General features: G+C 72.9%; 94 protein-coding genes (1 of these 94 running past the window's edge). 48 read left to right on the top strand and 46 right to left on the bottom strand.

The window, feature by feature from the left end; translation table 11 throughout:
* On the bottom strand, positions 1–3500 hold the 5' portion of the coding sequence (locus OO63_RS17285; protein ID WP_078619193.1) for a HAMP domain-containing protein. 727 nt of this gene lie to the left of the window's left edge; the window shows 3500 of its 4227 coding nt (coding positions 1–3500); it begins with the start codon at positions 3498–3500; the stop codon falls past the left edge of the window.
* Between the two features lie 885 nt (positions 3501–4385).
* Here OO63_RS17285 and OO63_RS17280 point away from each other — a divergent pair.
* Positions 4386–6245: a SpoIIE family protein phosphatase gene (locus OO63_RS17280; protein WP_234311108.1), complete on the top strand. Its 1860-nt coding sequence runs from the start codon at positions 4386–4388 to the stop codon at positions 6243–6245.
* A gap of 156 nt (positions 6246–6401) precedes the next feature.
* A complete protein-coding gene (gene hemW / locus OO63_RS17275; protein ID WP_030357721.1) occupies positions 6402–7634 on the top strand; it encodes a radical SAM family heme chaperone HemW in 1233 nt (410 codons plus the stop codon).
* Between the two features lie 112 nt (positions 7635–7746).
* Here the strand turns inward: hemW and OO63_RS17270 are convergent, their stop codons facing one another.
* Positions 7747–8565, bottom strand: coding sequence for a DUF3097 domain-containing protein (locus OO63_RS17270; RefSeq protein WP_030357720.1), 819 nt, complete (start codon positions 8563–8565; stop codon positions 7747–7749).
* 23 nt (positions 8566–8588) lie between these two features.
* Complete coding sequence (locus OO63_RS17265) at positions 8589–9356, bottom strand: MBL fold metallo-hydrolase (RefSeq protein WP_030357719.1); 768 nt, start codon at positions 9354–9356, stop codon at positions 8589–8591.
* A 266-nt stretch (positions 9357–9622) separates the two neighbouring features.
* On the opposite strand from OO63_RS17265, the gene hrcA reads away from it, so the two are divergent.
* The 15 genes from hrcA to OO63_RS17190 all read left to right on the top strand — a co-directional run bounded on the left by hrcA (position 9623) and on the right by OO63_RS17190 (position 25585).
* Complete coding sequence (gene hrcA, locus OO63_RS17260; RefSeq protein WP_030357718.1) at positions 9623–10639, top strand: heat-inducible transcriptional repressor HrcA; 1017 nt, start codon at positions 9623–9625, stop codon at positions 10637–10639.
* A complete protein-coding gene (gene dnaJ / locus OO63_RS17255) occupies positions 10640–11779 on the top strand; it encodes a molecular chaperone DnaJ (RefSeq protein ID WP_030357717.1) in 1140 nt (379 codons plus the stop codon).
* Between the two features lie 288 nt (positions 11780–12067).
* Positions 12068–13141, top strand: coding sequence for a nitronate monooxygenase (locus OO63_RS17250; RefSeq protein WP_030357716.1), 1074 nt, complete (start codon positions 12068–12070; stop codon positions 13139–13141).
* Positions 13138–13887: a 16S rRNA (uracil(1498)-N(3))-methyltransferase gene (locus OO63_RS17245; protein ID WP_030357715.1), complete on the top strand. Its 750-nt coding sequence runs from the start codon at positions 13138–13140 to the stop codon at positions 13885–13887. Before OO63_RS17250 ends, OO63_RS17245 begins: the two co-directional genes overlap by 4 nt.
* 22 nt (positions 13888–13909) lie before the next feature.
* Positions 13910–14311 (top strand): VOC family protein, encoded by a 402-nt coding sequence (locus OO63_RS17240; RefSeq protein WP_030357714.1) that lies wholly within the window; start codon positions 13910–13912, stop codon positions 14309–14311.
* A 207-nt stretch (positions 14312–14518) separates the two neighbouring features.
* Positions 14519–15079: a hypothetical protein gene (locus OO63_RS17235; RefSeq protein ID WP_051810950.1), complete on the top strand. Its 561-nt coding sequence runs from the start codon at positions 14519–14521 to the stop codon at positions 15077–15079.
* A gap of 45 nt (positions 15080–15124) precedes the next feature.
* Entirely contained in the window at positions 15125–18367 is a 3243-nt protein-coding gene (locus OO63_RS17230) for a S41 family peptidase (RefSeq protein WP_030357712.1), read from the top strand.
* A 219-nt stretch (positions 18368–18586) separates the two neighbouring features.
* Positions 18587–18940, top strand: coding sequence for a histidine triad nucleotide-binding protein (locus OO63_RS17225; RefSeq protein ID WP_030357711.1), 354 nt, complete (start codon positions 18587–18589; stop codon positions 18938–18940).
* A gap of 14 nt (positions 18941–18954) precedes the next feature.
* Positions 18955–19860: a ribonuclease Z gene (locus tag OO63_RS17220; RefSeq protein WP_030357710.1), complete on the top strand. Its 906-nt coding sequence runs from the start codon at positions 18955–18957 to the stop codon at positions 19858–19860.
* A gap of 31 nt (positions 19861–19891) precedes the next feature.
* Positions 19892–20893 carry an adenosine deaminase gene (locus tag OO63_RS17215; protein WP_030357709.1) on the top strand — a complete coding sequence of 334 codons (1002 nt, stop codon included), beginning with the start codon at positions 19892–19894 and terminating at the stop codon, positions 20891–20893.
* A gap of 66 nt (positions 20894–20959) precedes the next feature.
* Complete coding sequence (locus OO63_RS17210) at positions 20960–22114, top strand: carbohydrate kinase family protein (RefSeq protein ID WP_030357708.1); 1155 nt, start codon at positions 20960–20962, stop codon at positions 22112–22114.
* A gap of 174 nt (positions 22115–22288) precedes the next feature.
* On the top strand, positions 22289–23410 hold the full coding sequence (locus OO63_RS17205) for a PhoH family protein (protein WP_078619189.1): 1122 nt from the start codon (positions 22289–22291) through the stop codon (positions 23408–23410).
* A 12-nt stretch (positions 23411–23422) separates the two neighbouring features.
* Positions 23423–23920 carry an rRNA maturation RNase YbeY gene (ybeY, locus tag OO63_RS17200; RefSeq protein ID WP_030357706.1) on the top strand — a complete coding sequence of 166 codons (498 nt, stop codon included), beginning with the start codon at positions 23423–23425 and terminating at the stop codon, positions 23918–23920.
* Between the two features lie 4 nt (positions 23921–23924).
* The gene (locus OO63_RS17195; protein WP_030357705.1) at positions 23925–25232 is read left to right on the top strand and encodes a hemolysin family protein; all 1308 of its coding nucleotides are present in this window, start codon (positions 23925–23927) and stop codon (positions 25230–25232) included.
* Positions 25229–25585, top strand: a complete 357-nt coding sequence (locus OO63_RS17190; RefSeq protein ID WP_030357704.1) for an MmcQ/YjbR family DNA-binding protein — start codon at positions 25229–25231, stop codon at positions 25583–25585. The genes OO63_RS17195 and OO63_RS17190 overlap by 4 nt, the downstream gene beginning before the upstream one ends.
* On the opposite strand, the gene OO63_RS17185 is transcribed toward OO63_RS17190, so the two are convergent.
* Positions 25582–27045 (bottom strand): MFS transporter, encoded by a 1464-nt coding sequence (locus OO63_RS17185; RefSeq protein ID WP_030357703.1) that lies wholly within the window; start codon positions 27043–27045, stop codon positions 25582–25584. The two genes, OO63_RS17190 and OO63_RS17185, sit on opposite strands and share 4 nt — an antisense overlap.
* Before the next feature lie 190 nt (positions 27046–27235).
* Between OO63_RS17185 and OO63_RS17180 the strand changes: the two genes are divergently transcribed.
* The 3 genes from OO63_RS17180 to era all read left to right on the top strand — a co-directional run bounded on the left by OO63_RS17180 (position 27236) and on the right by era (position 29652).
* Positions 27236–28057 (top strand): helix-turn-helix transcriptional regulator, encoded by an 822-nt coding sequence (locus OO63_RS17180; RefSeq protein ID WP_169786621.1) that lies wholly within the window; start codon positions 27236–27238, stop codon positions 28055–28057.
* 30 nt (positions 28058–28087) lie between these two features.
* Entirely contained in the window at positions 28088–28441 is a 354-nt protein-coding gene (locus OO63_RS17175; RefSeq protein WP_030357701.1) for a cytidine/deoxycytidylate deaminase family protein, read from the top strand.
* 257 nt (positions 28442–28698) lie between these two features.
* Complete coding sequence (era, locus tag OO63_RS17170) at positions 28699–29652, top strand: GTPase Era (protein WP_033264197.1); 954 nt, start codon at positions 28699–28701, stop codon at positions 29650–29652.
* A 126-nt stretch (positions 29653–29778) separates the two neighbouring features.
* Here era and OO63_RS17165 read toward each other — a convergent pair whose 3' ends face one another.
* From OO63_RS17165 to OO63_RS17155, 3 genes are all read right to left on the bottom strand, one after another.
* A complete protein-coding gene (locus OO63_RS17165; RefSeq protein ID WP_397622116.1) occupies positions 29779–31221 on the bottom strand; it encodes a GH1 family beta-glucosidase in 1443 nt (480 codons plus the stop codon).
* A 62-nt stretch (positions 31222–31283) separates the two neighbouring features.
* Complete coding sequence (locus OO63_RS17160) at positions 31284–31550, bottom strand: protealysin inhibitor emfourin (protein ID WP_030357698.1); 267 nt, start codon at positions 31548–31550, stop codon at positions 31284–31286.
* Between the two features lie 59 nt (positions 31551–31609).
* Complete coding sequence (locus OO63_RS17155) at positions 31610–32683, bottom strand: M4 family metallopeptidase (RefSeq protein WP_030357697.1); 1074 nt, start codon at positions 32681–32683, stop codon at positions 31610–31612.
* A 324-nt stretch (positions 32684–33007) separates the two neighbouring features.
* Between OO63_RS17155 and leuA the strand changes: the two genes are divergently transcribed.
* From leuA to OO63_RS17125, 6 genes are all read left to right on the top strand, one after another.
* A complete protein-coding gene (leuA, locus tag OO63_RS17150; RefSeq protein ID WP_030357696.1) occupies positions 33008–34732 on the top strand; it encodes a 2-isopropylmalate synthase in 1725 nt (574 codons plus the stop codon).
* 195 nt (positions 34733–34927) lie between these two features.
* Positions 34928–35707, top strand: a complete 780-nt coding sequence (locus OO63_RS17145) for a TerB family tellurite resistance protein (protein ID WP_380839753.1) — start codon at positions 34928–34930, stop codon at positions 35705–35707.
* A 144-nt stretch (positions 35708–35851) separates the two neighbouring features.
* Positions 35852–37960: an MMPL family transporter gene (locus tag OO63_RS17140; protein ID WP_030357694.1), complete on the top strand. Its 2109-nt coding sequence runs from the start codon at positions 35852–35854 to the stop codon at positions 37958–37960.
* A gap of 66 nt (positions 37961–38026) precedes the next feature.
* Positions 38027–39664, top strand: a complete 1638-nt coding sequence (locus OO63_RS42260; protein ID WP_051810948.1) for a histidine kinase — start codon at positions 38027–38029, stop codon at positions 39662–39664.
* Positions 39661–40347 carry a response regulator transcription factor gene (locus OO63_RS17130; protein ID WP_030357692.1) on the top strand — a complete coding sequence of 229 codons (687 nt, stop codon included), beginning with the start codon at positions 39661–39663 and terminating at the stop codon, positions 40345–40347. Before OO63_RS42260 ends, OO63_RS17130 begins: the two co-directional genes overlap by 4 nt.
* Positions 40348–40607: 260 nt before the next feature.
* The gene (locus tag OO63_RS17125; protein ID WP_030357691.1) at positions 40608–41885 is read left to right on the top strand and encodes a sialidase family protein; all 1278 of its coding nucleotides are present in this window, start codon (positions 40608–40610) and stop codon (positions 41883–41885) included.
* A 339-nt stretch (positions 41886–42224) separates the two neighbouring features.
* Here OO63_RS17125 and OO63_RS17120 read toward each other — a convergent pair whose 3' ends face one another.
* From OO63_RS17120 to OO63_RS17100, 5 genes are all read right to left on the bottom strand, one after another.
* Positions 42225–43157, bottom strand: a complete 933-nt coding sequence (locus OO63_RS17120) for a dihydrodipicolinate synthase family protein (RefSeq protein ID WP_030357690.1) — start codon at positions 43155–43157, stop codon at positions 42225–42227.
* A complete protein-coding gene (locus OO63_RS17115; protein ID WP_051810947.1) occupies positions 43154–44245 on the bottom strand; it encodes an oligopeptide/dipeptide ABC transporter ATP-binding protein in 1092 nt (363 codons plus the stop codon). The genes OO63_RS17120 and OO63_RS17115 overlap by 4 nt, the downstream gene beginning before the upstream one ends.
* Complete coding sequence (locus OO63_RS17110) at positions 44232–46235, bottom strand: dipeptide/oligopeptide/nickel ABC transporter permease/ATP-binding protein (protein WP_031192709.1); 2004 nt, start codon at positions 46233–46235, stop codon at positions 44232–44234. Before OO63_RS17110 ends, OO63_RS17115 begins: the two co-directional genes overlap by 14 nt.
* Entirely contained in the window at positions 46235–47194 is a 960-nt protein-coding gene (locus OO63_RS17105; protein WP_030357687.1) for an ABC transporter permease, read from the bottom strand. Before OO63_RS17105 ends, OO63_RS17110 begins: the two co-directional genes overlap by 1 nt.
* Positions 47195–47270: 76 nt before the next feature.
* Positions 47271–48887 carry an ABC transporter substrate-binding protein gene (locus tag OO63_RS17100; RefSeq protein WP_030357686.1) on the bottom strand — a complete coding sequence of 539 codons (1617 nt, stop codon included), beginning with the start codon at positions 48885–48887 and terminating at the stop codon, positions 47271–47273.
* A gap of 286 nt (positions 48888–49173) precedes the next feature.
* Here OO63_RS17100 and OO63_RS17095 point away from each other — a divergent pair, with 286 nt between their 5' ends.
* Positions 49174–49935 (top strand): FadR/GntR family transcriptional regulator, encoded by a 762-nt coding sequence (locus OO63_RS17095; RefSeq protein WP_234311112.1) that lies wholly within the window; start codon positions 49174–49176, stop codon positions 49933–49935.
* Complete coding sequence (locus tag OO63_RS17090) at positions 49932–51875, top strand: beta-galactosidase (RefSeq protein WP_051810946.1); 1944 nt, start codon at positions 49932–49934, stop codon at positions 51873–51875. The genes OO63_RS17095 and OO63_RS17090 overlap by 4 nt, the downstream gene beginning before the upstream one ends.
* On the opposite strand, the gene OO63_RS17085 is transcribed toward OO63_RS17090, so the two are convergent.
* Positions 51824–52717 carry an NmrA family NAD(P)-binding protein gene (locus tag OO63_RS17085; protein ID WP_199819473.1) on the bottom strand — a complete coding sequence of 298 codons (894 nt, stop codon included), beginning with the start codon at positions 52715–52717 and terminating at the stop codon, positions 51824–51826. The two genes, OO63_RS17090 and OO63_RS17085, sit on opposite strands and share 52 nt — an antisense overlap.
* Positions 52710–53141 (bottom strand): nuclear transport factor 2 family protein, encoded by a 432-nt coding sequence (locus tag OO63_RS17080; protein ID WP_030357682.1) that lies wholly within the window; start codon positions 53139–53141, stop codon positions 52710–52712. Before OO63_RS17080 ends, OO63_RS17085 begins: the two co-directional genes overlap by 8 nt.
* Positions 53142–53258: 117 nt before the next feature.
* Here OO63_RS17080 and OO63_RS17075 point away from each other — a divergent pair, with 117 nt between their 5' ends.
* On the top strand, positions 53259–53834 hold the full coding sequence (locus OO63_RS17075; protein ID WP_030357681.1) for a TetR/AcrR family transcriptional regulator: 576 nt from the start codon (positions 53259–53261) through the stop codon (positions 53832–53834).
* On the opposite strand, the gene OO63_RS41475 is transcribed toward OO63_RS17075, so the two are convergent.
* Positions 53831–57577: an AfsR/SARP family transcriptional regulator gene (locus OO63_RS41475; RefSeq protein WP_037631237.1), complete on the bottom strand. Its 3747-nt coding sequence runs from the start codon at positions 57575–57577 to the stop codon at positions 53831–53833. The genes OO63_RS17075 and OO63_RS41475 overlap by 4 nt on opposite strands.
* Positions 57578–57726: 149 nt before the next feature.
* On the opposite strand from OO63_RS41475, the gene OO63_RS45435 reads away from it, so the two are divergent.
* The 3 genes from OO63_RS45435 to OO63_RS17055 all read left to right on the top strand — a co-directional run bounded on the left by OO63_RS45435 (position 57727) and on the right by OO63_RS17055 (position 59903).
* Complete coding sequence (locus OO63_RS45435; protein ID WP_030357679.1) at positions 57727–58107, top strand: hypothetical protein; 381 nt, start codon at positions 57727–57729, stop codon at positions 58105–58107.
* 160 nt (positions 58108–58267) lie between these two features.
* Positions 58268–59224 carry an ornithine cyclodeaminase family protein gene (locus OO63_RS17060; protein WP_030357678.1) on the top strand — a complete coding sequence of 319 codons (957 nt, stop codon included), beginning with the start codon at positions 58268–58270 and terminating at the stop codon, positions 59222–59224.
* A 79-nt stretch (positions 59225–59303) separates the two neighbouring features.
* Positions 59304–59903: a hypothetical protein gene (locus tag OO63_RS17055; protein ID WP_169786620.1), complete on the top strand. Its 600-nt coding sequence runs from the start codon at positions 59304–59306 to the stop codon at positions 59901–59903.
* Here OO63_RS17055 and OO63_RS17050 read toward each other — a convergent pair.
* The gene (locus OO63_RS17050; RefSeq protein WP_030357676.1) at positions 59863–60087 is read right to left on the bottom strand and encodes a DUF397 domain-containing protein; all 225 of its coding nucleotides are present in this window, start codon (positions 60085–60087) and stop codon (positions 59863–59865) included. The two genes, OO63_RS17055 and OO63_RS17050, sit on opposite strands and share 41 nt — an antisense overlap.
* Positions 60069–60911, bottom strand: a complete 843-nt coding sequence (locus OO63_RS17045) for a helix-turn-helix domain-containing protein (protein ID WP_030357675.1) — start codon at positions 60909–60911, stop codon at positions 60069–60071. Before OO63_RS17045 ends, OO63_RS17050 begins: the two co-directional genes overlap by 19 nt.
* 265 nt (positions 60912–61176) lie before the next feature.
* On the opposite strand from OO63_RS17045, the gene OO63_RS17040 reads away from it, so the two are divergent.
* Complete coding sequence (locus tag OO63_RS17040) at positions 61177–61392, top strand: hypothetical protein (protein WP_030357674.1); 216 nt, start codon at positions 61177–61179, stop codon at positions 61390–61392.
* Positions 61393–61495: 103 nt separating this feature from the next.
* On the opposite strand, the gene OO63_RS17035 is transcribed toward OO63_RS17040, so the two are convergent.
* Complete coding sequence (locus OO63_RS17035; protein ID WP_051810945.1) at positions 61496–61882, bottom strand: DUF6247 family protein; 387 nt, start codon at positions 61880–61882, stop codon at positions 61496–61498.
* A gap of 136 nt (positions 61883–62018) precedes the next feature.
* On the opposite strand from OO63_RS17035, the gene recO reads away from it, so the two are divergent.
* Together recO and OO63_RS17025 are read left to right on the top strand one after the other, a co-directional pair.
* Positions 62019–62768, top strand: coding sequence for a DNA repair protein RecO (gene recO, locus OO63_RS17030; protein ID WP_030357672.1), 750 nt, complete (start codon positions 62019–62021; stop codon positions 62766–62768).
* A 65-nt stretch (positions 62769–62833) separates the two neighbouring features.
* Positions 62834–63661 (top strand): isoprenyl transferase, encoded by an 828-nt coding sequence (locus tag OO63_RS17025; RefSeq protein ID WP_030357671.1) that lies wholly within the window; start codon positions 62834–62836, stop codon positions 63659–63661.
* An 85-nt stretch (positions 63662–63746) separates the two neighbouring features.
* Here OO63_RS17025 and OO63_RS17020 read toward each other — a convergent pair whose 3' ends face one another.
* From OO63_RS17020 to OO63_RS17005, 4 genes are all read right to left on the bottom strand, one after another.
* Positions 63747–64163 carry a Fur family transcriptional regulator gene (locus OO63_RS17020; RefSeq protein WP_030357670.1) on the bottom strand — a complete coding sequence of 139 codons (417 nt, stop codon included), beginning with the start codon at positions 64161–64163 and terminating at the stop codon, positions 63747–63749.
* Positions 64164–64267: 104 nt separating this feature from the next.
* Complete coding sequence (locus tag OO63_RS17015; protein WP_030357669.1) at positions 64268–65161, bottom strand: metal ABC transporter permease; 894 nt, start codon at positions 65159–65161, stop codon at positions 64268–64270.
* Positions 65162–65171: 10 nt separating this feature from the next.
* The gene (locus tag OO63_RS17010) at positions 65172–65960 is read right to left on the bottom strand and encodes a metal ABC transporter ATP-binding protein (RefSeq protein WP_030357668.1); all 789 of its coding nucleotides are present in this window, start codon (positions 65958–65960) and stop codon (positions 65172–65174) included.
* 41 nt (positions 65961–66001) lie between these two features.
* Positions 66002–67042: a metal ABC transporter substrate-binding protein gene (locus tag OO63_RS17005; RefSeq protein WP_030357667.1), complete on the bottom strand. Its 1041-nt coding sequence runs from the start codon at positions 67040–67042 to the stop codon at positions 66002–66004.
* 256 nt (positions 67043–67298) lie between these two features.
* On the opposite strand from OO63_RS17005, the gene OO63_RS17000 reads away from it, so the two are divergent.
* Positions 67299–68678, top strand: coding sequence for a glycine--tRNA ligase (locus tag OO63_RS17000; protein WP_030357666.1), 1380 nt, complete (start codon positions 67299–67301; stop codon positions 68676–68678).
* Positions 68679–68763: 85 nt separating this feature from the next.
* The gene (locus OO63_RS16995; RefSeq protein WP_030357665.1) at positions 68764–68976 is read left to right on the top strand and encodes a hypothetical protein; all 213 of its coding nucleotides are present in this window, start codon (positions 68764–68766) and stop codon (positions 68974–68976) included.
* Positions 68977–69073: 97 nt separating this feature from the next.
* On the opposite strand, the gene OO63_RS16990 is transcribed toward OO63_RS16995, so the two are convergent.
* The 5 genes from OO63_RS16990 to OO63_RS16970 form a co-directional block, all read right to left on the bottom strand.
* Positions 69074–70654 carry a GMC family oxidoreductase gene (locus OO63_RS16990; protein ID WP_030357664.1) on the bottom strand — a complete coding sequence of 527 codons (1581 nt, stop codon included), beginning with the start codon at positions 70652–70654 and terminating at the stop codon, positions 69074–69076.
* Positions 70655–70750: 96 nt separating this feature from the next.
* On the bottom strand, positions 70751–71335 hold the full coding sequence (locus OO63_RS16985) for a TetR/AcrR family transcriptional regulator (RefSeq protein WP_030357663.1): 585 nt from the start codon (positions 71333–71335) through the stop codon (positions 70751–70753).
* 75 nt (positions 71336–71410) lie between these two features.
* On the bottom strand, positions 71411–72427 hold the full coding sequence (locus OO63_RS16980) for an aldo/keto reductase (RefSeq protein ID WP_030357662.1): 1017 nt from the start codon (positions 72425–72427) through the stop codon (positions 71411–71413).
* Between the two features lie 122 nt (positions 72428–72549).
* Complete coding sequence (locus OO63_RS16975; protein WP_030357661.1) at positions 72550–74010, bottom strand: MFS transporter; 1461 nt, start codon at positions 74008–74010, stop codon at positions 72550–72552.
* A 63-nt stretch (positions 74011–74073) separates the two neighbouring features.
* On the bottom strand, positions 74074–75519 hold the full coding sequence (locus OO63_RS16970; RefSeq protein ID WP_030357660.1) for an MFS transporter: 1446 nt from the start codon (positions 75517–75519) through the stop codon (positions 74074–74076).
* Positions 75520–75620: 101 nt separating this feature from the next.
* Here OO63_RS16970 and OO63_RS16965 point away from each other — a divergent pair, with 101 nt between their 5' ends.
* Complete coding sequence (locus tag OO63_RS16965) at positions 75621–76517, top strand: helix-turn-helix transcriptional regulator (RefSeq protein ID WP_030357659.1); 897 nt, start codon at positions 75621–75623, stop codon at positions 76515–76517.
* Positions 76518–76567: 50 nt separating this feature from the next.
* Positions 76568–77719 (top strand): tRNA dihydrouridine synthase DusB, encoded by a 1152-nt coding sequence (dusB, locus tag OO63_RS16960; protein ID WP_030357658.1) that lies wholly within the window; start codon positions 76568–76570, stop codon positions 77717–77719.
* Positions 77720–77927: 208 nt separating this feature from the next.
* On the opposite strand, the gene OO63_RS16955 is transcribed toward dusB, so the two are convergent.
* Together OO63_RS16955 and OO63_RS16950 are read right to left on the bottom strand one after the other, a co-directional pair.
* Positions 77928–79949: an amylo-alpha-1,6-glucosidase gene (locus OO63_RS16955; RefSeq protein WP_030357657.1), complete on the bottom strand. Its 2022-nt coding sequence runs from the start codon at positions 79947–79949 to the stop codon at positions 77928–77930.
* Positions 79942–81579 (bottom strand): MGH1-like glycoside hydrolase domain-containing protein, encoded by a 1638-nt coding sequence (locus tag OO63_RS16950; RefSeq protein ID WP_234311107.1) that lies wholly within the window; start codon positions 81577–81579, stop codon positions 79942–79944. The genes OO63_RS16955 and OO63_RS16950 overlap by 8 nt, the downstream gene beginning before the upstream one ends.
* A gap of 172 nt (positions 81580–81751) precedes the next feature.
* Between OO63_RS16950 and OO63_RS16945 the strand changes: the two genes are divergently transcribed.
* Together OO63_RS16945 and ppdK are read left to right on the top strand one after the other, a co-directional pair.
* Entirely contained in the window at positions 81752–83032 is a 1281-nt protein-coding gene (locus tag OO63_RS16945) for an ROK family protein (RefSeq protein ID WP_030357655.1), read from the top strand.
* A gap of 429 nt (positions 83033–83461) precedes the next feature.
* Positions 83462–86197 carry a pyruvate, phosphate dikinase gene (ppdK, locus tag OO63_RS16940; protein WP_078619188.1) on the top strand — a complete coding sequence of 912 codons (2736 nt, stop codon included), beginning with the start codon at positions 83462–83464 and terminating at the stop codon, positions 86195–86197.
* Positions 86198–86330: 133 nt separating this feature from the next.
* Here ppdK and OO63_RS16935 read toward each other — a convergent pair whose 3' ends face one another.
* Positions 86331–89198 carry a tetratricopeptide repeat protein gene (locus OO63_RS16935; protein ID WP_051810944.1) on the bottom strand — a complete coding sequence of 956 codons (2868 nt, stop codon included), beginning with the start codon at positions 89196–89198 and terminating at the stop codon, positions 86331–86333.
* 218 nt (positions 89199–89416) lie between these two features.
* On the opposite strand from OO63_RS16935, the gene OO63_RS16930 reads away from it, so the two are divergent.
* Complete coding sequence (locus OO63_RS16930) at positions 89417–91030, top strand: alpha/beta hydrolase (RefSeq protein WP_234311106.1); 1614 nt, start codon at positions 89417–89419, stop codon at positions 91028–91030.
* Between the two features lie 39 nt (positions 91031–91069).
* Here OO63_RS16930 and OO63_RS16925 read toward each other — a convergent pair whose 3' ends face one another.
* The 4 genes from OO63_RS16925 to OO63_RS16910 all read right to left on the bottom strand — a co-directional run bounded on the left by OO63_RS16925 (position 91070) and on the right by OO63_RS16910 (position 96209).
* Positions 91070–91906, bottom strand: a complete 837-nt coding sequence (locus OO63_RS16925; RefSeq protein ID WP_030357651.1) for a carbohydrate ABC transporter permease — start codon at positions 91904–91906, stop codon at positions 91070–91072.
* A 36-nt stretch (positions 91907–91942) separates the two neighbouring features.
* Positions 91943–92857 (bottom strand): carbohydrate ABC transporter permease, encoded by a 915-nt coding sequence (locus OO63_RS16920; RefSeq protein ID WP_030357650.1) that lies wholly within the window; start codon positions 92855–92857, stop codon positions 91943–91945.
* Positions 92858–92883: 26 nt separating this feature from the next.
* A complete protein-coding gene (locus tag OO63_RS16915; protein ID WP_030357649.1) occupies positions 92884–94149 on the bottom strand; it encodes an ABC transporter substrate-binding protein in 1266 nt (421 codons plus the stop codon).
* Between the two features lie 206 nt (positions 94150–94355).
* Complete coding sequence (locus tag OO63_RS16910; RefSeq protein WP_030357648.1) at positions 94356–96209, bottom strand: APC family permease; 1854 nt, start codon at positions 96207–96209, stop codon at positions 94356–94358.
* Between the two features lie 231 nt (positions 96210–96440).
* On the opposite strand from OO63_RS16910, the gene OO63_RS16905 reads away from it, so the two are divergent.
* A complete protein-coding gene (locus tag OO63_RS16905; RefSeq protein WP_051810943.1) occupies positions 96441–97013 on the top strand; it encodes a hypothetical protein in 573 nt (190 codons plus the stop codon).
* Between the two features lie 171 nt (positions 97014–97184).
* Here OO63_RS16905 and OO63_RS16900 read toward each other — a convergent pair whose 3' ends face one another.
* The 5 genes from OO63_RS16900 to OO63_RS16880 form a co-directional block, all read right to left on the bottom strand.
* On the bottom strand, positions 97185–98138 hold the full coding sequence (locus OO63_RS16900; RefSeq protein ID WP_030357646.1) for an oxidoreductase: 954 nt from the start codon (positions 98136–98138) through the stop codon (positions 97185–97187).
* A gap of 88 nt (positions 98139–98226) precedes the next feature.
* Positions 98227–99003 (bottom strand): SDR family NAD(P)-dependent oxidoreductase, encoded by a 777-nt coding sequence (locus tag OO63_RS16895; RefSeq protein ID WP_030357645.1) that lies wholly within the window; start codon positions 99001–99003, stop codon positions 98227–98229.
* Positions 99004–99089: 86 nt separating this feature from the next.
* A complete protein-coding gene (nirD, locus tag OO63_RS16890; RefSeq protein WP_078619185.1) occupies positions 99090–99470 on the bottom strand; it encodes a nitrite reductase small subunit NirD in 381 nt (126 codons plus the stop codon).
* Entirely contained in the window at positions 99467–102052 is a 2586-nt protein-coding gene (gene nirB, locus OO63_RS16885) for a nitrite reductase large subunit NirB (protein WP_030357643.1), read from the bottom strand. Before nirB ends, nirD begins: the two co-directional genes overlap by 4 nt.
* 4 nt (positions 102053–102056) lie before the next feature.
* Positions 102057–103286, bottom strand: coding sequence for an NAD(P)/FAD-dependent oxidoreductase (locus tag OO63_RS16880; protein ID WP_030357642.1), 1230 nt, complete (start codon positions 103284–103286; stop codon positions 102057–102059).
* 657 nt (positions 103287–103943) lie between these two features.
* On the opposite strand from OO63_RS16880, the gene OO63_RS16875 reads away from it, so the two are divergent.
* Positions 103944–104726 carry a sulfite exporter TauE/SafE family protein gene (locus tag OO63_RS16875; RefSeq protein WP_030357641.1) on the top strand — a complete coding sequence of 261 codons (783 nt, stop codon included), beginning with the start codon at positions 103944–103946 and terminating at the stop codon, positions 104724–104726.
* An 88-nt stretch (positions 104727–104814) separates the two neighbouring features.
* Here OO63_RS16875 and OO63_RS16870 read toward each other — a convergent pair whose 3' ends face one another.
* The 4 genes from OO63_RS16870 to soxR all read right to left on the bottom strand — a co-directional run bounded on the left by OO63_RS16870 (position 104815) and on the right by soxR (position 107797).
* Positions 104815–105456, bottom strand: coding sequence for a class F sortase (locus OO63_RS16870; protein ID WP_030357640.1), 642 nt, complete (start codon positions 105454–105456; stop codon positions 104815–104817).
* Between the two features lie 139 nt (positions 105457–105595).
* On the bottom strand, positions 105596–106147 hold the full coding sequence (locus OO63_RS16865; protein ID WP_030357639.1) for a hypothetical protein: 552 nt from the start codon (positions 106145–106147) through the stop codon (positions 105596–105598).
* Between the two features lie 229 nt (positions 106148–106376).
* Positions 106377–107231: an aminotransferase class IV gene (locus OO63_RS16860; RefSeq protein ID WP_030357638.1), complete on the bottom strand. Its 855-nt coding sequence runs from the start codon at positions 107229–107231 to the stop codon at positions 106377–106379.
* Between the two features lie 107 nt (positions 107232–107338).
* The gene (gene soxR / locus OO63_RS16855) at positions 107339–107797 is read right to left on the bottom strand and encodes a redox-sensitive transcriptional activator SoxR (protein ID WP_030357637.1); all 459 of its coding nucleotides are present in this window, start codon (positions 107795–107797) and stop codon (positions 107339–107341) included.
* 63 nt (positions 107798–107860) lie between these two features.
* Here soxR and OO63_RS16850 point away from each other — a divergent pair, with 63 nt between their 5' ends.
* On the top strand, positions 107861–108556 hold the full coding sequence (locus OO63_RS16850) for an NADPH-dependent FMN reductase (protein ID WP_030357636.1): 696 nt from the start codon (positions 107861–107863) through the stop codon (positions 108554–108556).
* Positions 108557–108597: 41 nt separating this feature from the next.
* Here the strand turns inward: OO63_RS16850 and OO63_RS16845 are convergent, their stop codons facing one another.
* A complete protein-coding gene (locus OO63_RS16845) occupies positions 108598–109980 on the bottom strand; it encodes a sensor histidine kinase (protein WP_234311105.1) in 1383 nt (460 codons plus the stop codon).
* Complete coding sequence (locus OO63_RS16840) at positions 109977–110738, bottom strand: hypothetical protein (RefSeq protein WP_199819472.1); 762 nt, start codon at positions 110736–110738, stop codon at positions 109977–109979. The genes OO63_RS16845 and OO63_RS16840 overlap by 4 nt, the downstream gene beginning before the upstream one ends.
* 189 nt (positions 110739–110927) lie before the next feature.
* On the opposite strand from OO63_RS16840, the gene cutA reads away from it, so the two are divergent.
* Together cutA and OO63_RS16830 are read left to right on the top strand one after the other, a co-directional pair.
* A complete protein-coding gene (gene cutA / locus OO63_RS16835) occupies positions 110928–111284 on the top strand; it encodes a divalent-cation tolerance protein CutA (protein ID WP_199819471.1) in 357 nt (118 codons plus the stop codon).
* The gene (locus OO63_RS16830) at positions 111281–111799 is read left to right on the top strand and encodes a gamma-glutamylcyclotransferase family protein (protein ID WP_063750417.1); all 519 of its coding nucleotides are present in this window, start codon (positions 111281–111283) and stop codon (positions 111797–111799) included. Before cutA ends, OO63_RS16830 begins: the two co-directional genes overlap by 4 nt.
* Here OO63_RS16830 and OO63_RS16825 read toward each other — a convergent pair.
* Positions 111747–113939 carry a molybdopterin oxidoreductase family protein gene (locus OO63_RS16825; RefSeq protein ID WP_030357631.1) on the bottom strand — a complete coding sequence of 731 codons (2193 nt, stop codon included), beginning with the start codon at positions 113937–113939 and terminating at the stop codon, positions 111747–111749. The two genes, OO63_RS16830 and OO63_RS16825, sit on opposite strands and share 53 nt — an antisense overlap.
* A gap of 328 nt (positions 113940–114267) precedes the next feature.
* Between OO63_RS16825 and OO63_RS16820 the strand changes: the two genes are divergently transcribed.
* The gene (locus tag OO63_RS16820; protein WP_078619183.1) at positions 114268–115260 is read left to right on the top strand and encodes a sirohydrochlorin chelatase; all 993 of its coding nucleotides are present in this window, start codon (positions 114268–114270) and stop codon (positions 115258–115260) included.
* The last annotated feature ends 83 nt before the right edge of the window (positions 115261–115343 follow it).

Below are 115343 nucleotides of genomic sequence, written 5' to 3'. Positions count from 1 at the left end.
GAGGCGTACGCCGCGGCCGCCGCGCCGTGGCCGGGGTGCACCACGGGCACGTACAGCGTGAAGGTGGAGCCCTCGCCGGGCCTGCTCTCGGCGGTGATGCGGCCGCCGAGCAGACCGGCGATCTCGCGGCTGATGGACAGGCCGAGGCCGGTGCCGCCGTACTTGCGGTTGGTGGTGCCGTCGACCTGCTGGAACGCCTCGAAGATCACCGGGAGTTGTTCGGGCGGGATGCCGATGCCGGTGTCCTGGACGGAGAAGCTGATCAGGTCGCCGCGGTCGCTCAGCAGCGGGTCGGGGGAGTGCGTGACGTGCTGCACGCGCAGCTCGACGCGGCCGTTCGCGGTGAACTTGACCGCGTTCGAGAGGAGGTTGCGCAGGATCTGCTGGAGCCGCTGCTCGTCGGAGAACATCTCCCGCGGCACGTCGTGGCCGACCGTCACGTCGAAGGCGAGGCCCCGGTCGAGGGTGAGCGGCCGGAACGTGGCGTGCACATAGTCCAGGACCTTGATCAGCGGGAGCTTCTTGGGGCGTACGTCCATGCGGCCCGCCTCGATCTTCGACAGGTCGAGGATGTCGTTGATGAGCTGGAGCAGGTCGGATCCTGAGCGGTGGATGGTGGTCGCGAACTGCACCTCCTGGTCGGAGAGATGGCTGTCGGGGTTGTCGGAGAGCAGCCGGGCGAGGATCAGCAGGGAGTTCAGCGGGGTGCGCAGCTCGTGCGACATGTTCGCGAGGAACTCCGACTTGTACTGCGAGGACGTGGCGAGCAGGGCCGCCTTCTCTTCCAGCTCGGCGTTGGAGCGGCGCAGCTCGGCCTGCTGGCGCTGGAGTTCGTCGGAGCGCTCCTGGAGCTGGGTGGCGAGCCGCTGGGACTCGCTGAGCAGTGACTCGGTGCGGGAGTTGGCGATGATGGTGTTGATGGCGACGCCGATGGTGTTCACGAACTGGTCGAAGAACGCCAGGTGGACGTCGGAGAAGCGGGAGAACGTGGCCAGCTCGATGACGCCGAGCAGCTTGTCCTCGAAGAGGATCGGGATGATGACGACGCTGGCCGGTGAGGCGTCCCCGAGCCCCGAGTGGATCTTGATGTAGTCGGGCGGGACCTCGTCGAGGAGGATGCGCTTCTTCTCCAGTGCGGCCTGGCGCACCAGGCCGTGCGCGGGCATGCCGCCGGTGTCGACGAGGAAGCCCTCCTCCTCGGTGGCGCTGCCCTGCGCGGAGCCGTAACCGGCGATGAAGGCGAGGCCCTTGGCGGGCGCGGTCTGCAGCGGCACGGTGCCGTCTGCGTCCGGGTCGGCCAGGAAGAACGCGCCGTACCCGGCGTTCACCAGCGGTGTCAGCTCGCGCAGGATCAGGTCGGCGACCTCCATCAGGTCCCGGTGGCCCTGCATCAGGCCGGCGAGGCGGGCGAGGTTGGACTCCAACCAGTCCTTGGCGCGGGTGGTCTCGCGCAGGTTGGACACCATCAGGTTGATGTTGTCCTTCAGCTCGGCGACCTCGCCCCGGGGCTCGACGGTGATGGAGCGGGACATGTCGCCCTGCGCCACGGCCGACGCGACCTCGGCGATCGCGCGCACCTGGGTGGTCAGGTTCAGGGCGAGCTCGTTCACGTTGGTGGTGAGGCGCTTCCAGGTGCCGTACACGCCCTCGACGCGGGCCTGGCCGCCGAGCTGGCCCTCCGAGCCGACCTCGCGGGCCACGCGCGTGACCTCCGAGGAGAACGACGACAGCGTGTCCACCATGGTGTTGATGGTGGTCTTCAGCTCCAGGATCTCGCCGCGCGCGTCCACGTCGATCTTCTTCGACAGGTCGCCCTGGGCGACGGCGGTCGCGACCTGCGCGATGTTGCGGACCTGCCCGGTCAGGTTGTCCGCCATGTAGTTGACGTTGTCGGTGAGGTCCTTCCACACGCCCGACACGCCGAGCACCTGGGCGCGGCCGCCGAGGCGGCCGTCGGTGCCGACCTCACGGGCCACGCGGGTCACTTCGGCGGCGAAGGCGCGCAGCTGCTCCACCATCGTGTTGACGGTGTCCTTGAGCTCCAGGATCTCGCCGCGCGCCGTCACCGTGATCATCTTGGACAGGTCGCCGTTGGCGACGGCGGTGGTGACCTGGGCGATGTTGCGGACCTGGGAGGTGAGGTTCGACGCCATGAAGTTGACGTTGTCCGTCAGCTCCTTCCAGACGCCGCTGACGCCCCGCACCTGCGCCTGACCGCCGAGGTTGCCCTCGGTGCCGACCTCGCGGGCGACGCGGGTGACCTCGTCGGCGAACGCCGAGAGCTGGTCGACCATCGTGTTGATCGTCGACTTCAGCTCCAGGATCTCGCCCTTGGCCTCCACGGTGATCTTCTTCGACAGATCGCCCTGGGCGACGGCCGTCGACACCAGGGCGATGTTGCGGACCTGCGAAGTGAGGTTGTCCGCCATGAAGTTGACGTTGTCGGTGAGGTCCTTCCAGACCCCCGAGACGCCGCGCACGTGGGCGCGCCCGCCGAGGTTTCCCTCGGTGCCGACCTCGCGGGCGACCCTCGTCACCTCGTCGGCGAACGCGGAGAGCTGGTCGACCATCGTGTTGACGGTGTCCTTGAGCTCCAGGATCTCGCCGCGCGCGTCCACGGTGATCTTCTGGCTCAGGTCGCCGTTGGCGACGGCGGTGGTGACCTGGGCGATGTTGCGGACCTGGGAGGTGAGGTTCGACGCCATGAAGTTGACGTTGTCGGTGAGGTCCTTCCACACCCCCGACACGCCCCGGGCCTGCGCGCGCCCGCCGAGCCGCCCCTCCGTGCCGACCTCGCGGGCGACACGCGTCACCTCGGCCGCGAACGCGGAGAGCTGTTCGACCATCGTGTTGACGGTGAGCTTCAGTTCGAGGAGCTCACCGGTGGCCTCGACGGTGACCGTGCGCGTCAGGTCGCCCTGCGCGACGGCCGTGGTGACCAGGGCGATGTCGCGCACCTGGGCGGTGAGGCGGGACGCCATCGTGTTGACGGCCTCCGTCACGTCGCGCCAGCTCCCGGACAGGCCGCGGACCTTGGCGCGCCCGCCGAGCCGCCCCTCGGTGCCGACCTCGCGGGCCACCCGCGTCACTTCGCCCGTGAAGAGTGAGAGCTGGTCGACCATCGTGTTGACGGCGCGCCCGAGGCGGCGCAGGTCGCCGCGCAGCTCCCGGGACCCGTCGTGCAGGTCGACGCGCTGGGTGAGGTCGCCGCCCGCGACAGCGTTCAGGACCCGGGTCGCGTTCGTGGCGGGCGCGACCAGGGAGTCCAGGAGCGAGTTCACCTCGATGATCCGAGTGGCCCAGCTGCCCTGCCCCGGGCTCGCCGTGAACCGGGTGTCGAGGCGGCCGTGCCGGACCATCTCCCGGCGTACGCGCAGGAGTTCGCCGTCGAAGTGGGTGGAGCGGTCCACCAGTTCGTTGAAGACCGTGACCAGCTCGGCGACCAGGCCCGAACTGGTGTGCGGGGCCTTGGTGAAGTTGCCGTCGCGGGCGGCCCGCATGGCGGCGAGCAGGACGCGCAGATCGGCGGCGGACTCGCCCGACGGGTCGCCGGGGGCCGCGTCCGGGACGGAGTGAGGGCCCTGGTCCGGCGTGCGGGTGGACTTGGGCGGGCGTTTGGGTGACCTCCTGGCCGGGGCCGGGAGCGGCTCCCCGGACGCCGACTCGGGCGCGGGCCCGGACGCCGCCCCGGACGCGGACCCCGCCCCGGACCGGGAGGGCTCCCGAGGCGCGGAGGGCTCCCGGGACGGGGACGGGATCTTGGCGCGGACCGAGCGCCCTGGGTGCTGCTCGGCCGCGGAAACCGAGTGGGCGCACTGCGGCACCGGGGGCGTGAGCAAGGCGTCGAGCGCCGATGAAGCGGATGCGCGCGGGGTGCCCGAGGGGGTCGATCCAAGACCTTTCGGGGTGTCAAGTCCCGCTACGGCAGGGACAGTTGACGGTGACAGAGGGTCAGGGAGCGTCGGGTGCGAGGGCGCCGGGCCGCGGCCGGTGGCGCCCGCGTCGGCTGGCCGGTTCTCGCCGGACGCCACCGCCGCCGCCCGGGGCCGGAATCGGCCACCCGGATCCGCGACGGCCGGTGGGAGCGTTGGGCCGGGGGCCGCCGCGGCACCCGGGGCCGAAATCCGCGCAGGGCTGCCCGTATCGGCAGATGACGGAATCTGACCGCGTCCGAGCGCGGGCGTAGCACTGTTCTCACTCATGGTGGCCCACTTCGGTAACTCGGTGCTTATGGGCCCAGTCAGTCTGTCACTCTGTCCGTGTCGCCTGAGGCGTATTCGTCCGAACTGCTCAGGAGCCGCACTGTGGGGGCCATTCCGATGCAACGGGAGACTACTTTTCGTGCTTCCGCCCAGCCCGCGGCGCGCCCTGGGCCACTGGCCGTGATGCGCACGTCCCTGCCCGGAAACCCGCTGGCGCCCGCCGCGGCCCGCCGGTTCGTCCGGGCGGCGCTCGCCGACTGGACCGAGTTCGGGACGCCCGCCGCCACCGGCATCACCGAGCGGCTCGCCGACGACTCCGTGCTGCTGGTCAGCGAGTTGGTGACGAACGCCGTCGTGCACGCGGGCACCGCCGTCGACGTCCTGTGCCGCTTCGACGAGGGCGCCCCCGGCGAGAGCACCGACGCCCTGGTCGTCGAGGTGTCCGACCACCACCCGGCGCGCGCGGTGCGCAGCGAGCCCCGCGCCCCGCAGCCCGGCACCCCCGAGTACGGCCGCGGTCTGCAACTCGTCGCCGCCCTCTCCGAGTCCTGGGGCATCACCTACCGCTCCGGCACCAAGACCGTCTGGGCCCGGCTGCCTGCCGTGCCTGCCGTGCCTGTTGAGGGGCTCCCGCTCGTCCCGGAGATCGAGACGTACGCCGGTGAACAGGTCCTGCAGCGCGGCCTGTGCGCCGCCGAGATCCTCGCGCCGCTGCCCAGAAGAACCGGCCACGACACCGAGTGGATCAACCGCGGCGCCCTCTCCTTCCTCGCCGAGGCCTCCGACCTGCTCGCCGGGCAGTTCGACGAGAACCTGGTCGCGGCCCTCGCCGGGCAACTGCTCGTCCCCCGCCTCGCGGACTGGTGCGCGGTCTGGCTCGACGACGAGGCCGAGGGCCCCGGGCGCACCCTCGACGGGCGCGCCCCCGGCACCCGCCTCGCGCGCGTCTGGCACACCAGCGAACAGCGCATAGAGGAGCTGCGGAGGCTCCTGGAGAAGGAGCCGCCGCGGCTGACCGAGGCAGTGGGATCCGGCGCGGTGGCCGTGCTGTGGCCCGGGGACGCCCTCGGCGGCGGCGAATCGGGCGGCGCCGCGCTGGCGTACCGCCTGGTGGCGGGCGGCCGGAAGCTCGGCACCCTGGTGATCGGACGGGCCGGCCTCGCGCGCTTCCCGGACGAGGCCAACGGGCTCGTCGAGGACTTCAGCCGCCGCGTCGCCCTCGCCATCAGCGCCGCCCGCCGCTACCAGCGCCAGGCCACCATCAGCCAGGTCCTCCAGCGCGGCCTGCTGCCCAGCGCCGTCGCGGACATCCCCGGCGTGGAGAGCAGCGTCGTGTACGAGCCCCGGGAGCAGGGCGGGCCCGGCGGCGACTTCTACGACGTGTTCCCCGCCGGGCGCGGCCGCTGGTGCTTCGCCCTCGGCGACGTCCAGGGCAAGGGGCCCGAGGCGGCCGTCGTCATCGGGCTCGCCCGGCCCTGGCTGCGGCTCCTCGCCCGCGAGGGCTACCAGGTCGCGGAGGTCCTCGACCGCCTCAACCAGCTCCTCCTCGACGACGCCACGGAGGCCGCCGACGCCGCCGCGGCCGTCCTCGCCCTCGCCGGCGGCCAGGACGAGCCCACCGACGGCCCCACCTCCCGCTTCCTGTCCCTCCTCTACGGCGAGCTGGTGCCCCACGAGAACGGCGTGCGGTGCACCTTGGCGTGCGCAGGGCATCCGCTGCCGCTGGTGCTCGGGGCCGACGGGCAGGTGCGGCCCGTCGCCGCGCCGCAGATGCTGCTCGGTGTCGTCGACGACGAGACGTACACCAGCACCACCTTCGAGCTGCGCACCGGCGACACGCTGCTGTGCGTCACCGACGGGGTCACGGAGCGGCGCTCCGGGCTGCACCTCTTCGACGACGGTGACGGGCTCGCCAAGGCCCTCGCGGGCTGCGCGGGCCTCGACGCGGGGCTCGTCGCCGAGCGGATCAGGCGGCTCGTCCACGAGTTCTCGCAGCGGCCGCCGGACGATGATCTGGCGTTGCTGGTGCTCAAGGCGGAGTGAAGGGGCGGGGGCCTGCGCGGGGCGCCCCAGGCCCACCCCTTCACCGAAACTGGGGCTCCGCCCCAGACCCCGCTCCTCAATCGCCGGAGGGGCTGGAAAATCCAGCCCCTCCGGCGATTGGCCGGGAACCCCGGCGCGTCCGGGACAATGGAAGGTATGCCTTCCGTACTGCCCGATGGTGAGCCCATGCCCGAGGACGGGGCGCTGCCCGCCTCCGCCCTGCTCGGAGCGGGTGAGCGGCCCCTCGGGTTCTACCTGCACGTGCCGTACTGCGCGACCCGCTGCGGCTACTGCGACTTCAACACCTACACCGCCACCGAGCTGCGCGGCAGCGGCGGCGTCCTCGCCTCCCGCGACAACTACGCCGACACCCTGATCGACGAGGTCCGCCTCGCCCGCAAGGTCCTCGGCGACGACCCGCGCCCCGTGCGGACCGTGTTCGTCGGCGGCGGTACGCCCACGCTGCTCGCCGCCGACGATCTCGTACGGATGCTCGCCGCCGTACGCGACGAGTTCGGCCTCGCCGACGACGCGGAGATCACCACGGAGGCCAACCCGGAGTCCGTCGACCCCGCCTATCTGAGCGCCCTGCGCGAGGGCGGCTTCAACCGGGTCTCCTTCGGCATGCAGAGCGCCAGGCAGCACGTCCTGAAGGTCCTCGACCGCACGCACACCCCCGGGCGGCCCGAGGCCTGCGTCGCCGAGGCGCGCGCCGCGGGCTTCGAGCACGTCAACCTCGACCTCATCTACGGCACCCCCGGGGAGACCGACGACGACTGGCGGGCCTCCCTCGACGCGGCCATCGGCGCCGGGCCCGACCATGTCTCGGCGTACGCGCTGATCGTCGAGGAGGGCACGCAGCTCGCCCGGCGGATCCGGCGCGGGGAGGTGCCCATGACCGACGACGACGTGCACGCGGATCGCTATCTCATCGCCGAGGAGGTTCTCGGGGGCGCCGGGTTCGACTGGTACGAGGTGTCGAACTGGGCCACCTCCGAGGCCGGGCGGTGCCTGCACAACGAGTTGTACTGGCGGGGCGCCGACTGGTGGGGGGCCGGGCCGGGGGCCCACAGCCATGTGGGGGGTGTGCGGTGGTGGAACGTGAAGCATCCCGGTGCGTATGCCGCCGCGCTCGCGGGGGGTCGGTCGCCCGGGGCCGGGCGGGAGGTCCTGTCGGACGAGGATCGGCGGGTCGAGCGGGTGCTGCTTGAGCTGCGGCTGCTTGAGGGGTGCCCGTTGTCCCTCCTGAAGGAGGCGGGGCTTGCCTCTGCGCGGCGGGCGTTGGCTGATGGGTTGCTGGAGGGTGGGCCCTTCGTGCGGGGGCGGGCCGTGCTTACCCTGCGGGGGCGGTTGCTTGCCGACGCCGTCGTGCGGGACCTTGTCGACTGAGCGTTCCGTATGGGGCTGCGCCCCTTGCCCCCCTTTCGGCGCTTCGCGCCTCGTCCTCAAGCGCCGGACGGGCTGAAATGGGCTCGTCCGGTACCTGGGAGGGGCCCTGGGCCTACGGCGCCGTCACGAAATCGATCAGCTCCTCGACCCTTCCCAGCAGCGCTGGCTCCAGGTCCTTGTACGTGTGGACCTTGCCCAGGATGTGCTGCCACGCCGCGCCCGTGTTGTCCGGCCAGCCCAGGGCGCGGCACACGCCCTTCTTCCAGTCCTGGCCGTGGGGGACGCGGGGCCAGGCCGTGATGCCCACCGACGACGGCTTCACGGCCTCCCACACGTCGATGTAGGGGTGGCCGACGATCAGCGCGTGGTCGCTGCTGACGGCCGCGGCGATGCGGGACTCCTTGGAGCCGGGGACCAAGTGGTCGACGAGGATACCGAGGCGGGCGTCCGCGTCGGGGGCGAACGCGTCGACGATCGCGGGCAGGTCGTCGATGCCTTCCAGGTACTCGACGACGACGCCCTCGATGCGCAGGTCGTCGCCCCAGACCTTCTCGACCAGCTCGGCGTCGTGCCGCCCCTCGACGTAGATGCGCCCGGCACGGGCCACGCGCGCCCGCGCGCCCGGCACGGCCAGCGAACCGGATGCGGTGCGTGCGGGCTTGCGGGGTGCGGCGGCGGCCGTCGGGCGGACCAGGGTGACGACCCGGCCCTCCAGGAGGAAGCCGCGTGGCGCCATCGGGAACACGCGGTGCTTGCCGAAGCGGTCCTCCAGGGTCACCGTCGGCCCCTCGGCCGTCTTCTCGCAGCGGATCACCGCGCCGCAGAAGCCCGTGGTGACCTCCTCCACGACCAGGTCGGCCTCGGCGGGCACCTCGGGGACGGCGGCCGGCTTCTTCCAGGGCGGGGTCAGGTCCGGGCGGTAGCTGCGCATGGGCCAGACGTTATGGCATGCCGTCAGGCGACACCGAACCGCCGGGCAAGGTCGTCGCGTTGGCGGCGTACGAAGGCGGCGTCCACGACGGCCCCGTGCCCCGGCACGTACACCGCGTCCTCGCCGCCCAGGTCGAGGAGCCGGTCGAGGGCGGCGGGCCAGTGCCGGGGCGCCGCGTCCGGGCCGGCCTGCGGTTCGCCGGACTCCTCGACGAGGTCGCCGCAGAAGACCACCTCGGGCTCGCCGGGGCCGCCCGGCACGAGGACGGCGAGGTCGTGGCCGGTGTGCCCGGGGCCGACGTTGGCGAGCAGCACCTGGAGGCCGCCGAGGTCGAGGGTCCACTCCCCGCACACCAGGTGGCGGGGCTGGACGAGGAGGTCGGCGGCCTCGTCGGCGGCGGCCGGGTCGAGGCCCTGGGCGACGGCGTCGGCGCGCAGCCCCTCGCGGTCGTGGTCGAGGACGGTGTCGAGGCCGACGGCGCCGAACACCTCGACGCCCGCGAACGCCGCCGCACCGAGGACGTGGTCGAAGTGCGGGTGGGTGAGCGCGAGATGGGTCACACGGCGGCCGTCGCCGAGCAGCCGCCGGGCGTCGGCGCGCAGCCGGGAGCCCTCGCGCAGGCTGGACCCGGCCTCGATCATGAGGGCGGCGCCGGTGCCGACGACGAGCCCGGCCGTGCAGTCCCACACGGGCAGCCTGCACCGCCCCACGCGCGCGGCGAGCCGTTCCCAGCCCGCGTCCTCCCAGGCCGGGGCGGAGGCGGGGGAGGGCGTGGTCGTGGCCGTATCCATGAGGGTGACGCTAGCGCCGACGGGGCGCGGGGGCAGGACGGGGGCGCCCTCGGGACGGCAGGGAAGGTGGCCAGGGTGTCCGTCGGCGTGACAAGGCAGGACATGGGCGGCACCCGTCGGCATGACAACGGGGTCGGCCCTTGCCGGGCCTGTACCCACCGGCCGTACACTGACTCGGTGAAGGCTGGCACTCGCCCGGGGTGAGTGCCAGGGTGAGGGGCCACCACCGGGGGCTCGGGGCGAGGGACGGCAGCTGGAGGTGCGCGATGCTCAGTGAACGCAGGCTGGAAGTGCTGCGCGCCATCGTCCACGACTACGTGGGCACGGAGGAGCCGGTCGGCTCCAAGGCGCTCACCGAACGCCACCACCTCGGCGTCTCCCCGGCGACGGTCCGCAACGACATGGCCGCGCTCGAGGAGGAAGGGTTCATCGCCCAGCCGCACACCAGCGCCGGGCGGATCCCGACCGACAAGGGGTACCGCCTGTTCGTGGACCGGCTCGCAGGCGTCAAGCCGATGACGGCGCCGGAGCGGCGCGCGATCCATCACTTCCTGGACGGCGCGGTCGACCTGGACGACGTCGTCGGGCGCACGGTGCGGCTGCTCGCGCAGCTGACCCGGCAGGTCGCGGTGGTGCAGTATCCGTCGCTGACCCGCTCCACGGTGCGGCACGTGGAACTGCTCTCGCTGGCTCCGGCCCGCCTGATGCTGGTCCTCATCACCGACACCGGGCGGGTCGAGCAGCGCATGATCGACTGCCCGGCGCCGTTCGGTGAGACGTCGCTCGCGGATCTGCGGGCGCGGCTCAACAGCCGGGTCGCGGGCCGCCGCTTCTCGGACGTGCCGCAACTGGTGCAGGACCTGGCCGAATCCTTCGACAAGGACGACCGGGGCACGGTGACGACCGTCCTCTCCACCCTCCTGGAAACGCTGGTGGAGGAGACCGAGGAGCGGCTGATGATCGGCGGCACCGCCAATCTCACCCGCTTCGGACATGACTTTCCCCTCACCATCAGGCCCGTCCTTGAGGCACTCGAGGAGCAGGTCGTCCTCCTCAAGTTGCTTGGTGAGGCGACGGATTCGGGCATGACCGTCAAGATCGGGCACGAGAACGCCCACGAGGGGCTCAGCTCCACGTCGGTGGTCTCCGTCGGCTACGGTTCGGGGAGCGAGGCAGTGGCCAAGCTGGGCGTGGTCGGACCGACCCGCATGGACTATCCGGGAACGATGGGAGCAGTACGCGCAGTGGCACGTTACGTCGGACAGATCCTGGCGGAGTCGTAAGTGGCCACGGACTACTACGCCGTACTAGGCGTGCGCCGCGACGCTTCCCAGGACGACATCAAGAAGGCCTTCCGGCGGCTCGCTCGCGAGCTGCACCCGGACGTCAACCCTGACCCGAAGACGCAAGAGCGCTTCAAGGAGATCAACGCCGCGTACGAGGTGTTGTCGGACCCGCAGAAGAAGCAGGTCTACGACCTCGGCGGGGACCCGCTGTCCCAGGCCGGCGGCGCCGGTGGCGCGGGCGGCTTCGGAGCGGGTGGCTTCGGCAACTTCTCCGACATCATGGACGCGTTCTTCGGCACGGCGTCGCAGCGCGGGCCGCGTTCGCGCACCCGGCGCGGGCAGGACGCCATGATCCGCCTGGAGATCGACCTCGAAGAGGCGGCCTTCGGCACCACGAAGGACATCCAGGTCGACACGGCCGTCGTCTGTACGACGTGTTCCGGCGAAGGTGCCGCGCCCGGTACCTCCGCGCAGACCTGTGACATGTGCCGCGGTCGCGGTGAGGTGTCGCAGGTCACGCGGTCCTTCCTCGGCCAGGTCATGACCTCGCGGCCCTGCCCGCAGTGCCAGGGCTTCGGGACCGTCGTGCCGACGCCGTGCCCCGAGTGTGCGGGCGACGGGCGCATCCGCTCCCGGCGCACGCTCACCGTGAAGATCCCCGCCGGTGTCGACAACGGCACCCGGATCCAGCTCGCGGGCGAGGGCGAGGTCGGCCCCGGCGGCGGCCCCGCCGGTGACCTCTACGTCGAGATCCACGAGCTGCCGCACGCCGTGTTCCAGCGGCGCGGCGACGATCTGCACTGCACCGTCACACTGCCGATGACGGCGGCGGCGCTCGGCACGAAGGTGCCGCTGGAGACGCTCGACGGCATGGAGGAGGTCGACATCCGGCCCGGCACGCAGTCCGGCCAGTCGATCCCCCTGCACGGGCGGGGCGTCACCCACCTGCGCGGCGGCGGGCGCGGCGACCTCATCGTGCACGTCGAGGTGCTCACGCCGTCCAAGCTCGATCCCGAGCAGGAGCGGTTGCTGCGGGAGCTCGCGCAGCTGCGGGGCGAGGAGCGGCCCACGGGGCAGTTCCAGCCGGGGCAGCAGGGCCTGTTCTCCCGCCTGAAGGATGCGTTCAACGGGCGGTAGCGCCTTGAGCGGCCCGGGGTGGGCGTGGAAATCCACGCCCACCCCGGGCCGACTTGTGCCCCTCCCTTGTCGTCATGGTGCCGTCGTACTGGGCTGTGCCCACCCGTTCCGCCCTCTGGGCGGACCAGCTGCCCACAGAGGTGGGACGGGTCCTTCCTCCGCCCCGGTGCGGGATCACGGGTGGGTGGGTGGGAGGCATCCGCCGCGGAGCGGCGGGACGGGAGGCAGGACGGGGCCGCACGTGGACCCCGGACAAGGCGCCCCCGCCAGACGTGGCACGATGCCGGTATGTCCTCCGCGTTCACCGATCTCTGTCGCTATCCGATCGTGCAGGCCCCGATGGCGGGCGGTGGCTCGACCCCGCAGCTGGTGGCGGCTGTCGCTGAGGCCGGGGGGCTCGGCTGCCTGGCCGCCGGGTACAAAACCGCCGACGGGATGTACCAGGAGATCAAGCAGGTCAGGAGCCTGACGGCGCGGCCGTTCGGGGTGAACCTGTTCATGCCGCAGCCGGAGTATGCCGACCCCGCAGCCGTCGAGGTGTACCGCAATCAGCTAGCGGGCGAGGCCACCTGGTACGAGACGCAGCTCGGCGACACCGACGGCAAGCGCGACGACGGCTACGACGCGAAGCTCGCGATCCTGCTCGACGACCCGGTGCCGCTGGTGTCGTTCACGTTCGGCTGCCCCACCCGGGAGGTCGTCCAGGCCTTCGACCGCGTCGGCACCCGCACGGTCGTCACCGTCACCACGCCCGAGGAGGCCCGCGCGGCCCAGCGGGCGGCCGCCGACGCCGTCTGCGTCCAGGGCATCGAGGCGGGCGGCCACCAGGGCACGCACCGCGACAACCCGGAGGCGGACGGCTCCGGCATCGGCCTGCTCAGCCTGATCGCGCAGGTCAGGGAGACGGTGCAGCTGCCCGTGATCGCCGCGGGCGGCCTGATGCGCGGCGGCCAGATCGCCGCGGTCCTCGCCGCGGGCGCGGACTTCGCCCAGCTCGGCACGGCGTTCCTGGTCACGCCCGAGTCGGGCGCGCAGCCGCTGCACAAGCAGGCCATGACGAACCCGCTGTTCGGGCACACCGAGCTGACCCGCGCGTTCTCGGGCCGCCCCGCGCGCGGCCTGGTCAACCGCTTCATGCGCGAGCACGGCCCGTACGCCCCGGCCGCGTACCCGCAGGTGCACTATCTGACGGCCGGGCTCCGCAAGGCCGCGGCGAAGGCCGGGGACCCGCAGGCCATGGCGCTGTGGGCGGGCCAGGGCCACCGCCTGGCGCGGGCGCTGCCCGCGGGCGAGCTGATGGAGGTCCTGGTCGCCGAGCTCGAAGAGGCGAAGGCCACGTTCGCCGCGCGGGGTGCGGTGTGACGGCGCCGGTCTTCGTCGTCGAGGACTTCCGGGGCGCGGCCCCGGGCGGCGCGTACGTCCTGGAAGGCCCCGAGGGGCGGCACGCGGTGTCCGTGAAGCGGCTGCACGCGGGCGAGGACGTCGTCCTCACCGACGGCGCCGGACGCTGGGCGCACGGCGTCGTCGCGGACACCGAGGGCAAGGACCGCCTGACGGTGTCCCTGGACGCCGACGGCGTACGCGAGGAGGACGCGCAGACGCCCCGGATCACCGTCGTACAGGCGCTGCCCAAGGGCGACCGGGGCGAGCTGGCCGTGGAGACCATGACGGAGACCGGCGTGGACGCCGTCGTGCCCTGGGCCGCGTCCCGCTGCATCACGCAGTGGAAGGGCGAGCGCGGCCAGAAGGCGCTCGGCAAGTGGCGGGCGACGGCACGCGAGGCGGGCAAGCAGTCGCGCCGCGTGCGCTTCCCCGAGGTCGCGGAGCTCGCCACGACCAAGCAGGTCGCGGCGCTCCTCGCGGACGCGGACCTCGCCGCGGTCCTGCACGAGGAGAGCAGCGAACCGCTGGCCACCGCCGCCCTGCCCACGACCGGCCACATCGTGCTCGTCGTCGGCCCCGAGGGCGGCGTCTCCCCGGACGAACTCGCGGCGTTCGCGCAGGCGGGTGCCAAGCCCTGCCGGCTCGGGCGTAGCGTGTTGCGCACGTCGACCGCGGGCACCGCGGCGACCGCCCTCCTCCTCGGCCGGACCGGACGCTGGTCCTGAATCCCGCCCGAAAGGCAGCCCCGTGGAACTCGCCCAGGTACGCCTGCTCGTCACCGACTTCCCCGCCTGCTACCGCTTCTACGCCGATGTGCTCGGCCTGAAGCCCCAGTCGGGCGCCGCGAGCGGACCGTACGAGAAGTTCAGCCCCACGACGGGCTCCGCGGGCATCGCGCTGCAGGACCGCACGGTGATGGCCGAACTCCTCGGCGAGCTGGCCGAGTCGGCGACGGGGCACCGCTCCCTGGTGGTGCTGCGCGTCGACGACCTGGACGCGTACTGCGAGCGGATCACCGGGCGCGGCGCCGAGCTGACGCACGGGCCCGCGCCCATGACGGACCGGATGCGGGTGGCCCACCTCAAGGATCCCGAGGGGAACCTGGTGGAGCTCCAGGAGTGGCTGCTGCTGCGCACGGACCGCGCCTGAGCGGACCCGGAAGGGCCGGGAAGCTCCGGAGGCGGCCCCGAAGGGGCTTGTGGGCAGGGGCGGTTACTGGACAGTTGGCCGCAAGCGCTCTACCGCCGTGCCGTCCGCGGTGGCACCCTGCCGCTCATGGGGGCACTGAGGCGAACACCGCGATCACCGTCACCGCGTTCCCGGCGGGCGCGGCGACCACGGCGCGTCCTCGTCGCCGTGACGGCCGCCGTGGCCGCCGGTGCGGGAGCCGCCGCGTGCGACCCCGTCGAGGGCAACATGAGCACGTCCGCCGTCGCGATCACCACCGACAAGATGGGCACCCGGGAGCTGGAGCGGCAGCACGCCGACGTGGACTGGCTGACCTGCACGGCCTCCTTCATCGGCAAGCCCAGGAAGGCCTCGGACTCCGACGAGCAGCGGGACGCCGAGGTCGACTGCCGGGGCCAGTCCGACGACGACAAGGTCATCACCATCAAGGGCCGGGTGACGGAGGTCCGCAACGGCGCCTGCGTACGCGGCAGTCTGACCGCGAAGGTCGGCCGCGAGGAGTGGTTCCGCGTCGACGCCCTGGGCAACTGCGACCACACGCCCGACGATGACGACAACGACGACGGCGGCAACAACGGCAACGGTCACGACGGCAACAACGACAACGACGGCAACAGCAACGACGACGGCAACAGCAACGACGACAACGCCGGCCATGAGAAGCCCGATCCCGGGCCCACCGCCACCGTCACCGTGACCGAACAGCCCGACGAGGAACCGGGCAAGTGATCCAAAACGACCCCGCCCCGCGCGGCGCCTGCTTAGGCTGACCGTGTGACTCAGCCTGCCTACCTCCGGTTTCCGCACCTGCGCGGCGAGTTGATCGCCTTCACCGCAGAGGACGACGTCTGGCTCGCCCCGCTCGACGGCGGCCGCGCCTGGCGGGTCAGCGCCGACAACGTACCCGTGACCCAGCCACGGATCTCCCCGGACGGCACCACCGTCGCGTGGACGTCCACCCGCGACGGCGCCCCCGAGGTGCACGTCGCGCCCGTGGCCGGCGGCCCCACCCGGCGCCTGACGTACTGGGGCAGCGCGAAGACGTCCGTGCGCGGCTGGACCGCCGACGGGCGGGTCCTCGCCATCAGCACGCAGGGCGAGGCCTCGCTGCGCCGCGCCCGGGCGCGCGCGGTGCCGCTCGACGGCGGGCCCGCCGAGATGCTGCCGTACGGGCTCGTCGGGGACGTCGCGTACGGCCCCGGGGGGCAAGTCCTGCTCCTGTCCGCGCCGATGGGGCGCGAGGCCGCCTGGTGGAAGCGGTACCGGGGCGGCACCGCGGGCAAGCTGTGGATCCGGCGGAGCGCCGACGAGGACGGGCCCGAGCCCCGCTTCGCCCGGCTGCACGCCGACCTCGACGGGAACATCGAGTACCCGATGTGGGTCGGCGACCGCGTCGCCTTCCTCAGCGACCACGAGGGCGTCGGCGCCGTGTACTCCTCGCTGCCCGACGGCACCGACCTGCGCCGCCACACGCCTGTCGACGGTTTCTACGCCCGGCACGCCGCCACCGACGGCACCCGCGTGACGTACACCGCCGCGGGTGAACTCTGGCTCCTCGACGACCTCACCGACCCCGCCGCCGAGCCGCGCCGCCTGGACATCGTCCTCGGCGGGCAGCGCACCGACCTCCAGCCGCATCCGGTGAGCGCCGCCCGCTGGTTCGGGGCCGCCGCGCCCGACCACACCGGGCGCGGCAGCGCGGTGGCCGTGCGCGGCGCCGTGCACTGGGTCACGCACCGCGAGGGGCCCGCCCGCGCGCTCGCCGCCGAGCCGGGGGTGCGGGCACGCCTTCCGCGCACGTTCCGCGTCGACGGCGAGGAGCACGTGGTGTGGGTGACGGACGCCGAGGGCGACGACGCCCTGGAGTTCGCGCCCGCCACCGGCCTCACACCGGGGGCGACGCCGCGGCGGCTCGCCGCCGGACAGCTCGGCCGGGTCCTCGCGCTCGCCATGGCGCCCGACGGCAGCCGGGCGGCCGTCGCCACGCACGACGGCCGGGTGCTGTTCGTGGAGCGCGAGAGCGGCGAGGTGCGCGAGGTGGACCGCGCCGAGCACGGCGAGGCCACCGGGCTCGTCTTCTCGCCCGACTCCGCGTGGCTCGCCTGGTCGCACCCCGGGCCGCGGCCGCTGCGCCAGCTCAAGCTCGCCAACACCGCCGACCTGTCGGTGTCGGAGGCCACCCAGCTCAGGTTCCGTGACTACAGCCCGGCGTTCACCCTCGACGGCAAGCACCTCGCGTTCCTGTCCGCGCGGTCCTTCGACCCCGTCTACGACGACCACGTCTTCGACCTCGCGTTCGTCGGCGGCGCCCGGCCGCACCTGATCACCCTCGCGGCCACGACGCCCTCGCCGTTCGGGCCGCAGCGGCACGGCCGGGCCTTCGAAAGCCCGGACGCGCCGGGCGCGGAGACGCCCGACAGCGAGGGCACGCCCACGACCCGCGTCGACCTCGACGGGCTCACCGAGCGCGTCGTGCCGTTCCCCGTGGAGGCCGCCCGCTACTCCACGCTGCGCGCCGCCAAGGACGGCCTGCTGTGGCTGCGCCACCCCGTGCACGGCGTGCTCGGGGCGTCCCGCGCCACGCCGACCGACCCCGACCCCAGCTCCGAGCTGGAGCGCTACGACCTCGCCCAGCACCGCGTGGAGGAACTCGCCGGTGTCGCCGAGCACTTCGCGGTCACCGGCGACGGCAAGCGGGTGCTGCTGTGGGCCGACGGCAAGCTGAAGGTCGTGCCCAGCGACCGGCGGGCGTCCGGCGACGAGGACAGCGACACGAACATCACCGTCGACCTCGGCCGCGTACGCCAGTACATCGACCCGGCGGCGGAGTGGCGGCAGATGTACGACGAGGCGGGGCGCCTCATGCGGGACAACTTCTGGCGGCCCGACATGGGCGGCGTCGACTGGGACGGCGTCCTGGAGCGCTACCGCCCCGTCCTCGCCCGCGTCGCCACCCACGACGACCTCGTGGACCTGCTCTGGGAGGTGCAGGGCGAGCTGGGCACCTCGCACGCCTACGTCACGCCGCGCGGCGGCTGGGGCGGCGGGGCCCGGCAGGGGCTGCTCGGCGTGGACCTGTCGCGGGGCGAGGACGGGGCGTGGCGTGTCGACCGCGTGCTGCCGTCCGAGACGTCCGACCCGCACGCGCGCTCGCCGCTGGCCGCGCCCGGCGTCGCGGTGCGCGCGGGCGACGCGATCCTCGCCGTCGGCGGGCGGCCCGTCGACCCGGTGACCGGGCCCGGGCCGCTGCTCGTCGGCACCGCGGGCAAGCCCGTCGAGCTGACCGTGTCGCCCGCGGGCGGCGGCGACCCCCGGCACGCCGTCGTCGTCCCCGTCGACGACGAGGAGCCGCTGCGCTACCACGCGTGGGTCGCCGACCGGCGGGCCTACGTCCACGAGCGCTCCGGCGGCCGGCTCGGCTATCTGCACGTGCCCGACATGCAGGCGCCCGGCTGGGCGCAGATCCACCGGGACCTCAGGATCGAGGTCGCCCGCGAGGGCCTGGTCGTGGACGTGCGCGAGAACCGCGGCGGGCACACCTCGCAGCTCGTCGTGGAGAAGCTGGCCCGGCGCATCGTCGGCTGGGACCTGCCGCGCGGCTCGGGGCCGCTCAGCTACCCGGGGGACGCGCCGCGCGGGCCCGTCGTCGCCGTCGCCAACGAGTTCTCCGGCTCCGACGGCGACATCGTGAACGCCGCGATCAAGGCCCTCGGCATCGGTCCCGTCGTCGGTACGCGCACGTGGGGCGGCGTCGTCGGCATAGACAGCCGGTACCACCTCGTCGACGGCACGCTGGTGACGCAGCCCAAGTACGCCTTCTGGCTGGAGGGGTACGGGTGGGGCGTCGAGAACTACGGCGTCGACCCGGACGTCGAGGTCGTGGTCACGCCCGAGGACTACGCCGCCGGGAGGGATCCGCAGCTCGACGCGGCTGTACGTGTTGCGCTCGCGGCGTTGGACGAGACCCCGGCGAAGGCTGCGCCGGCCTTGCCCGGGGCGGGGGCGCCGTCGGCCTGACGGGTGCCGTCTGCGGCCCAGGGGCCTCGTGCCCTTGGGCCGCCCCCGCCGCACCCCCGGCCGGGCCCCCTGCCGGGCTTCCCACCCGCCCACCCGTTGCGGTCGGACTTCCGGGTGCCCCCGTGCGGCCACCGCCCACCCCCCTCGGCCCGACCCCGTCTCCCCCCACCCCGATACCATGCGACCCAAGCGAACCCAGTGACCCGGGAGGGTGTCCCCATGGCGGGAGAACCGCAGGCCGACTGCCTGTTCTGCAAGATCGTCGCGGGGGACGTGCCCGCGACCGTCGTGCGGGAGACCGAGACGACCGTCGCCTTCCGCGACATCAACCCGCAGGCCCCCACGCACGTCCTCGTCATCCCCAAGGTCCACTACCCGGACGCCGCCTCGCTCGCCGCCGCCGAGCCCGGCATCGCCGGTGACGTGCTGCGCGAGGCCGGTGAGGTCGCCGCGGAGGAGAAGTCCGAGAGCTACCGCATCGTCTTCAACACCGGCGCCGGCGCCGGGCAGACCGTCTTCCACGCGCACGCCCACGTCCTGGGCGGCCGCGGCCTCCAGTGGCCCCCCGGATAGCGGGGCAACGCTCCTTGTCCGTACGTGAACTGGTGGTGCTCGGCACGGCGAGCCAAGTCCCCACCCGGCACCGCAACCACAACGGCTACGTCCTGCTCTGGGACGGCCAGGGCATCATGTTCGACCCCGGCGAGGGCACGCAGCGCCAGATGCTGCGCGCCGGGGTCGCCGCGCACGACCTGCACCGGATCTGCGTGACGCACTTCCACGGAGACCACTCCCTCGGACTTTCCGGGGTGATCCAGCGCATCAACCTCGACCGGGTCCCGCACCCGGTCACCGCCCACTACCCGGCGTCGGGACAGCACTTCTTCGACCGGCTGCGGTACGCGACGGCCTATCGCGAGACCGTGTCGCTCACCGAGGCACCGGCCGCCGCCGACGGACCGCTCGCGACCACCCCCTCGTACACCCTCGACGCGATCCGGCTCTCGCACCCCGTCGAGTCCTTCGGCTACCGCGTCACCGAGCCCGACGGGCGGCGCATGCTGCCGCGGCTGCTCGCCGAGCACGGCGTCAAGGGGCCCGACATCGGGCGGATCCAGAAGGAGGGCCGCCTCGGCGGTGTCACCCTCGACGAGGTCAGCGAGGTGCGGCGCGGCCAGCGGTTCGCCTTCGTGATGGACACCCGGCTCTGCGACGGCGTGCACGCGCTTGCCGAGGGCTGCGACATGCTCGTCATCGAGTCGACCTTCCTCGACGAGGACGAGCGACTCGCCACCGACCACGGCCACCTGACGGCGGGCCAGGCCGCCCGGGTGGCGATCGACGCGGGCGTGCGCCACCTCGTCCTGACGCACTTCAGCCAGCGCTACCCCGACCCGGACGTCTACGAACAACAGGCCCGCGCCGCCGGGTTCGAAGGTGAACTCACCGTCGCCCGCGACCTGTTGCGTGTACCCCTGCCCAAGCGAACCTGAGCACCACCACAGAACTGAGCGAGACCGCACCATGCCCCTCCCCAAGGCCGAACTGCACCTGCACATCGAAGGCACCCTCGAACCCGAACTCGCCTTCGCGCTCGCGGCGCGCAACGGAGTGGAACTTCCCTACGCCGACACCGAAGAGCTCCGCAAGGCCTACCTCTTCGACGACCTCCAGTCCTTCCTCGACCTGTACTACGGCCTGATGGCCGTGCTGCGCACCGAGGCCGACTTCGAGGAACTCGCCGACGCCTACCTCGCGCGGGCGGCCGCGCAGGGCGTGCGGCACGCCGAGATCTTCTTCGACCCGCAGGCGCACACCGCGCGCGGCATCCCCTTCGCCACGGTCGTCGAGGGCCTCGGCCGCGCCCTTGACCGCAGCGAGGAGCGGCACGGCGTCTCCACCCGCCTCATCATGTGCTTCCTGCGCGACCAGTCCGCCGAGTCGGCGATGGCGACCCTGGAGGAGGCCAAGCCGCATCTGCGCCGCATCACCGGCGTGGGCCTGGACTCCGCCGAGGTCGGCCACCCGCCGAGCAAGTTCGCCGCCGTGTACGAGGCCGCGGGCGCGCTCGGACTGCGGAAGGTCGCGCACGCGGGGGAGGAGGGCCCGGCCGCCTATGTGCGTGAGGCCCTGGACGTGCTCGGCGTGGAGCGGATCGACCACGGCCTTCGCTGCATGGAGGACCCGGAGCTTGTGGAGCGCCTGGTGCGGGAGCGGGTGCCGCTGACGCTGTGCCCGCTGTCCAACGTGCGGCTGCGGGCCGTCGACATCCTGGAGGAGCACCCGCTGCCGCGCATGATGGCGGCCGGGCTGCTGTGCACCGTCAACTCCGACGACCCCGCCTACTTCGGCGGCTACGTCGACGACACCTTCCACGCCGTCCACGAGGCCCTGGGCATCGGCCAGGAAGGGCTGCGCGAGCTGGCCCGCAACTCCTTCGAGGCCGCGTTCCTCGACGGCGGCCCCGAGGAGGAGGCGCTGCGCGCGCGGTACCTCGCGGAGGTCGCGGCTTACACGTTCGACTGACGGCGACCGGGCCGTCCCGGCGGCGTGCGACGGCGCGTTGTCACAGGCCTGGGTTACGTTGCCCTCATGGCCGTACCACCCGCTGTACCACCTGGCGTCTCGCAGAAGACCCCCGCCGCGGCTGCGGAGACCGTCGTCGATCCCCTCAAGTCGGCGCGCAGGGCGGGCGATCCGCCCTGCGACGTGTACCTGACGGGGACGGTGTTCCTCGACATCATCTTCACCGGTCTCGACTCCGCGCCCGTGCGCGGCACCGAGTCGTGGGCGCGCGGCATGGGGTCGAGCCCCGGCGGCGTCGCCAACATGGCGAGCGCCCTCGCCCGGCTCGGCCTGCGCACCTCCCTGGCCGCCGCCTTCGGCGACGACCACTACGGGGAGTACTGCTGGGACGCCCTGGAGCGCGGCGAGGGCATCGACCTTTCGTCGTCACGGACCGTGCCCGGCTGGCACTCGCCAGTGACGGTCTCGATGGCGTACGAGGGCGAGCGGACCATGGTCAGCCACGGCCACGAGCCGCCGCCCGACGCGGACTCCCCGGACGGCGGCGCCCCGAAGTGCCCGCCGCGGGCGCGGGCCGCCGTCGCGTCCCTGGTGCCCGGGGTGCGGGCGCCCTGGATCGCCGCCGCGGCCCGGCGCGGCACCCGGATCTTCGCGGACGTCGGCTGGGACGACACCGGGGCCTGGGACCTGGCCGCGCTGCCCGACCTCGCGCACTGTGAGGCGTTCCTGCCGAACGCCCAGGAGGCCATGCGGTACACGGACACAACCTGCCCGCGCGCCGCCGCGCACGCCCTCACCGAGCACGTGCCGCTCGCCGTGGTCACCCTCGGCGCCGAGGGGGCGTACGCGGTCGACGGGCGCACCGGCGAGACCGCGTCCGTGCCCGCCATCGAGGTGGAGGCCCTCGATCCCACGGGGGCGGGCGACGTGTTCGTGGCGGGCTTCGTCACCGGCACGCTGGCCGGGTGGCCGCTCGCCGACCGGCTGGCCTTCGCCGGGCTCACGGCGGCCCTTTCGGTGCAGGAGTTCGGGGGCTCCCTGTCGGCGCCGGGGTGGGCCGAGGTGGCGGCGTGGTGGCGGCGCGTCGGCGAGTTCGACGAGCAGGACCCGGTGGCGCTGCGGCGGTACGCCTTCCTGGAGGACCTGCTGCCCGCGGGCGGCGGCCGGGCCTGGCCGCTGCGGCGCGCGGTCCCGACGATCGGCTTCGGCCGCTCCCTGTAGGCCCCGCCCGGCCCCGCCCGGCTCCGGCGGCCCTCGCTTGCCCTCGCCCGTCCTCATCCGTCCCGGAAAACGGCTTAGGCCTTGTCAGTGGCACGCCGTACGCTTGGCAGTGCAGAAGTCGCCTTCCGGCGAGTCCCTGACGAGGAGGGTTGTGCAGGCCTCTACGGCCGGCCCATGACGCAGACACCGACAGCACAGACCCCTGCGCAGCCGCAGGACGCGGCACAGGACACGGCACGGACGCGGGCGCCCGCGAAGGGCACCGGCAAGGGCATCGGCAAGGCTCATTTCTCCGTCCCCGCCAAGCACCCCATGGTGATGGTCCTGGGCTCCGGAGACGCGCTGCTGCGAGTGATCGAGACGGCCTTCCCGGCGGCCGACATCCACGTCCGGGGCAACGAGATCAGCGCGGTCGGTGACGCCCACGAAGTCGCCCTCATCCAGCGCCTGTTCGACGAGATGATGCTGGTGCTCCGCACCGGGCAGCCGATGACGGAGGACGCAGTGGAACGCTCGATCGCCATGCTCAGGGCGGACGACGCAGGCGAGGCGGACGGCGAGGAGACCCCGGCCGAGGTCCTCACCCAGAACATCCTCTCCTCCCGCGGCCGCACCATCCGCCCCAAGACGCTCAACCAGAAGCGGTACGTCGACGCGATCGACAAGCACACGATCGTGTTCGGCATCGGCCCCGCGGGCACCGGCAAGACCTATCTGGCCATGGCCAAGGCAGTCCAGGCCCTGCAGTCCAAGCAGGTCAGCAGGATCATCCTGACCCGCCCCGCGGTGGAGGCCGGCGAGCGCCTCGGCTTCCTGCCGGGCACGCTCTACGAGAAGATCGACCCGTATCTGCGCCCGCTCTACGACGCGCTGCACGACATGCTGGACCCGGACTCGATCCCGCGCCTCATGGCCGCGGGCACCATCGAGGTCGCCCCGCTGGCGTACATGCGCGGCCGGACGCTGAACGACGCGTTCATCATCCTGGACGAGGCGCAGAACACGAACCCCGAGCAGATGAAGATGTTCCTCACCCGCCTCGGCTTCGAATCGAAGATCGTGATCACGGGCGACGTGACCCAGATCGACCTGCCGAACGGCACGAAGTCCGGTCTGCGCCAGGTCCAGGACATCCTCGACGGGGTGGACGACGTGCACTTCTCCCGGCTCACGTCCTCCGATGTCGTACGGCACAAGCTCGTCGGCCGTATCGTCGACGCGTACGAGAAGTACGACAACGAGAACGGCACGGAGAACGGCTCGCACGCCGGCCGCGGCCGGTCCAGAGGGAAGTAGCGGAACAGCACCATGTCGATCGACGTCAACAACGAATCCGGAACCGAGGTCGACGAGCAGGCGATCCTCGACATCGCCCGCTACGCGCTCGCGCGGATGCGCATCCACCCGCTCTCCGAGCTCTCGGTGATCGTCGTGGACGCCGACGCCATGGAGCAGCTGCACATCCAGTGGATGGACCTGCCCGGACCCACGGACGTCATGTCCTTCCCCATGGACGAGCTGCGCCCGCCCATGAAGGACGACGACGAGCCCCCGCAGGGCCTCCTCGGCGACATCGTGCTCTGCCCCGAGGTCGCCCTCAAGCAGGGCCAGGAGGCGCCGACGCAGCACTCCATGAACGAGGAGCTCCAGCTCCTGACCGTCCATGGGGTGCTGCACCTGCTCGGGTACGACCACGAGGAGCCCGACGAGAAGGCCGAGATGTTCGGCCTGCAGGCGGCCATCGTCGACGGCTGGCGTGCGGAGCAGGGCCTGACCGGCCCGTCCCCGGCGCCCACCGTCTCCTGACGCCATGTCCTTCCAGCTGATCGCCGGCGCGGTCGCCCTGGTCGTGGTGGCCTGGCTCGCCGCCTGCGCCGAGGCGGGCCTGGCCCGGATCTCCAGCTTCCGCGCCGAGGAGGCCGTGCGGTCCGGGCGGCGCGGCAGCGCGAAGCTCGCGCAGGTCGCCGCCGACCCCGTCCGCTATCTGAACGTCGCCCTGCTGGTGCGCGTGACCTGCGAGATGGCGGCCGCCGCCCTCGTCACGTACGCCTGCCTGCAGGCCGTCGACGCCACCTGGGAGGCGCTCGCCATCGCCATCGGCGTGATGGTGCTCGTCAGCTATGTCGCCGTCGGCGTGTCCCCGCGCACCATCGGCCGCCAGCACCCGCTGAACACGGCCACCGCCGCGGCGTACGTGCTGCTGCCGCTGGCCCGCGTCATGGGCCCCATCCCGCCGCTGCTCATCCTCATCGGCAACGCCCTCACGCCCGGCAAGGGCTTCCGGCGCGGCCCGTTCGCCTCCGAGGCGGAGCTGCGGGCCATGGTCGACCTCGCCGAGAAGGAGTCCCTGATCGAGGACGACGAGCGCCGCATGGTGCACTCCGTCTTCGAGCTCGGCGACACCCTGGTGCGCGAAGTCATGGTGCCGCGCACCGACTTGATCTCCATCGAGCGTTTCAAGACCGTCCGCCAGGCGCTGACGCTCGCGCTCCGCTCGGGCTTCTCCCGCATCCCCGTGACCGGCGAGAGCGAGGACGACGTCGTCGGGATCGTGTACTTGAAGGACCTCGTCCGCAAGACGCACATCAACCGCGACGCGGAGAACGACCTCGTCTCCACCGCCATGCGGCCCGCGACGTTCGTGCCCGACACGAAGAACGCCGGGGACCTGCTGCGCGAGATGCAGCAGGAGCGCAACCACGTCGCCGTCGTCATCGACGAGTACGGCGGCACCGCGGGGATCGTCACCATCGAGGACATCCTGGAAGAGATCGTCGGCGAGATCACCGACGAGTACGACCGCGAGCTGCCGCCCGTCGAGGCGCTGGACGGCGACTGCCACCGCGTCACAGCCCGCCTCGACATCGGCGACCTCGGCGAGCTGTACGGCCTGGAGTCCTACGACGACGAGGACGTCGAGACCGTCGGCGGGCTGCTGGCCAAGGCCCTCGGGCGGGTGCCGATCGCCGGGGCGTCGGCCGTCGTGGACCTCCCCGACGGGCGCGCCCTGAAGCTCACCGCCGAGGCGGCGGCCGGGCGGCGCAACAAGATCATCACGGTCCTCGTGGAGCCGGTGGCCCCGGAGGGACCCGGCTCCGGGGAGGGCGGCACGCGATGACCCCTGCCGAACTCCGCGCGTTCTGCCTGTCCTTCAACGACGCCGTGGAGGAGTTCCCCTTCGGGGCGGAGACCTCGGTGTTCAAGGTCGCGGGCAAGATGTTCGCGCTGTCCCACCTGGACGCCGAGCCCCTGACCGTGAACCTCAAGTGCGAGCCGGAGATCGCCCTCCAGCTGCGGGCCGCCCACCCCGAGATCGTGCCGGGGTGGCACATGAACAAGCGCCACTGGAACACGGTGTCCCTGGCCGGGGCGCTCCCCGACCGCCAGGTCCGCGAGCTGATCGAGGACTCGTACGACCTGGTGGTGGCGGGGCTGCCCCGGGCGGTGCGGCTGCGGCTCGACCGGCCCTAGGCGCGGGTGCGGCGGCGCAGGCCCACGGCCACCAGGGCCGCCGTGGCCAGGACGATCAGGGCGTCGAGGGTCAGGACGGTGCGGGTGCCCGCGAGGACGTCCGACGAGGTCGTGGCGAGGACGCCGAGCAGGGGGATGCCGATGGTGATGCCCACCTGCTGGGTCGAGGTGACGAGCCCGGTCGCGAGCCCCTGCTCGGTGTCGGGCACGCCCGACGTCACCGTCACCCCGTACGAGACGATCGCGCCCAGGTGGAACATGCTGGCCACGGAGATCGCGGCGGTCGCGAGCCACACGGACCACGTCTGCTCGCCGACCCCGATGAGCGCCGCCACGAACAGACCCTGGCCGAGCAGCGAACCGACCAGCGTGCGGCGCGGCCCGAAGCGTCCGATGACCTTGGGCGCCAGCATGCCCGCGACGACGGACAGGACGCCCTGCACGCCGAAGACGAGACCGGTCTGGAAGGCGGACAGGTCGAGGACGTCCTGGAAGTAGAGGGTCAGGACGAAGACGACCGTCGACATCATCGAGAAGGTGACGAGACCGCCGAGGTTGCCCCAGGCGACGGTGCGGCGCCGCAGCATCGGCAGCGAGACCAGCGGCGCCGCGGCGCGCGACTCCACGTACCCGAAGAGGGCGAGCAGGCCCACGCCCGCGATCAGCGTGACGATGACGTCGGTGCCGCCGAAGCCGCGCTCGGCGGCGGTGGACAGGGCGTAGATGAGGGCGAGCAGCCCGCCGGTGACGGTGACGGCGCCGGGGATGTCGAGGCGGGGCCGGTCCGGGGTGCGGGACTCCGGGAGCAGACCGGGGGCCAGCGGGAGCACGATCAGGGCGAACAGCGTGAGCAGGCCCATCGTGGAGCGCCAGCCGAGGGTGTCGGTGAGGACGCCGCCGAGGACCATGCCGACGGTGAAGCCGAGGGAGAGCAGCGTGCCGGAGATGCCGAGCGCGCGGTCCCGCTGCGGGCCCTCCGGGAACGTCGTGGTGAGCAGCGACATGCCGGTCGGCACGATCGCCGCCGCGCCCACGCCCTGCAGCGCACGGCCCGCGAGGAACGACGCCGGGTCCCACGCGAACGTGGCGAGCAGCGAGGCCGCGCCGAACAGGGCGAGCCCGCCGAGGAACAGCCTGCGCCGCCCGAAGAGGTCACCGAAGCGCCCGAAGAGCAGCAGGAAGCCGCCGGACGGCAGCGCGAAGGCCGTGACGGCCCACTGGAGCGCGGCATGGCTCATGCCGAGGTCCGAGCCGAGGACGGGCAGGGCCACGTTCAGGACGGAGAAGTCGAGGGCGACCATGAACTGCGCGGCGCACAGCACGAAGAGGATGAGCCGGTCGCGGCGGGAGAGCCGGGGCGGCGGCCCGGCGGGAGCGGTGGCAGCGGCCTGCGGGGACTTGGTGGTGGTGGCCGAGGTGTCTGCGGTGGTCGGGGACGGAGCGGAAGTGTCTATCGCCATGGTCAACAGCGTCCGTCGGCCGGAATAGCCGTGGGGAGCGGGAACTTATGCTGGTGGTGCCAACACCAGGCGCAGCCGCGTACGGATGACAGGGGGAGCGGTGGTCAGCCAGGCCGAGGAGCGGGTCGACGGGGCCGATGGGGCCGACGGGGTGCGGACGCGTCGCCGGGCCGAGCTGCGGGACTTCCTGATGAGCCGGCGGGCCCGGGTGACCCCGGCGGAGGCGGGCCTCCCGGAAGGCGGCGGACGCCGCCGCACGCCGGGCCTTCGGCGCGAGGAGGTCGCCGTGCTCGCGGGCGTCGGTGCCTCCTGGTACCAGTGGCTGGAGCAGGGCCGCGACATCTCGGTGTCCCCGCAGGTCCTGGACGCCGTGGCCCGCGTCCTGAAGATGTCCGGCGCCGAACGCCGCCACCTGTACGTGCTCGCGGGCCTCAACCCGCCCGTGCCGCGGGCCGAGGAGGACGCCGCGGACATGTGCGAGGGCCTGCGGCGGCTCATCGACACCTGGATGCCCTACCCGGCGCACATCATGGACCGCTACTACAACTGCGTCCTCTACAACGACGCCGCCGCGATGGTCCTCAGCATGCGCCCCGGGACCACCCAGAACTGCATCCTCGACTTCTTCACCGACCCCATGTACCGCTCGCGGAGCGTGAGTTGGGAGCAGAACGCGGTGACGCTCGTCGCGCAGTTCCGCGCGGCCTGCTCCGAGCATCCCGAGGACGAGGGCTTCCAGGAGCTGCTCGCGCGGCTGCACGCCTCGGGCGAGGAGTTCACCACGATGTGGGAGCGCCAGGACATCCGGCCCGCGGGCCAGGTCCACAAGGAGCTCGACCATCCGCTCGTCGGCATCCTGCACGTGGAGTCCACCGCCCTGAAGGTGCCCGCGCGGCCCGACCTCACGATCGTCCTGCACACGCCGCTGCCGATGGCCGACACCGCGGAGAAGCTCGCCTGGCTCGCGTCCCCGGAGGCGCGGCGCGGGGCCATGTACCGGGTGGCCGGCTGAGCCGCCGCCGCGGCTCCTTATGCTCGTGCCATGACTGAGCGCACCGACCTCGGCCCCGAGGACCAGAAGATCGTCACCCTCGCCCGTTCGGCCCGTGCCCGCAACGGGGTGCCGGAGGGGGCCGCTGTGCGGGACGAGACGGGGCGTACGTACGTCGCCGGGACGGTGTCCCTTGCCTCCCTCAAGCTGTCCGCGCTGCGCACGGCCGTCGCCATGGCCGTGGCGTCCGGGGCGGAGTCCCTGGAGGCGGCGGCCGTGGTGTCGGGGGAGGGCGCTCTGGCCGCGGAGGATCTGGCGGCGGTACGTGATCTCGGCGGGGCCGGGACGCCGGTGTTCCTGGCGGGGGCGGACGGGGTGGTCCGGCTCGCGGCGGAGGCGGGCTGAGCCCTCGCGGGGCGCCCCAGTCCCGCCCCTTCTCCGAAACCGGAGGCTGCGCCCCCTGGACCCCCTGATCGGCGCTCCGCGCCTCGTCCTCAAACGCCGGACGGGCTGAAACCCTGCCGCACCGGCGACGTAACAGCCTGCCCGGCGCTTGAGGGCGAGGCGCGAAGCGCCGAAAGGCGGGGAAAGGGGCGCAGCCCCATCCGGCGGGGAACCGCCCAAGGCGCCCCCGCCCGAAAAGATCAGGGACAATAGGCGCCATGAGCGTGCGTACCCAGTCACCCGAGCCGTCCGAGCAGGCCGCCCACCGCGCCGGTTTCGCCTGCTTCGTCGGTCGCCCCAACGCGGGCAAGTCCACCCTTACGAACGCTCTGGTCGGCAAGAAGGTGGCGAGCACCTCGAACCGGCCGCAGACGACGCGGCACACCGTGCGCGGCATCGTGCACCGCCCCGAGGCCCAGCTGATCCTGGTCGACACCCCCGGCCTGCACAAGCCGCGCACCCTGCTCGGCGAGCGGCTCAACGACGTGGTCCGCGCCACCTGGGCCGAGGTCGACGTCATCGGCTTCTGCCTGCCCGCGAACGAGAAGCTCGGGCCCGGTGACCGGTTCATCGCCAAGGAGCTGGCGTCGATCAAGAAGACGCCGAAGATCGCCATCGTCACGAAGACCGACCTCGTCGACAGCAAGGCCCTCGCCGAGCAGCTCATCGCCATCGATCAGCTCGGCAAGGAGCTCGGCTTCGAGTGGGCCGAGATCGTGCCCGTCTCGGCGGTCGGCGAGAAGCAGGTCGACCTGCTCGCGGACCTCCTCGTCCCCCTCCTGCCGGAGGGGCCCGCCCTCTACCCCGAGGGTGATCTCACCGACGAGCCCGAGCAGGTCATGGTGGCCGAGCTGATCCGGGAGGCGGCGCTCGAAGGTGTGCGGGACGAGCTGCCGCACTCCATCGCCGTCGTCGTCGAGGAGATGCTGCCTCGGGAGGACCGGCCCGCCGACAAGCCGCTCCTCGACATCCACGCCTTCGTGTACATCGAGCGGCCCAGCCAGAAGGGGATCATCATCGGTCCCAAGGGGAAGCGGCTCAAGGACGTCGGGATCAAGTCCCGCAAGCAGATCGAGGCGCTGCTCGGTACGCCGGTCTACCTCGACCTGCACGTCAAGGTCGCCAAGGACTGGCAGCGCGACCCCCGCCAGCTGCGCAAGCTGGGCTTCTAGCCTCGCGGGGCGCCCCAGTCCCGCCCCTTCTCCGAAACCGGGGGCTGCGCCCCCTGGACCCCGCTGATCGGCGCTTCGCGCCTCGTCCTCAAACGCCGGACGGGCTAGAAGTTACCGGCACAATTTCTAGCCCCTCCGGCGTTTGAGGAGCGGGGGTCTGGGGGCAGCGCCCCCAGTTTCGGGAAGGGGCGGGACTGGGGCGTTCTGCGCGAGCAACTCCTGCCGCAGCCACCCGTACGACGCCTTCGGCGTGCGCCGCTGCGTGGCGTAGTCCACGTGGACGAGGCCGAACCGCTGCGCGAAGCCTTCCGCCCACTCGAAGTTGTCGAGGAGGGACCAGACGAAGTAGCCGCGCACGTCGACCCCGGCCTCCAGGGCGCGGTGCAGGGCGCGCAGATGACCGTCGAGGTAGCTGATGCGCTCCTGGTCGTCGAGGCCGTCGTAGGAGCAGCCGTTCTCGGTGATGATCAGGGGCGGCAGGCGGTCGGCGTAGCGGTCGCGGAGGGTGAGGAGGAGCTCGGTGAGGGCTTCGGGGACCACGGGCCAGCCGAAGGCCGTGGTCGGGTAGCCGGAGATCGGCCGCGGGGTGAAGGGGAGTTCGGGGGGCAGGGTGAGCCCGGCGAACTCGGTGGGGGCGGGCTCGGCGAGGGGCGCGCCCACCTTCGTGGGTTGGTAGAAGTTGATGCCGTACCAGTCGATCGGCTCCGAGATCGTCGACAAGTCGGCGTCGAGGTCGGGGACTTCGGCTCCGAGGAGCTCGGCGATCACCTCCGGGTAGCGTCCGGCGATCAGCGGGTCGGAGAACAGCCGGTTCAGGAGTACGTCGTAGAGGTCGGCGGCCTCGCGGTCCGCGGCGGCGTCGGAGGCGGCCCAGGTCGGCCCGTGGGAGTTCGCGACGCCGATGTCACCGGCCCCGGCGGCCCGCAGCGCCCGCACCGCGAGCCCGTGCCCGAGGAGCTGGTGGTGGGCGGCGGGCAGGGCGTCGAAGAGGAGCTGCTGTCCGGGCGCGTGCCGGCCGAGGGCGTGGCCGAGGAGGGTGTGCTCGGCGGGCTCGTTCAGCGTGATCCACTTCGGTACGCGGTCCCCGATGCGGGCGGCCACCACGGCGGCGTACTCCGCGAACCGGTGCGCGGTGTCCCGGACGAGCCAGCCGCCCGCCTCCGCCACGGCGAGCGGCGTGTCCCAGTGGAAGAGCGTCGGCACTGGACGTACGCCCGCGGCGCACAGCTCGTCCACGAGCCGGTCGTAGAAGTCCAGGCCCCGCTCGCTGACCTCGCCGGTGCCGCGCGGAAGCACCCGGGGCCAGGAGACGGAGAAGCGGTACGCGCCCACGCCGAGGTCGCGGATGAGGGCGACGTCCTCGCGGTAGCGGCGGACGTGGTCGCAGGCCACGGCGGCCGTCGTGCCGTCCTTGACGGTGCCGGGCAGGGCGGTGAAGGCGTCCCACACGGAGGGGCCGCGCTCGTCGGCGGCGCCCTCGATCTGGTGGGCCGATGTGGACACCCCCCACAGGAAGTCGCGGGGGAAGCGGGGCAGCGGTGCGCGCGTCGTCGCCATGCGCGCGATCATCCGTACCGGCCGGTCGGGAAGTCAACGCCCGTGCGGCAGGCGGTTCCCCGCGCTCGCCGGAGCTACGAGCCTTCCTTGAGCACCCGCGTGATCAGTGTCCGCTGGTCGTCCGTGAGCCGGGGGTCCGAGCAGTACACGGTCCGCCCGTCGATGGTGATCTGGTAGCTGAACCCGTCGGGCACCCCGACGGGGGGCGTGCCCCGTCCTTCGGCCTCGGCCCGCTCGGCCAGGGCGTGCCACTCCTGGGCGTCGGGGCGCGCGGTGGTGTCCACCTCCGCGTGCCGGTCGATGCCCGCGAAACCTCCGGTGCGCTTCACCTGGATACGCATGGGTCCTGTCTACTCCAGGCACCGGCGGCCCGCCAGCGGGCCGCCGGTCACCGGCCGGGTCAGGCGGTGGGCACCTTGACCTGTGCCCAGGCGTCCAGGACGGCCTTGAGCTCGTCGCCGTCGCCGTACTTGGCGCGGGCCGCCGCCACCGTCAGCTTCGCGAAGTCCGTGAAGGAGGCGTCCTGGGCCAGCTCGCCGCCGGTCAGGACGGCGTACCAGATCTGTCCGGCCCGCTCCCAGGCGTGCCCGCCGAGAGCCTCGGCGACGAGGTAGAAGGCGCGGTTGGGGATGCCGGAGTTGATGTGCACGCCGCCGTTGTCGCGGCCCGTGCGCACATAGTGGTCCATGTCGGCGGGCTGCGGGTCCTTGCCGAGCACGTCGTCGTCGTACGCCGTGCCGGGCTCCTTCATGGAGCGCAGGGCCTTGCCGGTGACGCGCTCGGCGAGCAGGCCCGCGCCGATCAGCCAGTCGGCCTGGTCGGCGGTCTGGCCGAGCGTGTACTGCTTGATCAGCGAGCCGAAGACGTCCGCCATGGACTCGTTGAGGGCGCCGGGCTGACCGAAGTAGGTGAGGTTCGCCGTGTACTGCACGACGCCGTGGGTCAGCTCGTGGCCGATGACGTCGACGGGGATGGTGAAGTCGAGGAAGATCTCGCGGTCACCGTCGCCGAACACCATCTGCTCGCCGTTCCAGAACGCGTTCCCGTAGTCCTCGCCGTAGTGCACGGTCGCGTTCAGCGGCAGGCCGCCGCCGTCGATCGAGTCGCGCTCGAAGTGCTTGAAGAACACCTCGAAGGTCGCGCCGAGGCCGGCGTAGGCGCGGTTGACGGTGGCGTCCTTGCCGGGCTTGTCGCCCTCGCCGCGCACCTTGCGGCCAGGCAGATCCGTGCGGTGCTTGGCGTCGTGGATGGTGCGGTGCGGCTTGCCCTCCTCGGCGCCCTTGGGCGCGGCGACGGAGGGGGCGCCGATGACCGTGGTCAGACGCCGCTGGGTGCGTTCGTAGGCGTCGCGCTGGAGGGTGCGGCGGGCGGCCTTGGCGAGCGCGGGGTCCGAGGACTGGGCGAGCCGGTCCAGGACCACAGGTGGCACGATCGTGCAGAAGACGGGCTCGAAGCCCGTTGGGTTGGCGGTCATGTGCGGCAATGTGGCACTGGGTCATGCCGCTGTCACTAGCTGCCACCATGATTGGTGAAATAGACGTATACGGACCTACGCCGTCCCCTCCAGGTGATATACGGCACGTTTTGTCCGATACGTCCCTGCGGTCCCGCATACTGATACGCGCCCGCGCATCCTGCGGACCTCGGCTAGGCTGCCCCGCATCATGCGTTTCGGGCTGCTTCTCCTTAGCTGCCGCGGCGAGGGCCTGTAGCAGAGGCCGACCCCCTCCCCGCGGAGTTCGGTGCTGTGCTAGACCGTCGGCCGTCCTTCCGGACCTCCCGAGGAGCCCCGCACACCATGCCGAACTTCCAACGCCCCAGCTCCATGCCGATCCACAAGTACGGCAAGTACGAGCAGGTGGACATCCCCGACCGGACCTGGCCCGACCAGCGCATCACCGTCGCCCCCCGGTGGCTGTCCACCGACCTGCGCGACGGCAACCAGGCACTCATCGACCCGATGTCGCCCACCCGCAAGCGCGCCATGTTCGACCTGCTGGTACGCATGGGCTACAAGGAGATCGAGGTCGGCTTCCCGTCCTCCGGCCAGACCGACTTCGACTTCGTGCGCTCCATCGTCGAGGACCCGGACGCCATCCCCGACGACGTGACGATCTCCGTTCTGACGCAGGCGCGCGAAGAGCTGATCGAGCGCACCGTGGAGTCCCTGAAGGGCGCCAAGCGCGCCACCGTCCACCTGTACAACGCCACCGCGCCGGTCTGGCGCGAGGTGGTCTTCCGCGGCTCCCGCGACCAGGTCAAGCAGATCGCCGTCGACGGCACCCGCCTGGTCATGGAGTACGCCGAGAAGATCCTCGACCCGGACACCGTGTTCGGTTACCAGTACAGCCCCGAGATCTTCACCGACACCGAGCTGGACTTCGCCCTGGAGGTCTGCGAGGGCGTCATGGACGTCTGGCAGCCCGACGCCGACCGCGAGATCATCCTCAACCTGCCCGCCACCGTGGAGCGTTCGACGCCCTCCACGCACGCGGACCGCTTCGAGTGGATGTCCCGGAATCTGTCCCGTCGCCAGTACGTCTGCCTGTCCATCCACCCCCACAACGACCGCGGCACCGCCATCGCCGCCGCCGAACTCGCCGTGATGGCGGGCGGCGACCGCGTCGAGGGCTGCCTGTTCGGCCAGGGCGAGCGCACCGGCAACGTCGACCTGGTCGCGCTGGGCATGAACCTGTTCAGCCAGGGCGTGGACCCGCAGATCGACTTCTCCGACATCGACGAGGTCCGCCGCGTGTACGAGTACTGCACGCGCATGGAGGTCCACCCGCGCCACCCCTACGCGGGCGACCTGGTCTACACCGCCTTCTCCGGCTCCCACCAGGACGCCATCAAGAAGGGCTTCGACTCGATGGAGGCCCGGGCCGAGGCCGCGGGCAAGACGGTCGACGACATCGAGTGGGCCGTGCCGTACCTGCCCATCGACCCCAAGGACGTCGGCCGCTCCTACGAGGCCGTCATCCGCGTCAACTCCCAGTCCGGCAAGGGCGGCGTCGCGTACGTCCTGAAGAACGACCACAAGCTGGACCTGCCGCGGCGCATGCAGATCGAGTTCTCGAAGATCATCCAGACGAAGACCGACAGCGAGGGCGGCGAGGTCACGCCGGACGCGATCTGGAGTGTCTTCCAGGACGAGTACCTGCCCAACCCCGACGCGCCCTGGGGCCGCATCCAGGTCAAGAACGGCCAGACGATCACGGACGTCGACGGCACCGACACCCTCACCGTCGAGGCCACCGTCGACGGCGCCGACATCACCCTGACCGGCTCCGGCAACGGCCCGATCTCCGCGTTCTTCAACGCCCTGCAGTCCATCGTCGGCATCGACCTGCGCCTGCTCGACTACCAGGAGCACACGATGAGCGAGGGCGCCTCCGCGCAGGCCGCGTCCTACATCGAGTGCGCCATCGGCGACCGCGTCCTGTGGGGCGTGGGCATCGACGCGAATACGACACGTGCCTCCATGAAGGCGGTCGTCTCCGCCGTCAACCGCGCGGCCCGCTGATCCCGCCGGACTCCCGTTCGACCGGTGCTTTCCCGGCCCCGTCCGCCCTCGTGGCGGGCGGGGCCGCCGCGTGTCCGGCGGCTGGTCCAGGCCAGCAACCGGCCATCTCCCGTACGGGGTACTGACGCGGCATCATGGATGTGGCTAACATCACGCCAACGCGGCAGGGCTGCCGCGGCGTCATGGAGGTGCGTGGTGCTGCCAGATCGGGGACGAAAAGGCCGGGAATCCCGCATCTTCGGCAGAAACACGCCACTTGGCGACCCGGGCGCCCGTGCGCCCGGGACCTTCGCGCGGCTGCTGCACCGCGGCCACGGCCCCCGTCTGATCGGCACCCGCACCGCCTGGACCACGATCTGCGACGGCGAGTTCTTCTGCCCCGGCTGCGGCGGTGACCGCAACTACCAGCGCCGCACCGGCCGCCGCCGCTTCGTCTTCCTCGGCGTGCCGCTGCTGTCCCGCGGCGACGCCGGGCCCGTCGTCGAATGCGCCGCCTGCCAGGACCACTTCGGCGTCGACGCCCTCGACCACCCCACGACCGTGCGGCTCTCCGCGATGCTCCGCGACGCCGTGCACACCGTCGTCCTCGCCGTCCTCACCAGCGGCGGAAGCACCTCCCGCAGGGCCCTCGACGCGGCCGTCACCACCCTGCGCGGCGCCGGCTTCGACGACTGCACCGAGGAACGCCTCGCCGCCCTCATCGAGGCGCTCGCCGCCGACACCGGCCGCATCGGCGACCCCGACTGCGTGCCCGGCCTCGCCATCGAACTCCACGAGGCGCTCGGCCCGCTGGCCCCGCACCTCGCCCCCGCGGGCCGCGAGGCGCTGCTCCTGCAGGGCGCGCGGATCGCGCTCGCCGACGGGCCGTACACGCCCGCCGAACGCGATGTCCTCGCCACCGCGGGCTGCGCGCTGACCATCGACCCCGACGACGTGGCCCGCCTCCTCGTGGCGGCGACACGGACACCCCGCTGACGTACTCCCCAGGGAGTAACGAAGGCCCGGCGCCACCCCGGGGCGTAACCGCCAACTCGCTCTCGGGCGCGACGAATCGACCCCCTCACGGCGGAAGTCTGGAAGGCGTAAGCCACCGACATCGCCATGGAGGGAGGCCCACCGATGGGGGCCGCATCAACGACGAAGCGCCGACGGCCACGCGCCGTGCCCTGGGTGCTGCTCGGCCTGTGGGTCGCCGTGCTCGCGCTCGCCACTCCGTTCGCGGGGAAGCTCGGCGACGTCCAGCGCGACCGGGCCGTGGACTATCTGCCCGCGAGCGCCGACTCCACTCAGGTCGCCGAGGTCCAGGAGCAGCTGCCCGGCGGTGAGAGCACCGAGCTGGTGCTCGTCTACCACCGCGACGGCGGCCTCAGCGCGGCCGACCGGAAGACGGCGGCCGACCAGGCGGCCGCCGTGGCACGTGAGTTCAAGCTGGTCGCGACGCCCACGGGGGTGGCGTCGAAGGACGGCACGACACTCATGTACCCGGTCGCGAGCACCGCTCCGGGCACGGACGAGGAGAAGCGGGACGCCTTCGTCAACGACGTACGGGACGTGGTCAAGGCGCCCGACGGCCCCGGCAGCACGGACGGCCTGAAGGTCGACGTCGGCGGGTCCGGCGCGCTCGCCACCGACGCCAGCGAGGTCTACGGCTCCCTGGACGGCCCGCTGCTCTACACCACCGTCGCCGTCGTCGCGATCCTGCTCATCCTGATCTACCGCAGCCCGCTGCTCTGGCTGGTGCCGCTCGTGGTCGCCGGAGTCGCCAACTTCCTCTCCATGGGCGTCGCCTACGGCCTCAACCAGGCCTTCGACACCTCGGTCAGCGGCCAGAGCTCGGGCATCATGACGATCCTCGTCTTCGGCGCGGGCACCGACTACGCCCTGTTGATCGTCTCCCGCTACCGCGAGGAACTGCGCCGGATCGAGCGGCCGTACGACGCCATGCGCGCCGCCCTGCGCGGCTGCGGGCCCGCCGTCGTGGCCTCGTCCGGCACGGTCGCCGCGGGCCTGCTCTGCCTGCTCGCCGCCGACCTCAACAGCAGCCGGGGCATGGGGCCGCTGGGCGCCGTCGGTGTCCTGTGCGCGCTCGTCGCCATGCTGACGCTGCTTCCCGCGCTGCTCGTGCTCTTCGGGCGGCGGGTGTTCTGGCCGCTGGTGCCCGCGTTCGGCAGCGAACCGAAGAAGCGGAAGTCCCTGTTCCAGTCGATGGGTTCGTCCGCGGGGCGCCGGCCCCTCACCGTCCTCGTGTCCGGCGGTGTCCTGCTCGGGGCCCTGGCCCTCGGCGCGTTCGCCCTGCCCGGCAACCTCAAGCAGGAGGACACCTTCACCAGCAAGCCCGACTCCATCGCCGCGATGGAGACCCTCGCCGCCGCCTATCCCGAACGCGGCACCCAGCCCATCAGCGTCATCGCGCCCACCGACCGCGCCGACCGCGTGCTCGCCGACGCGCGGAGCGTGCCGGGCGTCGACGGCGCCGAGCGCGGCCGGAGCTCGAAGCAGTGGACGGAGATCTCCGTCGTCGCCAAGGCCCCGCCGCAGACGGCGGCGGAGACCGGGACCATCGAGAGGCTCCGCGACAAACTGGACCCATCAGGTGCCCACGTCGGCGGGCCGAGCGCCGAACAGATCGACCTGGAGGACACCAACCGGCGTGACATGTGGGTGGTCGTGCCGATCGTCCTCGCCGCGGTCCTGCTGATCCTCGTCGTCCTGCTGCGCGCCCTGATCGCCCCGCTCCTGCTGCTCGGCGCGGTCGTCGCGGTGTGGGGTGCCTCGCTCGGCATCGCGGGACTCGTCTTCGGCCCCGTCTTCGGCTTCGAGGGCACCGACCCGGGCCTCGGCCTGCTGTCCTTCTGCTTCCTCGTCGCACTCGGCGTCGACTACGGCATCTTCCTCATGCACCGCATGCGGGAGGAGTGCCTGGCCGGGGCGGAGACCGGGCAGGCCGCGCTCACCGCGCTGCGCACCACGGGCGGCGTGATCGCCTCCGCGGGCCTGGTCCTCGCCGCCACGTTCGCCGTCCTCACCAGCATGCCGATGGTCCAGCTCGTCGAACTGGGCTTCGTCATCGCGGTCGGCGTCCTCCTCGACACCTTCCTGGTGCGGACGTACCTGGTGACGTCCGCGAGCCTCGCGCTCGGCCGGAAGGTGTGGTGGCCCGGACCGCTCTCCAAGGCACGCCCACCGGAGCCGGAGGCCAGCACTCCGGAACTGGCCCGCGTGCCCTGATCCACCGTCCGCGGCGCCCCTCCCTTGCCGGAGGGGCGCCGCCGTACAGGAAGATGAGGGACACGCATGGCCGCACCCGCGACCCGCGCACCGGAAGGGGGAGCCGACGACGTGCCGAACCCGCCGTCCCCGTCGCGCCCGTGGTGGCCGTTCACCGGAGCCGTGCCGGGCACCCGGCGCGCCCTGCGGGAGGACGCCCTCCTCGCCGGGGCGCTCGCCGCCCTCGCCGTCGTCCTCGCCCACCTGATCAAGGACGGCAAGGCGCCGGACGCACTCGGCTGGACGCTCCTCGTGGGCGCCCACGTCCCCCTGACCTGGCGCCGCAGCAGGCCGATGACGGCGATGCTCGCCGTGATGGCCCTCGTCGGCCCGTACCACGCCCTCGACTACACGCACGCCGCCGCGACCCACGTCGGCATGGTCGCCCTCTACTCCGTCGCCGTCTCCGGGCGCCCCCGCCGCGCGCTCCTGACCGGCGTGCACATCATCGCGATCATGTTCGTCGTCAACTCGGGCATCGGCAGGGACCCGGCCACGGAGGTCGTGCGGATCGCGGGCTGGATCGTCGCCGTGCTGATCTTCGGTACGTACGTCCGTGTCCACCGGCAGTACGTCGCCTCCGTCGTCGAGCGTGCCGAGCGCGCCGAACGCACCCGCGAGGAGGAGGCGCGGCGGCGCGTCGCCGAGGAGCGCCTTCGGGTCGCCCGCGACCTGCACGACCTGCTCGCGCACAGCATCACCCTGGTCGGCGTGCAGACCTCGGTCGCCGCGCACGTCCTCGCCGCCGACCCCGACCGCCTCGACCGCGCCGCCATCGCGAGCGCCCTCGACGACATCGCCGAGACCTGCCGCACCGCGCGCGGCGAACTCCGCGCCACCCTCGAGGTCCTGCGCACCGCGGGCCCGGGACCCGCCGACGCCCCCGACGAGTCCCGCGGCCCCCTGCCCGGCCTCGACAGCCTCGTCGACCTGGCGGACGCGGCCCGCACGGCGGGCGCGAAGGTCGACCTCGCGGTCAGCCTCCCCGACCCCCCGGTGCCGCCCGCGGTGGGCGCGGCGGCGTACCGCATCGTCCAGGAGGCCCTGACGAACGCGGTCCGCCACGGCGGTCCCGGGCCGAGCGTGGCGGTGGGGATACGCGAGGAGGGCGGGGAGCTGAGGGTGACGGTGCGGGATGACGGGGGCGGGGGTGCGGGTGGGGTTGTGGACGCGGTGAGCGCCGGGGCCGCTCGGGCCGCCGGGGGGCGGGGCGCGCCGGGGGGCTCCGGGGCGGCTGCGGGCGCGGCCGGTCGCGCGAGGGCTTCGACCGCCTCGACCGCCGGGGCCGCAGCTGCGGCTTCTCCGGCTCCTCCGGCTCCTCTGGCTCCCCCTGCTCCTCCGGTCTCTCCTGCTTCCGGTGCTTCGGCCGCTGGTGCGGTGGCGGGCGGGGACGCGGCCTCGGCCCGGGGCGCGCGGGGGAGCGCGAACGGGGGGCCGCCGCCCGCGACGTGGGGTGTCGTGCCGCGGGACGGGGAGGCCGACCCGGGGCAGGGCGGGGCCGCGGGCCGGGGCGGGGCTGGACCCGTGGACGGGCCCGGGTTCGGGCTCATCGGGATGCGGGAGCGGGCCCGGAGCGTGGGCGGGACGCTGGAGGCCGGGCCGCGGACGGGCGCGGGCCGGGGGTTCGAGGTGGTGGCGGTGCTGCCGTTGGGCGAGGAGAGATGAGCCGAGTGATCCGGGTACTGCTTGCCGACGACCAGGCGCTGGTGCGGGCGGCCTTCGCCATGCTCGTGGAGTCCGCGCGGGACATGGAGGTCGTGGCGCAGGCCGGGTCCGGGCGCGAGGCCGTCGACCTGGCCCGGGCCGAGCGGGCCGACCTCGTCGTCATGGACGTCCGCATGCCCGACCTCGACGGCATCGAGGCCACCCGCCTGATCGCCGCCGACGAGGACCTCGCGGGCGTGAAGGTCCTGATGCTCACCACGTACGACACCGACGAGCACGTGGTGGAGGCGCTGCGCGCCGGGGCGTCCGGCTTCCTGGTCAAGGACACCAAGCCCGCCGAGCTGCTCGACGCCATCCGTACGGTCTCCGCGGGCGAGTCGCTCCTGTCCCCGGGCCCCACCGGACGCCTCATCGCCCGGGTCCTTCGCCAGCCGCAGGCCCCGCACGCCGAGGCCCCGGTGCCCGCCGCGCTCGGCGCCCTCTCCGACCGCGAACGGCAGGTCCTGACGCTGGTCGCACGGGGCCTGAACAACACCGAGGTGGCGGAGGCGCTCGGGCTCAGCCCCCTCACCGCGAAGACCCACGTCAGCCGGATCATGGGGAAGCTCGGGGCGCGGGACCGGGCGCAGCTGGTGATCGTGGGGTACGAGTCGGGTCTGGTCACGCCGGGGGCGGGGGGCTGAGGGGGCGGGCCGGGGGCCTGGGCGGGGTGGCGGTCGGCGTCCTCGTGTGCCGACGGGTGCGCGCCCCGGGCAGGGCGCGAGGCCCCCGTGGTGTGACGCCCTCCTGCGGGCCGGGACGCCCGGCTCGAAACACCCCCGTCACTCTCATGCGTCAACACAGCGTCAACTCCTTCGTTACGCAGGGGTATTGTCGTACCGCCCGGGGCGCATTAGCTTCACGCGCGACGTCCTACGTCCCACGTCCCGTCGTGAGGAGCCGTATGAGCCGTACGAGCCGCGTGATCCAGAGACGACGTCCACCCGTCCGGAGCAGTCTCTCCGAGGGGAGCGGTGAGGGGGGACGGGACCGCCGCAGCCGCCTCACCGCCGTCGCCCTCGTCCTCTCCGCCGCCCTCGCGCTCACCGCCTTCACGCACCCCGGCGCCGCCCCCGCCCCCCTCCTCCCCGGCTGCGCCACCTCCGTGCCGTACACCGCCCACACCAGCGGCTACGACACCTTCCGCATCCCCGCCGTCGTCCGCACCGACCGCGGCACCCTGCTCGCCTTCGCCGAGGGGCGGCGCGCCAGCGCGTCCGACACCGGCAACATCGACGTCGTCCTGCGGCGCTCCACCGACGGCGGCTGCACCTGGGGCCCCCTCGCCGTCGTCGCCGCGGGGCGGGGCGACACCCGCGGCAACCCCGCGCCCGTCGTCGACCCCGTGACCGGGCGCGTCGTGCTGCTCACCTCCTACAACAGCGGTGCCGTCACCGAGGGCCAGATCATGCGCGGCGAGGTCACGGCCGCGCAGAGCCGGCGGGCCTTCGTGCAGAGCAGCGCCGACGACGGTCGTACGTTCTCCTCGCCGCGCGAGATCACCGCCGCCGTGAAGCGGCCCGACTGGCGGTGGTACGCCACCGGACCCGGGCACGCCGTCGCGCTCACCCGCGGGCCGTACGCCGGGCGGCTCGTCGTGCCCGCCAACCACTCCGCCGCGCCCGCGACCGGCTCCGCCGACACCGGGCAGGAGCCCAAGTACTACGGCGGGCACGCCCTCTACAGCGACGACCACGGGCTCAGCTGGCGCATCGGGTTCGTCGACGACACCTACGACGGCGAGCACAACTCCAACGAGTCCGCCGTCGCGCAACTGCCCGACGGGCGGTTGTACCTCAGCTCGCGGGATCAGCACGGGGTGGCCGTGGGCAACCGGCTCGACAGCTACTCCAGCGACGGGGGGCGCACCCTCGACCGGCCCTACGCCGTCCAGCCCTCCCTCGACGACGTGCCCGTCGTGCAGGGTGGGCTTCTCCAGCTCCGGGGGTGGGGGGAGCCGCTGCTCTTCTCCGGGCCGTCCGTGCCCACCGCCCGGCAGGCGATGGCGCTCTGGCGCAGCCGCGACGCGGGCCGCACCTTCACCAAGCTCCTCACCCTGTCCCAGGACAGGGCGGGCTACTCGGACCTGGTCCAGGTGGGGCCCGGGACCGTGGGTCTCCTGTACGAGACGGGGGTCGCGGGGACGTATGAGCGGGTGGTGTGGCGGCGGGTGGTGGTGTAGCCCTGGCGGGGCGTTCCCCAACCCCGCCCCTTCCCGAAACCGGGGCTCCGCCCCTGGACCCCGGGGGTGGGTGTTCCGTGCGGCTGGGACGGTCCTCCCCCGAATCGGCGCTCCGCGCCTCGTCCTCAAACGCCGGACGGGCTGAAGACTTCGCCGGGGCGAGCGGAAACGTCGCGGGGGCGTGCGGGAGCGTCGTCCCGGCGCGTGGGAAGTGTGGGGGCCTGAGGGTGCCGGGCTGTTGGTGAGTCGGGGGGAGTTGGGGCGGGTGGGTGGGAGAGAGCCCCTCCGGCGTTTGAGGAGCGGGGTCTGGGGCGGAGCCCCAGCGGGGCCCAGCGAGGACTACAGCAACCCGGCCGCAGCCAAATGCTTCCCCACCTGTTCCGTCTCCGCCCCGGACAGCGGGACCTGGGGCACCGCGGTGAGGGGGCAGTCGATGACGCCGCGCAGGTGCAGCGCCGCCTTGAACGCCCCGAGCCCGGAGGAGCTGGCCCCCATCCGCAGGGGGTCACCCACGGCCACCATCCGGTAGAGCGCGCACAACCGTTCCTGCTCGGCGCGGGCACGAGCCCAGTCCCCCGCGAGGGCGGCGCGGTAGAGGCGCACGTACCCGTGCGGATCGACGTTCCCGAGACCGGGGACGACCCCGTCGGCACCCATGGCGAGGGCGGAGTCGACGGTGAGCTCGGACCCGGTGAGGACGGCGAAGGAGGGGAGGGCGCGGGCGTGGGCGCCGAGGACGACCCGCCGAAGCCCTCCGTCGTCGCCGCTGGAGTCCTTGAGCCCGGCAAGCACCCCCTCCGCGGCGAGATCGAGCACGAGGTCGGCGTCGAGCTTGGTGTGGACGGAGACGGGCAGGTCGTAGGCGAAGACGGGCAGCGCCCCGCGGTCGGCGACGAGCCGGAAGTGACGGGCGACCTCGGCGGGATGGGTACGGGTGTAGAAGGGCGCGGTGACGACGACCCCGTCGGCCCCGGCGTCGGCGGCGGCCCGCACGTGGTCGAGGACGCGCAGGGCGGTCATGTCGATGGCCCCGGCGAGGACGGGCACCTGCCCGCCGACGTACCGCACGACCCGGTCCACGACGACCTTGCGGTGCCCGTCCGGCAGATACGCGGCCTCGGAGGAGGAGCCGAGCACGAAGAGGCCGTCGACGCCGCCGTCGAGAAGATGGTCGACGAGGCGTTCCAGCGAGGCCACGTCCACCTCGTTGTCCGGGGTCAGGGGGGTGCAGACGGGAGGGACGACACCGGTCAACGGGGAGGGAAGGGTCATGAAGTCTCCTTGGACGTGGCCGTGGCGGCGGCCGTCGCTGCGGACGACTGGCTGACGAGGTCCCGCGTGGACTCGCCCGCCAGTACGGGGTGGTGGCACCGGTACCGATGCGCGGCACCGGCGTCCGCGACGTCCGGCATGGCCGTCGCGCACACCTCGTCGGCCTTCCAGCACCGGGTGCGGAAGGGGCACCCGCTGGGCGGCCGCGTGGCCGACGGTACCGGGCCGACGAGCGGAATCGGGTCGATCGGGTCGAGCAGTCCGGGTGTGGCCGAGAACAGCGCCCGGGTGTACGGATGCCGGGCGTCGTCGAGGATCTCGGCGGCCGGTGACTCCTCGACGATCCGGCCGAGGTACATCGTGATGACGCGGTCGCTCATCCTGCGGACGGTCTGGATGTCGTGGGAGACGAACACCAGGGAGAGGCCCAGGCGTTCCTTCAGGTCCAGGAGCAGATTGAGGATCTGGGCGCGGACCGAGACGTCGAGGGCGCTCGTGGGCTCGTCGGCCACGACGAGGTCGGGTTCGAGGGCGAGCGCGCGGGCGATGGCGACACGCTGGCGCTGGCCGCCGGAGAGCTGCCCGGGCAGGGCGTCGGCGAGGACGGTGGGCAGGCCGACGAGGCTCATCAGCTCACGCACCCGGTCGGCGCGCTCGGCGGGGGTGCCGCGGCGGTGCACGTCGAGGGGGTCGCGCAGGATCTGCCGGATCGGCAGCCGGCGGTTGAGGGCGGTCGACGGGTCCTGGAAGATCATGGCGGTGCCGGTGCCGATCGTGGTGCGGCGCTCGGCGGCACCCATCTCCCACAGGTCCCGGCCGCGGAACGCGATGCGCCCGGACGTCGGCCGCTGGATGCCGAGGAGGACCTTCGCGAGCGTCGACTTGCCGCAGCCGGACTCGCCGACGACGCCGACGGTCTCGCCGGGGGCGATGGTGAGGTCGGCGCCGGTGAGGGCGTACACCCGGTCGCGGGAGAACAGGCCGCCGGTGCGGGCCTTGTGGACGACGTGCGCGTCGCGCAGCGTGACCAGGGCGGCCGGGTCGTCGTCGGGCAGGTCGCCGGGGGGAACAGCCTCAGCCACGGTCATGGGCCGCCTCGCTTCCTGGGAGCCCCGGCTCCGCCGTCATGACGACGGGTGCGGGATGGTGACAGGCGGTCAGGTGGGAGGTCTCGCCGAGGAGTTCGGGGGCGGTGGTGTGGCACAGGTCGTCGGCGAGCGGGCACCGGTCGGCGAAGCGGCAGCCCGCGGGGAAGTCGGCCGGTGAGGGGACGACGCCCTTGATCTGGGTAAGGCGTTCGGCGGCGGACTCCAGGGACAGCACGGAGCCGAGCAGGCCGCGCGTGTAGTGGTGGGTGGGGGCCTCGACGAGGTCGGCGGTCACGCCGGTCTCGACGATCTGCCCGCCGTACATGACCGCGACCCGGTCGGTGACGTCGGCGACGAGCGCCAGGTCGTGCGAGACGAGGATGAGCGCGAAGCCCAGCTCGGCCCGCAGCCGCAGCAGGAGCTGGATGACCTGGGCCTGCACGGTCACGTCGAGCGCCGTGGTGGGCTCGTCGGCGACGATCAGCTTGGGGTCGCGGGACAGGGCCATGGCGATGAGGACACGCTGGCGCTGGCCGCCGGACAGCTCGTGCGGATAGCTGCGCAGGGTGCGGTCGGGGTCGAGGCCGACGAGGGAGAGGAGTTCGGCGGGGGAGCGGTGGCCGCCGCGCCGGACGACCTGCTTGAGCTGGGCGCGTACCGTCATCGCCGGATTCAGGGACGACAGCGCGTCCTGGTAGATCATCGCCATGTCGTGGCCGAGGAGCCGCCGCCGGGCCCGCATGGGCAGGCCGATCAGCTCCTGCCCGGCGAAGGTGACGTGCCCGCGCACCCGGGCGCCCTTGGGTTCCAGACCCATGACGGTGAGCGCGGTCAGGGACTTGCCGCAGCCGGACTCGCCGACGAGGCCGAGGACTTCGCCGGGCCTGACCTCGAAGCTGATGCCGTCGACGATGTCGACGCCGGAGTGCCGTTCCTCGAAGCCGATGGCGAGGTCCCGCACGCTGAGCACGGGCGCGCCCTCGGGCAGCGGCCTGGCCCGGGAGCGCAGCCGCGCCGCCGCCTCGGTCAGGCCCGGCAGCTGAAGGACCTCGCCGCTGCCCGGCTCGGGCGCCTCGACCGGGTCGTCCTTGCGCCCGGCGCCGGTGACGTCACGCCCGGACGGCGCGGCCCAGGCGTCGGAGACACCCTCGGAGAGCACGTTCAGGGAAAGCACGGTCAGGAGCATGAGCAGGCCGGGGAAGACCGTCGCCCACCAGCCGCCGATGAGGACCATGTTCTTGCCGTCGGCGATGACGCTGCCCCAGGACGGGTCCGGGGGCCGCACACCGGCGCCGATGAACGACAGGGACGCCTCGAACACGATCGCCTCGGCGACCTGGACGGTGCAGAACACCAGGACCGGGGCGGCGCAGTTGATGGCGACGTGCTTGATGACGATGTGCGGGGTGCGCGCCCCGATGACGCGTTCGGCGACCACGTAGTCCTCGCCGTACTGATCGAGCACGTTGGCGCGTACGACACGGGCGATGGGTGGGGTGAACAGGAAGGCGATCGCGCAGATCAGGACGGTGATGCCGCCGCCGAAGACGGCCACGAGGACCGCCGCGAGCGCGATGCCGGGGAACGCCATGACGACGTCGAGGCAGCGCATCAGGGTCTCGTCGACGGCCTTGCGGGAGGTCGCCGCGACGGCTCCGATGACCGCGCCGACGACCAGCGCGAGCGTCGTCGCGCCCAGGCCGATGGCGAGGGACCAGCGCGCCCCGTACATCAGCCGGCTGAGGATGTCCCGGCCCAGGCTGTCCTGGCCCATCCAGTGGTCGGCGGAGGGGTGGCCGGTGCCGTCGACGAGGGTCTGCTGGTCGAGCGGGTCGTGCGGGGCGATGAGCGGGGCGAACAGGGCGACGAGGACGACGACGGAGACCACGCCGAGGGAGATCCGGGAGAGCACCGGGAGCTTCGCCAGGGCCCGCAGCCGGATGCCGGGCACGGCAAGGCGCTCGGTGAGTTTCTTGCGCGTCTGGAGCATCAGGAGGTTCCCCTCAGGCGCGGGTTCACCAGCAGATAGAGGATGTCGATCACCAGGTTCACCACGACGAAGCCGACGGCCGTGGTGATGACGACGCCCTGCACGACGGCCGGGTCGCCGTTCTTCACCGCGTCGATCATGAGCTTGCCCATGCCGGGCAGCGAGAAGATCGTCTCGATGACGACCGCGCCGCCGAGCAGATAGCCGACGCGCAGGCCGAGCACGGTCAGCGGGTTGATGAGGGCGTTGCGCAGCACGTTGCGGCCGACCACCACGACCGGCGGCAGGCCGCTGCCGACGGCCGTGCGGACGTAGTCCTTGTCCAGCTCCTCCACGACGGCGGTGCGCACGATGCGGGTCATCTGCGCGGCCACCGGCAGGGACAGGGCGAGGGCGGGCAGCGTCATCGTCTTCAGCCAGCCGGTGAAGGAGTCGGCCGGGTTGACGTAGCCGCCGGTCGGGAACCAGCCCAGGTCGACCGCCAGGTACTGGATCATAAGCAGGGCCAGCCAGAAGCCGGGCGCCGCGACGCCGGTCAGGGAGACGACGCGGATGATCTGGTCGGGGAGGCGGTCGCGGTAGATCGCGGCGAGCACGCCGAGCGGCAGGGAGAGCAGCACCGCGACGCCGAGGCCGAGGAAGGTCAGCTGCATCGTCAGCGGCAGCGCGGTGGTGATCTGGTCGATGACGGGGGAGCGGGTCAGGACGCTGATGCCCATGTCGCCGCCGATGAGGTCGCCCACGAAGTCGACGTAGCGCACCGGCAGCGGATCGAGCAGGCCGTTGTCCTCGCGGAACTGGTGCAGCTGCTCCTGGGTGGGGTTCGCGCCCTGGTAGAACGCCGACGCCGGGTCGATGTCGGAGAACCGCATCACGAGGAACACGAAGAGCACGATGCCGAGCAGCAGCGGCACGAGCAGGGCGATGCGGCGGGCCAGGATGCGCAGGATCGCGGTCACTGCTGGACGCTCCTCTGGTCGCTCACGGCGTACGGCCTCCTCGGGCCGCCGCCGGCGTTCGGTTTGCTCACGTCGCTCAGGCCCACTTGGCCTGCAGCAGGTTGATCCCGGGGTAGGGCTGGGCGCGGACACCGGTGAGCTGCTTGGGGTCCCACGCCGTCATCAGCTCGTTGTGCACGACGGGGTACAGCACGGCCTCCTCGGCGACGATGTCGATGTAGTCCTGCACCATCGTCTTCTTCCGGGTGGCGTCCGGCTCGCGTGTCGCCCGGTCCATGAGCCGGAACAACTCCTTGGCGCGGGCGTTCTTCGCCCAGCGGGCGTAACCCATCCACAGGTTGTCGGGCCCGTAGTTGTAATGCATGATCAGGTCGGCCTCGGTGCCGAACTGGTTGGGGTTCGAGGCGGCGGCGACGACCTGGTAGTCCTTCTTCTGGTCCATCTTGGTGAAGACGGCCGTGGTCTCCTGCGGGTCGAGCGTGGTCTGCACGCCGATCGCGTCCCAGGACGCCTTGATGGTGGGCAGGCAGTCGACGATCCAGCTGACGTTGACCGCCATGATGTTGATCTTCAGATTGTCGACCCCGGCCTCCTTCAGGAGCGCCTTGGCCTTCTTCGGGTCGTACGCGTAGACGGTCTTCGCCGGGCGGTAGCTGGGGTTGCCCTCGTTCAGGAAGGACGAGGCGGCCTTGCCGTGCCCCTTCAGGGCGACCTCGATCATCTTCTCGCGGTCGATGGCGTAGTGCAGCGCCTGGCGCACCCGCACGTCGTCGAACGGCTTGTGCGCGGTGTTGAACATCAGGAAGAGGTTGTTCATGCCGGCCCCGCCCTCGACCGTCATGCCGCCCTTCTTCAGCTGCTCGATGTTGGCGTACGGGATGTTGTCGGAGATCTCGGCGTCCGCGCCGGCGCCGGAGATCTTCGCGACGCGCGGCGCCGCGTCGACGATCGTCAGCCAGTTCATCTTCTTGAAGGCGGCCTTGCGCGGGCCGTTGTAGTCGGCGAAGGCCTCGAAGGTCGTGTTCGACTTCGGCTGGTGGGCGGTCTGCCGGTACGGGCCCGAGCCGATCGCCTTGCCCTTGGTCGCGTCGTCCCAGGCGCCCGGCTTGGAGTAGACGTGCTTCGGCATGATCTTGGCGAGGGTGAGCCGGGCGGCGCCGTCCGGGAAGGGGAACTTCAAAATCAGCTCGACGTTCCGCGCGTCGACCTTCCTGACCTCCTTGAGCCAGCTCGCGAAGAAGCCCTTGGCGAGGGTCTGCGTCTTCGGGTCCAGGATCCGGTCGAACACGAACACCACGTCGTCGGCGGTGACGGGCTTGCCGTCGTGCCAGGTGGCGCCCGCCCGCAGCTCGAACTTCCAGGTCGTCGCCTTCAGGTCGGCGGGCACCGCCGTGGCGAGCTGGGCGTAGGGATCCCTGCTGATCGGGTCGGTGCCGAGCAGCGCCTCGTAGATGTGCTCGTTGCCCGCCATCGCGAACGCCGACGCCGTCTGCGTCGGGTCCCAACTGCCGTCGTTGCCATAGCCGATGACGGCCGTCAGGGTGCCGCCGTCCTTGCCGCCGCCACCGGTGTCGTTCGTCGACTCCGGTCCCGAGCAGGCCGCGAGCGTGCCGGTGAGACCCGCCGCCGCGCCCACGGCGCCGGTGTACTTGAGGAAGGACCGGCGGTCGGGGCCGTGCCCGCCGTCGCGCATCACGGGGATCAGGTGGCTCACAGTGCCTCCATGAAGGAGTGGGGAGGCCTGCTCCCCAAGTGCCGGGTGAGAGGGAGGTGTAGTTCTTCCGGTGGGAGATCCCACGTCCTACGTCGTGCTGGCGTGGCGACCATAAGAGGGCCGCGAGTGCCGGTCAAGAGAACGCGCACGGATCAGAACCCGCTGTTCCCGGATCGGAATTGAGCAACCCTCAGGCCCGGACGGGCCGCCGCGCGCACAGAAGTCTCGTCCGGAGGTGGGACGTGGGATGTCATCCGTGCCTACGATGTGGCGCATGCCTCAGGAGCCCATCCGTGAACGGCCCGGGCCCGCCCCAAGGCGGTCCGGTGAACGGCGTGTGAGCGGCCAGGTCCAGCGCGAGGTCACCCAGCTGATCCTGGACCGGCGGCTGCGCCCCGGCGCGCTGCTGCCCACCGAGGCCGAGCTGATGGAGGAGCTGGGCGTCAGCCGCAACTCCGTGCGCGAGGCCCTCAAGGCGCTGCAGGCCCTGGACATCGTGGAGATCCGGCACGGCTACGGCACCTACGTCGGCCAGGCCTCCCTGACCCCCCTCGCCGACGGCCTGACCTTCCGCACCCTGGTCCAGCTCGCCGACGACACCCCCGCGCTCGCCGAGATCCTGCAGGTCAGGGCGGTCCTGGAGGAGGGTCTCGTGCGTGCGGTCGCGGCGGTGCTCACCGACGCCGAGCTGACCGGCCTGGAGGACCTGGTGCGGCGGATGGAGGAAGCGGCGGCGGCCGGGGAGGCCTTCCCGGACCTGGACCGCGAGTTCCACGAGGCGCTGTACAGGCCGCTCGGCAACACGCTCGTCACCCAGCTGCTCGGCGCGTTCTGGCACGTCTTCCACCGCGTCGCGGGCGTCCGCGGCTGGTCGCGGGACCCGGCGCCCGACCTCACCGTGCGCAGGCACCGCGACATAGTGGCGGCGCTGCGCGCGGGCGACGTGGGCGCCGCGCAGCGGGCGATGGCGGACCACTTCCGCGGCATCGAGGCGCGGGCGGGACAGGGATCGAGAGGTGTGGGATGACCCCCGACGGCACTGGCGGCCCCGACGGCACCGGCGGCAGCAGTGATAGCAGCGGCAACCTGGACCGCTTCTACGACAGGCTGACGTCCCTCGCGTACGGCGGTGACTACAACCCCGAGCAGTGGGGCCCCGACGTGCACGCCGAGGACGTCGAGCTGATGCGCGCGGCGGGCGTGAACCTGGTGACGCTCGGCATCTTCGGCTGGGCCACCACCGAACCGACCCCCGGCGCCTACGACTTCACCTGGCTGGACGCCCACCTGGACCGCCTCGCCGCCGCGGGCGTCGCCGCCTGCCTGGCCACGATGACGGCGTCCCCGCCCCCGTGGCTGGCCCGCCTGCACCCCGAGACCCTGCCCGTCCTGGCGGACGGCACCCGGCTGCACCCCGGCTCCCGCCAGCACTGGTGCCCCTCAAGCCCGGTCTTCCGCAGCCACGCGGTGCGCCTGACGGAACGCCTCGCGACCCGGTACGCGGACCATCCGGCGCTCGCCCTGTGGCACATCGGCAACGAGTACGGCTGCCACATCTCGCGCCACTGCCACTGCGAGGTGTCCACGGCGGCGTTCCGCACCTGGCTGCGCGAGAGGTACCAGACCCTCGACGCCCTGAACGACGCCTGGTCGACGACGTTCTGGTCGCAGCGCTACAGCACCTGGGAGGAGATCCACACCCCGCGCGCGGCCCCCTCCTTCCGCAACCCCGCCCAGCAGGCCGACTTCCTCCGCTTCTCCTCCGACGAACTCCTCGCCTGCTACCTGGCGGAGAAGGCCGTCCTCGCCCGCGTCACCCCGCACACCCCCGTCACCACGAACTTCGTGCCCGTCGCCAAGACCCTCGACCTGTTCCGCTGGGCCCCGCACCTGGACGTCGTCTCGTACGACTCCTATCCCGACCCGCACGACCCGGACGCCGCCCAGCGCACCGCCTTCAGCTACGACGTGATGCGCGGCCTCAAGGCCGGGCCCTGGCTGCTCCTGGAACAGGCCCCCTCGGCCGTCAACTGGCGTGCCCACAACGGCCGCAAGCCGCCCGGACGGATGCGTCTGGACAGCTGGCAGGCCGTGGCGCACGGCGCGGACGCGGTGCTGTTCTTCCAGTGGCGCCAGTCGCGCGGAGGCGCCGAGAAGTTCCACTCGGCGATGGTGCCGCACGCGGGCCCCGAGACCCGCACCTTCCGCGAGGTGACCGAGCTCGGCGCCGAACTCGCCGCACACGCCGACCTGTTGAGGTCACGGCCGGAGAGGGCGGACGCGGCGCTGCTCCTGGACTGGCCCAACTGGTGGGCCCTGGAGACCGACGCGCACCCGAGCGAGGTGGACTACCTGGAGGGCGCGCTCGCCCACCACAAGGCGCTGTACGACGCGTCGGTGGCGTGCGACGTGGTGCCGGTCGACGGGGACCTGGCGGCGTACCGGCTGCTGCTCGTGCCGCACCTGTACTCCCTGTCCCTGGACACGGCCGCGCGCCTCACCGACTACGTGCGGGGCGGCGGCACGCTCGTCGTGTCGTACTTCTCCGGCATCACCGACGAGCACGACCGGGTACACCTCGGCGGCTACCCCGGACCGCTGCGCGAGGTGCTCGGCCTGACCGTCGAGGAGTTCGACCCGCGCCCCGACGGCGCCTGGGCCGAGGAGATCCGCCTGGAGGGCGCCGAACAGGTCCTCGCGTACGACGAGGGCGGCCCCGCCGTGACCCGGCATGAGTACGGCCGGGGCACCGCCTGGTACCTGGGCCTGCGCCCCGATCCGAAGACGATGCGCGAACTCCTCGACCGGGTACGGGCGGAGGCCGGCGTGTCGCCCGTGGAGGCGGGGCTCCCGGAGGGTGTGCAGGTGCGGACGCGGGTGACGGCGGCGGGGGAGAGGGTGCGGCTGCGCCTCGATCACCGCGACGGGTCGGTGACGGCCGAGCGCGACCAGGCATCGCGGCAGTAGTCCGCGAAGGAGCGCGGCGCCCGGCCGGTGAGACGGGCCACGGTGTCCGTGACGCGGTCCTCGGCGCCGCCCCGGATGCCGTCGTCCAGGGCGGCCAGGACACGGGCGAACCCGGCGGGGAGGCCGCGTCCGGTGAGCCGTTCGGCGAGTTCGTCGGCCGATACGGCGTGGTGGGTCACCGCCCGCCCCGTGACGTCGGTGAGCGTCGCCGCCACCTCGTCGTACGTCAGCGCCTCCGGGCCGGTGATCACCAGGTCGTGCCCGGGCGGGGGCGTGGCGGTGAGGGCGTGCGCGGCCACCGCCGCGATGTCGTCGGCGTCGACGAAGGGCACCCGGCCGGTGCCGGTCGCGGTCGTCAGGACGCCGTCGGTGCGGGCGCTCTCGGCGTGCGGGTGGTCGTCGGTGAAGTTCTGCATGAACCAGGAAGGGCGGAGCGCGGCCCACTCCTCGAACAGGCCCTCCTCGGCGAGGAGTCGGTGGATCTGCCCGAGGGCGGGGCCGCCCGCCTCGATGGCCGACGAACTCAGCAGGACCACCCGGGTCACGCCCGCCGCACGGGCCCGCCGCAGGAACGGGAGCACGACGGCGACCGGGTCGGGATCGCCGACCGGCGCGACCAGGTAGACGCGGTCGGCCCCGTGCAGGGCGGGCGCGTGCGTCGCCTCGTCGTACCAGTCGAAGCGGACCGCGCGGGCCCCCGGGTGCGGGGTGCGGCCCGAGCGGCTCGCGGCGCGCACGGTGTGGCCGAGGGTGGCCAGGCGGGTGGTGACGCGGGTGCCGGTGGTGCCGGTGGCGCCCGTCACCAGGACGGTCAGCGGGCCGGGCCCGGAGCGCTCAGGCACCGACGGCCTCCGTGAGGGAGCCGGGGACGGCCAGCGGGTTCCAGTAGTCGCGGTAGCGCGTGAAGCGGCCGTCCTTGGCGGTGATCACGGCGATGTACGTCATCTCGAAGGGGCCGTCCGTCGCGACGACGCGGCCCTTCGCGGCGAACTCGACCACGATCGTCTCCGGGTCGGCCGTCTCGTGGATGTCCATGTACGGGAAGGCCTGGTACTCGATGTGGGAGCCGAGGCCGCGCAGGTACTCGCCGAGCGCGGCGCGGCCCTCGACGCGCCGCGGGTAGCCCTCCGGGGCGAAGGGGAACTCGGCGACGGCGTCCTCGGCGAACAGCTCGACCCAGCGGGCCACGTCGTCGGTGAGCAGGAGTTGGATGCCGTCGCGGAACAGTTCGGAGGGGGTGGGGGCGGAAGAGGTGCCAGTGGGCATGGGAAGGTGCCGTCCTCTACGATTCGGACTGTCGGTCCGTTTGACGATACGGACCGCCGGTCCGCTTTGTAAAGGTGTCCCCGCACGAAAGGCCCCGCGCGAGATGACGGTGTCCCCATGACCGAGCGCAAGGCCCGCGCCGACGCGGCCCGCAACCGCGAGGCCGTACTCGCCGCCGCCGACGGCCTGTTCGCGCGCAGCGACAGCCCGCGCGGCGTGTCCATGGACCAGATCGCGGCGGCGGCGGGCGTCGGCAAGGGCACCCTGTTCCGCCGCTTCGGCGACCGCACCGGCCTGATCCGCGCGGTGTTCACGGCCCGCAGCGAGGCGGTGCGCGCCGCCGTCGATTCGGGGCCGCCGCCGCTCGGCCCCGCCACCCCCGCCCGCGACCGGGTGCCCGCGCTCCTGGACGCCCTGCTCGTCTTCAAGCTCGGCAACCGCCATCTGTCCGTCGCCCTGGAGGAGTCGGGCGGCGGCAGCCCGTACGAGGCGGAGCACTACGGCTGGTGGCACGGCGTCCTGCGGGACACCCTCGCGGCGACGGACGCGGTGCCCGACGCCGACTACGCCTCCCACGTGCTGCTCGCGGCCGTACGGGCGGACCTGGTCGAGCACTTGGTGGCGGTGGAGGGGATGTCGGGGGAGGAGATCCGGGGGCGGCTCGGGGAGTATGTGGGGAAGGTGCTGGGCTAGGGCCTGTCCGAGGCCGTGCCCGCCCTCGGGCCGGGGAGCCAGGGGGCGAGCGGCACCCGGTCGTGCAGCGGAATCCCGGCGTACAGCGCCGACGCGGCTTCCTCCTCCGCGCGGGAGGCGTCCGGACGCCCGGTGTCCCGCAGCAGCGCGGCCAGTTCCGTGCGTGTCTCGGCCTCGCCGTGCCGGTCCTGGATGCGGCGGCGGAGGACGAGCGCCGCCCGGAGATGCCGTTCGGCCTCCGCCGGGCGTTCCAGGTGCGCGGCGGCGCGGCCCAGCTCGTGGCGGGCCATGGACTCGGTGTGGGGTTCGCGGACGCGCTCGGCGACGGCGGCGGCCCGCCGGAACCACTCCTCACCCGCGTCCTGACCGCTGCCGATGTGGTCGACGCCGCCCCCTGCCCGGACGCCGACCTCGCCGCCCCCGTGCACCAGCGCGAGCCCCACGCCGATCATCGCCCAGGCCTCCCCGTGCGGGTTGGCGATCGCCCGGGCGAGGGTGAGCGAGTCGCGGGCGTGGCGCCCGCAGGCGGCCGGGTCGCCCTGGTTCAGGGCGGTCAGGGCGAGGCCGAGCAGTCCGCTGGACTCGCAGTGCCGGTCGCCGAGGCGGCGGGACAGGGCGAGGCCGTCGCGCAGCAGGTCCTTCGCCTCGTCGTCGCGGCGCAGCCGCAGGCACAGGTGGCCGAGCGAGGTCAGCGTCCACGCCTCGGTGTTGCGGTTGCCGGTGCCCGCGCACAGCGCGAGCGCGTCGCGCAGCTCGGCCTCGCCCCGGCCGTACCGGCCCGTCACCCAGTGCACGTACCCGAGCCGCTGCAGCACCATGGCCTCGCCCTGCCGGTCGCAGGTGTCACGGAAGGCGGCCAGCGCGCGCTGGTAGTGCGCGTCGGCCTCGTCCGGCCGCCCCAGATGCCACTCGGCGAGGGCGAGCCCGCTGCGCGCGACGGCCTGCCCGCGCCGGTCGCCCGCCTCCTCGAACAGCGTGAGGGCGCGGCGGTGGTGGGCGGCGCACTCCTCGTGGTTGCCGAAGACCCAGTGCGCCATGCCGAGCCTGCTGGTCTCAAGAGCGTGTCCGCTTACGTCCCCGACCTCCTGGAACAGTGCGAACGCGCGCCGGTGCCGGGCCGCGCTGCGGTGGTGGGTGCCGCGCGTGAACCAGTCGGCGAGGCCGAGCCCCGCGAGGGAGCGCGCCTCGCCGTGCCGGTCGCCCGTCTCCCGGAACACGGCGAGTGCGAGGCGGTGCTGCTCCCCGCTCTCCCCGTACCGCCCGCGTGCCGCGTGGGCCCGGCCGAGCCCGCACCGCGCCTCGGCCACGCCGCGCGCGTCCCCCGCCTCCTCGGACAGGGCGAGGGCGTGCAGCTGGTGCTCGGCCGCCTCGTCGTGGCGGCCGAGGCCGTCGTGGACGAGGCCGATGTCCCGTACGGCGCGGGCCTGTTGGGCGAGGTCGCCGGACCTGCGGGCCGCGTCGAGGCCGAGGTCCAGGCCCGCGAGGCTGTCGGTGCCGTACGCGTGCAGGCCGAGGAAGGAGTGGGCCGCGGTGGCGAGCCGCCAGGTGCAGTCGTACCGGCCGAGGCGCGTGGTCTCCTCGGTCACGGCCGTCAGGTTGGCGCGCTCCCGCTCCAGCCACTCCAGGGCCGCCGCGGCCGATTCCGGCGGCGCCGGTCGCGGGTGGGCCGCCGTGCGCGGGCATCCGTCCGGTGTCCACCAGGGTTCGAGCCGCCGCCGCGCGCCCTCGGCGGCGTCGCAGTACCACCGGGCGAGCCGCAGGACGGCGGCCGTACGGGACTCCTCGGAGTCCTCGGCGTGGGTGCGGCCGTGCGCGTACAGGCGCAACAGGTCGTGGTGGCGGTAGCGGCCGTGCGCGAAGCTCTGCAGCAGGTGCTCGTCGAGCAGGGCTTCCAGGAGGTCCTCGGCCGTGTCGCGGTCCGTGCCGAGCAGCGCGGCGGCCGAATCCGGGGTGCAGTCGGTGCCGGGGTGCAGGGCGAGGAGGCGGAAGGCCCGGCGCCGGGGCTCGGGCAGCGACTCGTACGACAGCGCGAAGGCGGCGCCCACCGTCCGTCCGCCGACAGCGAGTTGACGCAGTCTGCCCTCGTCGGCCTCCAGGCGCCGGGCCAGGTCCGTCGTGGACCAGGAGGGGCGGGTGCGCAGGCGGCGCCCCGCAAGCGCCACGGCGAGCGGCAGGTGGCCGCAGAGCTCGGCGACGCGCAGGAGCGCGTCGTCGGGCCCCGGGACCTGCGGGGATTTCACCCCGGGGTGGTCCGGCGGGTCCGCCCCGGGGCGCTCGCGCTCCGTGACGCGGTCGATGAGCGCGGCGGCCTCCTTCGGGCTGAAGGGGGCGAGGCGGGTGGTGCGAGCGCCGTCGAGCCCGCCGAGGACACGGCGGCTGGTGATCAGGAGCAGGCAGGATCCGGTGCCGGGCAGCAGGGGCCGCACCTGCTCCTCGTCGGCCGCGTCGTCGAGGACCACCAGGGCGCGGCGGCCCGCGAGCCGGTCGCGGTACAGGGCGGCGCGGGCTTCCACCTGGTCGGGGACGAGGTCGCCCGGTACGCCGAGCAGGCGCAGGAAGCCCTCCAGGACGTGGGCGGGGTCGGCGGGGGGCCGGTCCGGGGAGAAGCCCTTCAGGTCGGCCCACAGCTGGACGTCCGCGAAGTGGCCCTGGGCGACGAGCTGGTGGGCGGCGCGGACGGCGAGGCGGGTCTTGCCGACGCCCGCCATGCCCTCGATGACGGCGACGACGACGCCGGTGCCGGTGCCCATGTCGGCGGTTTCCCCTACGAGCTCCCGCAGCTCGGCCTCCCTCCCAATGAACTCCGGTATGTCCATGGGGAGTTGATGCAGCCCTTCGATGGCTCGCGCGACGGATAGGTGCGGCGGCCCGTCGCCGTCCGGTACCCCCGCTCCCGGCCCGTGCGCGGAGTCCGTCACCCCCGGCCGGTCCAGGTCCAGGTCCAGCGACGGCGCCGACGCCAGGATCCGCCCGTGCAGCTCCTGCACCTCCGCCCCCGGATCCACGCCCAGCTCCTCGCGCAGCCCGCGCCGCATCCGCCGGTACGCGCCGAGGGCGTCGCCCTGCCGCCCGCACCGGTACAGGGCCAGCATCAGCAGTCCCGCGAACCGCTCGCGCAGCGGGAAGTCACCGACGAGGCGCATCAGTTCGGGTACGACCTCCTGGTGGCGCCCGAGGTCGAGGTCGGCCTGGACGCGTTCCTCCAGGGCGGCGGCCCGCAGCTCGGCGAGCCGGTCGCGTTCCGTGTCCAGGAAGCCGCTCGTCACGTCGGAGAGGGCGGGGGCGTCCGGGCCGTGCCACAGGGCGAGGGCAGCGCGCAGCTCCTCGGCCGCCCCTTCCGCGTCCCCGCGGGCCCGTGCGGCGCGGCCCCGGCCGACCCCGCGCTCGAAGGCGGCCGCGTCGATGTCGTCCGGGCCGACGTCGAGGACGTATCCGCTGGCGGACCAGTTCAGGACCCCCGAGGGCGACCTGGGGCTCCGCTCGGGCTCCAGGACGCGCCGCAGCGCGGAGACGTACTTCTGCAACTGCGGGACCGCGTACGCCGGGGCGGGCTCGCCCCAGACCGCCCGGACGAGCTGGTCGCGGGCGACGGGCCGCCCCCTGCCGAGGAGCAGCACGGCGGCGACGGACCGCTGCCGAGGCGCCCCGAGATCAAGCACCCGCTCGCCCCGCCAGGCCCGCACGGGTCCGAGCAGCGCGAACCGTAACGGCCCCGCGGCCGCCCCGCTGTCGTCCGATCCCAACAGAACACCTTCCGCCCCGCGTTCACGCCACCGTCACATCACCGTGTACGAGCGACTGCCCGTGCATCGCCCAATGATTCACCCAGCGAGACGCCCAACTGTCCCGCGAACACTGGTGAGCCACGGGGGAACAAGACGAAAGGAAGCCGATGAAGTACGCACGGAAGCCGCTGCGGGCCGTCGCTGTGAGCGCTGTCGCCACGGCGATGCTCACGGTCCCGGCGGGGTCGGCACTCGCGGACAACCACCAGACGTCGGCGCCCCAGCGTACGGCGTCGGTGTCGGCGCCCGCCGCCGGGGCGGAATCGGCGGCCGCCTCGTTCCGCTGCGAGTACGTGGGGACCAAGCACGGCAAGACGAAGCGGAAGGCTCCCATCAGGGCGGGGATGTCGAAGCACGCCCGCATCAAGGTGAAGGTCCCCAAGGGCAAGTACGTGCGCTACACCCATCGGTGTGTCAGCTCCAAGGGCACGCACTGGGTGAAGACGACGACGTGGGCGCGGGGATATCTGTACGTCGCCCACATCTAGGCCTCGGGGGAATCCGGGGCATCCAGACCGGGGTCGGCGATCCGTGCCGGGGGGAGCGTCATCAGCGGATCGCCGGCCCCACTTCGCGCCGGGGGCCGGGGGCCGGGGCCGGGAGTCGGGGCCGGGGGGCCGCGTGCGGCGAAGGTGGCACGATCAAGGGATGACGCGCCTGCTCACCCACAGCGACCTCCTCGCCCTCCTCGACCCCGCCGCCTGCCTAGCCGCCCTCGCGGACGGTTTCCGTGCGGCGGACGACGTGTCGGTCCCCGGGCAGCGCGTGCGCACGGACCTGCCGTTTCCGGGTACGGCGACGGTGTTGATCCCCGGCCTCCTGCCCGGCGTGGACGCGTACACCGTGAAGGTCAACGCCAAGTTCCCGGGCGCGCGGCCCGCGTTGCGCGGGGTGATCTGTCTGCACGGCGGCGCCGACGGCGAGCTTCTCGCCCTCCTCGACTCGGCCACGGTCACCGCCTGGCGCACGGGTCTCGCCGCCGCCCTCGGCACGCACGCGCTGGCCGCGCCCGACCCCGCGGGCGCCGCCGTGCTCGGTGTGATCGGGGCAGGCGCGCAGGCGGAGCTGATGGTGCGCGGCCTGCGTACGCTGCGTTCCTTCGCGGGGCTCACCGTGTACGACACGGACGCGGACCGCGCGGCCGAGTTCGCCGCCCGCCACGACGGCCAGGTCTCGGCGTCCGCCCCCGAGGTCGCCGCCGACGCCGACGTGGTCCTCCTCGCCACCTGGTCCCGCACCCCCCTCCTCGCCCTTGCCGACACCCGCCCCGGCCAGCACCTCACCACCCTCGGCGCCGACGAGCCCGGCAAGCAGGAGCTGGCCGGGGACCTGCTGCGGGCCGCCCACCTCGTCGTGGACGACCGTGAACTCGCCGCCTCCATGGGCGCGTTGGCCGCCGCCGGGCTGCCCGCGTCGGCCGCCGACGCGACCCTCGGCGAGGTGCTGCGCGGCGAGCGGCCCGCCGCCCACGCGGACGGCACCTCGACCGTCCGCTCCGTCTACGCGCCCGTCGGCCTGCCCTGGCAGGACCTCGCCCTGTCCTGGCTCGCTTTCCGGGAGGCGGAACGGCGCGGCGTCGGCGGCACCGTCGATCTCCTGGGCTGACCCCGGGTCCGCCGCGCGGCGGAGCTGCTTCGTCCCGGTGGGCGATCCGGGCGGCGGTGCGTGATCGCAGGCTGGTCCCATGACGACCGACACCCGCATGGAACTCCCGCCTCCGCCCGGCCGGTTGCGTGCCTGCTTGGCCGCCGCCCACGCCCGCGCCGACGGCGTCCCCCAGTGGGCGTGGCTGGCCGCGCTCGCCGTACCGCTGACCGCGGTGCCCTCCGGTGTCTGGCGCATCGCCAGCTGGTTCCTCGACGAGAGCACCCACGACGAACGGGGGAGCCTCCCGGCGTGGCTGCCGGGCTGGTCCTACATGCTGCTCCTGTCCCTCGTCTCCGAGCTGTTCGCCTTCACGGCGGTGGGGCTCGTCACTCGCTGGGGCGAGGTCTTCCCGCGCTGGGTGCCGTTCCTGCGGGGGCGGGCCGTGCCGACCATGGCGGCGGTCGTCCCGGCGGCGATCGGCGCCGTGCTGGTCACGGTGCTGTGGACGGGCGCGTTCGTGGCGGAGGCAGCGGGGGTGACGATCACGGGGGAGCCCCTGGCCGAGGACTACCCGACCCGCCAGGGCCCGTGGCAGGCCGCGGCGTTGTACGTGAGTTACGCTCCGCTGCTGCTGTGGGGGCCCTTGCTGGGGGCGGTCACCTGGGCGTACTGGCGTCGCCGCCGCGCAGCGCGGTGAGGAAGGTGGTCCAGGCGGGGGCGCCTATGAGGACGACGGGGCTGCCGTCGGGGCTGGTTTTGCTGTCGCGGACGGGGACCAGTCCGGGGAGCCCGGAGGCGACTTCGACGCAGTTCTCGCCGCCGTCGCCGCTGCTGTAACTGCTCTTGCGCCACTGGGCGTTGGTCAGGTCGGCTTCGCGCATCGTCTGTGGTCCTCCGCCGCCGACTTGATCAGTTTCAGGGACGCCTCCGGCGGCAACGCGGCGGCCCTGAGCAGATCGTAGGAGCCGTGGACTCGCTTCACCACTGCTGGGTCGTCCAGGAGATTCCCCCAATGCACGCCTTCTGTATAGACGGCGGGCGGAGCGTCCTCGAACTCCATGAGCCGCATCATCTTGCCCATCCTCGCGTGCGCTCCCGCCACGAAGGGGATCACCTGGAGCAGCACCTTGTGCTCGCTCACCATCTGCAGGAGACGGTCGAGTTGCGCAGCCATGGTGAGGGGGTCGCCGACCGGCACGCGGAGCGCGGCCTCGTGCATGATCACCCAGTACTCGGGCCGCGCGGCGTCCTTCAGGATATGGGCGCGGTCCATGCGGGCCTGGATCTGCTCGTCGATGTACTCCGGGGCGGCGAACGGATGGCTCACCTCGTACAACGCGCGTGTGTACTCCGGAGTCTGCAGCAGCCCGGGAACCAGCATCGGCTCGAACTCGCAAATCTTCGTGGCCAGCCGCTCCAGCTCCGCTACATGAGCGAAGTAGGCCTCGAACGGTTGGTCCTTGATGAGCTTGCGCCACATTCGCTCGAAAAGGCCATCAGTCCGTAAGACTTCGTCAATCCGCTGGGCCACATCCAACTGCGGCTTACGAATAGCCTGTTCGAACTGGCCGATGTAGCCGCCGGAGACAAAAACCCGCGCACCCAGCTCCACCTGCGTAAACGCGGCCTCCTCGCGCCTCCGCTTCAGCTCCGCCCCGAAGAACTCCCACGCGGCCTGCCGGGACCCATGAGCACCTTTGGCCATGGATGAACTCCCCTCCTCAGCCGCGCACTTGTAGCGCACAGACTCCTGCCGAGTGTAGGCGGACCGCGTCATCGTGGAGACATGAAGCGTGAAATCCGACAGCAAAGGGGAGCCACGTGACGGCGATTAACGCCGCAGGCCACCGGCACTCTGCGGCTGGTCTCGAAGAGGTGGAGGAAACAGTGGAAGAATTGCGTGCCGCCCCGGGTCGGACGGGAATTTCTCTGGCGAAAGCGGCCGGGCACGGCCGCGGGGCGGTGACGGCATGAGGCTGCCGATCGGCACGTACGCGGTGGACACGAGGTCGGGCCGGGTGGGCCGGGTGATGGGCCACGAGGGCCCGTACGTACAGCTGCGCCCGTACGGGGGCGGCCGGGAGTGGGACTGCGCCCCCGAGGCGCTCAGGACGGCGACGAGCGCGGAGCGGCTGCGCGCGGCGACGGCGTACGCGAACGCGCGGAGCCGGGGGGAGGTGCCTTGACGTCTGCCGAGGGTCCCGGTCCGGAGGGGGCGGCCGTTTTGGTCAGGGTCCGCATGCCCGTAGGGGGCGCCGTGCCCAGGTGCGAGCGCTGCGGGCGGCCTGCCTACCCGTTCCGGACCGACCCGATGGGGCCCGTCACTCGCTGAAGCCCCGCGTCGACTTCCGCGGTTTCCCAGATCTCGCGGATCTCCGTCACGGCGTCCATGGGGTCGCCGTCACCGGTGCTGACGAAGCGCTCCAGCTCTCGCAATCGGGCCGCGCGCTGCGGGTGCCGTTCGATCGCCACGAAGACGGCCCAGGAGTGGATGAACGAGCGCAGAGGGGCGAGGCTCTGGGTCTGCTGCGCGTTCGTCGTGGCTTCGAAGAGGTGCCGGGTCAGTTCGGGAACCCGGCTGGGCGCGATCTTGGCCACCGCCGAGCGCAGCGCGGCAGGCGTCAGTTCGGGCATCGGGATCAGCGGGTCGTGCGGGCCGTCGGGCGGCACGCTCACTGGGGCCTCCGGTGCGGGCTGGGGCTGGCTCTCGTACGCTACCGGGCCGCCGGGGGACAAGAGCGGGCATCGCGGCTCGCGGCCCCCACGCGGAACCCGTGGCCGTAGGCCTGCCGCCGTACGCGAGAATGGCCCCATGAGCCTGTTCCGTGACGACGGTGTCGTGCTGCGCACCCAGAAGCTGGGTGAGGCGGACCGTATCATCACGCTGCTCACGCGCGGGCACGGACGCGTGCGGGCCGTGGCCCGTGGGGTGCGGCGGACGAAGTCGAAGTTCGGGGCGCGCCTGGAGCCCTTCTCGCACGTGGACGTGCAGTTCTTCGCGCGGGGCAGCGAACTGGTCGGCCGCGGGCTCCCGTTGTGCACGCAGAGTGAGACGATCGCTCCGTACGGTAGTGGGATTGTGACGGACTACGCCCGGTACACCGCCGGGACGGCCATGCTGGAGACGGCGGAGCGGTTCACCGATCATGAGGGCGAGCCCGCGGTGCAGCAGTATCTGCTGCTGGTGGGCGGCCTGCGCACCCTCGCCCGCGGCGAGCACGAGCCGCACCTCGTCCTCGACGCGTTCCTGCTGCGCTCCCTCGCCGTGAACGGCTACGCGCCCACGTTCAACGACTGCGCGAAGTGCGGCCTGCCCGGCCCCAACCGTTTCTTCTCCGTCGCCGCGGGCGGCTCGATTTGCGCCGACTGCCGGGTGCCGGGCAGCGTCGTGCCGTCGGCGGAGACGCTGACGCACCTCGGCGCGCTGCTCACCGGGGACTGGGCGACGGCCGACTCCTGCGAGGCCCGGCACGCCCGCGAGGGCAGCGGGCTCGTGTCGGCCTACCTGCACTGGCACATGGAGCGCGGCCTGCGCTCGCTGCGGTACGTGGAGAAGAACTGACGCGGCACGCGGAACGTGTACGTAGAGAAGAACCGACCAAGCTCAGCTAGGAGTGAGAGCCCCTCATGGCAGTCGCACGACGCGGAATCCTCGGACGGAGCCGCCGCGAGTACAAGGTGCCGGAGCCGCACCCGTCCGGCGCGCGGCCGCCGAAGATCCCCGGCGAGCTTGTCCCCAAGCACGTCGCCGTCGTCATGGACGGCAACGGCCGGTGGGCCAAGGACCGCGGCCTGCCGCGCACCGAGGGCCACAAGGTCGGCGAGGGCGTCGTCCTCGACGTCCTCAAGGGCTGCCTGGAGATGGGCGTCAAGAACCTCTCCCTGTACGCCTTCTCCACCGAGAACTGGAAGCGGTCGCCCGAAGAGGTCCGCTTCCTCATGAACTTCAACCGTGACGTCATCCGCCGCCGCCGCGACGAGATGGACGAGCTGGGCATCCGGATCCGCTGGGTGGGCCGTATGCCCAAGATGTGGAAGTCCGTCGTCCAGGAACTCCAGGTCGCCCAGGAGCAGACCGTCAAGAACGACGCGATGACGCTGTACTTCTGCGTCAACTACGGGGGGCGTGCGGAGATCGCGGACGCCGCGCAGGCCATCGCGCGGGACGTGGCGGCGGGCAAGCTCGACCCGGGCAAGGTCAACGAGAAGACCTTCGCCAAGTACATGTACTACCCGGACATGCCGGACGTGGACCTCTTCCTGCGCCCGAGCGGCGAGCAGCGCACGTCCAACTATCTGATCTGGCAGTCCAGCTACGCCGAGATGGTCTTCCAGGACGTCCTGTGGCCCGACTTCGACCGCCGCGACCTGTGGCGCGCCTGCCTGGAGTACGCCTCCCGCGACCGCCGCTTCGGGGGCGCGATCCCGAACGAGGAGCAGATCGCGAACAGCTGATCAGGGGGTGTGGGGGTACGAAGTACCCCCACACCCTTGAAAGGGCGGGCGGGTGGGGAAAGCGGGCCCGCCACGGGCGGCCTGTTCAGGCCTGCGCCGCGCAGTCCTCACACGTACCGAAGACCTCGACCGTGTGCGCCACATTCACGAAGCCGTGCTCCGCGGCGATCGTCTCCGCCCACTTCTCCACCGCGGGCCCCTCGACCTCCACGGCCTTGCCGCAGACGCGGCAGACCAGGTGGTGGTGGTGCTCGCCGGTCGAGCAGCGGCGGTAGACCGACTCGCCCTCGTTGGTGCGCAGCACGTCGACCTCGCCGGCGTCGGCCAGGGACTGGAGCGTGCGGTAGACCGTCGTCAGGCCCACGGAGTCACCGCGGTGCTTGAGCATGTCATGGAGCTCCTGCGCACTGCGGAACTCGTCCACCTCGTCGAGCGCGGCCGCCACAGCGGCGCGCTGCCGGGTCGACCGGCCTCGTACGGGGGGTCCCGCAGCGGTCGTCACAGGTGCCTCCCAGCACTCGTCAGCACTCGTCCGCACTCGCGTGGTGCGTCGTCTCTCGCCCGGCCATTGTGCCAGGTGGCTGCCGGACGGTGACCAGAGTGATCTCAGACAGTGACCTCGTCCGACGTGCCCCGCGCGCCCGGCACGTCCGCCGTGCACGCCGTGTCGCGCGCCGCGGACGCCCGCGCCCGCCGACGCGCGAGGGGCGTCGCGAGCAGCGTGAGCACGATGAACACCCCGATCGTCAGGAGCACGATCGTCGCTCCGGGCGGCACGTCCTGGTAGTACGACGTGACCGTGCCACCCAGCGTCACGCTGATCCCGATGGCCACCGCGATCGCGAACGTCGCCGCGAAGCTCCGGGTCAGCTGCTGCGCCGCCGCCACCGGCACCACCATGAGCGCCGACACGAGCAGCAGGCCCACGACCCGCATGGCGACGGTGACCGTGACCGCCGCCGTCACGGCCGTGAGGAGGTTCAGGGCCCGCACCGGCAGACCCGTCACACGAGCGAACTCCTCGTCCTGGCTCACCGCGAACAACTGGCGGCGCAGACCGACCGTGACGAGGACCACGAACGCGGCGAGCAGACAGATCGCCGTCACGTCGTCCTCGGAGACCGTCGAGAGGGAGCCGAAGAGGTAGGAGCTCAGGTTGGCGTTCGAGCCGCCCGGCGCCAGATTGATCAGCATCACACCGCCCGCCATGCCGCCGTAGAACAGCATCGCGAGGGCGATGTCGCCGCGCGTCTTGCCGTACCAGCGGATCAGCTCCATCGCGACAGCTCCGACCACCGCGACCGCCGTCGCCATCCACACCGGGGACGTGGAGAGCAGGAAGCCGAGGCCGACACCCGTCATCGCGACATGGCCGATTCCGTCTCCCATGAGGGCCTGGCGGCGCTGCACCAGATAGATGCCGACCGCGGGCGCCGTGACGCCGACGAGGGCGGCGGCGAGCAGCGCCCGCTGCATGAATTCGTAGTTCAGGAATTCCATCGCCGGGTCCTCAGGTGAGCAGGCCGGTGCGGACCGGGGCCGCGTCGGCGTCGTGCGGGTGGACGTGGTCGTGGCCGGGCAGCGCGTGCTGGCCGACGGCCTTCGGCGGCGGGCCGTCGTGCAGCACGCAGCCGTCGCGCAGGACCACCGCGCGGTCGATCAGCGGCTCCAGGGGGCCCAGCTCGTGCAGCACCAGCAGCACCGAGGCGCCCTGCTCGACCTGGTGGCGCAGGGTGGCCGCGAGGACCTCCTGGCTGGCCAGGTCGACGCCCGCCATCGGCTCGTCCATGATCAGCAGTTCGGGCTCGGAGACCAGGGCGCGGGCGATCAGGACCCGCTGGTGCTGGCCGCCCGACAGAGCGCTCACGGAGTCCTTGGCGCGGTCCGCCATGCCGACCTGCTCCAGGGCGTGCGCCACGGCCTCCCGGTCGGCCTTGCGCAGCACACCGAAGCGGGCCCGCGAAAGACGACCGGACGTGACGACCTCGGTGACCGTCGCCGGGACGCCGCCCGCGGCCGTGGTGCGCTGTGGGACGTAGCCGACCCGCGCCCAGTCCCGGAAGCGCCGCCGGGGCGTACCGAAGATCTCCACCGCGCCGCCGGTGACCGGGACCTGCCCGATGACCGTGCGCACGGCCGTGGACTTGCCGGAGCCGTTCGCGCCGAGCAGCGCGACCACCTCGCCGCGCGCCACGGTGAGGTCGATGCCGCGCAGCACCGGGCGGCCGCCCAGCTCCGCCGTCACCGCGCGCAGGGATATGACGGGCGATATGCCGGACTCACTCTTGGCGTCGGCCATGGCGGATGCCTTCCGTGACGGTGACGGGCTTGTGGCGGAGGTCACTTGGCGCCGAGCGACTTCTGGAGGGCGGCGAGATTGGAGCGCATCACCTCGATGTAATCGTCGCCCCTGGACTTCTCCGTGATGCCCTCGACCGGGTCGAGCACGTCCGTCTTGAGCTTCGCGTCCTTCGCGAGGGTCTTCGCGGTCTTGTCGCTGACCAGCGTCTCGTAGAACACCGTCGTGACGCCGTCGGCCTTCGCCATCTTCTGGAGTTCCTTGACGCGCTTCGCACTCGGCTCGCTCTCCGGGCTCAGGCCGGAGATGGCCTCCTCGGTGAGGCCGTAGCGCTCGGCGAGGTAGCCGAAGGCGGCGTGCGTGGTGATGAAGACCTTCGCCTTGGACGCGGTGTTCTTCAGGCCGTTCTTGAAGTCCGTGTCGAGGCCCTTGAGCTTCTTCACCAGGGCGGCGGTGTTCTTCTCGTACGTGGCCTTGTGGTCCGGGTCGGCCTTCGCGAACGCCTTGCCGACGCCCTCGGCGACCTCGGCGTAACGCACCGGGTCCAGCCAGATGTGGGGGTCCTTGCCGCCGGGGGTCTCGTGGCTGTGGCCCTCGTGGCCCTCGTGGCCCTCTTCGCCCTCGTGGCCGTGCTCCTCCTCGGAGCCGTGCTCGTCGCCCTTGCCGTGCTCGTCGTGCTCCTCGGCGTGCCCGCCGACCTCGTTGCCGTGCTTCTCCAGGCTGGTCAGCGAGGCGGCGTCGATCTTGGTCTTGATGCCGGACTGGCCGATGGCCTCGTCGACGGAGGGCTGCAGTCCCTTCAGGAAGAGCGCGGCGTCCGCGTTCTCCAGCTGCGCCGTCTGCTTGGCGCTGATCTCCAGGTCGTGCGGCTCCTGGCCGGGCTCGGTGAGCGTCGTGACCTCGACGTCGTCGCCGCCGATCTCCTTGGCCAGGAACTCCATGGGGTAGAACGACGCCACCACGTCCAGCTTGCCCTCGTTGTTCTTGTCCGCCGCGTCGGAGGAGCAGCCGGACAGGGCGGTGACACCCAGGACCGTGGCGGTCGCGAGGGCGGCGGTGGGTATGAGGCGTCGTACGTTCATGACAGTCATTTTCAACAAAATTGGAAACCGTTGTCAACAAAGTGTCGATCTGTACACAACTGCTCGCACTGAGCGATGGCTGTACGACCCACCCACCGCCGCCACGCCCCGCCCCGCACGGCCGGAACCCATCGTGAGCACAACCGATTTGATCCGAGGGGTACGGCCGCCGGTAATCTGAAGCATTCGCTCCTGAGGCATGCGCTTCGTCAGCCCCGAAGCGTGGCTTCGCCGTCGTCGTAATGAAGAGAGCACCGTGGCCGCCGACAAGATCGACACCATCGTCAGCCTGAGCAAGCGCCGAGGCTTCGTCTTTCCGTGCAGTGAGATCTACGGCGGCCAGCGCGCCGCCTGGGACTACGGACCCCTGGGCGTCGAGCTGAAGGAGAACCTCAAGCGCCAGTGGTGGCGCTACATGGTCACCTCGCGGGAAGACGTCGTCGGCATCGACTCGTCCGTGATCCTGGCCACCGACGTCTGGCAGGCCTCCGGCCACGTCGCGACCTTCACCGACCCGCTGACCGAGTGCACCTCCTGCCACAAGCGCTTCCGCGCGGACCACCTGGAGGAGGCCTTCGAGGAGAAGAAGGGCCGCGCCCCGGAGTCCCTCGCCGACATCAACTGCCCCAACTGCGGCACCAAGGGCCAGTTCACCGAGCCCAAGCAGTTCTCCGGCCTGCTCTCCACCCACCTCGGCCCCACCCAGGACAGCGGCTCCGTCGCCTACCTGCGCCCCGAGACCGCCCAGGGCATCTTCACCAACTTCGCCCAGGTGCAGACCACCTCCCGGCGCAAGCCCCCGTTCGGCATCGCCCAGATGGGCAAGTCCTTCCGCAACGAGATCACGCCCGGCAACTTCATCTTCCGCACCCGCGAGTTCGAGCAGATGGAGATGGAGTTCTTCGTCAAGCCGGGCGAGGACGAGAAGTGGCAGGAGTACTGGATGGAGCAGCGCTGGAACTGGTACACCGGCCTGGGCCTGCGCGAGGAGAACATGCGGTGGTACGAGCACCCGAAGGAGAAGCTCTCCCACTACTCCAAGCGCACCGCCGACATCGAGTACCGCTTCCAGTTCGGCGGTTCCGAGTGGGGTGAGCTGGAGGGCGTCGCCAACCGCACCGACTACGACCTGTCGGCGCACGCCAAGGCCTCCGGCCAGGACCTCTCCTACTTCGACCAGGAGGCCGGCGAGCGCTGGACTCCGTACGTCATCGAGCCCGCCGCCGGTGTCGGCCGCACGATGCTCGCCTTCATGCTCGACTCCTACGTCGAGGACGAGGCCCCCAACGCCAAGGGCAAGCTGGAGAAGCGCACGGTCATGCGCTTCGACCACCGCATCGCCCCGGTGAAGGTCGCCGTGCTCCCGCTGTCCCGCAACCCGGAGCTGTCCCCGAAGGCCAAGGGCCTCGCGACGGCGCTCCGGCAGAACTGGAACATCGAGTTCGACGACGCGGGTGCCATCGGCCGCCGCTACCGCCGCCAGGACGAGATCGGCACGCCGTACTGCGTGACGGTCGACTTCGACACCCTTGAGGACAACGCGGTGACCGTGCGCGAGCGCGACACCATGAAGCAGGAGCGGGTGTCCCTCGACCAGATCGAGGGCTACCTGGCGACGCGCCTCGTCGGCTGCTGACGACCGGCGACGTTCACTCTTTCTTGGCACGAAGGCCCCCGGTTCCGGCCACGGAACCGGGGGCTTTTGCTGCACACTGGGCGCCATGCCTTCGACGACCACGAGCAAGGTCAGCAGATGGGACCAGCACGGGCGCGAACACGTCGTCCACGTGCAAAAGGCGGGCGTACAACGGCAGTTGACCTGCGACACCTGCGGCTGGACCCGCAAGGCGCAGTTCCTGCCGTGGCTCAAGGCGGAGGAACACCTGGCCCAGGAACACCAGGCGACGGTGGACCCGTCGGGGACGGCGACCTAGGAAACGCCCCGACGGGGCGCGGGGGACATGGGGAGCGCCCCAAAGGGGCGCGGGGAACTGCGCGACCAGCCACGACGCACCCGCACCCGAAAACGCACTACTCCGCGCCACGCACCAGGTCGGCCGCCCTCTCCCCGATGACCAGCGCAGCGGCATTCGTGTTCACCGACACCATCGACGGCATCACCGACGCGTCCGCGACCCTGAGCCCAGCCACGCCCCGCACCCTGAGGTCCGGCGTCACCACCGCCTCCGGGCCCGCCCCCATCGCGCAACTCCCCGCCAGATGGAAGTACGGCCCCGTCGCTGCCGCGAGGAACGCCCGCAGCCCCGCCGCGTCCGTGGCCCCCGGTCCCGGCAGCACCTCCCGCGCCCCCCACTCCGCGAACGGGCCCGCCGCCGCTATCTCCCGCGCCACCTCAAGGCCGTGCAGCATCCGCCGCACGTCGTCCTCGTCCGCCAGATAACCGGGATCGATCAACGGGGGCGTGTCCGGGCCCGCGTCGGCCAGACGTACCGAGCCCCGGGCACGCGGGACGGTCGCCACACCGAGTGTGAAGCCGTTCTCCGGCGCCGTCATCGTCGGCGGGTGGTACGGCACATGGATGAACATCACCTGCATGTCCGGGCCCGCCAGGGCGGCATCGCTGCGCCAGGACAGGGACGCCTCCGAGAGGTTCGCACGGCCCGCCGGTATCGGCTTCTCGGCCGCGTACACCAGCCCGCACAGCGGATGATCCTGGAGCCCACGGCCGACCCCCGGCAGATCGTGGCGCACCTCGACCCCGGCCCCGCGCAACTCGTCGGCGGGGCCGACGCCGGACAGCAGGAGCAGCCGGGGCGAGTCGACGGCGCCCGCACTGACGATCACTTCGGCGCGCGCGTACGCCCGCACCGACCTGCCGTCGCGCGTGAACTCCACGCCCGTGCACCGGTCGCCGTCGAAGAGCAGCCGGTGCGCGCGGGAGTCCGTGGCCACCGTCAGATTCGGGCGGTCCGCGGCGACCGGGTGCAGATACGCGTCCGCCGCGCTCTGCCGGACCCCGTCGGCGACCGTCAAGTCGTGCAGCCCCGCGCCTTCCTGGCAGTCGCCGTTGAAGTCGTCCGTCACGGGGTGGCCCGCGGCGGCAGCGGCCGCGACGAAGGCGCGGGAGAGCGGGTTGACGTCGGCGTCGGGGACGGGAGCGGGGCGCAGGGGCCCGGAGCGCCCACGAGATCCGGCGGCCGAGCCCGAGCCCTCACCCGGGCGGGGCGCGGGCACCGACTCCATCCGCCGGAAGTACGGCAGCAGCTCGTCGAACCCCCAGCCCGTGCAGCCCGCCGCCGCCCACGCGTCGTAGTCCGCGCGATGCCCGCGCAGGAACACCATCGCGTTGATCGCGCTGGAACCGCCGAGGGTGCGCCCACGCGGGCAGGGCGGGGCGATGCCGCCGAGGCCGGGCTGCGGCACCGAGGCGTAGCCGTGGTCCACGTCCGAGCCGAACAGCGACGGCCACGCGAAGGGCGTCGCGAGGTCCGCCTTCGTCTCGCGGGGGCCCGCTTCGAGCAGCAGCACGCTGGTGTCGGCGTCCTCGCTGAGCCGGGCGGCGAGCACGCACCCGGCCGACCCGGCGCCCACGACGATGTAATCGGCCTCGATCCGCACCGACTCCGCCAACTCGCTTGTCCCTGACGCCACTTCAGCCTCCTGATGTCCCACGGGTGTGCCGGGGTTCAGGGAATCAGGAGGGGCGGGGGCGAGTCAGCGGAACGGGGGAATCGCGGAACGGGGGAATCAGGGGCGCAGGCCCCGGACGAGCAGGTCGAGCAGCGCCGTGAAGGCCTCCTCGGCGTCCGGGCGGGACCACTCGGGTGCGTACGCCGGGTCGTGGTACCGGGCGGTGGCCTCGAACAGGGCGCGGGCCGTGACGTCCGGGTCGCAGGGGGCGAACGCGCCGCCCTCGACGCCCTGTCGGACGATCGCGGCGAGCTGGCCTGTGAGGTCCGCGATGTGCTCGTCGACGACCTCGCTGGCCTCGCCGACCAGGACCGTGTACGTCCCGAACAGCTCGGGGTCGTCGCCCGCCTTGTGCTGCTTGGCCTCGAAGAGACCGGCGAGCCAGCGCCGCAGGCGGTCCTCGGCGGGCCCGTCCGCGTCGACCACGCCGGACAGGGCGTCGGACGTCCGGTCCAGCCACCGCTTGGTGACGGCCTCGCGCAGCGCGGCCTTCGTACGGAAGTGGCGGTACACGCTGGCGTGGCTGACGCCGAGCACGCGGGCCACGTCCACCACGGTCGCCTTGGCGGCGCCGTGCCGGCGCAGCACCTCCTCGGTCGCGGCGAGGATGCGCTCGGCGGTCAGAGTCTCGGTCGTAGCCATGGTCAAGAAGGTACCTGTCGCCACTGACAGAGCTGACGGCGCCGACAGAGCTGACGGCGCCGGTGCCCGGCCATGTCAGTGCTCGCTGTCGAGGTGCGCCATCTGCGACTCGGGGTAGCGGGCGCCCGCGACGGCGTCGGTGGGGACGGCCCGCTCGATCGCGGCGAGGTCGGCGTCGTCGAGCGTGACGTCCAGGGCGCCGAGCGCCTCGGTGAGCCGGTCCCTGCGGCGGGCGCCGACCAGCGGCACGATCGAGGCGCCGGACCGCGGGCCCTGCGCGAGGACCCAGGCGATGGCGGTCTGCGCGACGCTCACGCCCTTGCTCTCGGCGATCTTGCGCAGGGCGTCGACGAGGTCGAGGTTGCGCTGCAGGTTGTCGCCCTGGAAGCGGGGGCTCATGCCGCGGAAGTCGTTCGCGGCGAGCTGCCGGTCGCGCTCGAAGTGCCCGGAGATCAGGCCGCGCGAGAGCACGCCGTACGCGGTGACACCGATGCCGAGTTCGGCGGCCGTGGGCAGGATCTCGGCCTCGATGCCGCGGGAGATCAAGGAGTACTCGATCTGCAGGTCCGAGACGGGGGCGACGGCCGCCGCGCGGCGCAGGGACTCCGCGCTGACCTCGGAGAGGCCGATGTGGCGCACATGGCCCTTCTCTACCAGCTCGGCGATGGCGCCGACGGTCTCCTCGACGGGGACGTCGGGGTCGAGGCGGGCGATGCGGTAGACGTCGATGTGGTCGACGCCGAGGCGCTGCAGCGAGTACGCGGCGAAGTTCTTCACCGCCGCCGGGCGCCCGTCGTAGCCGGACCAGCCGCCGTCCGGGTCGCGGAGGGCGCCGAACTTGACGCTGGTCAGGGCCTGTTCGCGGTGGGCGGCGGGGGCGGTGCGCAGGGCCTCGCCGATGAGGAGTTCGTTGTGGCCCATCGCGTAGAAGTCGCCGGTGTCGAGGAGCGTGACGCCCGCTTCGAGGGCCGCGTGGATCGTGGCGATGGACTCCGTGCGGTCGGCCTCGCCGTACAGCGCGGACATGCCCATGCAGCCGAGGCCGAGGGCGGAGGTGGTGGGGCCGGTGGTGCCGAGCTTCAGGGTGCGCATGAGGGCTCCAGGGCTTTTGCTTGGTCGGAGGGGTGCCCGGCCGCGGGATGCCCCGCCGGGTGGCGGGTGCGCTCCTCCGTGGCGGGGGCGTGGGTCCAGCATGCACCGTGCGCTGACAGATTTCAAGTTTTGTTATCTGTCATCTGTAACTTGTTACTCAAGGTCAGCCGCTCCGCCGTCCGCCGCGCCGTCCCGCGCGCCCACGCCCCGCTGGTCAGGGCCCCGACGGCCAGGACCGCCGCGCCGCAGCCCGTGATGATCCACCACGCGGGGCGGCTGGCCCCGGTGAAGTCGGCCGCGTACGAATCCGTGTGCGCCACCGCGACCCCGGAGGCGAGGACCGCGCCGATGACCGCGATGCCGAGGGTCTGGCCGATCTGGCGGCTGGTGGAGGCGACGGCGGCGGCGACGCCCGCCTGGGCGCGGGGCATCCCCGCGACCGCCGTGTTGGTGATGGGTGCGTTGACGAAGCCGAAGCCGAGGCCGAACAGGACGTACGCGAGCACCCGGCTCAAGGCCGCGTTCTCCGCCTCGAAGGCCGCGAAGAGCACCCCGGACGCCGTCATCGCCACGCCCGCGATCAGGAGCGAGGCGCGCGGCCCCCGGGCGCCGACCAGACGCCCCGACAGCGGCGCGCACACCAGCGTCATGGCCGCCATCGGCAGCATCCACAGGCCGGCGTGCAGCGCGTCGAGGCCGCGTACGTCCTGGAGGTAGAGGGTGGAGAGGAACAGGAAGCCGCCGAGGGCCGCGAACGCCGCGACGGCGATCACGGTGGCGCCGCTGAACGGAGCCGAGCGGAAGAAGCGCAGGTCGATGAGGGGTTCGGCGCGGCGGGGCTCGTACAGGAGCAGACCCGCGAACGCGGTCGCCGCGACGGCGGCGAACGTCATGATCAGCGGCGAGGTCCAGCCCGCCGTGGGCGCCTCGATGATCGCGTACGTCAGGGCGCCGAGCACGCCGATGACCAGGAGCTGCCCGACGGGGTCGGGGCGGCGGGGCTCGGGTGCACGGGACTCGGGGACGTAGCGGGTGGTGAGGAACAGGGCGGCGAGGCCCACCGGCAGGTTGACCCAGAAGATCGCCCGCCACCCCACCGAGTCCACGAGCAGCCCGCCGACCAGCGGTCCCGCCGCCATGGAGATGCCGACGACCCCGCCCCACACCCCGATGGCGCGGGCCCGCTCACGCGGCTCGGTGAACGTGTTCGTGATGATCGACATGGCGACGGGGTTGAGCATCGAGCCGCCGACGGCCTGGACCGTCCGGAACGCCACCAGGCTCTCCAGGTTGGGCGCGAGGGAGCACAGGACCGAGCCCAGCGTGAAGACGAGCAGGCCCGCCTGGAACACCTTGCGGCGGCCGATCCGGTCCGCGGTCGAGCCCGCGAGCATCAGGAGGGAGGCGAGGACGAGGGTGTAGGCGTCGATCGTCCACTGCATTCCCGAGACCCCGGCGTCGAACTCGCGCCGCATGGTGGGCAGCGCCACGTTCAGGACGGTGTTGTCGAGGCTCACGATCAGCAGGCTCATGCAGCAGATCGCGAGCACGAGCATCCGGCGCCGCTGGGTCAGCTCGGGCATACGGCCGACGGTATCCCCAGGCGGTGTGCCCCGCCTCGGCCGGGCCGCGGGGGCGCCCCCGCGTCAGCCGAGGTCGCGCGGCAGCCGCAGGCTCAGCGCGGCCAGGCCGAGCAGCCCCGCGAGCTGGACGGCGAGGACCGTCGCGAAGGCCTCGCGCAGGCCCACCCCGGAGTGCAGCGCGAGGAACAGCGACCCGAGTGTCGCCACCCCCACGGCCAGGCACGACTGCTGCGCCGTGGCCGCGAGCCCGCTGCCCGCGCCCGCCCGCGCCGCGGGTACGGCCGACAGCAGGACGCGGAAGTACAGCGGCAGCTGGATGCCCTGGCCGAAGCCGCACAGGGCCAGGCCCGGGGCGAGGGCGAGCGGCGTGAGCGCGGACCAGGGCGCCCACAGGACGGTCAGGGCGAGGACGGTGACGCCCGCGCCGTGGACCAGCGCGCACAGGGTCAGGGCGCGGCTGCCGAGCCGGTTCACCAGGCGGGGCGCGAGCAGGGACGCGGTGAACTGGGCGACGCCCATGGGGATCAAGGTCAGGCCCGCCTTGAGGGCGCCGTACCCGAGGCCCTCCTGGAGGGTCACCGCGCTGACGAACATCCAGCCGCTGAACCCGATGAAGATCGGCAGGCCGATCAGCAGGCCCCGGCGGACGCCCGGCTCGCGCATCAGCGACGGCGGCAGGAGCGGGCTGCCCCCGCTCTCCTCCGCGCGGCGCTCCACGACCGCGAACACCCAGATCAGGACCGGCGCGGCGACCAGCGTCAGGACCGACCACAGCGGCCAGCCCGCGGCCCGGCCCTCGGTGAGCGGCAGCAGGAACGCGGTCAGGGACACGGCGAGCAGGACCGTGCCGCCGAGGTCCCCGCGCGCCGGGCGCTCCGCGCGGCTGTCCGGCACCGAGCGCACCGCGAGCACCAGGGCGAGCACCGCCACCGGCACGTTGATCAGGAACACCATGCGCCAGCCGGTGCCCCACAGGTCGGCCGCCACCAGGACACCGCCGAGTATCTGCCCGAGCACCATCGAGACCCCGCCGACGGAGCCGTACAGCGACACCGCACGCGCCCTGCGCTCCCCGCTCGTCGTCGCGTGGATCGTGGCCAGGACCTGCGGCAGCATCAGCGCGGACGCCGCGCCCTGCGCCACCCGCGCCGCCACAAGCCACCAGGCGGTCGGCGCGAGCCCGCACGCCAGCGAGGTGACGCCGAAGGCGACGGCACCCCACAGGAACAGGCCGCGCCGCCCGTAGGTGTCGCCGAGCCGCCCGCCGAGGACGAGCAGGACGGCGTACGCGACGGCGTAACCCGCGACGACCATCTCCAGGGTCGCGGCGGGGGCGCGCAGGTCGGACTCGATGTCGGGCAGCGCCACGTTGACGACAAAGAAGTCGATCATCGGCAGGGCGGCGCCGAGCAGGACGGTGACGAGGCCGAGGGGGGTGAGGACGGGCGGCTTCGGGGGCGGGGGAGCGGTAGGGGCGTGGGGCTGGGTGTCGTGGGTCGTGGGAGTCACGGGTACGACGATGGGCGGGCCCTCAGGGGGGTACCAGAGTCTCTTTATCCTGGTAGTGGGCGCACCTGGCAACGGGGTGAGGGGTGCGGCAGCCTGGGGGTGTGACCGTTACCGCAGAGCCCGTCGCCGCGACAGCCCCCGCGGGAGCCCCGGCCGCGGCCTCCGCCCCCGACATCCGCCGCCAGGAGCTGGCCGCCTTCCTGCGCAGCCGCCGCGAGCGCATCTCGCCGGAGCAGGTGGGCCTGGTGCGCGGGGCCCGGCGCCGCACGCCCGGGCTGCGCCGCGAGGAGGTCGCGCACCTCTCCGCGGTCGGCGTCACCTGGTACACGTGGCTGGAGCAGGGCCGGGCCATCCGGGTGTCCGCGCAGGTCCTGGACGCCATCGCCCGCGCGCTGCTCATGGACCCGACCGAGCGCGGCCACCTCTTCGTCCTCGCGGGCGTCGTCGACGAGCGCTCCGACTACGACTGCCCGCTGCTCTCGCCGACCGCGCTGCGCCTGATGAACACCATCGCGCCCTACCCGGCGACCCTGCAGAACGCCCGCTACGACGTCCTCGCCCACAACCGCCCCTTCGCGCAGGTCTTCGGCGAGTTGACGGAGCTGCCGCCGCGCGAGCGCAACTGCCTGTGGCTGCTCACCACCAGCAAGCGCTGGCGGGAGACGTTCCTCGACCGGGACGAGATGCTGCGGGACCTCATCGCCAAGTTCCGGGTCGGCATGGCCGAGCACGTGGCCGAGCCCGCGTGGAAGGAGCGGCTCGACGGGCTCCTCGCGGAGTCGGCGGAGTTCCGCGCGCTGTGGGAGCGGCACGAGGTCGCGACCATGTCGCCGCACGTCAAGCGGTACCGGCACCCCGAGGTGGGGCTGCTCAGCCTGGAGCACCGCAACCTGTGGATGGCGGCGAAGCCGCAGGCGCCCCGGCTCGTCGCGTACGTGCCCGCCGACGACGAGACCGAGCGGGCGCTCGGGCGCCTTGCCGAGCTGTCCGGCGCGTGAGGGACAATGGAGGCTTGCCCCCTTCTCGTACGTTCCCGGAGAGCCGCCCGATGTCCCAGCCGCCGACCCCGTCGCCGACGTCTCTCGCCATCGGCCCGCACACCGTGCGGCCGCCCGTCGTGCTCGCGCCGATGGCCGGGATCACGAACGCGCCGTTCCGCACGCTGTGCCGGGAGTTCAGCGGCGGCAAGGGCCTCTTCGTCAGCGAGATGATCACCACCCGCGCCCTGGTCGAGCGCAACGAGAAGACCATGCAGCTGATCCACTTCGACGCGAGCGAGACGCCGCGCTCGATCCAGCTGTACGGGGTCGACCCCGCGACCGTCGGCAAGGCCGTCCGCATGATCGCGGAGGAGGACCTGGCCGACCACATCGATCTGAACTTCGGCTGCCCGGTCCCGAAGGTGACCCGCAAGGGCGGCGGCTCGGCGCTGCCGTACAAGCGGCCGCTGCTGCGGGCCATCCTCAAGGAGGCCGTGAGCGGCGCCGGTGACCTGCCCGTCACCATGAAGATGCGCAAGGGCATCGACGACGACCACATCACGTTCCTGGACGCGGGCCGGATCGCCGTCGAGGAGGGCGTCACGGCGATCGCCCTGCACGGGCGGACGGCCGCGCAGCACTACGGCGGTACCGCCGACTGGGACGCCATCGCGCGCCTGAAGGAGCACGTCCCGGAGATTCCCGTGCTCGGCAACGGCGACATCTGGTCGGCGGACGACGCGGTGCGGATGATGCGGGAGACCGGGTGCGACGGGGTCGTCGTGGGGCGTGGCTGCCTCGGCCGGCCGTGGCTCTTCGGGGACCTGGTGGCCGCGTTCGAGGGGACGGGGGCGCCTGCGGCTCCCTCCCTGCGGGAGGTCTCCGCCGTCATGCTGCGGCACGCCGCGCTCCTCGGGGAGTGGATCGGGGACGAGGCGCGGGGTGTCATCGACTTCCGCAAGCACGTCGCCTGGTACCTGAAGGGGTTCGCGGTCGGCTCCGAGATGCGCAAGCGGCTCGCGATCACGTCGTCGCTCGCCGAACTGGAGGACGGCCTCGGCGAGCTGGACCTCGACCAGCCGTGGCCCACCGGCGCCGACGGCCCCCGAGGCCGCACGTCCGGCAACAACCGCGTGGTGCTGCCGGACGGCTGGCTGAAGGACCCGTACGACTGCGCGGGCATCTCGGCGGAAGCGGAACTGGACACATCGGGCGGCTGACCCGCCCTTCCTGCCCCGGCCGGCGGCGGGGTCGCTGCCGCAACCGTCCCCCCACCGCTGTGGGCGCATCCCACGGCGTGCGGCACCGCTCATGTGCGCGTCCAGGTGGCTTGCCCGGGGGCGGAACAGGTTGCCCGGCGCCGCGGGGTCCGCCCTGTGCCCACCCGTTCCGCCCTCTGGGCGGACCAGCTGCCCACAGGGCGGGGGGCTACGCCCCGCCCACCGCCGTGAGCAGTGCCAGCGGTGCCGCCGCCGAGCGGGATTCGCGGACGCAGGCATGGGGGTACGGGACCGGCGCGGGGTACGCCGTGCGTTCGTAGCCCGCGAGGACCTCGGGGAGGCGGCCCGACGCCGTGGTGGCGGCGTCGACGAGGGCGCGGGCGACGGTGCGGGCCTCGTCGTGGAGGCCGTAGCGGGCGAGGCCGAGGGTGATGAGGGCGTTGTCGTGGGGCCAGACGGACCCGCGGTGGTAGGAGAGCGGGTGGTAGGCGCCCTGCCCGGCGGCGAGCGTGCGGACGCCCCAGCCGGAGAAGAAGTCCGGTTCGAGGAGGCGCCGCCCGACCGCCTCCCCGTACTCCTTGTCGAGAAGCCCCGACCACAGCAGATGCCCCGCGTCGGAGGCGAGCGCGTCGACCTGCCCCCCGTCCCCGTCCAGCGCCAGCGCGGGGAAGGACCGCGAGGGCATCCAGAAGTCCCGCTGGAACCGGTCACGGAGATCGGCGGCGGCCTGCGCGAGCAGGTCCGCGTACACCGCGTCGTCCCACACGGCCCGCGCCAGCCACGCCGTGCGCCGCAGCGCGTCGTAGGCGTACCCCTGCGCCCCCGCGGCCATGACGGGCCCGAGCGTCCGGTTCCCGTCGGCGTCGCAGATCGCGCCGGGGGAGTCCTTCCAGTTCTCGTTGGCGAGCCCGCCCTCGTCCGCGCGGTACACCAGGTACCCGCGGCCGGTGAGCCCGCCGTGGTCGAGCATCCAGCCGACGGCGGCCCGCGCGTGCGGCTCCAGACGCCGGGCGAGCGCGGTGTCGCCGGTCTGCTCGGTGTACGCGCCGAGGAGCACGAGGAACAGCGGCGTCGCGTCGACGGAGCCGTAGTACCGCCGGAAGGGGACCTGCCCGAAGTGCGCCAGCTCCCCGTGCCGCACCTCGTGCACGATCTTGCCGGGCTGGGCGACGCGCCCCTCGGTGTGCTCGCCGGCCTGGGTGGCGGCGAGCGCGGGCAGCGTCGCGGCGGCAAGCCGCGGTAGGTAGGGGAGCGCGAAGAGGGAGGTCAGGAGCGCGTCCCGGCCGAGCAGGGTGAGGAACCAGGGCACTCCGGCGGCGGGCACGCTCAGCTCCTCGCCGTCGGGCCCGCGCGCGGGCACCTGGAGCGAGGCGAGGTCGGCGAGACCGCGCGTACAGGCTGCGGCCAGCTCGGGCCAGCTCCCGGGGAGCGTCACGGAGGACATCAACTCCCGCTGGGTTTCGGTCAGTTGGCGCAGCGCCGCGCGCGGTGAGCGGGGCGGCGCAGGCAGCGGCGGCCCGCCGTGCGGCCCGGCCGTGACGGTCAGCGCCATCTCGGCCGACCCGTGCGCGGCCAGCTCCAGGCTCCACACCAGGCGCCGCGCGCCGGTGCCGGTCTCCTCGACGGCGTCGGGGGCGGGCGCGGAGGTGACGGTGGTGCGGGACAGCCACTCGCCCCGGCGGTATCCGAACTCGACGCCGAGGACGGGGGGTTGGGTGGCGCCGGGCCGATCGGTCCCCGCCGGTCCTTCGGCGGGTGCCGTCAGGACCCGCCGCGACCGCACGGCCCCCGTCTTCGTGTACGTACGGTGGTCCGAGCGCAGTTCGAACTGGTCGGTGAAGTCGGCGTCGACGGTCAGCCCGAGCAGCAGCGTCGTCGGCACGGGCCGGTTGCTGGTGATCCGCAGGGCCTCCACCAACGAGCCGTCCACGACGGCCTGTTCACGGAAGAGGGTGTACGCGGGCGGCTCCTGGCGTCCGCCGCGCGGCACGAGCACACAGCGCGCCACGTCGGCGTCGGCGTCGTCGGCACGGCCGTACGCGGTGGCGGGCGTGAGCACTTCGGGCACGGCGCCGTCCACCGTCAGCTGCCAGCGGCTCAGATGGCGGGCGTCGCGCACGAACAGCCCGTCGGGGGTGGTGCCGCCGGGCACGCCCCGGATGTCGCCGCCCGCGCCGACGGCTGCGAACGTCGCGCCCCGCACAAGGAGGCGATGCTCCCGGTCAGTCATTCCGAGCCCCTTCGTCCGAACCAGGCCCCGCTGTCGTATCCCTGCTCAAGTCCCTGCTCAAGGTCTTGCTCACGCCTGTGCCCAGGCTCTCGCTCACGTCCCCGCCCATGTCCGGGTCGCCCGCCGCGGTCACGCCCAGGTCGAGGGCGAGCGCCGCGCTCCAGCTGAAGCCGCGGGCGCCGCAGCCGTCTCCGGTGTACGGATCCACGTACTCGGCGAAGTCCGACGCCACCGCGGTGTCGAGGAAGGCGGCGCGCAGCGCGTCCGCGTGCTCCCGCGCGCCGTGCAGCCGCAGCCCGCGCTCCAGGAGCCAGTTGGTGTTGAACCAGGCGGGCCCGCGCCAGTAGCGCCGCGGGTCGAACGCGGGGCTGAGCAGATCGTGGCTCGGCACCAGGCGGGCCCGCCCGCCGAGCTCGAAGTGCGGCCCGCGGGCCGTACGCACCAGGGCGTCGACGACGCCCCGGGGCAGCCCCGGTACGACGAGGGGGACAAGGCCGGTGACCCCACGCTCGGGCACGAGAGCGCCGTCCACCGGCATCCCGCCCACGAGACGCTCGTCCGCGGCCAGCAGATCCCGGCACCGGAAGATCCCGCCCGCCCCGTCCCACAGCCGCTCCACGAGCACCCGGGTCAGCCGCTCCGCGCGGTCGTGGCGGGCCGTCGCGGTCGCGCCCAGCTCGCGGGTGATGCGGGCGAGCGCGTGCTCGGAGGCGATGAGGAGGGCGTTGAACGCGGGGTCCTCGACGGCGAAACGGAACCCGTTGTCCCCGCTGTCCCCGTTGTCGCCACCGTCCCCGCTGCCTCCGTACCCCCCGTCCCGATACCCCGCGGCCAGCCGCACATACCGCCCGTAGTCGAGGTCCGTCGGCCGGTCCTGGGGCGAGCCGTGGTCGAGGTCGGCGCGGCGGTAGCAGTGCGGGCGCGCGGGTGGGACGCGGCTCAGCGGGCCGTCCCAGCAGGGGCTGTTGTCCATGCCCTGCTCCCAGGGGTGGACGACCGCCGCGAGGCCCGCGCCGCCGAGGTCGCGGTGGTGCAGCAGATAGCGGTGCCAGGCGGCGAGGCGCGGGTGCAGGCGGGGCAGGAAGGAGCGGGCCCGGGAGAGGCCGGGGTCGGCCAGGTGCACCAGCCAGGCGGCAAGGGCGTGCACCGGGGGCTGCACGATGCCGGAGGTCTGGGCGCCCTGCGGCGCGCCCGCCGCGCGCCCGGCGGTGGTGGAGCGCCAGAAGTCGGGGCTCGGGAAGTACGCGTCGAGGGGGACGGCGGGGTTGAACACGATGTGCGGCACACGGCCGTCGGCCCACTGCGCGGCCAGAAGCGTCTCCAGTTCCAACTGGGCGCGCAGCGGCGAGAGATGACGTAACCCGATGGCGATGAACGCGGAGTCCCAGGACCACTGGTGGGGATACAGCGCGCGGGAGGGGACGGTGGAGGCCCCGGTCCAGTTGGCGCGCAGGACCCGGGCGGCGCGCTCGCGGAGCGCGGCGGGGGCGGCCGGTGGGGCCGCCGGTGTCCGAGGGGGGTGCGGTGGGGGCGGTGGCGGCGCGGGGCCCGCGCCGCGCCGCGCCGAGGGCCCGGCGGTGGTGGCGGCAGGGGGCCGGATCGCGGCCCTTGTCGTGGTCGTACGGTCCACGCGGCACTCCCGGGGGCTGGGGGACCGCGCACCGGAGCCGCGTCCGACAGCCTGTCAGTTCGGATCCATCCACCATAGAGTTACGTCTGCGCAACACGCAAAACTCAATATGTAACGCCGAGTTGACGAGCGCAAGAGGCTGTCTGGCCGGGCGCGCGGGCAGGGAGTGGGCATGACGAACGGGACTCCGGCACGTCCGGCCGCCGCCCAGGCGAGCGCGGGCGACCTGCTGCACCTGGTCCGCAGCGGCCGCGCGACCACGCGCGGCGCGCTGCAACGCGTCACCGGCCTGTCCCGGGCCACCGTCGGCCAGCGCCTCGACCGGCTGTTCCGCGCGGGCTGGCTGCGCGAGGGCGCGGGCACCCCGGTCAGCTCGCCGCTCGGCGGCCGCCCCTCGGTGCGCCTGGAGTTCGACGACGCGCACGCCGTCGTCCTCGCCGCCGACCTGGAGACCCGGCACGCCCGCACGGCCCTGCTGACCCTCACCGGTGAGGTCGTCGCCGAGCGCGGCGGCGCGCTGCGCGTGGAGGACGGCCCGGAGCGGGTCCTGGACCGGCTCGGCGCGGTCTTCGGCGAGCTGCTGCGCGAGAGCGGCAGGGACGCGGCCGCGGTGTGCGGCATCGGCCTGGCCGTGCCGGGCCCGGTCGACTCCGCCACCGGCCGGGTGGTGCAGCCGCCGATCATGCCGGGCTGGGACGGCTACGACATAAGAGGCAGACTCCGCCGCGCGTTCATGGAGCACGCCGGACACGCCGATCATGCAGGGCACGCCGGGCCCCTCGCGCACGCGGGCACCGCCGCCCCGGTCCCGGTCCTCGTCGACAACGACGCGAACCTCATGGCGTACGCGGAGCAGCGCGCCCACTACCCGGACTGCTCGGCGTTCGCGCTGGTCAAGGTCTCCACCGGGATCGGCGCGGGCGTCGTCGTGGACGGCTCGCTGTACCGGGGCATCGACGGCGGCGCGGGCGACATCGGGCACATCCGGGTGCCCGGGGTGCCGGGGAGCGCCGCCGCGCTCTGCAAGTGCGGCTCGTACGGCTGTCTGGCCGCCGTGGCCAGCGGGCGTGCGGTGGCGGCCCGGCTCGCGGCGGCGGGGGTGCCCGCCGCGTCGGGCTCGGACGTGCGGGAGCTGCTCGCCGCGGGGCACCCGGAGGCGGTGGGGCTCGCGCGGGAGGCCGGACGGCAGGTCGGCGAGGTCCTGGCCACCGTCGTGACGCTCCTCAACCCCGGCGTTCTCATGATCGCCGGAGATCTGGCCGGAACCCCCTTCCTCACCGGCGTCCGCGAGCTGCTCTACCAGCGGGCCCTGCCGCGCTCCACGGCTCACCTGGAGATCGTCACCTCGCGGCTCGGCGGCCGCGCGGGGCTCGTCGGGGCGGGCGCGCTGGTGGTGGAGCACCTGTACGCGCCGGAGCGGGTGGAGGAGCGGCTCGCGGCGCTCGGGGTGTGAGGAGGCCCGCGGGGCGGTCGGCGGGTGGGCGCCGAGGTGCCCGGATGCCGAGATCGGGCCCGGATCCGGCCGCTTCAAACGGCGTGATTCTCGCCACCCTTGATGGGGCTTGCGCTCAGATGAGCGGGAAATGGGTGACTGCACTTCTCCAAAGGGTGGCACTCAGTGCCATCGCTCGATCATTTATGACCTGAACTCACATCTGAGTTCAACCCGCTCATCTGAGCAAAATGGCGGGGCATCGAAGGCTGTGCGTTCAACTCTTGAACTCAATTGCGCCATCTGCGCTACTCCCGAGTCACTTTCGATCTAGTGGCGGACGGGTGGTTACGCCCGGGCGACCCACAAGTGGACGTACCCAGACGCCTTCGATCTGGGTATGTTCCTCGCCGTCAGGGCAGCCACCGCGTCCTCGAGGAGTCGAGACCCGTGTCGGAAAACAAAGATCCCCACGTACCTCAGGGAACTCAGGGCGTGAAGTTCGTCTACGACTTCACCGAGGGCAACAAGGAGCTCAAGGACCTCCTCGGCGGCAAGGGTGCGAACCTCGCCGAGATGACCAACCTGGGCCTTCCCGTGCCGCCCGGCTTCACGATCACCACCGAGGCCTGCAAGGTCTACCTCGACAGTGGCGACGAGCCCGCGGCACTGCGTGACGAGGTGAGTGCGCACCTCTCCGCCCTCGAAGCGGCGATGGGCAAGAAGCTCGGCCAGGCCGACGACCCGCTCCTCGTCTCCGTCCGCTCCGGCGCCAAGTTCTCCATGCCCGGCATGATGGACACCGTCCTGAACATCGGGCTCTCCGACAAGTCCGTGCAGGGCCTCGCCAAGCAGTCCGGCGACGACCGCTTCGCGTGGGACTCCTACCGCCGCCTCATCCAGATGTTCGGCAAGACCGTGCTCGGCGTCGACGGCGAACTCTTCGAGGACGCCCTGGACAAGGCCAAGCAGGCCAAGAAGGTCACGGTCGACACCGACCTGGACGCGGCCGAGCTGAAGAAGCTCGTCACCAAGTTCAAGAAGATCGTCAAGTCCGAGGCCGGGCGCGACTTCCCGCAGGACGCGCGCGAGCAGATGGACCTCGCCATCCACGCGGTCTTCGACTCCTGGAACACCGACCGCGCCAAGCTCTACCGCCGCCAGGAGCGCATCCCCGGCGACCTCGGCACGGCCGTCAACGTCTGCTCGATGGTCTTCGGCAACCTCGGCCCCGACTCCGGCACCGGCGTCGCCTTCACCCGCGACCCGGCCTCGGGCCAGCAGGGCGTGTACGGCGACTACCTGCAGAACGCGCAGGGCGAGGACGTCGTCGCGGGCATCCGCAACACGGTCCCGCTCGCCGATCTGGAGCAGATCGACAAGAAGTCGTACGACCAGCTCATGCAGATCATGGAAACGCTCGAGACGCACTACAAGGACCTGTGCGACATCGAGTTCACCATCGAGCGCGGCCAGCTGTGGATGCTCCAGACCCGCGTCGGTAAGCGCACCGCCGGTGCCGCCTTCCGCATCGCGACCCAGCTCGTCGACCAGGGCCTGATCGACGAGGCCGAGGCTCTCCAGCGCGTCAACGGCGCGCAGCTCGCGCAGCTGATGTTCCCGCGCTTCGACGAGGACGCCAAGGTCGAGCAGCTGGGCCGGGGCATCGCCGCGTCGCCGGGTGCCGCCGTCGGCAAGGCCGTCTTCGACTCGTACACCGCCATCAAGTGGTCGCGGTCCGGCGAGAAGGTCATCCTGATCCGCCGCGAGACCAACCCCGACGACCTCGACGGCATGATCGCCGCCGAGGGCATCCTGACCTCCCGTGGCGGCAAGACGTCCCACGCGGCCGTCGTGGCGCGCGGCATGGGCAAGACCTGTGTCTGCGGCGCCGAGGACCTGGAGGTCGACACCAAGCGCCGCCGCCTGACGGTCAACGGCCACGTCGTCGAGGAGGGCGACGTCGTCTCCATCGACGGCTCCACCGGCAAGGTCTACCTGGGCGAGGTCCCGGTCGTGCCGTCCCCGGTCGTGGAGTACTTCGAGGGCCGCATGCACGCGGGCGCCGACGACGCCGACGAGCTGGTCAAGGCCGTGCACCGGGTCATGGCGTACGCGGACCGCGTCCGCCGTCTGCGCGTGCGCGCCAACGCGGACAACGCCGAGGACGCGCTGCGCGCCCGCCGCTTCGGCGCCCAGGGCATCGGCCTGTGCCGCACCGAGCACATGTTCCTCGGCGAGCGCCGCGAGATGGTCGAGCACCTGATCCTCGCGGACACCGACGAGGAGCGCGAGAACGCCCTGAAGGAGCTCCTTCCGCTCCAGAAGCGGGACTTCATCGAGCTGTTCGAGGCGATGGACGGCCTGCCGGTCACCGTCCGCCTCCTCGACCCGCCGCTGCACGAGTTCCTGCCCGACATCACGGAACTCTCGGTCCGCGTCGCCCTCGCCGAGTCCCGCAAGGACCACAACGAGAACGACCTGCGCCTGCTCCAGGCCGTGCACCGCCTGCACGAGCAGAACCCGATGCTGGGCCTGCGCGGCGTACGCCTCGGCCTCGTCATCCCCGGCCTGTTCACCATGCAGGTCCGCGCCATCGCCGAAGCCGCCGCCGAGCGCAAGAACGCCAAGGGCGACCCGCGCGCGGAGATCATGATCCCGCTCGTCGGCACCGTCCAGGAGCTGGAGATCGTCCGCGAGGAGGCCGAGCAGGTCATCGCCGACGTCGAGCGGACCACCGGCGTGGCCCTGAAGCTGGCGCTCGGCACGATGATCGAGCTGCCGCGCGCCGCGCTCACCGCCGGACAGATCGCGGAGGCCGCCGAGTTCTTCTCCTTCGGCACCAACGACCTCACCCAGACGGTGTGGGGCTTCTCCCGCGACGACGTCGAGGCGTCCTTCTTCACCGCCTACCTCGAAAAGGGCATCTTCGGCGTCTCCCCCTTCGAGACCATCGACAAGGACGGCGTCGGCAAGCTCGTCCGCGACGCCGCCGCGGCAGGCCGCGCCACCCGCCCCGACCTGAAGCTCGGCGTCTGCGGCGAACACGGCGGCGACCCGGAGTCCGTCCACTTCTTCCACGAGGTCGGCCTGGACTACGTCTCCTGCTCCCCGTTCCGCATCCCGGTCGCACGCCTCGAAGCGGGCCGCGCGGCCTCCACCTCGGCGGGCAGCGACCACCGCTGACCCCGGCGGGCCACCGGCCCGCACAGACCCCGGGACCGCCGCCGTGTCCCCGACCAAGACCGATGCGGCGGCGGTCCCGGATTCACCTGGGGCGGCACCTTGTGCGGAGGTGCCGCCCCTTCCTCGGTCCCGGTCACGGCCGAGGCGGCCGTCGCGTGGTGCGGGCGCGGTGTGCGAAAAGACGGAGCCGCACGGTCGTCAGGACGGTGAAAGCGGCCAGCGCGGTCGCCGCGCCCGCCTCGGGGCCCCGCCAGCGCTCACCGAGGTACCAGGACAGCGCGGTGGCGAGGAGGACCGGCAGGCAGCTCATGCCTCCGGCACGCGCGTGCGCCCCGTCCGACGTGAACGCCGGATAGCGGGCGGGACTCTGCGCGACCTCGGGCGGTATCGGGTTGGTCATGGCCTGCTGGAGCCATGCTCTCGGCCCCTCTTGCAGCGCCCGCAGGGCGGATGTGGCCGCGGGGGCGAGCAGGAGCAGCGCGGAGAGTCCGGCGAGCAGCCACCACCAGCCGACCTCGCGCACGGTGAAGTAGCCGCCGCCCGTGCCCACGGCCAGGAGGCCGAGCAGGCAGCAACCCGGGCCGCCGTGCACGCTGTGCAGCGTGGGCGGGCTCTCCGCGGGAGAGGGCGTGTGGGGTGGGCCCTCGGCGAGGCCGCCCCGGAACGGGTCGCCGAGTTCGCGGAAGATCTCCACGGCCTTGGCCCGCGCGGCCTGTGCCTCGCTTCGGCGTCCGGCCGACGACAGCGCGTCGCTCAGCACGATCAGGTACTCGCCCTCGGCGAATCGGTCCCCCGCGGCGCGGCTGGTGTCGATCGCCTGCTGGTACGCGCGGAAGGCGGCGGCGAGTTTCCCGGTCCACGTCAGGGTCTGTCCCAGGACGAGGTGGGCCTCACTGATCCAGTGCGGCTCCCCGACGGCGCGGAACCGGGCCAGCGAACGACGGGCTTCGGCGATCGCGAGCCGGGGCTGCCCGGTGTGGGCGAGGACCATGCAGTAGTTCTCCTGGGCGGTCGACTCCGCGTTCCGGTCGCCGGCTTCGGCGCTCGTCTCGACCGCCTCTCTCAGCAGGCCCACTCCTTCCGGGCGGCCGAGTGCGAGCAGGGCCATGCCCAGGCCGTTCAGCTGCGCGCCGAGTTCGGCCTTGTCGTCGAGCTCCCGCCAGAGCCCGACCGCCGCCTGCCGCTCGGTGAGTGCCTCCTCGTGCCGCGCCGTCGCCGAGAGGACCGAGGCCAGGTTCGACCGGGCCATGGCCACGGTCCGCCGTCTGCCGGTCGCGCGGCCGCGGTCGACGAGTCGCCGGAAGACCTCGATCGCCTCCTCGTACCTGAGCGCGTTGCGCAGGGCCAGGCCGAGTTCGTTGAGCGCGTCGTCGCCGGTCTGCCCGGGGTCGCTCACCTCGACGGCCTTCCGGTGCGCCGCCACGGCCTCGTCGAAGCGGCCGGCCGCCTTCAGCGCCCAGCCGAGGTGACGGTGGGCCAGGACGCGGCGGTCCGTGGAGAGCCGGGCCGCCGCGTCCACCCGGTGGCGGGCGACGGCGATCCGGTCGCTGACGTAATGGCGCCGGGCGAGGAAGGGGCAGAGCGCGTCGGCGAGGTCGTACCGCAGCCGGGGCCGCGACAGTGTCCCGCCGAACTCGATCGCCCCGATCAGGGAGAGGCGTTCGCGCTCGAACCACGCGACGGCGCCCTCCCGATCGCGGAACCGGCCCACGGGACCGTCCTCGGTCAGGGACGTGTCGGCGTCGGCCGCGGTGCGTGCGTAGAACTCCAGGAGCCGTCTCAGTGCCGCGAGGCCGGTCTCGTCGGCGGATTCGCCGGGCCCTGCGAGCTGTCCGGTGTCGAACCGTTCGCGGACGTAGGCGTTGACGAGGTCGTGCATGCGCCAGTGACCGTCGGTCAGCGAGAGCAGGTGGACGTGGCGCAGCCGTCGCAGGTCGGGGCGGGCCGTGGCGGGTTCCACGCCCGCGAGCGCGGCTGCCGCGTCGGTGCTCAGGCCGATCCCGGCCGGGAGGCTGAGCAGGCCGAGCAGCCGCGCGGCCGTGGGCGCCCGGCTCTGTAATCGGCGCCAGGACAGGTCGAACGCCGCCGCGACCGCCCGGTCTCCGTGCCGCAGCACGGTGGCCTTCGACGCGGCTCGGTCCAGTTCGTCGGCGAGGTCGGCGAACGACAGGTCGGGGTCCTCGGCGAGCAGGGCCGCGGTGATCTCCAGGGCGAGCGGCAGCCGGCCGCACAGGTCGACCAGGTGGTGGGCGGCCTCGGGGTCGCGGCCCACGCGGGGGTCTTCGGAGTCGGCCCGCAGCAAGGCCCGGCCGAGCATGTCGAGGGCCTCCGGCACGGGGAAGACGTCCAGTTCGAACGGCCGGGCGCCCGGCAGGGCGAGGGTCTCACGGGTGGTCAGGACGGCCCGGTGGACCTTCTGCCGGGGCAGCAGGTCCCGCACCTGTGCGCCGGCGGACACGTTGTCGAGGACAAGGAGCACCGGCTTGCCCTCCCGCGCGAGGGTGTCCAGGATCTGGTGGTAGACCGCCGCCTGCTCACCGGGATCGCCCGGGATCTTCTCCTGCGCCACGCCGAGCCCGCGCAGGAGCGGACCGAACACCCGGGCAGCGGCGACCACGTGGCCGTCCGAGGCATAGCCGCGCAGGTCCACCATCAGGGCCCCGCCGGTGAACCAGCCGCGCTGCACGGCCGTGTCGCAGGCGTGCCGGGCGAGCGCCGTCTTGCCGATCCCGCCCATGCCGGCGCACACGATCAGCGCCTCGGGGGCCGCCTTGTCGGGGGCCAGGACCGCGAGCAGCTCGGCCACCTCGCGGTCGCGGCCGACGAAGAACTCGGGAGTGGCCTGGTCGAGGCCGACCAGGGGCACCACGACCCCGGTGGGGTCGGGGGTGACGTGGACGTGCAGGTCGCCGTGGAGCTCACCGACCTGGACCAGGGTGCCGTAGACGTCCCTGGCCTGGTTCCTGATGGTCCTGGCTCTGCCCGCGCCCTCCTCCGTCATGAGCCTCATCCTGCCTGACAGGGGCACGCAAGGAGATTGCTTTCAGCCCAACCGAGCCCACTTCAGAGGCACTTGCTCGCCTCGCCGCCTCGCCGCCCGGTCCCGGGCACGCGCCCCGGCCGACCCGGCTCAGAGCAGAGGGCGATCCGGTGGAGGTGTACACGGCCTCTTCTGCGTCCAACTGATCGGTACCCAAAACCGATCAGAAGGAGCGTCACGTGCAACATCCCGCATATCGGCGGCGCCTCGTGCCGGTGCTCGCGCTGGGAGTCGTGGCCGGGCTCGCGCCGGGGCTCGTCGCCGGGTCGGCGTCGGCGGCCCCCGCGGGCGCCGCGTCCGCCGTGTCCGCCGCGTCATCCGAGGGCGCAAGAGCCGCCGCCGCAGTCGACGCCGAGCGCCTCGCCCCGTACACCCGGCAGCAGCTCACCTGGAAGCGGTGCGCCGCCGACCAGCCCGCCACGTACCAGTGCGCCACGCTGAAGGTGCCGCTCGACTACACCAAGCCCGAGGGGAAGCGGATCGACGTCGCGATATCCCGAGTCAAGACCGGCGTGCCGGGCAAGCGGCGCGGAGTGCTGACGTTCAACCCGGGCGGGCCCGGCGGCGCGGGGCTCGACCTGTCGCTGATGTTCGCCGAGGGACTGCCGAAGAACGTGCGCGAGCAGTACGACATGGTCGGGTTCGACCCGCGCGGGGTCGGGGAGAGCACGCCCGTCGCGTGCGGGCTCACCGACGCCGAGCAGGTCTACCCGCGGCCCACCCGCGACGCCGCCGAGCACGCGCGGAACAGCAAGTTGGCCAAGCGGGTGGCCGACAAGTGCCGCGACAAGTACGGGAAGCTGCTGCCCCACATCAGCACCCGCAACACCGCCCGCGACATGGACGTCATGCGCGCCGCCCTCGGCGAGAAGAAGCTGAACTACTTCGGCGTCTCCTACGGCACCGCGCTCGGCGCCGTCTACATGCAGCTGTTCCCGCAGCGCGCCGACCGCTTCGTCCTGGACAGCGCCGTCGACCCGAAGCGGATGTGGCGCGGCATGTTCCAGGTCTGGGCGCCGGAGACCGAGCGGGCCTTCAAGCGGTGGACCAAGTGGACGGCCGCGCGCGACGCCACGTACCACCTCGGTGACTCCCCGGCGAAGGTCGCCCGGACCTTCCGCAAGCTGGTCGCGCGGGCCGACGTCGACCCCATCGTCATCGACGGCCAGAAGCTCGACGGCGCCGAGGTGCGCGACATCACGCGCGCCGAGTTCTTCACCGTCCGCAGCGGCGCCAAGGTCGTGGCGGACCTGAAGAAGGCGGCCGAGGGTCGGCAGGTGCGCGAACTGCCCGGCGCGCAGGAGCAGTCGATGGACAACATGGCCTCCAGCCAGCTCGCCGTCGTGTGCTCCGACTCCTCCTGGCCGCGCGACCCGGAGACGTACCGCCGCGACGCGATCCGCGGCGCCGCCCGCTACCCGCTGTACGGCGACTTCGCCTCCACGATCGCCCCCTGCGCCTACTGGGACAAGGGCGCCGAACCCGCCACCACGGTCGACAACAAGGTCAAGTCGCTGGTCGTGCAGAACGAGTGGGACTCGCAGACCCCGCTGGTCACCGGCAAGGCCATGCACCGCGCCCTGAAGGGCTCCCGCATGGTGACCGTCTCCGGCGGCGAGGGCCACGGCGTCGTCTTCGGCGACTCCCGCAACGCCTGCGCGGAGAAGGCCACCATGGGCTACCTGGTCACCGGCAAGCTCCCGGCGAAGGACCTCACCTGCAAGGCGACCTCCGGCGGCCAGCGGCGCGCCGGGTCCGCCGAGACCGCACCCTCACCCTTCGGCCTGCGCTAGGCCGACGCGCCCGTGCGCGGAACGCCCCGCGCACGGGCCTCAGTCCTCGATCCCCGACCGCTCCACCCCCGCCACGATCCACCGCTGGAAGAACAGGAACACCACGAGCAGCGGCACGATCGACACGGCCGCCGCGATGAACAGCTCGTGCAGGCGGATGACTTGAGAGGTGGTGAAGGAGGCCAGGGCCACCTGGACGGTCCACGCGTCCCGGTCCTGGCCGATCACCAGGGGCCACAGGAAGGAGTTCCAGGCGCCGATGAAGACGATCGTGCCGACGGCCGCGAACACGGGGCGGGCGTTCGGGACGACGATCAGCCAGTACGTACGCCAGTGGCCGAGGCCGTCCACCCGGGCAGCGTCCTCCAACTCCTTCGGGAAGCCCAGGAAGTACTGGCGGAAGATGAAGCAGGCGAAGGCCGAGAAGAGAGTGGGGACGATCAGGCCCCGCATCGTCGAGACCCAGCCCAGCGACGAGACCAGGACGAAGCTGGGGACGAAGGTGACGGCGGCCGGGACCATCATCGTGGCGAGGACGAAGTAGAAGACGCGGTCGGCGTGGCGGTAGGGGATGCGGGCCAGGCCGTAGCCCGCGAGGGAGGCGAGGAGCAGGGTCCCCGCGGTCGTGAGGACCGCGATCAGGGCCGAGTTGTACAGGGAGCGGGCCATCGGGACGGTCGAGTCCTCGAACAGCTCCCGGATGTTCGACCAGTGCAGGGTGGACGGGAAGAACGTCCAGTCGGGGGACGTGATGTCCTGCTCCGACGCGAGCCCGTTGCGCACCAGGAGGTAGAAGGGGATCAGGAAGAGGAGCGCCAGGGCGATCAGGAGGACCACCCGCAGGGCGCGGCCCACCCGCACCCACGCGTCGTACAGCGGCGACCCGCCTCGTTTCGTGACTCCCGCCATGCGTCAGTCCGCCTTCCTGCCGAGGCCGAACCAGCGCGCCTGACCGATCGTCACCACGGCGATGACGAGGGCGAGCAGCACGGCGCCCGCGCTGCCGAGGCCGAGGTTCTGGCCCTGTCCGAGGGCCGTGTAGTAGAGGTAGACGAGGGGCGGGCGGGCGTACGGGGGATAGCCGCGGGCGTCCGAGAGCAGGTTGTAGAACTCGTCGAAGGCCTGGAAGGCGTTGATGACGAGGAGCAGGGTCACCGCCACGGACGTCGTCCGCAGCTGGGGGAGCGTGATGTGGCGCAGAACCTGCCAGCCGGGGCGGGCGCCGTCGACGGCCGCCGCCTCGTAGAGGGTGGGGGAGATGCGCTGCAGGCCCGCCAGGAAAAGGATCATGTAGAAGCCCGCCTGCAGCCAGAGCCGTACGGTGACGATGACCAGCCAGTACCAGGGCGGGTCCGTCGTCGACAGCCACGCCGTCTGATCCGCGCCGAACCAGCCGAGCACGGTGTTCGCCAGGCCGAACCGCACCCCGTTGAAGATCGACATCTTCCAGATCAGGGCCGCCACGACATAGCTGCACGCCGCCGGGAGGAAGAACACCGACCGCAGGAACGCCTGCGCGCGCCGCATCCGGTTCACCATCAGCGCGAGCGAGAGCGACAGGACGAACGTCGTCGGCACGATGAAGGCCGTGAAGACCACGAACGTCCACAGGCTGTCGGTGAACGCGTCGTTCCGCAGCATCGACGTGTAGTTGTCGAAGCCGACGAAGTCGCTCGGCGAGACGGTGTTGTGGGCGTCGAAGAAGCTGAGGTAGACGCTCCAGCCCAGGGGTACGTACGTGAAGACGATCAGGCCGAGCGCGAAGGGGCCGACGAACACCCAGAACCAGAGGTTGCGGTTCTGCGGTCCCGCCAGGCGCCGCCACAGCCGCTCGCGCCGCGCGGCGCCCGCGCTCACGACGACTTCTTCCGCACCCGGTCCAGCTCCGCCGACACCTTCCGCACGACGGACCGCAGTTCGCTCTCCGGGTTCGCCCCGGACTTGATGATCCGGCTGAGCGCGTCCTGGTACGCGACCCGGCTCGCCGGGGTCCAGCGCAGCGGCTCCGCGTACCCGTTGTCGGTGGCGAAGCGCACCGCGTCGGCCGCCGGGCCCTTGGTGAGGACGTCGGCCTTCTTCGCGAGCGACAGGCGGGCGGGGATGTGGAAGCCGTAGGAGAGCGCGAAGTCCCTTTGATAGTGGGTGCGTTCGATCCACAGCCACTTCACGAAGTCCTTGGCCTCCTGCTTGTGCGCGCTGCGGGCGCTGACCGCCGAGCCGTACGCCCCCACCGGCACCGCGGGCTCCGCTCCGGACGCGGCGGCGGGGAAAGCGGCCACGCCGAAGTCGTCGCCCAGCGCCTTCTGGACCGCGGGCAGCGCCCACAGGCCCGACCACTGCATGGCCGTGAGCCCCTGGACGAACGCCGACGGGTCCGACCAGTCGGAGGGCGCGCCGAGCAGCAGCGACTTGTCCTCGTACAGCGCGCGCAGGTGGCTCAGGGCGCGGGCGGCGGCGGGGTCGTCGAAGCCGACCTCGCCGTCGTCGGTGACCAGGCTCAGGCCCGCCGCGTACAGGGGGGTGCCGCCGAGGGCGCCCGCGCCGCCGTCGTTGCCGAGGAACAGCCCCTTGACCTTCTTCGTCGTCAACTCGCGGGCGGTGTCCACGAGTTCGTCGAGCGACTTCGGCGGGGTGCGGCCCGCGTCGGCGAGCAGGCTCTTGCGGTAGTAGAGGAGCTGCATGTCGACGACCTGGGGGACGGCCCAGATGCGGCCGTCGTACGTCTTCGGCGCGAGCACCGCCGCGTTGAAGTCGTCCTTCACACCGTCGAAGAGGTCGGTGAGGTCCACGACCTGGCCGCCCTGGATCTGGTCCAGGGTGGGGCCGTTGACCTCGAAGACGTCGGGCCCGGACTTGGTGAGGAGGGCGGCGGCGGTCTGCTCGTCGTAGTTGCCGGGACGCCACTGCACGGACACGTCGGCCTTGTCGTACGCGTCGGCATACCGCTTCACGGCCTTCTCGGTCCCCGCCTCCCCGTACTGGTGGTACCACTGGGACAGCTTCGGCCCCTTGCCGTCCGAGTCGCCGCCGTCGCGGCCGGTGTTGGAACCGCACGCGGTGAGCAACCCGAGGGCGGTTCCCGTGCCGGTGCCGAGCAGTGTTCTGCGGCTGATGGTCATGACGTGTCCCCCTGAGCCGGTTGGTCGGGTACGTGTCGGGCCCAACGATCAACCATGCGGGAGGATTACGACAGACGGATTGCAGCCGCGTGTAGCCCTAGCGGTGCGCCCGGGTCCCGGGCTAGAAATAGCCCGTCCGGCGATTGAGGACGAGGCCCGAAGGGCCGAAAGGGGGGAGAGGGGCGCAGCCCCAGAGGCGGGACCTGTCAGCGCCGCCGGGCGAGCCGGAACCGCAACCGGCAGATCACCGCATCCGTGTCCCGCCGCACCGCGTGCGCCAGCACGGCCCCCCGCTGGTTCTGGAGCAGCCGCTGCCACAGATGGGCGGGCTCCACCTCCGGGATCAGGACGGTGACCCGGGTCCCCGGGTGGTACTGGTACACCTTCCGCACGTACTCGGCGACCGGCCGCCCGACCGTCCGGGCCGTGGACGGCAGCTCGACCAGATCCACCCCCGGCCCCCACAGCTCCCAGTCCCGGCGAAGGGACTGCGCCGCGGCCCGGTCCTCGACGTCGTCGTACGTGACCGTCACGGCCCGCACCTCGTCGCCGAGCGACACCGCCGCGTTCAGGGCCTCGCAGGTCAGCCGGGACAGGCCGGACACGGGGACGATGACAAGGGAGTGGTCGCGGTGCGGCGGCTCGGGGACGCGGCCGAGGCCGAGGTCCGCGCCGATGCGGCCGTACGCCCGGTGCACGACCTCGAAGACGGCGACGATCGCGGGCAGCGCGAGCACGATCAGCCAGGCGCCCTCGGTGAACTTCGTGGCTGTCACGACGACGGCGGAGATGCCGGTGAGGACCGCGCCGAAGCCGTTGAGGAACGCCTTCGCGGGTTTGCCCGCCTTGCGCCAGTGGATGACCATGCCGGTCTGGCAGAGCGTGAAGCCGACGAAGACACCGATGGCGAACAGCGGTACGAGGGTGTTGGTGTCGCCGCCGGAGAACACGAGGAGCCCCGCGCCCGCGACGGCGAGCGCGATCACGCCGTGGCGGTGGACCTGCCGGTCGGCCTTGAGGGCGAAGACGTGCGGCAGGTAGTTGTCCCGGGCGAGCAGGCTCATCAGGACGGGCAGGCCGCCGAAGGAGGTGTTGGCGGAGAGGGCCAGCAGGATCATCGTGGCGAACTGGACGACGTAGAAAGCCCAGTTGTGGCCGAGGGACGCGTCCGTGAGCTGGGCGAGGACGGTGACGCCCTCGACCGGCTGGAGGCCGAAGCGCGAGATCAGGACGGACAGGCCGATCAGCATCACGCCGAGCAGCGCGCCGAGCGCCACCTCCGCGTGCTGGGCGCGCTTGACGCGCGGGGTGCGGAAGGACGGCACGGCGTTGGCGATGGCCTCCACGCCGGTGAGCGCGGAACAGCCCGAGGCGAAAGCTTTCAGCAGAAGCAGGGCGCCGACCGTGGTGGCGTTGTCGGAGAGGACGGAGGCGTGGCCCTGGGCGGCCTCGGTGGAGACCGGGCCGTCCCGGAACAGGCCGACGGTGACCATCGTGAGGATCGCGCCGACGAACACCGCGGTCGGGGCGATGAACACGCGCGCCGAGTCGACGATGCCGCGCAGGTTGACGGCCGTGATGACGACGAGGACGCCGAGGCACAGGGCGACGCGGTCGCCGTACAGCTCGGGGAACGCGGAGGTGAGGGCCGCGACGCCCGCCGTCACGGCGACGGCGACGTTCAGGACGTAGTCGAGGACGAGGGACGCGGCGGCGACCAGGCCGGAGCGGCGGCCCAGGTGGGTCTTCGCGGCGGCGTAGCTGCCGCCGCCGTCGGGGAAGGCGGCGATGACCTGGCGGTAGGAGGCGACGAGGACGGCGAGCAGCGCGGCGATGGCGAGGGTCACCGGCAGCGTGAAGCCGAGCCCGTACCCGCCGGCCGTGGCCAGGACGAGCACGATGGCCTCCGGCCCGTACGCGACCGACGCCATGGCGTCGAGCGACAGCGCGGCCAGGCCCTGGAGGGCGGTGAGCCGATGCCGGTCACCAGGGTCCGCCGCGCCGGTATCGGGAGGTTCCTCGATCGCCGGAGCGTCGGGGCGCTCGGAAACGGTCGTCATGCTGGTGCCTTTCGTGCAGGTCAGCTGCTGTGGTCGAGTCGGCGGGCCATCCCAGCGTCGGCGTGTGCGGGCGGCTCGCCGCCCTCCTTGGCGCGACTTTGACGGGGCCGGTCCGCCTCTTGACGCCTTGTTGAGGGGGATCGTCAGCGACGCGTCAAGGTGTGCCGCGTCCGTGTATGTGCCACGTCAACGGCGCGGACGGGGCGCGGGCGCCGCCCTACGGTGCGGCACATGGGACATGACTGGACGACTCGGGGCAGGAACACGGCGCACGCACTGGACGCGACCCGCGCGCCGGACGCGGACGCCGTGGTGACCGACCGGCGCTGGGCGTCCGACCTGCGGGCCGCCGTCTTCTGCTCGGCCGCCCTGTTCGCCCTGATCATGCTGGTCGACTTCGCGGGCGGGACGCTGAGCGCTGTGCGGACCGGGTTGTGGGCGGGGCTCGCCGTCCTGCTGTACGTCATCCTGCATCCGGTGCGGGTCAGCGCGGGGCCGGGGTGGCTCGCCGTGCGGGGGCCGGTGCGGCGGCGGCATGTGTGCGTCGACCTGCTCACCAGCGTCCGGGTCAGCGAGACCGTCGCCGCGCGGCTCGTCCTGTGCGACTCGCTCGGCCATCGCGTCGAGTTCGACCCGAAGGTCCTCGCCGAGAATCCGCTGATGCTGCACCGCCTCGACGCGGGCGCTCGGGCCGCGCGGGAGGCGGGGCTGCTGCGGACCGGGTCGGTGGAGCTTTCGCGGCTGTTGGCGCGGCTGGACGGGCGGGAGGCGAAGGGGGTGTTCGCGGCTTCGGGCCTGCAGTAGCGCTGCGCTTGCTGGGCGGTTGCGGGGCGGTTGCTTCTTCTGCGGGCGGGTGGGGGCTGGTCGCGCAGTTCCCCGCGCCCCTTACGGGGCTCGGTGCCGTGCGCCCCTTGCGCCCTTGCGGGGCTCGGTGCCCCGCGCCCCTTACGGGGCTCTACCCTTTGCCGTGCTGTCTCAGCCCTTCAGTGCTGCGTACGTCACCCCCGTCAGCACCTCCGATGCCGCCCAAAGGCGTTCGCCCGCCACGTCGTTGCGGGTCCAGGGGGCTCGGGGGGACGGGGCGGGGGTGCCGCGCCAGGCGAGGAAGCGGGGGCCCGTGAAGGAGTCGGGACGGACTCCCGGTGCCGTGGCCGCGTACAGCGTCGGCAGGGCGCCGGTGTCCGCGGACTGGCCGACGACGCGGTTGCCCACCGCCATGAAGGCCTCCGTGGCCCGGCGGCCCGCCATCCGGGGGCCGGTCGACTGGAGGTTCGTCGCGGCGTAGCCGGGGTGCGCGGCCGCCGCGACCACGTCGGCGCCCGAATCGGCGAGGCGCCGGGCGAGTTCGTGGACGAACAGCAGGTTGGCCGACTTGGAGCGGGCGTAGGCTGGCCAACGGCGGTAGCGCAGCTCGCTGTTGAGGTCGCCGATGTCGATGTTGGCGAGCGCGTGGGCCATGCTGGAGACCGTGACGACACGGGCGCCGGGCGTCGCGAGCAGCTGCGGCAGGAGCAGCCCGGTCAGCGCGAAGTGCCCGAGGTGGTTCACACCGAACTGGGTCTCGAAGCCGTCCGTGGTGCGCCGGTACGGCAACGCCATCACGCCCGCGTTGTTGACGAGCAGATCGAGCCGCCCGCCCAGATCCCGCTCGAACCCTTCGGCGAACTCCCGCACGGAGGCCAGGTCCCCGAGATCCAGACGCCGGAACTCCACGTCCGCGTCCGGCACTTCGTCCGAGAGCAGCCGCACGGCGTCCCCGCCGCGCTCCGCGCTGCGGCAGGCGAGCACCACCCGCGCGCCCCGCCGGGCCAGCTCCCGCGCCGTGACGAACCCGATCCCGCTGTTGGCCCCGGTGACGACGGCGACACGCCCTTCCTGGTCAGGAATGTCACGCGCGGCCCAGCCCCTCGTACGCCCACTGCCCGTCATGCCGCTGAGCGTACGCCTGTATGGGTCGACGGTCAGGGGGGTGACTGTGCGGGGGTGGTGAGGAGTGCGGGGGCGTGGTGGGGTCCGGTCAGGCCGACGCGCCCCCGTCCACCACCAGGTCCGTGCCCACCACCGACGCCGCGTCGTCCGACGCCAGGTAGAGGACGGCCGCCGCGATCTCCGCGGAGTCGGAGACGCGGCCGAGAGGGGACTCGGCCCGCATGCGGGTGGTGCGGTCGGTGGGGGTCTCGCCGGGGCGCAGGGACATCGTGGTGGCCGACGGGCCGGGGCTGACCGCGTTGATGCGGACGCCGTCCTGGATGTGGTCGAGGGCGGCGGCGCGGGTGAGGGCGGAGACGGCGGCCTTCGCGGCGACGTAGCCGGCGATGCCGGGGCGGCGCTTGTGGGCGCCCAGGTTGGAGGCGATGTTCACGATCGCGCCGCCGCCGTCCTGGGTGCGCATCTGGCGGACCTCGGCGCGCAGGGCGAGGAAGACGCCGGTGACGTTGGTGTCGAGCAGGGTCTGCCAGTCCTCCTCGGGCAGTTCGGCGATCGGGGCGCCGCCGCGGAAGACGCCCGCGTTGTTCACGGCCACGTCGAGGGAGCCGAAGCGGTCCACGGCCGCGCGCACCGCGGCTTCGACGTCCGCGGCGCGCGTCACGTCGGCGGGGTGCGCGAGGGCCGTGCCGCCCGCCTCCTCGATCAGTGTCACCGTCTCCTTCAGCGGGGCCTCGGAACGGCCCGTGACGACGACGTTCGCGCCCTCGGCGGCGAGGGCCAGCGCGATGGCACGGCCGAGGCCGGAGCCGCCGCCGGTGACGAGGGCGGTGCGGCCGGTGAAGCGGGTGCGGGCGGCGGCGGGCATGGAGGGCTCCTCGGCGTACGGGGGCGGGGCTCTCCTCGGTGGGGAGAGCGTCCGGTCCGCCTAGTATTGGACCGGACGATCTAATACTAGGCGCAGACCCGCGCCTCGTACACCCCGACCCCCGCCTCGTCGTCGTCCAGGCAGCGGCCCGTCTCCAGGTCGAAGCGCTGCTTCAGGAGCGGCGAGGCCACGAACGGGCGGCCGTCCGCCGAGCCGACCAGGCCCCGGGAGAGCACGGCCGCGCCGGAGAACGGGTCCCGGTTGTCGATGGCGTACAGGCGTCCGGCCCGGTCCAGGAAGAGGGCCGCCTGCCGCCGGCCGTCGGGGAGCAGCACGGCCACGCCCCGGCCCGGGGTGAGCCGGGCCGCGGCGCACACGGTCAACCAGGACCCGTCCAGGCGGAGTTGGACGCTCGCGTCGGCGGCGGTGGCGGTCGTGGCGGGCGCCGTCTCGGTCATCGTGGTCATCGCGCGGAGCTTCCTTCCAGGGGCCGCAGGGTCAGCAGCGGCAGGTCGGGCTTGATCTGGTCGCGCTCGGGGACGAACGCCACCAGCGGGTCCGGCGCCTCGGGCGCGTTCACGAACGACACGAAGCGGGCCAGGCGGTCCGGGTCGGCCAGCGTCTCGGCCCACTCGTCGCGGTAGTGCGTGACGTGGTCCGCCATCAGGGCCTCCAATTCGGCGCAGATGCCGAGCGAGTCGTCCACCACCACGTCCCGTACGTGGTCCAGGCCCCCGTCGATCCGCTCCAGCCACGCCGAGGTGCGCTCCAGGCGGTCGGCGGTGCGGATGTAGAACATCAGGAACCGGTCGATGAGCCGGACCAGACCGGCGTCGTCCAGGTCCTGGGCGAGCAGGTCCGCGTGGCGCGGGGTGGCGCCGCCGTTGCCGCCGACGTACAGGTTCCAGCCGCTCGCCGTGGCGATCACGCCGAAGTCCTTGGAGCGGGCCTCCGCGCACTCGCGGGCGCACCCCGACACCGCCGACTTCAGCTTGTGCGGCGCGCGCAGCCCCCGGTAGCGCAGCTCCAGGTCGATCGCCATGCGCACCGAGTCCTGCACGCCGTACCGGCACCAGGTCTGCCCGACGCACGACTTCACCGTGCGCAGCGCCTTGCCGTACGCGTGCCCCGACTCGAAGCCCGCGTCGACAAGGCGCGCCCAGATCACCGGCAACTGCTCGACCCGGGCGCCGAAGAGGTCGATCCGCTGACCGCCGGTGATCTTCGTGTAGAGGCCGAACTCCCGCGCCACCTCGCCGATCACGATGAGCTTGTCCGGGGTGATCTCGCCGCCAGGGATGCGCGGCACCACCGAATAGGAGCCGTTCTTCTGGAGGTTGGCGAGAAAGTGGTCGTTGGTGTCCTGGAGGGCCGCCTGTTCGCCGTCCAGGACGTAGCCGTCGGCGCCGATCGCGGGTGCGAGGGAGGCGATCACCGAGGCGACGGCGGGCTTGCACGTCTCGCAGCCCTCGCCGCCGCGCGCCGACTCGCGGCCGTGCCGGTCCAGCAGGTCCCGGAAGGAGGTGACACGCAGGGTGCGGACGATCTCGTACAGCTCCTGGCGGGTCTGCGCGAAGCACCCGCACAGGCCCTGGTCGCCGGACTGCGGCAGGAGCTGGCCGATGAGCTTGACGCAACTCCCGCAGCCCGTACCGGCCTTGGTGCACTTCTTGACCTCGGGCAGCGTCGCGCACGCCTGCACGGCCGCCTTCGTGACGTTGTGGCAGTTGCACACCACGGCGTCGTCCGGCAGCGCCTCCGGGCCGAGGGCCGGGGCGGCGCCCGCGCCCGCCGGAAGGACCAGCTGCTCGGCGGGCACCGGCGGCACCGACCCGGTCAGCGCCCGCAGCGTCCCGTACGCCTCCGTGTCGCCGACCAGGACACCGCCGAGGAGCGTGCCGTCCGTGCCGACGACGAGCTTCTTGTACGTGCCCGCACGCGAGTCCGCGTACGCGACGTCCAGGCAGCCGTCCGCCGCGCCGTGCGCGTCGCCGAACGACGCCACGTCCACGCCGAGCAGCTTCAGCTTCGTGGACATGTCGGCCCCGGTGAACGAGGCGTCCGTGCCCTCGGAGTTCTCGGCGGCCTCGGACGCGAGCGCGGCCGCGGCCGTCTGGGCCATCTCGTAGCCCGGCGCGACCAGGCCGTACACCCTGCCGTCCACGGCCTGCGCGCACTCGCCGATCGCGTACACGTGCGGGTCGCTCGTGCGGCACCGCTCGTCCACGGTGACGCCGCCGCGCTCGCCGACCGCGAGGCCGCAGTCCCGGGCCAGCTGGTCGCGGGGGCGCACGCCCGCCGAGAACACCACCAGGCCGACGTCCAGTTCGGAGCCGTCCGACAGGCGCATCGCGCGCACCGCGCCCGCCTCGTCGGTCACGATCTCCTGCGTGCCCGTGCCCGTGTGCACGGCGAGCCCCCGGCCCGTCAGCGTGCGCAGGAGCGCCGCGCCGCCGCCGTCGTCGACCTGAGCGGGCATCAGGCGCGGGGCGAACTCCACGATGTGCGTGGCGAGTCCGAGCCCCTGTAGCGCGCCCGCCGCCTCCAGGCCGAGCAGCCCGCCGCCGACCACCGCGCCCGTCGTGGCGCCCGCCTTCGCGTACGCCTCGATGGCGAGGACGTCCTCGATGGTGCGGTAGACGAAGCAGCCGTCCGCGTCCTTGCCCGGCACCGGCGGCACGAACGGCACCGAGCCCGTGGCCAGGACCAGGGTGTCGTAGCCGAACACGTGCCCCGAGCGCGCGGTGACGGTCCGTGCCGCGCGGTCGATGTGCTCGGCCGGGTCGCCGAGGCACAGCTCGATGCCGTGCCGCTCCATGAACCCGGCCTCGGTGACGGAGAGTTCGTCCGGGGTCGTGCCCGAGAAGTACGAGGTGAGCTGGACGCGGTCGTAGGCCGGGCGCGGTTCCTCGCACAGGACGACGACGTGGTGCGTCCGGGTCAGGCCGTGCTCGGCGAGGGCTTCGAGGAAGCGCTGGCCGACCATGCCGTGCCCGACCAGGACAAGGTTCTTCTGCGGTGCCGGATGCGGGGTCGAGGTCGCGTCCATGGGTTCAGTGGCCTCCGTCGTGAGTGAGCAGGTGCAGCAGCGGGCTGCCGTCGTCGGGCAGGGCCTCGTCGGCCTCCCAGGCCCGGGCGAGCGCGCCCACGGCCGTCAGCTCGCCGAGGAGCACGCCGCCGACGAGGCGGTCGCCGCGCACGACGACCTTGCGGTACGTGCCCCGGGTGGCGTCCGTCAGGCGCACCACGTCGTCGTCCGGACGGGTCTCCGGATCGCCGAACGCCGCGATGTCCAGGGGGTGTTCGTGGTGCGGCAGGGTCAGGCGGGTCAGGGAGCGGGTGCCTGCGTACGGGCGGGCCGACTCCGGGGCGGTCAGGGCGGCGGCGAGGGCGTCGGCCTGGTCGAGGGCGGGGGCCGCGAGGCACGGGGCCGCGCCCGCGTACTCGGCGCAGTCGCCGATGGCGTACACGTGCGGGTCGCTGGTGCGCAGGCCGTCGTCCACGACGATGCCGCGCCGCACGTCCAGGCCCGCCGCCCGGGCCAGGCCGGTGCGGGGGCGCACCCCGCAGGCCAGGACCGTCAGGTCGGTGCCGAGTACGTAGCCGTCGGCCAGTTCCACCGACCGTACGGCGCCGTCCGACTGCCGTACGCCACGCACCCGGCACTCGGTGTGCACCTCCACGCCGAGCGCGGTGAGGTGGCGGCGCACCAGCTCGGACGCGTCCGGGTCGAGCTGCCGCTCCATCAGGCGGTCGCCCTGCTGGGCCAGGACCACCCGCACGCCCCGGTCCGCGAGGGCCCGTGCCGCGCACACGCCGAGCAGACCGCCCCCGACGACGACCGCCCTCGACTCCGGCCGGGCCGCCTCCGAAAGCGCCAGGCAGTCCGCCATCGTCCGGAACGCGTGCACGCCGCCCGGCAGGTCGCGGGCCCCCGGCTCGAACAGTCCGCGCAGCGGGGGCAGCACGGGGTTCGCGCCGGTGGCGAGCACCAGGCTCTCGTACGCCACCCGGGAGCCGTCCTCGCACAGCACCACCCGCTCCGCCCGGTCGATCCGGACCGCCCGCGTCCGCAGGTACCGCTCCGGCGCGGGCTCCGGCAGCGCGATCACCTCCGGCCCGTACCGGCCCGCGAGCACCTCGGTGAGGAGCACCCGGTTGTACGGGGCGTACGCCTCCTCGCCGATCAGCAGCGCGGCGCCGCCGAGCCTGGCGGCGAGCCGGGCTCCGGCGAGGCCGGCACCCAGGACGACGGTGCGCGGCTGCGGGTCCCTGGTGGTCATGGCTCGCAGCCTGCTGGGCTGGGGTTTCCCGGCGGGGGCCGGGGTGTTTCGGCGGGGGAACGGTGGGCTCAGCGGGGGCGGCGGCCGCTTGTGAGGACGAGTCCGGCCTCGGGCCCGTGGTGGGTGCCCACCGCTACCGCGGCGGGTTTTCTCCCACCCGCCCACCCGTTTGCTGTGGGACGTGGGGTGGGCCCTGGGGGGTGGTTTGGTGTGGGGTTGGGTGGCGGCCTCGGGTCGGTGGGGGTGCCCACCGCTACCGCGGTGGGTTTCTCTCCCGCCCGCCCACCCGTTCGCTGTGGGACGCGGGGTGGGCCCCCGGGGGTGTTCGTGGCGGGGCGGGATCGCGTCCTCGGGCCGGTGGCGGAGCGTTAGCCGTTGGCGCAGCGCTGGTCGGTGTCGGTGTCGGTGTCGGTGTCGGTGCCCGTGCCGGTGTCGGTGCCCGGCCCCCTGCCTCGCCCCCTCCCCGCGCCCCATCGCGATCTCTGCGGTCACGCTGGGACCACAGTGCGGGTGGGCGGGTGGGACGGGCTTCGCCGCGCAGCGGCGGAGAACGGTTGCAGCCCCGCCCACGCCGCCCGAGGCGCCAACCTCTGAAGTCCCTCAAGTCACCCGGATTTCCGTGGACGCACCACCTACCCCCTCCATAGGGTCGCGATCATGCCCGACATACCGACGACCGCGGTCGTCGTCCTGTGCCTTGCCGCGTTCGCGGCCGGTTGGATCGACGCCGTGGTGGGCGGTGGGGGGCTCCTGCTGCTGCCCGCGCTGCTGCTCGGCCTGCCGGGGTCCACCCCGGCGGCGACCGCGCTCGGCACGAACAAGGCGGTGGCGATCGTCGGGACCACGGGCGCCGCCGTGACGTACGTCCGCAAGGCGCCCGTCGACGTCGGCACCGCCGTGAGGATCGGGCTCGCCGCACTCGCCGGTTCCATGGGCGGAGCCTTCTTCGCCGCCGGGATGAGCACCGAGGTGCTCAAGCCCGTGATCATGGCCGTCCTCGTCGGCGTCGGCGCCTTCGTCATCTTCCGCCCCGACTTCGGCACCGCCCCCGCGACCGGCCCGCTGCCGCCCCGCCGCATCCTCGCCGCCATCGGCCTCGCGGGCGTCGGCATCGGCTTCTACGACGGCCTCATCGGCCCCGGCACGGGCACCTTCCTCGTGCTCGCCCTGACCGCCGTGCTCCGGTTCGACCTGGTCACCGCCTCCGCCAACGCGAAGATCGTCAACTGCTGCACCAACGCGGGCGCCCTCGCCATGTTCGCCTGGCAGGGCGCCGTCCTCTGGCAGCTCGCCGCCGTCCTCGCCGTCTTCAACCTCGCGGGCGGCACCCTCGGCGCCCGCACCGCCCTGAAGAAGGGAAGCGGGTTCGTACGGATCGTGCTCCTGACGACCGTGGTCGGCCTCGTGGCGAAGATGGCGTACGAGCAGTGGGTGGCGTAGGAGAAAGGGGGCGGCGTAGGGGAAGTGGTGGGAACAGGGGAAGTGGTGGGAACAGGGGAAGCGCGGCCGAGGCCCCCGGCCAGAAGCCTCAGCGCGCGCCCGTCAGGTGCGCGAACACCACCACATTGCCCTGGTAACCCGTCTTCTTCGAGTACGCCCCGCCACACGTGATCACCCGCAGCTCCGGCCGCCCCGCCGCCCCGTACACCTTCTCGTCGGGGAAGCCCTTCGCGTCGTACACCTCCACGGCGTACACCGTGAACAGCGCCACCCCGCCGTCCCGCCGCTCCACCTCGATGACCCGGCCCTTCGCGAGGCCGCCCAGGCGGTAGAAGACCGCCGGGCCCTCCGCGTTGTCGACGTGTCCGGCCACCACCGCCGTGCCGCGCTCGCCCGGCGTGGTGCCCGCCTCGTACCAGCCCGCGAGGTTCTTGTGCCGGGGCGGCGGTACGTCGAGGCTGCCCTGGCGGTTCAGGCCGAGGCCCATCAGGGGGGCGTCCACGTCGATCGCCGGGATCCGGATCCGGTCGGGCGGTGACGGGGGCAGCGGGGCGGGCGCGGGGCCCGCGCGGGTGGTGCCCGGCGCCGCCGCCTGCGCGGCGGACGGCTGCGGGGGCGGGTGCCCCGCGGTGCCCTCGCGCACGAGCCAGGCGCCACCGCACAGGGCGAGCGCGGTGGCCACCGCTATGACCCAGGTGCCGAACCTGCCTCGCCGCTGTGTCCGCCGCATGGCTCGCCCCCTCGGGGAAGGGTAGGGAAACGTATCGGTGCGGGTGGTGGCGTTCCCGCCTCCCCCGCCGGACACGAGGGACGTGCGGCCGGCAGGGGGAGGGGGAGCGGCGGTACCCGCGGGCCGCGGAGGGGGCCCGTCAGATCCTGTCGCCTCTCGCCCGGCGATGCAGGAGCCAGGTACCGCCCGCGGCGGCGAGGGCGAGTACCGCCACGCCCGCCGCGGTCTTCACGGGGTCGGGGCCGAGCGCGCCACCGACCCCCGTCTTCACGTGCCCCTTGGGATGCACCGGCACCGGCACCGGCTGCTCCTCGCGGGCGGACGCCGTGGACGTGAGCGTCACCGACAGGTCGCCCGCCACCTCGCGGCCGCCGGATCCCGCGCAGCGCGCCACGATCTCGTACGTCCCGGGCTGCGCCGACGGCGGCACCTTGAACCGCCCGGACGCCACCTCGGCCCGCGTCTTCGAGGCCAGCGCGAACGTGCCCGCGCCGACCGCGCTCGCGTCGCCCGTCGCGGTGGCGTCCCTGCCGCACGCCGTGGTGTTCACCGTGACGGTGGTGCCGGGCGTGACGGTGGCCGGGGTCACCTGGAGGCCGCCCGCGGGTCCGGCGGACGCGGGGGCGGCGCACAGGCCCGCCGAGGTGACGGCGAGTGCGGCGGCGGTCGTCAGCTGGCGGGCTGTGCGCATGGGGCTTGCTCCTGTCGAGGCCTTCGTGCGGGACGCACCTCCGAGGTAAGTGGCACTCGGCCGTGTACGCCTGCTGAAGCCCTGTCAGAAACCCTGCGAGGACCCGGCCCCTGACTCATCGACGGGAACGTTCCAGCAGGTCACCACGCGTGTCGCGGAAAGGATCCGAAGCCGCGCCGCGGCGCCTGTGAATGGGTGACCCGGGGCCCCGCCGACAGCTGAGCCCGGCTCAGATCAGGTCCCAGGGCACGGCCTCGTACACCTCCGAGACGGCCGCCATCAGCTTGTCGTCGACGGGCAGGTCCAGGCCGTCGACGCGGCGCACCGGGCTGACGCCCCAGGAGTTCGTGACGAGGGCCGCCCGGTACGAGGGCAGGTCCCGCAGCCGTACCGGCCCGAGGCGCGTGGGCAGGCCCGCGTCCGCGAGCCGGTCGAGCAGCAGCCGCATGGTGATCCCGGTCAGGTGCGGGGCGTCCGGCCACACGAGATCGCGCCCGTCGAAGAAGGCCACATTGGTGATCGCGCCCTCGCTGATCAGGCCGTCGGGGCCGGTGAGCAGCGCCTCGTCGTAGCCCGCGCGGCGCGCCTGGCGGCCGTGGTAGGCCTGCCCGAAGCCACCGAGGTGCTTGATGTGCGCGACCGGCCGTACGTACGGCACGGACTTCAGGGCCTGCGCCCGCTCGGCCATCGCGGCGGGCAGCTCGATGGGCGGCCGCACGGTGACCATCAGGGACGGGGTGCCGCCGGGGGCGTGCACGTACACGCGGACGGAGGCGTCGGCGATGACGCCCGTCGCGCCGTCGGCGCCGCCGTCACCGGCGAGCACGTGCCGGATCAGCTCGCGGACCCGCTCCCCGTCGAGCTCCTGGTCGAAGAGTTCCCGCGTCGCGGCGTCCAGGCGGTCGAGGTGCGGCCCGAGTCCGCGCACCCTGCCGCCCCTGACCTGCATGGCGGTGAAGTGCCCGAAGCTGTCGAGGGCGCGCGCCCGCAGCGTCTCGACGGTGCCGGGGACGCCGTCGATCTCCAGTCGGGTGACGTCGGCGGTGGTGGCGGTGATGGCGGTGATGGGCGGTGGTGTGGTCATGGGGCCACCGTACGTTCGGAGTTCACCGGGCCGGGTGGCTCGGGGTTCACCGGGCCAGGTGGCTCGGGCGGTCCGGCCGTGCGGGGGCCGGGGGCCCTGCGGGCGGCTCAGTCCTCCAGCAGGCGGCGCGGGCCCGGGCCGTGCGCGGCCAGTTCGTCCCACGGGTTCGACAGGGCGCAGCGGTCCAGGGAGAGGCAGCCGCAGCCGATGCAGTCGCTCAGGTTGTCGCGCAGCCGCTCCAGGGTGCGGATGCGGTCGTCCAGGTCCGCGCGCCAGCACTCGGAGATCCGGGCCCAGTCCTCGCGGGTGGGCGTCCGGTCCTCGGGGAGCAGCTTCAGGACCTCGCGGATGGTGGCCAGCGGGATGCCGAGCCGCTGCGAGGTGCGGATGAAGGCGACGCGGCGCAGCGTGTCACGGCTGTAGCGGCGCTGGTTGCCGGTGGTGCGACGGCTGGAGATGAGCCCTTCGCGCTCGTAGAAACGCAAGGCGGAGGGCGCGACTCCGCTGCGCTCGGCGAGTTCGCCGACGGTGGCTTCCTTGGCGTCCGGTGCGAGATGCGTCGTCATGCCGCCAGATTAGTCGCGTGCGCGGCTTGACCTGAACCAAGGTTTAACTAAGAAGCTCTCCGCATGAACACCACGACGGCCAAGGCCGCTTCGCAGACAGCTTCCCCGTCCGCTCCTTCCTCCCCTTCCTCCCCTTCCTCCCCTGCTCCGTCCCTCGACCCCGCCTTCGCGTCCTCGGCCGCCACGCCGGTGAAGGTCGCCGTGATCGTCGGCAGCAACCGCGAGGGCCGCTTCGGCCCCGTCGTCGCCGAGTGGCTGCTCGCCCGGGTGCGGGCCCACGAGGGGTTCGAGGCGGACCTCATCGACCTGGCCGATGTCGACCTGCCCACCTCCCTCTCCTTCCGCCCGTCCGCCGAGGTCGTCGCCGAACTCGACAAGGTCACACCGAAGTTGGCGGAGGCCGACGCGTTCGTCGTCCTCACGCCCGAGTACAACCACTCCTACCCCGCGTCGTTGAAGAACGTCATCGACTGGCACCGCGACGAGTGGGAGGCCAAGCCCGTCGCCCTGGTCTCCTACGGCGGCATCTCCGGCGGCCTGCGCGCCGTGGAGCACCTGCGCCAGGTCTTCGCCGAGCTGCACATGGTCACCGTCCGCGACACCGTCTCCTTCCACAACGCGGGCGCGCTCTTCGACGACGAGGGCGCCCACCGGGACCCGTCGGTCGCGGAGGCCGCCGCGAAGGGGATGCTGGACCAGCTGCACTGGTGGGCGTGGGCGCTGCGGGCGGCCAAGGAGGCGCGTCCGTACGGGAGTTGAGCGGCACGTGGGTGTCCCCTCACGCCTCCGGCAGCCGCACCTCACGCCTCCGGCAGCCGCACCACCGCCACCGCGCCCCCGTCGTCCGCGTTGGCGAGGTCCACCCGCGCACCGATGACGGCGGCCTGGCCGAGGGCGATGGTCAGGCCGAGCCCGGTGCCCTGGCCGCGTTCGCGGGCGCCCGTCTGGAACCGCTGCGGGCCCTCGCGCAGCAGGTGCGGCGGGAAGCCGGGGCCGTGGTCGCGGACCGTCACGGCGGCCCCGTCGACGCGCAGGTCGACGGGGCCGGCGCCGTGCCGGTGGGCGTTGCTGACGAGGTTGGTCAGGATCCGCTCCAGGCGGCGCGCGTCGGTCCGTACGAGCCGCTCGTCGACGGAGCTGAACCGCACCCCGCACCCGCTGAACCGCTCGGTGCGGCCCGCCCGTTGGACCATGCCCGCGACGAGCGTGCCGAGCGGACGCACGTCCAGGTCGGGCCGCTCCACGTCGGCGTCGAGCCGGGCGACTTCAAGGAGGTCCTCGGTGAGGGCGCGCAGCGCCCCGACGCGGTCGCGCACCAGCTCGGTGGGGCGGCTCGGCGGCAGGAGTTCGGCGGCGGTGTGCAGCCCGGTCAGCGGCGTGCGCAGTTCGTGGGCGACGTCAGCGGTGAACCGCTGCTCGGCCTCCAGGCGCCGCTGCAGCGTCGCAGCCATGGTGTCGACGGCGGTGGCGAGGTCGGCGACCTCGTTCCTGCCGTGCCGGAAGCCCGGCGGCAGCGGATGCCCGATGCGGGCGTCCAGCTCGCCCTGGCTGATGCGGCGCGCGGTCGCGGCCGCGGTGCGCAGGTCGCGGCTGAGCCTGCTGGCGAGCCCGGCGCCGCCGAGCGCGGCCAGGGCCACGACGACGGCGCCGGACACGATCAGCTGCTGGTCGAACTCGGCCATCTCGTCGGCCTGTTCGCGCAGCGGGAGGCGTACGGACAGGACGTGGTCGCCGACCGGCCGCGCCGCCCACACCGACGGCTGGTCCGCGTCCATGTCCAGATACGTGCTGCGCTGCCCGTCGAGCGCGGCGGCCCGCAGCGGCTCCGGAAGGCCGCGTGCGTCGATCGCCGCGTCCGTGTCGTCCCGCGGGACCTGCCCGGTCAGCTCGTACACCTGCCGTACGCGGACGAGCTGCGCCGTGGCCGCGGAGCGCGCGCCCTCGCAGACCTGGTCCAGACGCGCGTTGTGGATGAGCAGCCCGATGGCGAGGGCGACGACCGCGCACCCGCCGGCGAGCAGCGCGGCGATCTTCCAGCGCAGGCCGAGGGCGTGCCAGCGGGGGCCGAGGGTGCGCCGACGGGGGCCGAGGGTGCGTCGGCGTGGGCCGAGGGCGGCGAGGAGGGCGAGGATGCGGCGGGGTGCGGCGACCATGAGGCGGGCGCGCGGGAAGCGGAGGGTCATGGGCGGGCCCCGGGGGAGCCCGGATGCCCGGAGCCGTCCGTGCCGCCCGTGCCGTCCGCGCCGCCCTCAGCCCCCTTGCCGCTCTTGCCGCCGTCGTCACCCTTGTCACCCTTGTCGTCCTCGCCGCCGTTGCCGTAACTCTTGACGTCGCTGACGGTGGACATCCGGGTGCCGTCCCAGTGGAAACGCACGGCCTGTTCGCCGCCCTCGGCGCACGGACTGCGGACCAGCAGATCGGTGCCGAGCGTCTCGACGGCGAGGCGCCGCCCGGCGGTGAACAGGACGGGATAGACCTTGCCGCGCTTCTCGTAGTAGACGACGAGCACGCTGCGCCCGCTCTCCACGTCGACGGCGACCAGCATCTCGGGCCTGCCGTCCCCGGTGAGGTCCGTGCGCACCGGCGGCCGGATGCCCGGCCGCCCCGGCTTCTTGACCATGGGCCGGTCGGCGAGGGTACGCAGCCGGGTGTCCGCGCGCAGCAGCTCCCGCACGTCGGCCTCGGCGAGCCCGCCGGGCCCGAGCGGGCCGAGCCCGGCCAGCGGCTCGGGCGGCGGCTGCCGCGACGTCGGATCCTCGCCGGGCGCCGACGGCGACGAACCCGACCAGGCGGACCACAGCGGCTCGGGGCGCGGCTGCACCGACACCGGCGGCGCGGGATCGCTGTCGCCGAGGCCGCTGCCGGCGCCGCACGCGGACAGCACGGCGACGGCCAGGGCGGCCAGGGGCACGCCGGACGGGATGCGGAAGCGCGGGTTCATGTGAGGGCCGGGGAGTGGGGGGCGGGTGTGGGGTGACCGGTCACCGCTGACGACGGTAGGAAGGGCGCATCACGGAAACCGGGAGGTTGTGTAACAGCGGCGCCCAAAATTCCTGAACGTCTGATATCGGGACCTTCGGCCTGGCCGGTAGCCTCCCCGTACGTGAGCCCGAGGAGAGGAAGCGCGCCCGTGCCGGACCCGACCACCCCCACCGCCCTGACCGTCCTGACCGTCCTGACGACGACCGACACCCCGGACAAGGCGGACGCGCTGGCGCGCGGTGCCGTGGAGGCGCGGGTCGCGGCCTGCGCGCAGATCAGCGGCCCGGTGACGTCGGTGTACCGCTGGGAGGGTGCGGTGGAGACGGCCCGGGAGTGGCAGGTGCTCCTGAAGACGACGGAGTCCCGCTACCCCGCCCTGGAGTCCTGGCTCCTGGCGGCCCACGACTACGACACCCCGGAGATCATCGCGACCCCCGTGACCGGCGGCAGCGCGGCCTACCTGTCCTGGGTGGCGGCGGAGACCTCGGACGGGACCCCGGAGTGACCGCCCCCGAGCCGCACGCCGAACACCTGCCGTTCTTCGTCTACGGCACCCTCCGCCCCGGCGAACGCAACCACGCCGCCCACCTCGCGGGACGCATCACGTCCCACACCCCCGCCCACCTGCCCGACACGGCCCTGTACGACGGCCCCGGCTACCCCTACGCGGTCGAGACCCCGGCCGCGGGCCCCGTCCACGGCGACCTGGTCACCCCGCTGCCCACGGCGTACGCGGCGGTCCGCGCGGCCCTGGACCGCCTGGAGGACTACGCCCCCGGCGACCCCCACAACCTCTACGAACGCGTGGCCCGCGAGGTGCGGTGCGCGGACGGGGTGTGGAGGAGGGCGTGGGTGTATGTGGCGGGGGAGAGGCTGGCGGAGGGGCTGCGGGCGACCGGGACACTCCTGCCGGAGGGCAGTTGGCCACCGGCCGCAGACGCTTCCGACGGCGGTGTCGGGGAAACCCTCAAACCCGCTCCACCCGCTCCACCCGCTCCACCCGCACCGCGCACACCTTGAACTCCGGCATCCTCGACACCGGATCCAACGCGGGATGCGTGAGCGTGTTGGCCCGCCCTTCCCCCGGCCAGTGGAACGGCATGAACACCGTGTCGGCCCGGATCCTGGAGGTGACCCGCACCGGCACCACCACCCGCCCCCGCCGCGACACCACGGCCACAGCCTCCCCGTCGGCGACCCGCAACCGCGCGGCAAGCCGGGGATGCACCTCGACGAACGCCCCCGGCGCGGCGGCGTTCAGCTCCTCCACGCGCCGGGTCTGCGCCCCGGACTGGTACTGCGAAAGCACCCGCCCGGTGGTCAGCACGACGGGATACTCGGCGTCGGTCTCCTCGGCGGAGTCCCGATGCGCGACGGCCACGAACCGGGCCCGCCCGTCCTCGGTGGCGAACCGCTCCAGAAACAACCGAGGCGTACCCCTATGAGTGCCCTCCCCCTGAATGCCCTCCTCCTGAATGCCCTCCCCCTCCTGAGGGCAGGGCCAGAAGACCCCTTCCCCGTCCCCCTCCCGCAACCGCCCGTACGAGATCCCCGAGTAGTCGGCGACCCCACCCGCACTGGCCCGCCGCAACTCCTCGAACACTTCCTCGGCCACGACGGGAAACTTCTCCCCGTGCCCGAGCCGCGAGGCGAGCCCGTGCAGCACCTCGAGATCACTGCGCACCCCGTGGGGCGGATCGACGGCGCGCCGCCGCAGCAGCACCCGCCCCTCCAGGTTGGTGACGGTCCCGGTCTCCTCGGCCCACTGGGTGACGGGCAGGACGACATCGGCGAGCCGCGCGGTCTCGGAAAGCACCACATCAGCGACGACCAGGAAGTCCAACGACCGTATGCGCTCCTCCACATGGGCGGCGCGCGGTGCGGAGACAACGGGGTTGGACCCCATGAGCAGCAGGGACTTGACATCCCGCCCCAGCGCGTCGAGAAGCTCGTAAGCGGACCGCCCGGGCCCGGGCAAGGAGTCAGGATCGACTCCCCACACCCCGGCGACATGGGCCCGAGCCGCAGGATCGGTCAGCTTCCGGTACCCGGGCAACTGATCGGCCTTCTGCCCGTGTTCGCGCCCGCCCTGCCCGTTCCCCTGCCCGGTGAGACACCCGTACCCGGACAGCGGCCGCCCGGCCCGCCCGGTGGCCAGACACAGATTGATCCACGCGCCGACGGTGTCCGTCCCCTTGGCCTGCTGCTCGGGCCCGCGGGCGGTGAGCACCATGGCGTTCTCGGCGTCACAGAAGATCCGTACGACCTCACGCAGCTGAGGAACAGGCACGCCCGTCACCCGCTCCACATACTCGGGCCAGTGCGCCATGGCGGCGGCCCTGGCCTCCTCCCATCCGGTCGTACGCTCCCGGATGTACGCCTCGTCGACGCGCCCCTCGGCCACCACGAGGTGCAGCAGCCCGAGGGCGAGGGCGAGGTCGGTGCCGGGGCGGGGGGAGAGGTGGAGGTCGGCGTGCTCGGCGGTACGGGTGCGCCGCGGATCGATGACGATCAACGTGCCCCCGTTCTCCTTCAGCTCGGTGAGATACCGCAGGGCGGGCGGCATGGTCTCGGCGAGATTGGAACCGACGAGGATCACGCACCCGGTACGGGCGACGTCGGCGAGCGGAAACGGCAGCCCGCGGTCGAGCCCGAAGGCACGTGTCCCCGCGGCGGCGGCGGAGGACATGCAGAACCGCCCGTTGTAGTCGATCTGCGAGGTCCCCAACACGACCCGCGCGAACTTCCCCAACGCATAAGCCTTCTCATTGGTGAGCCCACCCCCACCGAACACCCCACAGGCATCGGCCCCGTGCTCCCCCCGAACCCGCGCGAACCCCTCCGCGACCCGATCCAGCGCCTCGTCCCACCCGGCGGGCTCAAGCTCCCCACTGACCCGGGACCGCACCAGCGGCTCGGTCAACCGCACCCGCGAAGACAGCACAGCAGGCGCCGTGCGCCCCTTCCCGCACAACGCGCCCCCATTGACGGGAAACGCGGGCCGCTCGACAACTTCCACCCCGCCCGCTCCCCGGACGAGCCCCATGCCGCACTGGAGGGCGCAGTAGGGGCAGTGGGTGGGCGTGGGGACGCCGGTCGCGACGTGATCCGACGACGCGGTCGCGGCAGAGATCCGTCCGGCTGCGGCTGTGGTGTGCATAACCCCACCCTCCGACGCGCGTGTTTCACGCCACGGGCCTCTGGGTTACGCGAGCGGTACGGCGACCTCCGGCCGGGGCGGGCCCGGCTGTGAGGCCGGGGCGGCGCTCAGATGAGGTGAACGCCCTGGCCGCCCGACACATAGCCGGTGGTCCCGGGAGCGACGCCCTGGAGTTCCTTCAGGTCCGAGCCACCCCGCGCGGGTCCGGCTCCTGGAACGTCCACTCCTCGGGTCCTGACAGCCCTCGCGGCCCGCCCGTGAGCCCTCCCGAAAACACTCGTCACGGTGACGCAACGGGACCGCAATCTGGCCCGGCCATCCTCGGTCCATGACGCCGTCGAACCCGCACCCGGACCCCACGGCCCTGCCGGACCTCACGGCCTCGCAGGACCTGGCCTCCGCCTCACGGGATCCCATAACCCCCCTCGACCCCACGACCCTCTTCGACACCACCGACCAGCTCATCAGCCGCATCACCAGCGAACTGAGCACCCGCCTCGGGCACGTCACTCTCAACGGGGCCCGCGGCACGGACCCCGTCCGCACCCCCGCCCCGGCCCGCACCCCCGCCCCCACCCTCCTCCTCGTGGCCCACGGCAGTCGCGACCCCCGCGCCCGCCGCACCGTGACCGCGCTGCTCGACGTCGTCCGTGCCCAGCGTCCGGGCCTGGACGTGCGGCTCGGGCACATCGAGCTGAACGAGCCCGGGCTCGACGAGGCGCTGCGCGGCCTGCCCGCCGACAGCCCCGGCGCCGTCCTCGTACCGCTGCTCCTCAGCCGCGGCTACCACGTCAAGCACGACATCCCCGCGACCGCGGCCGCCCACCCTGGCGGAGCCACCCGCCCCCTCCGCCTGGCCGCCCCCCTGGGCCCCCACCCCCTCCTCGTCGAGGCCCTGCACACCCGGCTGGTCGAAGGGGGCTGGCCCGCCGGGGCCGCGGCGGAGGGGCACGGCGTCGTTCTCGCCGCCGCGGGCTCCCGTGACCCGGACGCCGCCGTCGACACCCGCCGCGCCGCCGGCCTCCTCTCCCGCCGCCTCGGCGTCCCCGTCGTACCCGCGTACGCCGCGCCGACCGAGCAGACCCCGACAACGGTGCCCGCGGCCCTGCGCACCCTCGCCGCCCGAGGCGTCCGCCGCGCCGCCGTCGCCTCGTACTTCACCGCGCCCGGCCGCTTCGCCACCCAGGTCGCCGACGCCGCGCCGTGGCTCGCCGCCGCCCCGCTCGGCGCGCACCCGGCCCTCGCCGCCCTGCTGCTGCACCGCTACGACCAGGCAAGGTCGGCCGCCCCCGTGCCCCACCGACAGCTGACGTCGGCCTGATCCCCGGCCCGTGGCCGACCGGGCCCGGCCGGCCACCCCCGTCCCCCACCCCCCGCGCACCCCACCCCCCGACCCGTCTACTG

It is taken from the genome of Streptomyces alboflavus, from assembly GCF_000716675.1.
Taxonomy (GTDB): domain Bacteria; phylum Actinomycetota; class Actinomycetes; order Streptomycetales; family Streptomycetaceae; genus Streptomyces; species Streptomyces alboflavus.
Note: the sequence above shows the minus strand (reverse complement) of the source record. Positions and strands in the feature narration are given on the sequence as shown.

What these genes read in the sequence shown, in the direction of transcription:
- OO63_RS17095 (WP_234311112.1), top strand. Translation starts at nt 49,174, where the DNA reads ATGTGGCGCATGCCTCAGGAGCCCATCCGTGAACGGCCCGGGCCCGCC.
- OO63_RS17025 (WP_030357671.1), top strand. Translation starts at nt 62,834, where the DNA reads ATGGCAGTCGCACGACGCGGAATCCTCGGACGGAGCCGCCGCGAGTAC.
- OO63_RS17045 (WP_030357675.1), bottom strand. Translation starts at nt 60,911, where the DNA reads ATGGCCAAAGGTGCTCATGGGTCCCGGCAGGCCGCGTGGGAGTTCTTC.
- OO63_RS17180 (WP_169786621.1), top strand. Translation starts at nt 27,236, where the DNA reads ATGAGCCGGCGGGCCCGGGTGACCCCGGCGGAGGCGGGCCTCCCGGAA.
- OO63_RS16995 (WP_030357665.1), top strand. Translation starts at nt 68,764, where the DNA reads ATGCCTTCGACGACCACGAGCAAGGTCAGCAGATGGGACCAGCACGGG.
- OO63_RS17130 (WP_030357692.1), top strand. Translation starts at nt 39,661, where the DNA reads ATGAGCCGAGTGATCCGGGTACTGCTTGCCGACGACCAGGCGCTGGTG.
- era (WP_033264197.1), top strand. Translation starts at nt 28,699, where the DNA reads ATGAGCGTGCGTACCCAGTCACCCGAGCCGTCCGAGCAGGCCGCCCAC.
- OO63_RS17225 (WP_030357711.1), top strand. Translation starts at nt 18,587, where the DNA reads ATGGCGGGAGAACCGCAGGCCGACTGCCTGTTCTGCAAGATCGTCGCG.
- OO63_RS17165 (WP_397622116.1), bottom strand. Translation starts at nt 31,221, where the DNA reads ATGATCGCGCGCATGGCGACGACGCGCGCACCGCTGCCCCGCTTCCCC.
- hemW (WP_030357721.1), top strand. Translation starts at nt 6,402, where the DNA reads ATGCCTTCCGTACTGCCCGATGGTGAGCCCATGCCCGAGGACGGGGCG.
- OO63_RS17110 (WP_031192709.1), bottom strand. Translation starts at nt 46,235, where the DNA reads ATGCTCCAGACGCGCAAGAAACTCACCGAGCGCCTTGCCGTGCCCGGC.
- OO63_RS16825 (WP_030357631.1), bottom strand. Translation starts at nt 113,939, where the DNA reads ATGCACACCACAGCCGCAGCCGGACGGATCTCTGCCGCGACCGCGTCG.
- nirB (WP_030357643.1), bottom strand. Translation starts at nt 102,052, where the DNA reads ATGGACGCGACCTCGACCCCGCATCCGGCACCGCAGAAGAACCTTGTC.
- OO63_RS17190 (WP_030357704.1), top strand. Translation starts at nt 25,229, where the DNA reads ATGACCCCTGCCGAACTCCGCGCGTTCTGCCTGTCCTTCAACGACGCC.
- OO63_RS42260 (WP_051810948.1), top strand. Translation starts at nt 38,027, where the DNA reads ATGGCCGCACCCGCGACCCGCGCACCGGAAGGGGGAGCCGACGACGTG.
- OO63_RS17125 (WP_030357691.1), top strand. Translation starts at nt 40,608, where the DNA reads ATGAGCCGTACGAGCCGCGTGATCCAGAGACGACGTCCACCCGTCCGG.
- OO63_RS16860 (WP_030357638.1), bottom strand. Translation starts at nt 107,231, where the DNA reads ATGACCACACCACCGCCCATCACCGCCATCACCGCCACCACCGCCGAC.
- recO (WP_030357672.1), top strand. Translation starts at nt 62,019, where the DNA reads ATGAGCCTGTTCCGTGACGACGGTGTCGTGCTGCGCACCCAGAAGCTG.
- OO63_RS17205 (WP_078619189.1), top strand. Translation starts at nt 22,289, where the DNA reads ATGACGCAGACACCGACAGCACAGACCCCTGCGCAGCCGCAGGACGCG.
- OO63_RS17215 (WP_030357709.1), top strand. Translation starts at nt 19,892, where the DNA reads ATGCCCCTCCCCAAGGCCGAACTGCACCTGCACATCGAAGGCACCCTC.
- hrcA (WP_030357718.1), top strand. Translation starts at nt 9,623, where the DNA reads ATGCTCAGTGAACGCAGGCTGGAAGTGCTGCGCGCCATCGTCCACGAC.
- OO63_RS16900 (WP_030357646.1), bottom strand. Translation starts at nt 98,138, where the DNA reads ATGACGGGCAGTGGGCGTACGAGGGGCTGGGCCGCGCGTGACATTCCT.
- OO63_RS16840 (WP_199819472.1), bottom strand. Translation starts at nt 110,738, where the DNA reads ATGAACCCGCGCTTCCGCATCCCGTCCGGCGTGCCCCTGGCCGCCCTG.
- dusB (WP_030357658.1), top strand. Translation starts at nt 76,568, where the DNA reads ATGTCCCAGCCGCCGACCCCGTCGCCGACGTCTCTCGCCATCGGCCCG.
- OO63_RS16845 (WP_234311105.1), bottom strand. Translation starts at nt 109,980, where the DNA reads ATGACCCTCCGCTTCCCGCGCGCCCGCCTCATGGTCGCCGCACCCCGC.
- OO63_RS17155 (WP_030357697.1), bottom strand. Translation starts at nt 32,683, where the DNA reads ATGACCGCCAACCCAACGGGCTTCGAGCCCGTCTTCTGCACGATCGTG.
- OO63_RS17055 (WP_169786620.1), top strand. Translation starts at nt 59,304, where the DNA reads ATGACGACCGACACCCGCATGGAACTCCCGCCTCCGCCCGGCCGGTTG.
- OO63_RS17250 (WP_030357716.1), top strand. Translation starts at nt 12,068, where the DNA reads ATGTCCTCCGCGTTCACCGATCTCTGTCGCTATCCGATCGTGCAGGCC.
- OO63_RS16945 (WP_030357655.1), top strand. Translation starts at nt 81,752, where the DNA reads ATGACGAACGGGACTCCGGCACGTCCGGCCGCCGCCCAGGCGAGCGCG.
- OO63_RS17175 (WP_030357701.1), top strand. Translation starts at nt 28,088, where the DNA reads ATGACTGAGCGCACCGACCTCGGCCCCGAGGACCAGAAGATCGTCACC.
- OO63_RS17010 (WP_030357668.1), bottom strand. Translation starts at nt 65,960, where the DNA reads ATGGCCGACGCCAAGAGTGAGTCCGGCATATCGCCCGTCATATCCCTG.
- OO63_RS16880 (WP_030357642.1), bottom strand. Translation starts at nt 103,286, where the DNA reads ATGACCACCAGGGACCCGCAGCCGCGCACCGTCGTCCTGGGTGCCGGC.
- OO63_RS16905 (WP_051810943.1), top strand. Translation starts at nt 96,441, where the DNA reads ATGGGACATGACTGGACGACTCGGGGCAGGAACACGGCGCACGCACTG.
- OO63_RS17090 (WP_051810946.1), top strand. Translation starts at nt 49,932, where the DNA reads ATGACCCCCGACGGCACTGGCGGCCCCGACGGCACCGGCGGCAGCAGT.
- OO63_RS17160 (WP_030357698.1), bottom strand. Translation starts at nt 31,550, where the DNA reads ATGCGTATCCAGGTGAAGCGCACCGGAGGTTTCGCGGGCATCGACCGG.
- OO63_RS17265 (WP_030357719.1), bottom strand. Translation starts at nt 9,356, where the DNA reads ATGGATACGGCCACGACCACGCCCTCCCCCGCCTCCGCCCCGGCCTGG.
- OO63_RS16820 (WP_078619183.1), top strand. Translation starts at nt 114,268, where the DNA reads ATGACGCCGTCGAACCCGCACCCGGACCCCACGGCCCTGCCGGACCTC.
- OO63_RS16895 (WP_030357645.1), bottom strand. Translation starts at nt 99,003, where the DNA reads ATGCCCGCCGCCGCCCGCACCCGCTTCACCGGCCGCACCGCCCTCGTC.
- nirD (WP_078619185.1), bottom strand. Translation starts at nt 99,470, where the DNA reads ATGACCACGATGACCGAGACGGCGCCCGCCACGACCGCCACCGCCGCC.
- OO63_RS17185 (WP_030357703.1), bottom strand. Translation starts at nt 27,045, where the DNA reads ATGGCGATAGACACTTCCGCTCCGTCCCCGACCACCGCAGACACCTCG.
- OO63_RS16935 (WP_051810944.1), bottom strand. Translation starts at nt 89,198, where the DNA reads ATGACGGAGGAGGGCGCGGGCAGAGCCAGGACCATCAGGAACCAGGCC.
- OO63_RS16980 (WP_030357662.1), bottom strand. Translation starts at nt 72,427, where the DNA reads ATGCGCACCCTGAAGCTCGGCACCACCGGCCCCACCACCTCCGCCCTC.
- OO63_RS17080 (WP_030357682.1), bottom strand. Translation starts at nt 53,141, where the DNA reads ATGCCCACTGGCACCTCTTCCGCCCCCACCCCCTCCGAACTGTTCCGC.
- OO63_RS16910 (WP_030357648.1), bottom strand. Translation starts at nt 96,209, where the DNA reads ATGACGACCGTTTCCGAGCGCCCCGACGCTCCGGCGATCGAGGAACCT.
- OO63_RS17100 (WP_030357686.1), bottom strand. Translation starts at nt 48,887, where the DNA reads ATGCGCGACGGCGGGCACGGCCCCGACCGCCGGTCCTTCCTCAAGTAC.
- OO63_RS16985 (WP_030357663.1), bottom strand. Translation starts at nt 71,335, where the DNA reads ATGGCTACGACCGAGACTCTGACCGCCGAGCGCATCCTCGCCGCGACC.
- OO63_RS45435 (WP_030357679.1), top strand. Translation starts at nt 57,727, where the DNA reads ATGAAGTACGCACGGAAGCCGCTGCGGGCCGTCGCTGTGAGCGCTGTC.
- OO63_RS17005 (WP_030357667.1), bottom strand. Translation starts at nt 67,042, where the DNA reads ATGAACGTACGACGCCTCATACCCACCGCCGCCCTCGCGACCGCCACG.
- OO63_RS16955 (WP_030357657.1), bottom strand. Translation starts at nt 79,949, where the DNA reads ATGACTGACCGGGAGCATCGCCTCCTTGTGCGGGGCGCGACGTTCGCA.
- leuA (WP_030357696.1), top strand. Translation starts at nt 33,008, where the DNA reads ATGCCGAACTTCCAACGCCCCAGCTCCATGCCGATCCACAAGTACGGC.
- OO63_RS17140 (WP_030357694.1), top strand. Translation starts at nt 35,852, where the DNA reads ATGGGGGCCGCATCAACGACGAAGCGCCGACGGCCACGCGCCGTGCCC.
- OO63_RS16915 (WP_030357649.1), bottom strand. Translation starts at nt 94,149, where the DNA reads ATGACCATCAGCCGCAGAACACTGCTCGGCACCGGCACGGGAACCGCC.
- OO63_RS17195 (WP_030357705.1), top strand. Translation starts at nt 23,925, where the DNA reads ATGTCCTTCCAGCTGATCGCCGGCGCGGTCGCCCTGGTCGTGGTGGCC.
- OO63_RS16875 (WP_030357641.1), top strand. Translation starts at nt 103,944, where the DNA reads ATGCCCGACATACCGACGACCGCGGTCGTCGTCCTGTGCCTTGCCGCG.
- OO63_RS17040 (WP_030357674.1), top strand. Translation starts at nt 61,177, where the DNA reads ATGAGGCTGCCGATCGGCACGTACGCGGTGGACACGAGGTCGGGCCGG.
- OO63_RS17115 (WP_051810947.1), bottom strand. Translation starts at nt 44,245, where the DNA reads ATGACCGTGGCTGAGGCTGTTCCCCCCGGCGACCTGCCCGACGACGAC.
- OO63_RS17015 (WP_030357669.1), bottom strand. Translation starts at nt 65,161, where the DNA reads ATGGAATTCCTGAACTACGAATTCATGCAGCGGGCGCTGCTCGCCGCC.
- soxR (WP_030357637.1), bottom strand. Translation starts at nt 107,797, where the DNA reads ATGACGACGCATCTCGCACCGGACGCCAAGGAAGCCACCGTCGGCGAA.
- OO63_RS16870 (WP_030357640.1), bottom strand. Translation starts at nt 105,456, where the DNA reads ATGCGGCGGACACAGCGGCGAGGCAGGTTCGGCACCTGGGTCATAGCG.
- OO63_RS17270 (WP_030357720.1), bottom strand. Translation starts at nt 8,565, where the DNA reads ATGCGCAGCTACCGCCCGGACCTGACCCCGCCCTGGAAGAAGCCGGCC.
- OO63_RS17120 (WP_030357690.1), bottom strand. Translation starts at nt 43,157, where the DNA reads ATGACCCTTCCCTCCCCGTTGACCGGTGTCGTCCCTCCCGTCTGCACC.
- OO63_RS17075 (WP_030357681.1), top strand. Translation starts at nt 53,259, where the DNA reads ATGACCGAGCGCAAGGCCCGCGCCGACGCGGCCCGCAACCGCGAGGCC.
- OO63_RS16975 (WP_030357661.1), bottom strand. Translation starts at nt 74,010, where the DNA reads ATGCCCGAGCTGACCCAGCGGCGCCGGATGCTCGTGCTCGCGATCTGC.
- OO63_RS16850 (WP_030357636.1), top strand. Translation starts at nt 107,861, where the DNA reads ATGAACACCACGACGGCCAAGGCCGCTTCGCAGACAGCTTCCCCGTCC.
- ybeY (WP_030357706.1), top strand. Translation starts at nt 23,423, where the DNA reads ATGTCGATCGACGTCAACAACGAATCCGGAACCGAGGTCGACGAGCAG.
- OO63_RS17210 (WP_030357708.1), top strand. Translation starts at nt 20,960, where the DNA reads ATGGCCGTACCACCCGCTGTACCACCTGGCGTCTCGCAGAAGACCCCC.
- OO63_RS16865 (WP_030357639.1), bottom strand. Translation starts at nt 106,147, where the DNA reads ATGCGCACAGCCCGCCAGCTGACGACCGCCGCCGCACTCGCCGTCACC.
- OO63_RS17060 (WP_030357678.1), top strand. Translation starts at nt 58,268, where the DNA reads ATGACGCGCCTGCTCACCCACAGCGACCTCCTCGCCCTCCTCGACCCC.
- OO63_RS17050 (WP_030357676.1), bottom strand. Translation starts at nt 60,087, where the DNA reads ATGCGCGAAGCCGACCTGACCAACGCCCAGTGGCGCAAGAGCAGTTAC.
- OO63_RS17280 (WP_234311108.1), top strand. Translation starts at nt 4,386, where the DNA reads ATGCGCACGTCCCTGCCCGGAAACCCGCTGGCGCCCGCCGCGGCCCGC.